This window comes from Curvibacter sp. PAE-UM (assembly GCF_001432305.1).
In the GTDB taxonomy this organism is placed as follows: domain Bacteria; phylum Pseudomonadota; class Gammaproteobacteria; order Burkholderiales; family Burkholderiaceae_C; genus Hylemonella.
Map to the genome: position 1 here is coordinate 3122034 of NZ_KQ483358.1, position 81070 is coordinate 3203103.

The window sequence follows — 81070 nt, forward strand, 5'->3', positions numbered from 1 at the left end:
GTGAACCAGGACGCGAAAGGCGACGAGTTCGGCATGTTCCTGCGCAAGGAAGACGGCGACAAGGTCAACCCGCTGCGCCCGGCCAACTTCTGGTGGTGGGACCGCCACACCAGCAAGCCCGTGGCCGACCACGCCGAAGGCGCCGATCCGGCCCTGCTGGGCCAGTTCGCCATGCCCGACGGCACGCCCGCCGTGCCGGCCTTCCAGCTGCTGGCCGACCGCGTCAAGCCCTACACCGCCGAATGGGCCGCCGGCATCACCGGCGTGCCGGCCGAGACCATCCGCCGCATGGCGCACGAGATGGGCATCACCGCGCGTGACCAGAAGATCGAGCTGCCCATCGCCTGGACCGACAGCTGGGGCAAGAAACACGAATCGGTCAAGGGCAACCCGGTGTCCTTCCACGCCATGCGCGGCCTGGCCGCGCACAGCAACGGCTTCCAGACCATCCGCGCGCTGGCCATCCTGATGAGCCTGCTGGGCACCATCGACCGCCCCGGCGGCTTCCGCCACAAGGCGCCCTACCCGCGCGCCGTGCCGCCCAATGCGCGGCCACCGAAGGGCCCGCAGGCCGTCAAACCCAACACGCCGCTGGACGGCGCGCCGCTGGGCTGGCCCGAGAGCCCGGACGACCTCTTCGTGGACGACAAGGGCGAGCCGGTGCGCCTGGACAAGGGCTTCTCCTGGGAGCACCCGCTGTCGGCCCACGGGCTGATGCACAACGCCATCACCAATGCCTGGCGCGGCGACCCCTACCCCATCGACACCCTGCTGATCTTCATGGCGAACATGGCGTGGAACTCCACCATGAACACCAGCGAAGTGCGCAAGATGCTCAACGACAAGCGCGAGGACGGGGAGTACAAGATCCCCTTCCTCGTGGTCTGCGACGCCTTCCAGTCCGAGATGACGGCCTTCGCCGACCTGGTGCTGCCCGACACCACCTACCTGGAGCGGCACGACGTGATGTCCTTCCTGGACCGCCCGATCTCCGAGTTCGACGGCCCGGTGGATTCGGTGCGCATCCCGGTGGTGTCCCCGAAGGGCGAGTGCAAACCCTTCCAGGAAGTGCTGGTGGAACTGGCCAGCCGCCTCAAGTTCCCGGCCTTCACCACGCCCGAGGGCGGGCGCAAGTTCCGCGACTACCCGGACTTCATCGTCAACTACGAAACGGCGCCCGGCTCGGGCATCGGCTTCCTGGCCGGCTGGCGCGGCAAGGGCGGCGAGAAATCCATGCGCGGCGAACCCAACCCGCGCCAGTGGGAGATGTACGCGCAGAACAACTGCGTCTTCCACTACGAGATGCCGGCCAACATCCAGTACATGCGCAACTGGAACCGCGACTACATGCAGTGGGCGCAGTCCATGGGCCTGCGCCGTGACGCCGACCCCATCGTGATCCACATCTACTCCGAGTTCCTGCAGGGCTTCCGCCGCGCGGCGCAAGGCAAGCGCCCCGGCAAGCAGCCGCCGGACCACCTGCGCAAGCGCGTCGAGACCTACTTCGACCCGCTGCCCTTCTACTACACGCCGCTCGAGTCGCAGGCCACCGACACCGCCGCCTTCCCGCTCAACGCGATCACGCAGCGCCCCATGGCCATGTACCACGCCTGGGATTCGCAGAACGCCTGGCTGCGCCAGATCCACACCTACAACTTCCTGTTCGTGAACCCGGTCACCGCGCGGGCGCAGCAGATCGAGGACGGCGGCTGGATGTGGGTCGAATCGCAATGGGGCAAGGTGCGCTGCCTGTGCCGTTACTCCGAAGCGGTGGAGCCCGGCACGGTCTGGACCTGGAACGCCATCGGCAAGGCCCCGGGTGCCTGGCGCCTGGCGCCGGACGCCAACGAGTCGCGCCAGGGTTTCCTGCTCAACCACCTGATCAGCGAAGAGCTGCCCGGCCCCAAGGCGGGCAGCACGGTCTCCAACTCCGACCCCATCACCGGCCAGGCCGGCTGGTACGACGTGCGCGTGCGCATCCGCAAGGCCGAGCCGGGTGAAGCGGAAGAAAGCTGGCCGCGCTTCGACGCGGTGCCGGCCGCACCGGGCACCGGCGCCACACCGGATACCCAGTCCTACTTTGCCGGAACGGGAGAGTGGAAATGACACAGCTCGCCCTGGTCATCGACCTCAACGTCTGCGTCGGCTGCCACGCCTGCGTGACCAGCTGCAAGCAGTGGAACACCTCCGGCACGGCCGGCGCGCTGGCCGACCTGAACCCCTACGCGTCCGAGCCCAACGGCACCTTCTTCAACCGCGTGCAGACCTTCGAGGTCGGCGAGTTCCCCAACACGCAGACGGTGCACTTCCCCAAGAGCTGCCTGCACTGCGAAGACCCGCCCTGCGTGCCGGTCTGTCCCACGGGCGCGAGCTACAAGCGCGAGAGCGACGGCATCGTGCTGGTGGACTACGACAAGTGCATCGGCTGCAAGTACTGCTCCTGGGCCTGCCCCTACGGCGCGCGCGAGTTCGACGAGGAGCGCAAGGTGATGACCAAGTGCACGCTGTGCGTGGACCGCATCTATGACCAGGCCATCCCCGAGCCACAGCGCAAGCCCTCCTGCGTGATCGCCTGCCCGTCCAATGCACGCCTGTTCGGCGACATCCACGACCCCGCGTCCGAGGTCTCGGTCGCCATCCAGGAGCGCGCCGGCTACCAGCTCATGCCGGAGTGGGGCACGAACCCGGCCAACCACTACCTGCCGCGGCGCAAGACCGAGATGAAGATCTACTCCGAGGACCTGGAGCGCGTGGACAACCCGCTCAAGATCGACGGGCAGCAGCCCGAACACGCCCATCGCACGCCCGGCCGCGAGGACCATTCGACATGAAACCAGCTTTTTCGGTCATCTTCCTCACCACCCTCATCGGTGCCGGCCAGGGCCTGTTCCTGGCCCTGTTCGCCACCGAAATGTTGCTGCCGCCCGCGCCGGAGTTGCGCGCCTACCTCGTCGCCGGCGACATCGTGGTGCTGGGCTTCTGCGGCCTGGGCCTGCTGGCTTCCTTCTTCCACCTGGGCCGGCCCGAGCGCGCCTGGCGCACCGCCACCATGTGGCGCACCTCCTGGCTCTCGCGCGAAGTCATCATCCTGCCGGCCTTCATGGGCGGCGTCTTCCTGCACGGCCTGAGCCACTACCTCGGCCAGGGCCCGGCCGCGCTGGTCGGTCTGGCCACGGCCCTGATCGGCCTGGCGCTGTATGTCTGCACGGCCATGATCTACGCCTCGATCCGCTTCCTGCAGGAATGGGCCAGCCCGCTGACCGTGGCCAACTACACGCTGCTGGGCCTGGCCTCGGGTTTCACCCTGGCCACGCTGCTGGCCGGTGTGCTGGCCCCCGAACTGGCCGCGGCCTACGCGCTGGGCGCCACCGTGTTCACACTGGCCGGCTTCATCAGCCGTGGCGCCTCGCTGCTGCGCAATGCGCGCCTGCGCCCCGTCTCCACCCTGCAGACCGCCATCGGCATCAAGCACCCGCGCATCGTCCAGAAATCGCAGGGTTTCATGGGCGGCTCCTTCAACACCCGTGAGTTCTTCCATGGCAAGACCGCCGCCATGCTGCGCAGCGTGAAGTGGAGCTTCCTGCTGCTGGTGTTCCCGGCGCCCTTGCTGTTCCTCGTGGCCGGGCTCAAGGGCGACTCGCTGCCCTATCTGGCCGCAGCCTTCGCACTGCAGTACCTCGGCCTGCTGGCCGAACGCTGGTACTTCTTCGCGCAGGCCAACCACCCGCAGAACCTGTACTACCAGACCGTCGCCTGAATGTCCGCCCGTCCCCACAGCCTCTTGCGCCGGCAGCTGCCGGCGCTGCTCTTCCTGCTCATGGTGCTGCCGGCCCACGCGGCCGAGACGCTTCAGGCTGTCTCCACCATGCCCTGGTGGTTCTGGCCGCTGGCGCTGTTCGTCACCTGCTTCCTGATCGGCATCGTCGCGGTGCCCGCCGGCATCGGCGGGGGGGGGGCGGTCGTGCCCATCGTGGGCGGCTTCTTCCCCTTTCACCTGGACTTCGTGCGCGGCGCCGGCCTGCTGGTGGCGCTGGCCAGCGCGCTGGCCGCCGGGCCCATGCTGCTGCGCGGCGGCCTGGCCAATCTGCGCCTGGCCCTGCCGCTGGCGCTGCTGGCCTCGATCAGTTCCATCGCCGGCGCCATGCTCGGCCTGGCGCTGCCGTCCAACGTCATCCAGATCGCGCTGGGCGTGATCGTGCTGGGCATCGTGGCGCTGATGCTATCGGTCAGGAAGTCGGAATTTCCGGTCGTGACGCAGCCGGACCGGCTGTCCTCGGTCCTCGGCATCCATGGCGTTTTCATCGACGGCGCATCGGGCCGCTCGTTCGACTGGCAGGTGCATCGCACGCCGATGGGGCTGTTTCTGTTCCTGCTGATCGGCATCATGGCCGGCATGTTCGGCATCGGCGCGGGCTGGGCCAATGTGCCGGCACTCAACCTGCTCATGGGCGTGCCGCTCAAGGTCTCGGCCGGCACCTCGGGCCTGGTGCTCTCGCTGGTCGATTCGGCGGCGGCCTGGGTCTACATGAACCGTGGCGCCGTGCTGCCGATGATTGCGGTACCGTCCATCGTCGGCATGATGCTGGGCGCGCGCATCGGCGCACGCCTGCTCAACGTGCTGCCGGGCTCGGTCATCCGCAGGCTGGTGATCGCCCTGCTGCTGTTTGCCGGCCTTCGCGCATTCATGAAAGGGACCGGGTTATGGGTGTGAAAGAACCCTTGCCGCAGCTGGCCGACGCCCAGCGTTATGCCTTGTTGCTCGGGTGGGGCACACGTGTCGGGCTGGTGCTGCTGGTGCTGAGCTTCACCGCCTACGTGACAGGCTGGCTCACACCCCACGTGCCGCTGGAGCGCCTGCCCAGCCTGTGGGGCCTGCCGGTGGACACCTACCACGAGGTCACCCGCACACCGGAAGTTTTTGACTGGATGGCCCTGATCCGGCATGGCGACCGCATCAACATGATCGGCATTGCCGTGCTCGCGGGCTGCTCGCTGCCGCCCCTGCTGGCCTTGATCCCATTGTTCCTGAAGCAGCGCAATGGCATCATCTATGCTGTCATCTGCGGACTGGAGGCTGTCGTGCTGCTGCTGGCCGCCTCCGGCCTGCTGAGCGCCGGGCACTGAGGCACGCCGCGACCCGCCGAACCCAGACCTGCACAGGACGCACACCGCATGGCCACCGTCTTCCAACACCTGCTGCTGGCCACCGAGCACAGCGAATTCGACAGTGGCGCCGAAGCCCTGGCCATGGCCCTGGCGCGCCGCTGCCAGCTGCCCCTGGCCGGCGTGCTGCCCATCGTCAGCAACCCCGAGTTCGAAGCCGCGGCACCCGCGCTGGCCACGCGCGCCGACCAGCAGGCCGCCGCGCGCATCGCCGAACTGCACGAGCTGGCCCAGGCCCAGGGCGTCTCGCTGGCCATGCAGGCGCGCCGCGGCCCCGAGCCGCACGAAGAGATCGTCGACGAGGCGCGCGCGCGCGGCAGCGACCTGATCGTGATCCGCCGCCGCGGCAAGCGCGGCTTCCTGGCCAACCTGCTGCTGGGCGAGATGGTGTCGCGCGTGGTGGCGCACGCCCCCTGCAGCGTGCTGATCGTGCCGCGCGGCGCCGCCATGTGGCGCCAGCGCGTGCTGGTGGCCGCCGAGCCCGGCGCCCAGGGCCAGCGGCTGGTCGACCTGGCGGGGGCCGTCGCGGTCGAATGCCAGTTGCCGGTCACCGTGGTCTGCGTGGCCGAACCGTCGCGCCAGGCCGAAGCCCGTGCTTTCGTGAATGACAGCGTGCAAGGGCTGCAGCAGCGTGGCCTCACGGCCCAGGGCCAGGTGCTGGCCGGCAAGCCCTACGAGCAGATCCTGCAGGCCGGCCGCGACAACGGGGCCGACCTGATCGTCATCGGCAGCCGCGGCGAGGTGCCGCTGGCGCGCGCCGTGATCGGCGGCGTGGCGCAGAAGGTGATCGGCCTGTCCGAACACCCGGTGCTGGTGGCGCATACTCCCTAGTACTGCGACCCGGAAATATCGGAACATGAAAGCGCGTCTTCGCACACATGGCGGCGTTGCAAATCCTCGCCATAGCAAGGACTATGGCTGTGGTTTGCGCCTTGCCCTGCGCACGAATCCATCACTTTCATTTTGTTCCTCTACTTCCGGGTCGCAGTACCAGTCAACAAGGAGAAGGCAGAGATGAGCGACGCGTTGAACTACCTGGTCCAGGCCCGGCCCGAGGCCATGGGCCACTACTTCAAGTTCCTCAAGGAAACCGGCAAGCACCTGGACCCCAAGACGCGCAACCTGATCTCCGTCATCACCAAGGTGCACGCGCAGACCGAGCGCGGCTTTCGCCAGTACCTCAGCCGTGCGCTGCGCGAGGGCTGCTCCCCGATGGAGGTGCTGGACGCGCTGCTGATGGCCTTCCCCGCCCTGGGCCTGGCCAAGATCGTCTGGGCCACCGACATCATCCTGGCCATGAACATCCCGGGCTTCGAGCCCGAAGCCCTGCGCGGCGAGCCGCCGAAGTGGCGCGATGTCATGGCCGCTGCCGACGTGCCCGATGGCGAGGTGGCGCGCCTGACGTGCGAGGGCCGTGGCCTCTTCATCTACCGCGAAAAAAAGACCTACCAGGTCTACGACAGCCGCTGCCCGCACCAGAGCACCGACATCCCCCATCTGGCGCTCAAGGGCAGCACCCTGACCTGCCCCAAACACGAATGGGCCTTCGACGTGAAGAGCGGCGACTGCATCAAGAAGGGCAACACCCCGCTCACCCGCATCGAGTCCAAGGTGCTCAAGGGCCGCCTCATGGCCCGCTGGTGACCGGTGGCGCCGCCGTCCCCGAACAGCCCGCGCATGCGGGCTTTTTCATGCCCTGGCGGCCGGGCCATGCTAACCCTATTACCCACATGGATTACACCCCCCCACCCGTTGCGGTAATAGACGCCGCAGGGGGCACACCCAAGAATGGTTACAGGCAGCCTTCCTGCGGGAGTGGCATGCCAGCGGTACCCGACAAACGATGCTGCAACGGCAGCGAATGGAGACAAGGATGAACTTCGACAAGGAATACGACGCTTCCGGCCTGGCCTGCCCGCTGCCCATCGTCAAGACCAAAAAAGCACTGGCCGACATGACTTCCGGCACCGTCCTCAAGGTCATGGCCACCGACCCCGGTTCCGTCTGCGACATGGCAGCCTTTGCCGAGCAGACCGGCAATGCCCTGCTGGAGCAGGGGGAGGAAGGCGGCAAGTACGTCTTTTTCCTCAAGAAGGCCTGAGCACCGGACCGAGACATAACATAAAGAGGAGACGAGACTATGGCTAAGAAAATGGCGCTGATCGCCACCAAGGGCACGCTGGACATGGCCTACCCGCCCTTCATCCTGGGCTCCACCGCCGCGGCGCTGGGCTGGGACGTGCAGATCTTCTTCACCTTCTACGGCCTGCAGCTGCTGCGCAAGGACCTGAGCGACGTCAAGATCAGCCCGCTGGGCAACCCCGCGATGCCCATGCCCATCCCCATGCCCGTCATGGTGCAGATGCTGCCGGGCATGGAATCCATGGCCACCATGATGATGAAGCAGAAGATGAAGTCCAAGGGCGTGGCCTCGCTGGAAGAGCTGCGCGACCTCTGCCTGGAGGCCGACGTCAAGTTCGTCGCCTGCCAGATGACGGTGGACCTCTTCGAGTTCAAGAAGAGCGACTTCATCGACAACATCGAGTACGGCGGCGCTGCGACCTTCATGAAGTTCGCCGGCGAATCCGACGTCTGCCTCTTCATCTGAAGCTGCCAAGGCCGGCCTGCCCGCGGGCACCGGCCGCTCTCGGGCGGCACGCCGCCACCGGTACGCGGCCGGTCAGCTCCGTGCTCTCGTGGTCGTACTGAACAAGGGATCGTCATGAAACCTCTCATGAAGCGTTTTTTCCTGTGTCTCGTCCTCCTGATGGCCGCCCCGGCCTGCATGGCCCTGGCGCCTTATGTGCGCGGTGCCAAGCTGCCCGCGGCCGAACTGTCGGCCCAGGTCGCCGCAGTCGAACAAAAACTGCAGGCCGCCGGCTTCACGGTCATCGGCCGGCACAGCCCCAAGGGCCTTCCCGGCAGTGCCACCATCGTCATCACCGACGCCGGCATCCTGGATGCCATCGGCAAGGTGGGCGGCTCGGCCATCAGCGCCGCCGCCTTGCGCGTGGGCGTGCAGGCCGACGGTACCGTCTCCTACATGAACCCCGAGTACTGGCACCGCGCCTTCGTACGCAAGAAATACGGCCAGGTGGAAGCGGCCGTCAAAGCGGCGCAGGCCCGGCTGGCGCAGGCGCTGGGCGAAGGCGCGCCCTTCGGCGGCAACGTCGAGGCCGACGACCTGGCCAGCTACCGCTACATGTTCGGCATGGAGCGCTTCGACTCCAACAGCGAGCTGGTCCAGCACGCCAGTTTCGACGAGGCCCTGGCCAGCGTGCGCGCCAATCTGGCCAAGGGCACGGCCCATACGGCCCGGGTCTACGAGGTGGTGATGCCCGAGCGCAAGGTCGCCGTCTTCGGCGTGGCCATGAACGACACCGAGAGCGGCGAGGGCTGGTGGGTCAACAAGATCGAGGGCAGCGCCCACGTGGCCGCCCTGCCCTACGAGATCTTCATCGTCGACAACACGGTCTACGCCCTCTACGCGCGCTTTCGCATCGCCCTGGCCTGGCCCGAGCTCGGCATGGGCCAGTTCATGGGCATCTTCAATGCACCGCACGCGATCCACGACACCATGAGCAAGGTGGCGACCAAGCCCTGAACGACTCGCGTACCGACAACAACATCACCACGGAGACTATCGAATGGAAAACACCGTCAACCTGGCCGCCTGGGTCGTCTGGGGCGGCTTTGCCCTGGCCCTGGTCTTCGGCTTCGTCGCCAGCAAGACCAACTTCTGCACCATGGGCGCGATCTCCGACGTCGTCAACATGGAGCACTGGGGCCGCATGCGCATGTGGCTGCTGGCCATAACCGTGGCCATTGCCGGCACCAGCCTGCTGCAGTACTTCGGCCAGATCGACGTGGCCAAGAGCGTCTACCAGCGCCCGACCCTGTCCTGGCTGTCCCTGCTGGTGGGTGGCGCGCTGTTCGGCGTGGGCATGACCCTGGCCGGCGGCTGCGCCAACAAGAACCTGCTGCGTGTGGGCGGTGGCAGCATCCGCTCCTTCGTGGTGCTGACCTTCCTGGCCATCTCGGCCTACATGGCGCTCAAGGGCCTGTTCGCCCAATGGCGCGCCAGCGTCCTGGACCCGGTGTCCATCGACCTGAGCCGCTTCGGCTTCAAGACCCAGAGCCTGTCCGACCTGCTGGCCGGCGCCTCCGGCCTGCCGGCCAAAACCGCGCTGCTCGTCGTCGCCGGCGTCGTCACGCTGGCGCTGCTGGGTTTCATCTTCAAGGACAAGCGCTTCCGCGGCAACCTGGCCCAGGTGCTCGGCGCCGTGGTGCTGGGCGCAATCATCGTGCTGGGCTGGTACCTGAGCGGCCACATCGGCTTCGGCGAAAACCCCGACACGCTGGAGATGACCTACTTCGGCACCAACACCCGCACGATCGAATCGTTCAGCTTCGTGGCGCCCACCGCCTACTCGCTGGAACTCATGATGCTGTGGACCGACAAGTCCCTGCGCGTGACCTTCGGCATCGCCACCGCGCTGGGCGTGGTGCTGGGCTCGCTGGCCTGGGCCCTGTACAGCAAGACCTTCCGGCTGGAAGGTTTCGCCTCCATCGCCGACCTGCGCAACCAGATCATCGGCGCCACCCTCATGGGTTTTGGCGGCGTCACCGCCATGGGCTGCACCGTCGGCCAGGGCCTCACCGGCATCTCGACCCTGGCGCTGGGCTCGCTGCTGGCGCTGGGCGGCATCATCGCCGGCTCGGTCGCCACGCTGAAGTGGCAAAACCGGGACTGAGACCGCGCGCCGCCCAAGAAGCCGGGTATCTCCTCGAAATGGCCTCTCAAAACGTAGCCGGCGTATTGACCCAGAGGATGCGGGCTACGGTGCTGCCCGTGTTGCGGTAACCGTGGGGAATCTGGCTCGAGAATGTAAAGGCATCCCCGGCATGAATGATGTGCCGCTCATCGCCGAGCAGCAGTTCGATCGTGCCTTGCAGCACGTACCCAACCTCTTCGCCGGCATGGACGATCTGGCCGTCGGTTTCGACCCCAGGCTCGACGATGTGGATATTGGCCTGCAACAGCCCGCCGCGCTTGGCCAGAACGAGTCGCTCCAGCGCAATGCCGCCGCCGGTCTGCATGACCGGGCGCTTGCCCTGCGGCAGGACCGGGCCATCCAGCGGTGCCTCCTCGGTGGTCAGTGCAGCGATGTTGGTGTCCAGCGCCACCGCGATGCGGTGCAACATGGCCAGCGAGGGCGTGGCCTGGCCGTTCTCGATCTTGGAGATCAGGCTTTCCGAACACCCGGCCTTGGCCGCCACCTGGGTCAGGGTCAGGTGCACCACGCGGCGCGCATGCCGAATTCGCACCCCGAGCCAGGAAGAGGATTTGGCGGCGCCCTCCTCCACCGCGTCGGCAGCCGGCTGGCGGGACTTCGCGACAGCTTTCACCATGGCAGACGGCGGGCTCAGGCGCCGGCCATCCGGGTCACGGCGTAGGCCAGTGCCTGCGCCCCCAGGACCAGATCGGCGTGGGCGGTCTGCTCCGACGCGTTGTGGCTGATGCCCGCCTCGCTGGGGACGAAGAGCATCGCGGTCGGGCAATGGTCGGCGAGGTACATGGCATCGTGAAAGGCACCCGAGGTCAGGGCCAGGGGCGCCGGCTTGGCCGCCAGCTGGCAGGTGCGCGCGCAGGCCTCCTCGACCAGCGCGGTCATCGCGGTCGGGAAGTGCGTGGGCTTGCGTTCGAAGATGGCCTCCAGCACCACGCGGGTGCGCCCGGCGTGGTGCTGCAGGATGTCGCGCATGACCGCATCGAACTCGGCCAGTGCGCCCTCGTCGACACAGCGCATGTCGATGGTGAACTCGACCTCGCCCGGAATGGTGTTGATGGAATTGGGCCCCACGACCCAGCGCCCCAGGGTCAGGCGCAGCCCGCTGGCCTGGCGGCGCGCGGCCTCGGCATACAGCCGGTGCGCCATCTGGATGCAGGCGGCCATCGCATCGGTGCGGATGTCCATGGGCGTGGTGCCGGCGTGCGCCGCCACCCCGCTCACCTTGACGCGGAACCAGCGCACGCTCTGGATGCCCGTGACCACCCCCAGCGGCACGCCCGCCGTCTCAAGCACCGGGCCCTGCTCGATGTGCAGTTCGATAAAGCCGGCCAGCGGCTGCTGCATGGCGCGGCGCGGCACATCGGGCATGGCCTGCAGGGCACGGTCCACCGCCTCGCCGAAACTATGCTGGCTGCCATCGCGCACAGCCCGGTAACCGGCCAGCTTGGCTGGATCCACATAGGCGCTGGAGCCCATGCAGCCCGGCCCGAAGCGGCTGCCTTCCTCGTTGGTCCACACGACCACCTCGACAGGGCGCTCGGTCTGTATGCCGGCATCCTGCAGCGCCTGCAGCACTTCGAGACCGGCCACCACGCCATAGGCGCCGTCAAGCTTGCCGCCCACCGGCTGCGTGTCCACATGGCTGCCGGTCAGCACCGGGGGCAGATCGCTGCGGCCCGGGCGGCGGAAAAACAGGTTGGCGCAGTCGTCGATCGCAACGCTGCAGCCCAGGGCGCGGGCGCGCTCGATGAGGTAGCGGCGCGCCTGCAGGTCGATCTCGGTCAGCGTCTCGCGCGCCACCCCGCCATCGTCGCGCCCGCCATAACGGGCCAACTCGGCAATGGCCGTGCGCAGGCGCTCGCTGTCCACCTGCTGGAGCACCCGGTCGGCGGCGGCACGGCTGCGTGCCAGTTCATCGGTCTGCATGGTCATCCTCACGATCTGGTCTGCAGGCTGTGCTGCAGAAGTTGCGCTGCGGCCAGGGTCTGGGCATCGCCCCAGCGCGGGCCGATCACGGTCACGCCCACGGGAAGGCCCCGGGCACCCACGCCGGTCGGCACATGCACGCAGGGCACGCCCAGCAGGGTCCACAGGCGGTTGAAGAGGGGGTTGCCGGTGGCGCCCAGGCCGGCCGGCGCCTCGCCCTCGGCGCTCGGGGCCAGCAGCACGTCGACGTCTGCAAACACAGAGGCCAGCGCGCAGCGCGCCTGGTCTGCCAGCGCGTAGGCCGCGGCGACACGCGCGCCCTCCAGGCGGCGGGCCGCGGCCAGGAAGTCGGTGAACGCGGCACTGAACAGCGTGGCGTGTTGCCGGCGCTCGGGTGCGAAGGCGGCCAGCGCCTCATGGCCCATGATGTCGATCTGCGCCTGGGTCAGGCCGTCCCACGCAGCCGGCCAGGTCAGGTCGGTCACACGCGCACCACCTTGCTCCAGCCGGCGCGCCGCGTCCGCCAGGGCCTGGCGCGCATCACCCGAGGCGCGATCCCAGTGCGGCGTCTGGCACAGGCCGACGCGCAAAGCGGCCGGACGGACCAGCGAAAACTCGGTGCGCGCCAGCACGCCGATGAAGAAGGCGGCATCCTCCACCGAGCGTGCCAGCACGCCGATGGTGTCCAGGCTGGGCGAAAGGGGTTTCACGCCCGCCAGCGGCAGGGTGCCGTGGGTGGGCTTGTAGCCCACCACGCCGCAGTAGGACGCCGGCCGAACGATGGAGCCGGCCGTCTGCGTGCCGAAGGCCAGCGGCACCATGCCGGCGGCCACCGCCGCCGCCGAGCCGCTGGACGAGCCGCCCGGCGTGTGCGGGGCGTCGAGGGGCGCGCGCGGGTTGCGCGTGGGGCCGGGCTGGAAGGTGGCGAACTCGGTGGTGACGGTCTTGCCCAGGATGACGGCGCCCGCCTCGCGGCAGCTCGCCACGCAGGCTGCGTCCAGCTGTGGCTGGTGCCGGGCATAAATGGGTGAACCGTAGGTGGTGGGCAGGTCGGCCGTGTCCATCAGGTCCTTGACGCCCACCGGCACACCCTGCAGCGGCCCGCTGGCACCCCCGCGGTCCAGTGCGCGCGCCTGGTCCAGGGCCCGCTCGGCATCGACATGCTGCCAGGCCTGCACCTGCGGCTCCAGGGCCGCGATGCGCTCGGTATAGGCGCGGGTCACCGCCTCGGCCGTGAGTTCGCGCCGTGATACCGCAGCCGCCAGTTCCTTGACGGAAAGACTCGTGATGTCGCGCATGGCAGCCCTCAGCCGAAGTAGGCCGAACGAACCTCGTCGTTCTCGGACAGGGCCTGCGCCGTGCCTTCGGCCACCACGCGGCCCTGGGTCAGCACGTAGCCGTAGTGCGCGATCGCCAGCGTCTGGCGCGCGTTCTGCTCCACCAGCAGCACGGTGATGCCGAGCTCGTTGATCTGGCGGATGACGCGGAAGTTTTCCTTCACGTACAGCGGCGACAGGCCCAGCGAGGGCTCGTCGATGACCAGCAGCTTCGGGTTCGCCATCAGACCGCGGCCGATGGACACCATGGCCTGCTCGCCGCCGGACATGGTGCCGGCCAGCTGGCTGGCGCGCTCTTTCAGGCGCGGAAACACCTCGAAGACGTTGTCGAGGCGTTTGCGCAATTGGCTGGCGTCCACTTCCAGGTAGGCGCCCAGGGTCAGGTTCTCCTGCACCGTCATGCGCGGGAACACCTTGCGTCCCTCGGGGATGCAGGCGATGCCGCTGGCGATGATGCGGTGCGTCTTCTCCTGCGTGATGTCCTGCCCGTCCCAGAGGATCTGGCCCTGGCGCGCGGGCGTCAGGCCGAGGATGGCGCGGATCAGCGTGCTCTTGCCGGCGCCATTGGCGCCCAGGATGCAGGTGATCTTGCCGGGCTCCGTCTCGATCGACACATCGTGCAGGACGTTGACCTTGTCATAACCCGTCGTCAGATTGCGTACGGTGAGCCTGCTCATGCTGCCTCTCCCAGGTAAGCGGTCTGCACATTGGCGTCGGCCGTGATCTCGGCGTAACTGCCCTCGGCAATCTTGCGGCCGTAGTTCAGCACCACGCAGCGCTCGGTGACGCGCTGAATGACGTTCATCTCGTGCTCGATCAGCACCACCGACAGATGGCTCATCTTGCCGCGCACCTGCAGGATGTCCTGCATCAGCTCGTCGGTCTCGTCGTGTGTCATGCCGGCCGAGGGTTCGTCGAGCAGCAGCAGGCGCGGCTGGCTCATGAGCGCGCGGCAGACCTCGATGCGGCGGCGGTCGATCATGGTGAAGGTCTCCACCGGCTCGAACAGGCGCTCCACCAGCGGCGGGCTGAAGATCTTCAGCAGGTCGCGCACCTTCTCCACGTACTGCTCGTATTCGGCACGGAAGGCCTTGCGCCGCAGCAGGTTGAACAGCAGGCCGTGCTGCATGTGCTGGTAGTCGCCGATGACGATGTTGTCGAACACGGTGAGCGAGAGCGACAGGCGCGAGCGCTGGAAGGTGCGCGCCACGCCGCTGCGGTAGATCTCCTGCGGCGTCTTGCCGATGACGTCGGCACCGTCATAGCGGATGCTGCCGCTGCTGGCCTTGTACAGGCCGGTGAGCACGTTGAAGAAGGTCGTCTTGCCCGAGCCGTTGGGCCCGAGCAGGCCCAGGATCTCGCCCTGGCGCACCGACATGTTGAGCTCGTCGAGCGCCGTCAGGCCACCGAAGCGCATGGTGAGGTTTTCCACCTCGATCAGGTTCTTGGGGCTCATTTCGAGGCCTCCCCGCGGAAGAAGATGCGGGTCTTGCGCGGCAGCAGGCCCTGCGGACGGAACAGCAGGATCACGATCACCAGCGCGGCAAACAGCAGGAAGCGGTACTCCTGGATGAACTGCAGCTTCTCCGGCAGCACCAGCACGATCAGCGCGGCCGGAATCAGGCCGGCGATATTGCCCAGGCCGCCGAGGATGACGATGGACAGCAACAGCAGCGAATCGGCAAAGGTGAAGTTGTTGGGCGCCACGAAGCCCGACACCATGCCGTAGAGCGCGCCGGCAATGCCGGCGAAGAAGTTGCCGGTGGTGAATGCGATCACCTTCCAGCGCGCGATGTGCAGGCCGAAGGTGGAGGCGGCGGTCTCGTCGGTGCGCACCACGTCCATGCTCAGGCCGATCCAGGAACGCTCCAATGCGCTGACCAGGGCGTAGACCCCCGCAAACACCAGCAGGCTCAGCAGCGCATAGGCCACGTAGAAGGACATCTCCACGCCGGGGATCGTGATGCCTTCGTTGAGCGCGACACCAAAGAGTTTCATGCCCGGCACCTGCAGGCCCTGCGGGCCGCCCAGCACGTCGTTGACCTCGATGAAGGTCTTGAACAGGATGCCGAAGGCGATGGTCACCAGCGCCGCGTAGTGGCCGCGCGTGCGCAGCACCGGCGTGATGAGCACCGAGCCGATGAGGGCCGCGATCAGGCCCGAGAACAGGATCACCAGCAGGTGCGGGATCTGCGTGTGCGCGGCCATCACGGCCGTGGCGTAGCTGCCGATGCCGAAGAAGGCTGCGCCGGCGAAATTGGCCACACCGGAGTAGCCGAACTGCACCGTCAGCCCCAGGCAGGCGGTGGAGAACAGCAGCACGGCGCACAGCATCAGCAGCACGAAGTGCGAGTTGTGGAAGGCTGCGATCAGCGCCACGGCGCCCAGCAGCGACAGGACGCGTGTCAGCCCCGGGCGTTGCGCCACCGCGGCTTCCATCGTCCTGGTCGCCCCCAGCTTGCGGCTGACGGCCAGTGCGACGGCCGCCGCCACGATCAGCACGGCAACAGCCGCCTGGCTCTCGGCATGCAGGAACATCCACACATACAGGGTCATGACCACGGCGGCCGCCACCAGCGTCAGGGCGCCTCTTGGAGATTTTTCGATCTGGCTCATGGTTTCAAACGCGCTCGCTGGATTTTTCTGCAATCAGGCCGGTGGGTTTCCAGGCCATGAAGATGATGACCGCCGCGAACGCGAACACGTCCTTGTAGGCACTCGGGATGTCGGGGATCAGGGCCGGCAGCAGGGCACTGCCCAGCACCTGCAGGGTGGCGAAGAGGAAGCCACCGATGATGGCGCCATACATATTGCCCAGCCCGCCCAGGATGGCGGCGGCGAAGCCGATCACGCCCAGCAGCAGGCCGACGTTGAAGTTGACCTCGTTGTAATACAGGCCGTTCATGACACCGGCCAGCGCAGCCAGGCCCGAGCCCAGCGCGAAGGTGAACAGCACCACCGCCTCGAAGTTGATGCCCATCAGGCGCGCCGTCTCGCCGTCCTGCGCCACGGCGCGGATCGCCATGCCCAGCTTGGTGCGCGTGATCAGGAAGTGCACGCCGGCAATGGCCGCCAGGCCGCAGGCCAGCAGGATCAGGTTGTCGATCCGCAGCGACATGCTGCCAAGCTCCAGCGAGGAGGTGGGCAACAGCGCCGGGAAGGGCTTGGGGTTGGAGCCGTCGGGGTAGAACAGGCGAACGGCCTCGCGGATCACCGTGCCCAGCATCAGCGTTGCCAGCAGGGTGTTGAGCGGTGGTGCCTTGTGCAGCGGCAGGATCAGGTACTTGGCGATGAGGGCGCCCAGCGCCCCGGTCACCCCGACCGCGAACAGCACCACGCAGATCAGCTGCAGCAGCGGCGAAGTGACGCCCACCAGCGTCAGCGCGATCGACGCCGTCAGGCCGGCGAAGGCGCCCACCATGAGCGTGTCGCCGTGGGAGAACTTGATGACGTCCAGCACCCCGAAGAACAGGGTGAAGCCGACGGCAACCATGGCATAGATCATGCCCAGCATCAAGCCGTTGAAGATGTATTGACCGATTTCGCTCATCGCCAGTTCCAGAACATGGAGAGACCAGCCGTCCGCGCACCGGGCGCGGACGGTCAGGCTTGTTTACAGACCAGCCAGCTTGCGCTTGCCCTTGCCGTAGCTGCTGTCTTCCCAGACCACCCAGGCGCCGTTCTCGACCACGTACTTGCTGATCAGCGGCACGATGTTCTGGCGGTGGTCGTCAAAGGTGACCTTGCCGATGATGGTGTCGGCGTCCTTGGTCTTGTTCAGAACTTCCAGCACCTTCTTGCGGTCCGGGCCCACCTTCTCGACCGCGTCCATGATCAGGTTCGCCGCGGCAAAGGCGAAGGGGCCATAGGCTTCGGCTGGCTCGCTGTATTTCTGCTGGGTGTACTTGCCCGTGAAGTACAGGCCACCCGGCAGCTTCTCCCAGGGCGCGCCTTCGATGAAGGACAGGCTGCCCTCGGCCAACTCCTTGCCGGCGCCGGTGATGTAGGCGTCTGACTTGATGCCGGAGGTGCCCTGCAGCTGGGCCTTGATGCCCAGCTTCTCCATCTGGGTGCGGATGCGCACGCCCAGCGGTGTCAGGCCGCCGAAGTAGATCACGTCGGGCTTGAGCTCGCGGATCTTGGTCAGCTCGGTGGTGAAGTCCTGCTGGTCGGCCGTCACACCGAAGGTACCCAGGATGGTGCCGCCGTTCTTCTTCAGGTAGTCGCTGAAGAACTTGTTGTGTCCCTTGCCGTAGTCGGTGGTGTCATGGATGATGGCCCACTTCTTGTAGCCCAGACCGGTCATGAACTTGGCAGCCACCTCGTTCTGGTTGATCATGGTGCCGTTGACGCGGTGCACTTCCTTGAAGTTGTTGGCGTAGGTCACGTCCGGCAGCACGGCGCCCCAGACGATGGCGGGCATGCCGAAACGGTTGTAGACGCTGACGGTCGCCATGGCCACAGCCGAGCAGTAGTGCGTCACGCCGGCGACGATGCTCTTGTCCGCCGCCACCTTGGTGGCCACCTGCACGCCCACATTGGGCTTGCACTCGTCGTCCTGGGTCACCAGCTGGTAGGTGTATTTGGCCTTGGGGTCCTCATTGCGCAGGCGCACCGCCAGGTCCGCCGAGTTGCGCCCGCCCAGCCCCATGTTCGACACCCCGCCGGTCAGCGGTGCGATGAAGGCGATCTTCACAACGTCCTTGGCCAGGGCGGGCACGGACAAGAGGGACAGCGCAGCGCCAGCCAGCAGGGCCGAGCCCGCACGTACGGTTTTCCTGGAGAGCATAGTCATATCCTTTCAATGGAATGGGTGGGGTGCCTAACAAAATCAAATCCTGCCAACCGAATTCGCGCTACTTGCACATAATTCAAGTGACTTGAATTTATTAAGCAACGTTTATGCCATACAAAACTACACCCTCCACAAGGGTAAACCCGCTCAACGGCGGTGCATATGCACCATGAGGAGGAGCAATGGCCATCGGGAGGGCGCGGTAGACAACTGCCTGCCCCCGGCCCCAAGTAAAAAGCCACCTTGCGGTGGCTTTTTACTTGGGGCTGACAAGCCGGCCTCAGGTGTTCCAGCTCAGGTTGTTGCAGGCCTCGCACTCGTCCTTCATCACGCCCATCTTCACCAGCAGGGAATGGACCTTGCAGCCCACGCAGAAACCCAGCACGGTCTCCATCCACATGAACCCCAGGCAGACCCAGACCAGCACCAGCGGGATCCACTTGGGCATGTAGTTGAACGTGGTGGGCAGCAGCTCGTGCATGGCCACCGCGTTGACCCAGCCGGCGAAGGTGTCCGGGTTGAAGAAGACCAGGCAGACCGCGATGAAACTCGCGCCGATGGACCAGGCGAAACGCTTGGGGGTCAGCGGCTTCCACACCGGGGCATGGTGACGCGCCAGCAGGCTGGCGATGTAGATGGTGGGCGAGAAACGCGCGGTGATGGCGAACATGCCCGCCAGCATCTCGAACAGCGCATAGAGCAGCACCCAGGTCTGGAGCGTGTAGTCGTAGGTACGGCGGATGGCTTCCACGTGGTAGAGGATGCGCTCATCGAAGTCCGTCTCGAAGGTGTCCTTGATGTAATTGCCGGTCACCACCCAGTTCGAGCCGAACACCGCGTCGTACAGCGTGAAGGCCATGAACAGGGGGATGGCCAGCATGATGCCGGCGCGGATGCGCACCGCGATGTCGTTGATGAACAGCGTGTCGGCGGCCGGGTCCTGGAACCACAGGCGGCGCAAGGTGGTGAAGAACGGCCCGTGGGCTTTTTTCAGTGGCATGGATGGACTCTCAGCAGATGAAGGTGAGGTGGGCCGCGACAGCCCGCGCGCACGGGCTCTGCATGGCTAGGGACTCACATAGTTAAGTGTGTGAGCATATAAGAAAGTTTCACTATCCCGCAAGCGAAATCCGGGGAATACACCCGGGAACTGGGGTTTACCCTCCCCCTCGCTGCGTGTAGAGATCAAATCGCTTCATGAAAGCGTGGCGCTCGGCTTCAGGCACACCGATGAAGACAAAACGCACAGCCAGGCGTGGCAGGCGCATCAGGGCGATCACCCGCGGGGGCTCCACGCGCCAGGCCAGCTCCAGCCGCCCAGCCCCCAGACTCACCTGCGCCTGCAAGCCGGTGACTTGATACGGATGCGTCCCCACCGCGCGCGGCAGCCACGCCAGCCACTCGGCCTCGGTGCAGGCCATGTCGCGCTCGAAGGTCTCGGGGTAGAAGGATTGCATCGCTGCTGCAGAGACCAGGCTTCGACGGGTTCAGCCCGAACGTGGATGCATCAACCGCCCGCAATCGGCGGCCAGATCGCCAGCACATCGCCTTCGACCAGCGCGCGCGTGGCCCGCTGATCGGGCGGGATGTACACGCCGTTGACCAGCACCAGGTGCACCAGCTTGTGCGGCAGGCCATAGGGTTCGATCACCTGCGTGATGGTGGCGCCGGGCGCCACGTCCACGGCGATCTGGTTGTCGCCGCGCGCCTGCGGCGGCAGGTAATCGGTCAGCGAGGCAAAGAGCTTGAAGGTGATCTTCATCACCGGGAATGATAGGCCGTCATGCGCGCCGACGCGCATCGTCCGCCCCGCTCCAGTGGCCCTGCGCCTGCGCGCAGGCGAGATACGCCGGCACCAGCTGCGTGGGGTCCTTGAGCAGTTCGTCCTTCCAGCCACCGAGCTTCACCTGGCCTTCGACCAGGCCGCGCATCACACCCACGTGTTCGGTCCAGCCCACGCTGTTGCAGCCCACCAGCACGTCGTCCTGGAACTGCAGGCTCAGGTGGCGCCAGGCCGGCGCATCGGTCAGCTCGGCGTGCTGGCCGCCGCTCACGCCCTGCCAGTTGCCGAAGCTCGTGGAAATCAGGCCCAGGGTGTCCAGCACGTTGATCTGCGTGACGCCGCGCAGCACGGCACGCTTGCCCGGCCTGTTCTGCAGCGCCATGTTCAGCGCCGCCACGCGCGCCTGCTCGGCCGCGTTGGGCTGGATGGCGCTCACCACCGTGGTGCCGCTGACCTTGTCAAAGGCCTCGGCGCAGTCACCCGCGGCATAGATGCCCGGCACGTTGCTCTGCATGTGCTCGTCGGTCAGCACACCCTGCAGGCACTTCACCCCCGTTTTTTCCAGGAAACCGATGGCGGGTTTCACGCCCGTGGCGCTGATGACCAGGTCCACATTGAGCGTCTTGCCGTTGGAGAGTTTCACGTCCAGCGTCTTGTCCTTGCCCTGTGTGATGGACTCCACCCTGGTGCCGGTAAACACCGCCACACCCTTGGCTTCCACCCACTGCTTGATCATCCCGCCAGCGGCCGGGCCCATCATGCGCGGCACCATGCGGTCGCCCATCTCCACCACGGTCAGCGCCACACCGCGTGCGGCCAGGGCTTCCAGGATGATGCAGCCAATGAAACCCGCGCCCATCTGCAGCACGCGCGCACCCTTGGCCGCACGCGCCTGGATGGCGCGCGCGTCGGCCAGCGTCCAGCAACTCTCCACGCCGGGCAGGTCCATGCCCGGGATGGGCGCGCTCACCGGGTTGGAGCCGGTGGCGATCAGCAGCGTATCGAAAGCCAGGGACTGCCCGTTGTCCAGCGTGACCTGCTTCGCCTTCGTATCCAGCTGGATGGCCTTGGCCTGCACGGCCTCGATGCGCAAATCGCTGTAATGGCGCGCACCCTTGCGCAGCAAGGTGCCTTCCTCGCCGATGTTGCCCATCAGCAGGTAGGGGATGGCCATGCGCGAGTACGGCGCCTCGCGCTCGTCCCCCACCAGGGTGATGCGGTCGTCCGGCGCCTGCCGGCGCAGGGTCTCGGCCGCGATCACGCCGGCCGGGCCGGCGCCCAGGATCACATGATGCATATGGTTCTCCAGAGGATCTGCCCCTCACCCTACCCTCTCCCCAAAGGGGCGAGGGTGGTTTCTCATTACAGCCCCAGGCGCTTTTTGGTCGCGGGCGTGGGCCGGCCTTCGGTGTCCCAGCCGCGCACCTCGTAGTACTTGGGCAGCATCTTGGCCAGCTCGCTGACCTTGCCCTTGGCCGGGCCGGTCTTGGCCGGTTCGGTCAGCAGGCGCTTCGGGAGCGAGTCGTCCGCCTTGGTCAGGCCGGCGCGGTTGTTGAACTCGCGCTCCATGTTCCAGATGCGCTCGCCGATCTTCTCCAGCTCCTCGGTCGTGTACTGCTCGCCTATCGCACCCTGCAGCTGCGGCGCCAGGTCGGCCAGGCCCCAGGCAAAGGTGGTGAAGATGCACAGGCCCGACGAGTCGAAAGCCGCGGTCGCGTCCTGGAAGGCCTTCACCAGCTCGGGCTTGCCCTCATGCTGCAGCGGATCGGTCTTGACCGGAATGCCCAGCACCTCGGAGGCAATCGTGTAACCCCGCAGGTGGCAGCCACCGCGGTTGCTGGTGGCGTAGGCCAGGCCGATGCCCTGGATGCCGCGACCGTCGTAGGCCGGGAACTCCTGGCCCTTGGAGGTCATGGAGAGCTCGGGGTGGCCGTACTTGGCCGTCAGGCGCTTGCTGCCCTGGCCGATCTCCTTGCCGAAACCGCGGCCGTGCACCGTCTCGTCCACCAGGAAGGCCAGCGCCTTGGCCGAGCCGAAGGGCGCCTCGATGCCGATCTGTTCCTTGGTGAGCACGCCTTTTTCATACAGCTCCATCACCGCGCCCACGGTGGCGCCGAAGCTGATGGGGTCGATGCCTTCCTCGTTGCAGATCATGGTGGCGTACTGCAGGCACTCCAGATCGTTCACGCCATTGGCCGCGCCCAGCGCCCAGGCCGCTTCGTACTCCAGGCCGCCGGAGGCGCCCCAGTACTGCGGCTTGTTGGCCACCGTGAAGTGGCCCTCGTCCATCTTGCTGATGCGCCCGCAGGCGATGGTGCAGCCGAAGCAGGCCTGGTTGGTCACCAGTTGCTTCTTGCCGTCGGTCTTGCGCGGCGTGGCCATGGCTTCCGCCGAGATGTCCTTGGCGCCTTCGAACTGCACGTCCTGGTGGTTGCGCGTGGGCAGCGCACCCACCTCGTTGATCACGTTCATCAGCACCTGGGTGCCGTAGGCCGGCAGGCCCTGGCCGGTGACGGCGTTGTCCTTGAGGATCTGCTTCTTCTCCTTCACGGCCTTCATGAAGGCCTTCGGGTCGCGGATGTTGCCCACGCCCTTGGTGCCGCGCACGGCAATCGCCTTCAGGTTCTTGCTGCCCATCACCGTGCCCACGCCCGAGCGGCCGGCCGCGCGGTGCAGGTCGTTGACCACGGCGGCGAACAGCACGCCGTTCTCGCCCGCCTTGCCGATGCTGGAGACGCGCAGCAACGGGTCCTGCAGGCTCTTTTTCAGTGCCTCTTCGGTCTTCCAGACGCTCTGGCCCCAGAGGTGGCCGGCGTCACGCAGCTCGGCCACGTCGTCGTTCACGTAGAGGTATACGGGCTTCGGGCTCTTGCCTTCGAAGATCACCATGTCCCAGCCGGCCATCTTGAACTCGGCGCCCCAGTAACCACCCGAGTTCGAGCAGGCGATGGCGCCCGTCAGCGGGCTCTTGGTGATGACGGTGTAGCGCCCGCCGGTGGAGGCCATGGTGCCGGTCAGCGGGCCGGTGGCCCAGATGATCTTGTTGCCCGGCGACAGCGGGTCGACCTTGGCGTCCACCTCTTCCACCAGGTATTTGGAGCCCAGGCCGCGCGAGCCCAGGTAGGCGTGCGCCCAGTCCATGTTCAGCGGCTCCGACTTCACGGTGCCCTTCGTCAGATCGACGCGGAGAATTTTTCCTGCCCAAGACATGATGTTTCTCCTTAAGTCGCAGAGGGTTGGTTGCCGAGCTTGTTGGCCCACTGTTCCATCTTGCCCAGGCCGGTCCAGTTGGCGTCGATGAAGGTGATGGCCCCGGTCGGGCAGGCGTCGGCGCAGGCCGGCTCGCCGCCGCACAGGTCGCATTTCTGCACCTTGCCGGTCTCCGCCACGTAGTTGATGGTGCCGAAGGGGCAGGCGATGGTGCAGACCTTGCAGCCCACACAGGTGGAATCGTTCACCACCTTGGCGCCGGTCTCCTTGTTGACCGAGATCGCCTCCACCGGGCAGGCGTGCAGGCACCAGGCCTCGTCGCACTGGGTGCAGGTGTAGGGCACTTTCTTGCCGGTGTGGTGGAAGTCGAATACCTTGATCCGCGACTTGGCGGTGGCGAAGGTGCCGTAGTTCTCGAAAGAACAGGCCATTTCGCACTGCAGACAGCCGGTGCACTTGTCTGCGTTGATGTGCAACACCTTTTGCATGGAGGTCTCCTGGGGGGGTCGTGCCGCGGCACTTTGCCTATGAATGGTTATGCATAGGCATTCTTGAATCGCAGCCCCCAGGAGGGACTAGGGAGAACCCTAGTCGGCTATGGCGTCAGCGAGCTTTATTCTCAAAATGCAACACCGCCCCAGGAATGCCAAAGACTGGCATGATGCGCGTCAAGCACGATCCGCCGCCGCATACCGCCATGCATGCCACGCCCACTCCCCAACCCGTTTCCCGCCTCGCGCGCATCGCGCAGGCTCGCCAGCTCGCCATGCTGGAAGCCGCGCCCATGGCCGGCGGCCTGATCGAACCCTGGATCGCGCAGAGCTGGCAGCGCTGCCTGGCCCGCGGCCTGCGCCCGCAGGAGCGCGTGAACTTCGAGGCCGTCTCGGCCGCCGTCATGCGCCAGGCCTCGGAGGCCAACCACAAGCTGATGCAGGCCGCGCGCCCCATCCTCAAGCAGCTCGGCGGCGCCCTGGCCGAAACACGCTACTTCGCCATCCTCACCAACCATGAAGGCGTGGTGATCGACACCGACGGCCCCATCGACCGCAGCGACCGCCGTGCCGCCCTCATCACCCGCGTGGGCGTGAACCTCTCGGAAAACAGCGTGGGCACCACCGCCATCGGCGCCGCGCTGCGCGAGCTGCAGCCGGTCTGGCTGCACCGCGGTGAACATTTCTTCCAGGACACCTCGATCTACAGCTGCGCCGGCTCTCCCCTGTTCGGCCCCGATGGCCGCTGCGTGGGCATGCTCGACCTCACCGGCATCGAAGCCGCCGAGCGCCCCGAGTTGCGCCACCTGGCCACGCACGCCGCGCGCCGCATCGAAAACGCCCTGATGCTGCAGCGCCCGCATCGCCTGCTGCTGCGCATGAACTGGCCTGGCATGCCGCTGGGCGACGACGCCGACGGCCTGCTGGCCCTGGACGCCGACGGCCAGGTGTGCGCCAGCAACCGCGCAGCGCGCCAGCTGCTGCCGCTGCTGGCCGGCGGCCAGCACAGCGATCTGCACAGCCGCGACCTCTTCGCCCTGCCCTGGGAAATGCTGTTCGACGCCGCGCGCCAGGGCCAGCCGGTGGAAGTGCCGCTGTGGTCCGGCCTGCGCCTGCAGGCACGTGCCGAACTGGTGGGCCGAGCTGCCGGCCCCGTCATGATGCCGCGCACGGCCAGCGCCACGGCCACCACCCTGCCCCTGCGCGACGTGGAGACCGGCCTGATCCGCAAAGCCGTGGAAGAAGCCCGCGGCAACGTGGCCCAGGCCGCGCGCAACCTGGGCATCAGCCGCGCCACCGTCTACCGCAAGCTCGGCACGGCCAAGCGGGACTGAACCCTGCGGCGGCCGCCGTGTCGCCCTCCCGGAACCCACCCCATGAGCTTCTTCAAGCGGCTTTTGCGCCAGCCGGCCCCCATACGGGTACCACTGGCAGCGACCGATGGGCCGCACGCGCCTTTCAATCCCCTGGCCGAGCGCGCCCTGATCGCCGAAACCCTGCTGGCCAGTGCGGCACGGCTGATGACCGTGCGTCGCGAACTGGAGCTGGTGCGCGGCGTCTGCGAAGCCATGTGCGGCGCCAGCCAGCACATCCGCCTGGCCTGGACCTGGTTCGGCGACGAAAAGACCAACGTCATCCGCCCGCAGGCCTACGCCGGTGTGGCCAGCGACTATGCCGCCAACACCACCATCGAGCGCAATGTCCTGACGGAGCAGGGCCCGGCCTATCGCACCCTGGGCGGCAAGACCCCGGAACAGTTCCGCATCTCCAGCCGCTCCCCCTACGGCCCCTGGCGCCAGATGGCGAACGACCATGGCGTACGCAGCGTGATGGCGGTGCCGCTGAAGTCCAGCTTCACCAGCATGGGCGGGCTGTTCGTCATCTACGCCGACCACGAGCACTACTTCCGCGACGTGGGCGAAAGCCTCTTTACCGCGCTGGGCGAGTTGTTTTCTTCGGTCCTGACCTCCCTGGCCGAACGCACGGCGCTGGAAGAGGCCGTGTACCACGATGCGCTGACCGGCGTGCTGAACCGGCACGCCCTGCCCATCATCGAGCGCCGCCTGTTGCGCCGGTCGACGACCGACCCATCGTCCTTCCTGCTGATGGTCGACGTCGATCACTTCAAGACCGTCAACGACACCCTGGGCCATGCCGTGGGCGACCAGGTGCTGCGCAACATCGCCATGACGCTGCGCAACATGCTGCGCCCCGACGACAGCGTGTTGCGATGGGGCGGTGAGGAGTTTCTGATCTGCCTGCCCAACACCCGGCATGACGATGCCCTGCTGGTGGCCGAGAAATTGCGCCGGGCCGTAACCGAGCTCGCCGGGCCGGCCCCGGTCACCGCCTCGATCGGCGTGGCCGAAGTTCTGGCCAGCCACGATCTGGCCGCCTCCATCGACAAGGCCGACCAGGCCATGCTGCAAGCCAAGGTGACCGGCCGCAACCGCATCGTCTACCGGGCCTGAGCCCGGCCGCTGCGTCGCCGCGCCAGGCCGCGGTTGACAAGACCGGGCTTCGGTGCCACAACCGCACATCGACGGACGTGCGCAGCGCACGGGCACCCCTGGCCACACGTCACTCTCGAGGAGGTGAATCATGTTCCCCGAATACGGCTATTACATGGGCGGCATGCACGGCTTCTGGTGGTTCATCTGGCTGGTGCTGATCGTGGTGCTGTGGTTCACGGTGCTGAGCCCCGAGAAACGCGCCCGGCGCCGGGACCGGGACACACCACACGAGATCCTGCGCCGGCGACTGGCCAGCGGCGAGATCACGCCGGAAGCCTATGAACAGGCCAAGGCCCTGCTCGACCGCGACCAGCCTGAGAACTGACAGCGCCATGCCGCCACTGCGATGAACAGCCAGCACGATCGCGCGCATCACCATCCCCCGGCCACCGCGCCGGCCGTGACGGTGGCGCCCCCGGCCGCAGGCACTCTCTACACCTGCCCCATGCACCCGGAGATCCGGCAGGACCATCCGGGCACCTGCCCCAAGTGCGGCATGACCCTCGAACCCGTGATGCCCACGCTGGAGGAAGACGACAACCCCGAACTGCGCGATTTCCAGCGCCGCTTCTGGTGGACGCTCCCCCTCACCGTGGTGGTCACCCTGCTGGCCATGGCCGGGCACACGCTGGCCCTCTTCAGCGCCGCCACCCAGACCTGGGTGGAGTTCGCCCTGTCGCTGCCCATCGTGCTGTGGGCGGGCTGGCCCTTCTTCGTGCGCGGCTGGCAGTCGGTGGTGAACCGCAGCCCGAACATGTGGACGCTCATCAGCCTGGGCACCGGCTCCGCCTTCGTCTACAGCGTGCTGGCCACCGTCGCGCCGCAGAGCTTCCCGGACACCTTTGTCTCCATGGGCCGTGTGGGCGTCTATTTCGAGGCCGCGGCCGTCATCATCTCGCTCACCCTGCTGGGCCAGGTGCTCGAACTCAAGGCGCGCTCGCAGACCTCGGCCGCCATCAAGTCCCTGCTCGGCCTGGCGCCCAAGACGGCCCGGCGCATCCGCAGCGACGGCACGGAAGAAGACGTGCCGCTGGCGCACGTGCACGTCGGCGACCTGCTGCGCATCCGCCCCGGCGAGAAGGTGCCGGTCGACGGCACCGTGACCGAAGGCAGCAGCGCGGTGGACGAATCCATGCTCACCGGCGAGCCGCTGCCCGTCACCAAGCGCGCCGGCGACAAGGTCATCGGCGCCACCATGAACACCAGCGGCGCGCTGGTCATGCGTTCGGAGCGCGTGGGCTCGGCCACCATGCTGGCGCAGATCGTGCAGATGGTGGCCCAGGCGCAGCGCTCCCGCGCGCCCATGCAGCGTCTGGCCGACGTCGTGGCCGGTTATTTCGTACTGGTCGTCGTCGCCATCGCCGTGCTGACCCTGCTGGCCTGGGGCCTGTGGGGGCCCGAGCCACGCTGGGTCTACGGCATGATCAATGCGGTGGCGGTGCTCATCATCGCCTGCCCCTGCGCGCTGGGCCTGGCCACACCCATGTCCATCATGGTCGCCACCGGCCGGGGCGCCACGCACGGCGTGCTGTTCCGCGATGCGGCCGCCATCGAGAAGTTCTGCCAGATCGACACCCTGATCATCGACAAGACCGGCACCCTGACCGAAGGCCGCCCCGCCTTCGAGCGGACCATCGCCGCCCCCGGCTTCACCGACGACGAGGTGCTGCGCCTGGCCGCCAGCCTGGACCAGGGCAGCGAACACCCGCTGGCCGCCGCCATCGTGCAGGCCGCGCGCACGCGTGGCCTGGCGCTGGACACCCCCGAACAGTTCGAATCCAGCTCGGGCATCGGCGTGCGCGGCGCGGTGGGCAGGCGTTCACTTGTCCTGGGCAACACGGCCCTGATGCAACAGGCCGGCGTCGCGGTGGAGGTATTGACCGCACAAGCCGAAAGCCTGCGCACCGAAGGCGCCAGCGTGATGTACCTCGCAGTGGACGGCCAGCTCGCCGGCCTGCTGGCGGTGTCCGACCCCATCAAGCCCAGCACCCCCGAAGCCCTGGCCACGCTCAAGGCGGCGGGCCTGCGCATTGTCATGGCCACCGGCGACGGGCTCACCACGGCACGGGCCGTGGGCACGCGGCTGGGCATCGACGAAGTGCACGGTGAAGTCAAGCCGGCCGACAAGCTGGCCCTGGTCGACCGGCTTCAGCGCGAAGGCCGTGTGGTGGCCATGGCGGGCGACGGCATCAACGATGCCCCCGCCCTGGCCCAGGCCGACGTGGGCGTGGCCATGGGCACCGGCACCGACGTGGCCATGAACAGCGCGCAGGTCACGCTGATCAAGGGCGATCTGCGCGGCATCGCGGTGGCGCGTCTGCTGTCGGTCGACACCGTGCGCAACATGAAGCAGAACCTGATGTTCGCGTTTCTCTACAACGCGCTGGGCATCCCGGTCGCGGCGGGCCTGCTGTACCCGTTCACCGGCTGGCTACTCTCACCCATGGTGGCCGCCCTGGCCATGAGCCTGAGCTCCGCCTCGGTCATCGGCAATGCCCTGCGCCTGAGCCGTCGTTAGGCAGCCAAGCCGTCAGACCAGCCCTTCAGCCTTCATCGCCGCCTGCACGCCCGGGCGCGCGGCCACGCGGGCCATGTAGGCCACCAGGTTGGGCAGGCCGCTGATGTCGATGGCCACGCGTTTGGTCCAGTTCGTCACCGTGAACAGGTAGGCGTCAGCCACGCTGAAGTCCTGGCCCATCAGGTAGTCCTTGCCGGCCAGCTGCTCGTTCACGTATTTCAGGCGGCGCTCGATGTTGGCGCGGCAGAAATCCTTCCACTCCTGCGGCGCGGCCGGGTTGAACAGCGGACTGAAGGTCTTGTGCAGCTCGGTGCCAGTGAAGGTCAGCCAGCCCTGCAGGCGGTAACGCTCCACCGTGCCGTTGGCCGGGGCCAGTTTCTTGGCGGGCTGGCTGTCGGCCAGGTACTGCACGATGGCCGGACCTTCGGTCAGCACCTCGCCGGAATCCAGCTGCAGCGCCGGCACGTAACCCTTGGGATTGATCGTCAGATAGTCGGCGCCCGAGGCCGTCTTCTTGTCCTTGAGGTCCACCACCTCGGTGTCGTACTTCAGGCCCAGTTCTTCGAGCACGATGTGGGGGGAGAGGGAGCAGGCGCCGGGTTTGATGAAGAGTTTCATGGAGTAGGTCTCGCAAAGAATGAATGGCTCCCGCCCGTGACGAGGCAGGCCGCGCCAGTGTAGGCAAAGCGCGCCATCCTCGCTCGCGCTGGGTCTATCGGCCCCGCCCGCTCAATGCCCGTGCCGGTGATGGATGTCCGGATAGTGCGGATGCTTGTGGGTCAGCACCTCGTGCCGGTGCCAGTGCATGTGCGGCTCGGTGCCGTCCCAGGCGGCGTCGTGCTCATGCTGGTGGTGTTCGTCGTGCCCATGGGGGTGCGTGTGCTCCAGCGGCTCATGGGTGTGCTCATGCTCGTGCCGCTCGCTCAGGTGCAGCCAGACCCCCAGGCCCATGAATGCCGCGGCCAGCCAGAAGGCCGGTGTGGCACTCTCGCCCAGCAGGCCCAGCGCCACGGCGGCGCCGAGGAAGGGCGCGGTCGAGAAATACGCGCCGGTGCGCGCCGTGCCCAGGCCGCGCAGCGCCAGCACGAAGCAGACCAGGCTCAGGCCGTAGCCCAGCAGCCCCAGCAGCAGGCTCAGGCCCAGGGTCTCCACGGCCGGCAAGGTGGCGCCGAAAGCCAGGGCCAGCGTGGTGTTCACGCTGCCGGCCAGCAGGCCCTTGGTGCTGGCGATGAACAGCGCATCCGCAGCCGCCACCTTGCGCGTGAGGTTGTTGTCGATGGCCCAGCACAGGCAGGCCAGCGCAATCGCCAGCAGCCCCCAGCCGCTGGAGGCAGCGCCCTCGCCGCCGGGCCAGGACAGCACCACACCCCCCGCCACGATGGCCACCATGCCCAGCACCACGCGCCGGTCGGCGTTCTCGCGGAAGACCCACCAGGCGATCACGGCCGTCAGCACCGCTTCGAGATTGAGCAGCAGCGAGGCGGTCGAGCCGCTGACCTGGGTCAGCCCGAACATCAGGGCCACCGGCCCGAGCACACCGCCAAAGAGGATGGCGCCCAGCAGCCAGGGCCAGTCGCCCCGGGCCAGCCCCGAGGATTTCCAGCCGCGCTCGCGCAGCAGCCGCGCCAGCCCCAGCCCGATGCCGCTGCCCAGGTAGAGCAGGCCGGCCAGCAAAACCGGCGGCTGCTCGCCCACGAGCAGCTTGGCCACCGGCGTGCTGGCCCCGAACAGGGCCGCCGCCAGCAGGGCGTAGAAAACGCTGGATGTCATGGGGAGAGCGTATCGCAGAAGGCTTTCACTTGAGCGTATAGCGCACCGTGAGGGTCTTCCTGCCCGCACCGTTGATCACGGCCACGGCCTTGGCGCCCTTGGGCAGCTGGGCCCCGGCGGCCTCCAGCCGGTCGGCACCGGCCACCAGCGGGTAGTCGGTCTTCTCGCTGCCCTTGAGCACGGTGAGCTTGCCGCTCATGCCCGTCGGCGCCATGGGCTGGCCATGGTCTTCGACATAGATCGCCGCACCCTTGGCATCACTCACCAGTTCGAAAGTCAGGTCGCTGACCTCCCGCACCACACCGCCATGCCTGGGCTTGGCATCCCCATGCGCCCAGGCGGCACTAAAACCCAGGCTGGTCAAACCCAACAGAACCATCATCAGAAACTTCTTCATGGTCTTACTCTCCATCATCTGCGGCGCACTTCGTGAGGGGCGGCGCCAACAGCCCCATGAACGCCATCCTTCAATAGGCTTGCTTGCCTTCGCCTTCGACATCCCCCGCCAGCAGGCGCTGCAGCGGCTTCTCGCCCAGCAGCCAGAACAGCACGGGCGTGAGCAGCGTGTCCAGCAGCGTGGAGCTGACCAGCCCGCCGAAGATCACCACCGCCACCGGGTGCAATATTTCCTTGCCCGGCGCATCGGCCGCCAGCAGCAGCGGCGTCAGCGCGAAGGCTGCCACCAGCGCCGTCATGAGCACCGGCGTGAGCCTCTCCAGCGAACCGCGCACGATCATGGCCTGGCCGAAGGTCTCGCCCTCGAACTGGCACAGGTTGATGTAGTGGCTGATCTTCAGGATGCCGTTGCGTGTGGCAATGCCCGCCAGCGTGATGAAGCCCACCATCGATGCCACCGACAGGCTCACGCCCGCGATCCACATGGCGATCACCGAGCCGATCAGCGCCAGCGGGATGTTGGCCATCACGATGCCCGCCAGCACCGCCGAGCGGTAGCGCGAGTACAGCACCAGGAACATCATGGCCAGCGAGACCAGCGACAGCCCCAGGATCAGCCGCGTGGCCGCTTCCTGCGCCTGGAATTGCCCCTCCAGGCTGATGAAGGTGCCACTGGGCAGGGGCAGCTGCGCGATCACACCGCGGATGTCCTCGATCACATGCGCCATGTCGGTGCCGTCGGTGTTGGCGTAGACGATGATGCGGCGGCGCCCGTTCTCGCGCCCGATCTGGTTGGGGCCATCGCCCTCCTCCACCGTCGCGATGCTGCTCACCGGCAGGCGCCCGGCCGGCGTGTCGATCAGCGTGCGCGCCAGGTCCTGCGGGCTGCGCTGGGCATCGGGCAGGCGCAGCACCAGGTCATAACGACGCGCGCCGTCCACGATCTGCGCTGCGTGCGCGCCGTCGGTCAGCGCCTGCAGCGCGGCGATGGCCTCACCCGGCGCCAGCCCGGCCTGCGCAGCGCGCGCCTGGTCCAGCCGCACGGTGATCTGCGGAATCAGCACCTGCTTCTCCACCGTCAGGTCCACCAGGCCGTGGGCGTTCGAGAGGCCGGCACGCAGCTGCTCGGCCAGGCCGCGCAGCGTGTCGGTGTCGTCGCCATAGATCTTGATGGCGATCTGCGCCCGCACGCCTGACAGCAGGTGGTCCAGCCGGTGCGAAATGGGCTGGCCGATGGCCACCTGCGCGGGCAGCACGGCCAGGCGCTGGCGGATGTCGGCCATCACGGCCTCGCGGTCGCGCTCGCTGCGCTTCAGGTCCACGTCGATCTCGGCCGAATGCACACCCTCGGCGTGTTCGTCCAGTTCGGCGCGGCCGGTGCGTCGTCCCACCTGCGTCACTTCCGGCACCGCGGCAATCAGCGTCTCGGCCACCGCGCCCACGCGGTTGGCCTCGGCCAGCGAGGTCCCGGGGTTGAGCAACAGCGACAGCACCAGCGAACCCTCGTTGAAGGGCGGCAGGAAGGCACGCGCGAAGAAGGGTACGGAGGCCGCCGCCAGCAACACCGCCACCAAGGCGCCGGCAATCAGCGCGCGCGCATGGCTGAAGGACCAGTGCAGCAGCCGCGTGTCCTGGCGCTTGAGCCAGATGACCAGGGGCGAGTCGCCATGGTCCAGCCGTTTCATGCGCGGCAACAGGTAATAACTCAGCACCGGCGTGACCGTCATCGACACCAGCATCGAGGCCAGGATGGACACGATGTAGGCGATGCCCAGCGGCGTGAACAGCCGCCCTTCGATGCCCGGCAGCGCGAACAGCGGCACGAACACCAGTACCACGATGATGGTCGCGTAGACGATGCCCGAGCGCACTTCCACGCTGGCGCGGAGCACCACCTGGAACACGCTTTGCGGATGTTCGGCGGTGCGGTTCTGCTTGAGGCGCCGCACGATGTTCTCCACATCCACCACCGCGTCATCCACCAGTTCACCGATGGCAATCGCCAGGCCACCCAGCGTCATCACGTTGATCGACTGCCCCAGCCACTGGAACACCAGCGCCGTCACCGCCAGCGAGAGCGGAATCGCCACCAGCGAGATCAGCGTGGTACGCGCCGACAGCAGGAAGGCAAACAGCACGATGGCCACCATGATGGCGCCGTCACGCAGCGCCTCGCTCACGTTGCCGATGGACGCCTTGATGAAGTCCGCCTGGCGGAACAGCACACGCGGCTCGCTCAGGCCCGCCGGCAGGCCCTGCCTGAGTTCAGCCAGCGCGGCCTCGACGGCGGCGGTGAGCTTGACGGTGTCGGCGCTGGGCTGTTTCTGCACGCTCACCACCACGGCCGGGGCGCCGTTGTAGCCCGCATCGCCGCGCTTGAGCGCCGCGGAAAAACGCACCGTCGCCACCTGCTGCAACTGGATGGGGCGGCCGTTTTTCCAGGCCACGGCCACACCGGCCAGGTCTTCCACCCGGTGGGTGCGGCCTACGTGGCGGATCAGGTACTCCCGGCTGTTGAGGTCGATGAAACCACCGCCCGCGTTGGACGCAAAACCGCGCAGCGCCTGCTCCACCTGCGTCAGCGTCACGCCGAACTGCGCCATGCGCGCGGTGTCGGGTTCCACGCGCAGCTGGCGCACCTCACCGCCGATGGGGATGACCTGCGACACACCGGGGATGGACAGCAGCCGCGGGCGCAGCACGAAGTCCGCGTACTCGCGCGCCTGCATGGGCGCCTGCCCCTCGGCACCGGTCTTCAGCGGCAAGGCCACCAGCATGATCTCGCCCATGATGGACGAGACCGGCCCCATCACCGGCGTCACGCCCGCGGGCAGGCGCTCGCGCACCAGCGCCAGGCGCTCGGCCACCAGCTGGCGGTTGCGGTAGATGTCGGTGTCCCAGTCGAACTCGGCGTAGGCGATGGACAGGCCCACGCCCGAAGTGGAGCGCACGCGCGTCACACCCGGCATGCCGTTGAGCGCGATCTCGATCGGGAAGGTGACGAGCTGCTCCACCTCCTGCGGCGCCATGCCGCCGGCCTCGGTCAGCACCGTCACCACGGGTTTGTTGAGATCGGGGAACACGTCCACCGGCGTGCGCCAGGCGGTCATGGCCCCGTAGGCCATCAGCAGCGCCGCCAGGGCCAGCACGATCAGCCGGTTGTGCAGGCTGGAACGAACCATCCAGTTGAACATGGTTCGCCCCTTACCTGATCTGTGCAATCAGCGGCGCACCCTGCACCACCACGCGGTTGTCGGCGCCCAGGCCCTGGGTCACCACCACGGTCAACGCGTCCAGCGCCTGGTACTGCACCGGCTGCGGGAGGTAGCGCTCCGCGCTGGTCTTGATCCAGACGATGGGTTCGTTGGCCGGGTTGCGCACCACGGCCTGCGCCGGCAGCACGATGCCCTGCACGCGCTCCTTCAACTGCACGATCACCCGCACCGGCTGACCGATGGCCAGCGGCAAGGCCGCGCCCGGCTTGCCGGCCTGCACCGTGAAGGTCAGCGGCAGCAGGCCGTCGCGCAGGGCGCGCGCCGCCCCTTGCAGTTTCAGGCGTGTGCCCGGCACCTCGGCCAGCTGCGCGCCGGTGATGCGCGTGCCCAGCGTGGCGTCGGGCGTGCTGGCCTCCACCAGCATGCGCGCCGGGTCCACCACCTCGAACAGCACATCACGCGCCTGCACCACCTGCCCGGTCACCAGCGCCACGCTGGCGATCACACCCGACACGGGTGCCGTCAGCGCCTCGCGCTGGCCCAGGCTGGCGCCCACGCCGGCCTCGCGCTCGCGCAGGCCGGCCAGCTCAGCGCGCGCCGCGTCGATCTCCTTGCGCGGCACCGTTCCCTCCAGGCTCTCCAGCCGCTGCACGCGCTGCTCGGCGATCTGGCGTTGGGTCCGCAGTTCACTCAGCTGGCTCTGCTGGTTGGCCACGGCATAGGGCTCGGCCTGGTAACGCACATAGGCCAGCACCTCGCCGCGTTTCACCGCCTGCCCCGCCACCGGCAGGCCGCGCGGCCCGGGCTCGATGCGCCCGCCGTAGGCGGCCTGCACACGCCCGCTGCTGTTGGGGTCCATCACCACCCGCGCCGGCAGTTGCAGCGTGGCCGCCGCTTCGCTGGGGCTGGCCAGCACCGTGCGGATGGCCATGCGCCGCTGTGCCAGCTTCGGAATATTGACGCTGCCATCGGGCAGGCGCGCCAGGCCGCCGCCGCTCGCGCCCGAGGGCGCATCCAGGTGTTCACCATTCGGGCCATGCGCACCGGGGCCGGCCTGGGCCGTGCCCAGCGCGGCCACCAAGACCGCGGCCAAGAGGAAATCAGTGGTCTTCATGCGTGTCCTCCCAGATTCGGCAACAAGGCGGCACGCCGACGGCGCCACCACCATCCAGCTGCCAGGCTCGCCAGCAGCAGCAGCAGGGCCAGGCCCCACCAGGCCAGCGAAACGCCCGTGCCGTGGTCGTCGAGACCGGCAGCGCTGCCGGCGGCATGCACCAGCGTGCCGTCCAGCAGATCGCTCTCCTGCCCCTTGACGACGGTGAACACCAGCGCGTGCTCACCCGGCTGGCGCAGCAGCGCCAGCAGGCGCTCATCGTCCACGGCGTAGTCACCATGGTCGGCATGGAACTTCGCGACGGCCTTGAGGCCGCCGGATTCCACTTCCACCTGCGCTTCGAGCAGCGGCTCGTTGCTTTCGTAACGGTCGATCAGCAGCGACAGCTCGCTTGCGTACAAGTGGCCGACCAGCTCGAAGGTTTCGGAACTGGCTTCCACGCGCGGGGCGCCCCCCGCCGCCGCCGCCGTCGCAGGGGCGTCCAGATGTTCCCCCCCCGGGCCGTGGGCGCCGGGGCCCGCCAGCGCAGGCAATGCGGCCAGGGCCAGCGTCGCAGCGCCGGCCACCAGCACCCGGCGCATCCGCCCGGCCTGGTTTAAAAAGAAAAAGGCTTTCATGGCAACCATCCCAATGCTTGTTGATAACGGGCGCGCGCCAGTCCCAGCGCGGCTTGCTGTCGGGCCCAGGCGGCTTGGGCCTGGCTGGCGGCGCTGAGCGCGCGCAGCAGTTCGGGCAGGGCCAACTCGCCGGCCGCAAAGGCGCGGCGCAAGAGACCCGCACGCTCCTGCAGCAGCGCGGCGCGCTCGCCTTCGGCCTCCAGCCGCTCCTGCGCGCTGCGCAGCGCCAGGCGTGCCGCCGCCAGGCTGGCGCCCAGCTGCTCGCGCAGACGCTGTTCGCTGGTTTCAGCCACCTCCAGCTCGCCCCGTGCCGCCGCCTCCAGCGGCAAATTGCGGTCCTGCGTGCCGAAGGGCAGGCGCAGCTTCACGCCCACGCTGTCCTGCGTGCTGGCGCCCCCGCCCTGCTCCTGGCGATAACTCACCGCCACCTCGGGCGCCTCGCGCCGCGAGTGCTGCACCAGCTCCAGCTGGCTGCGGCTCCAGGCCAGGCGGTGCACGGCCAGCGCCAGTTCCGGATGCGTTTCGTCCAGCGTCGCCGTCTCGGGGGCCGGTGGTTCGGCGGGCGCCGGGTCCAGCGCCTGGCCCGTCAGCACCTGCCAGCGCGCACGGCCCTCGGCCAGCCGCTGCTGGGCCTCGGTGCGCTGCGCACTGGCGGCCAGCAGTTCGGCACGCGCGATCATGGCGTCGGCGCGCGCCAGATCGCCCACACGCACACGGCGCTCCACATCGGTCTCCAGCTCTTGCAGGGTCTTCGCTTCAGCCTCGGCCTGCTGCAGCCCGGCCTGGAGCAGTTGCAGACCCCAGGCCTGCTCTCGCAGTTCGCCGGCCAGGCGCAGCCTGAGCACACGCGCCTGAGCCTGCGCCAGTTGTCCCTGCGCGTCGGCCGCGTTCTGGCGCGCCGTCTGCTGGCCCGGTAACCACAGCGGCCAGGACAGGCCCGCCTCGGATTCGCGCCGGCCGCTGGCCTCGCGGCCCACGTCGCCGCGGTGGCCCAGCTCGACCGCCGGCGATCGCGCCCACAGACTGCCGGCGGCGCTGCGCGCAGCCTCGGCGCCGCGCTGCTGCGCGCCGGCTTCGCGCGCCTGCACCGAGCGCAACCAAGCCGCCTCGGTGGCGGCCTTCAATGAAATGCGTGTCTCGTCCGCTGCCGCAGACGCTTGCGCCCAGGCCGCGGGCACAGCCGCAAGCAAGCCGCAGACGAGAACACACTGTCGTATGGAATGAAACACGGAAACCCCCGATGTGATCTGCAAGACCCCGGCGCTGCCCCGCAGAACAGGACAACACCAGGACCCAGGCCGGGGCCGCACCCGCAGGGGGCGCGCACCCGGAAAAAGATCAGCTCAGGAGTCGGGGGGGACGGCGCAAGCCGTCGAGATAGGGCGGCGGCGGCAGATGAGAAGCCGCCTGCGCCACCTGCTGCGGGGCCGGCTCCAGCGCAGTCACTGCGGGCACGGCGATCAGGCCCAGATGGTGCATGCTGCAATCGGCCATCACGTGCTGGATGGAATCGTGCGAATCGTCGGCATGGATGTTGCCGTCGTCATCGTGGTGGTGGCCTTCCGCCTGCCAGTGCAGGGCCAGGTGGGCCAGATCACCGTCCTGCGCCAGCACGGCCTGGGTCAGGCCGGCCGCCAGGGCGGTTTGCCACAAACTCAGACAGATCAGCAGGAAGGCGATGAAGCGTCGCATAGCGTTGCCATCTTAGCAGCCCGCCTTTTCCCCGCCGCGCCTCAGGCTTTGCGCAGGAAATCCTCGATCTCGGCCAGCGGCAGCGGGCGGCTGAAGAGATAGCCCTGGTAGGCGTGGCAGCCCAGCTGGGCCAGGCACTCGCGCTGCGCCTCGGTCTCCACCCCTTCGGCAATGACGGCCAGGCCCAGGCTGTCGGCCAGCACCACCACCATGCGGGCAATGGCCGCATCGTTGGGGTCCACCAGGATGTCGCGCACGAAACCCTGGTCGATCTTCAGCTGGTCCAGCGGCAGGCGCTTCAGATAGGCGAGCGATGAATAACCCGTGCCGAAGTCGTCCAGCGAGAAACCCACGCCCTGCGCCTTCAGCGCGCTCATCTTGGCGATGGTGGTCTCCACATCGCTCACCAGCAGGCTCTCGGTGAGTTCCAGCTTGAGCCGTTTCGGGTCGGCCCCCGTGCGGTGCAGGATGGCCAGCACCTGCTCCACGAAGTCGGCCTGGCGCAGCTGGCTGGCCGACAGGTTCACCGACATCACAAGCTGCGCGGTCTCGGGCCGCCCGGCCCAGCGCGCCAGCTGCGAACAAGCCGTCTCCAGCACCCACAGGCCCAGCGGCAGGATCAGGCCGGTCTCTTCGGCCAGGGCGATGAATTCACCCGGCGACACGATGCCGCGCTGCGGATGCAGCCAGCGCACCAGCGCCTCCACGCCCACCACCTGATCGCGTCCCACGACCTGCGGCTGGTAATACAGCACGAACTGCTGCGCGCGCACCGCCTCGCGCAGGCGCTCCTCCTGCGCCGCGTGCTCGGCCACCAGGGCCTGCATCTTCGGGTCGAAGAAATGCAGGGTGTTGCGGCCGTGCGCCTTGGACTGGTACATGGCCAGGTCGGCCTGCTTGAGCAGCTCCTCGATGGACGTCTGGTGCCCGATGAACAGGGCCACGCCGATGCTGGGCGTGCTGCGGTTCTCGTGCCCGTCGAGTACATAGGGCAGCCGCAGCGCAGCCAGGATCTTCTCGCCCACGTGTTCGGCCTGCGTGGCCGCTTCCTCGGAACTTTCGCTCAGGCCTTCGAGCATCACCACGAACTCGTCGCCGCCCAGGCGCGCCACGGTGTCACCCTCGCGCACACAGCTCACCAGCCTTTGCGCCACCTGCTGCAGGAGCTGGTCGCCCTTGTCGTGCCCCAGCGTGTCGTTCAGGGTCTTGAAGTGGTCCAGGTCGATGAACATCAACGCGCCATGGCGCTGGCTGCGCACGCTGGAAGCCTGCGCATGCTGCAGGCGGTCCATCAGCAGGCGCCGGTTGGGCAGCATCGTCAGCGGGTCGAAAAAGGCCAGGCGGGTGATCTCCTCTTCCGCCGCCTTGCGCTCGGTGATGTCCGACTCGCTGGTCACCAGGTGGGTGATGGCGCCGTCGTCCCCGTGCACGGCGGTGATGGTCAGCCAGCGGGGATAGGTCTCGCCGTTCTTGCGCCGGCCCAGCACCTCGCCCTGCCACTTGCCCTCGCGCATGACGGTCTGCCAGCGCTCCTCGTAGAAACCGGGCGGCTCTTTCCCGTCCGCCCTCAGCATCTTGGGCGTCTGGCCAATCAGCTCTTCGGTCGTGTAACCCGTGATCTCCGTCATGGCCCGGTTGGCCCGCAGGATGCGGTAGTTGGCATCGGTCACCATCATGCCGTCCTGCGCCTCGAAGGCCGTGGCGGCAATGCGCAGCTCTTCCACATTGCCCTTGAGCATCTCCACGTGGCGCTGCTGCGCCTCGACCATGGTGTTGAAGCCTTGCGCCACCGCGGCGATCTCGCGCGGGCCGCTCACCGCCGCCCGCACTTCGAGGTCTCCCTTTTCAACGGCCTGCGCCGCCTTGACCAGTGCAGCCACCGGCTCGGCCATGAGCCGCGCGATGTCCAGGGCCAGCATGGCCAACAGCCCCAGCACGATGAACGCGATCATCAGTGCGCCCATGGCGCGTTGGTCGGCGGCGGCATACACCCCCTCCTCCGGCACCCCCACGTAGGCGATCCAGCCGGTCTGCGGCATGGTCAGCACCGTGAAATACCGCCGCACACCGTCGCTGGAGTCCGCCACGAATTCGCCGTCGCGCACCTGGACCATCAGGCGCGTGGCCTCGGAACCAGGCTGCCGGCCCACCATCGCCTCGGGGTCACTGTTGCGCCAGACCAGGGTGCCGTCGGCGCTGACAAAACCGTAGCGGCTGCCGGGCGGCAGGTAATCAACGGGAATATGCGGGTCAAAGGTGGACAGGTTCAGCGGCAGCTGCACGGAACCCACCAGCTCCTGCCGCTGGTTCCAGATCGGCGCGCTCAGCACCACCACCCACTTGCCGGTGATCGGCCCACGGTAGGGCAGGCTGGCGGAAAAGCGCGGGTCCCTCAGCACGGCCTGGAACCAGTCCGTCTGGGCAAAGCGGATCTGCCGGCCGTCGCGGGGCGGCACCGCCGCGCACACCATCAGCCCGTCGCGGTTGGCATAGGAGATATTGGTGTAGCCCGGGCTCAGCTGGTGCACGCCTTGCAGCGCCGAGTCGCAGTTGCGGGGGTCCACCCTTTGCACCAGCGGGCGGCTGGCCAGGCGCTCCAGCATCACGCGCGCATCGGAGATCTTGCCGCCCGTGTTGCTGACCATGGTCTGCGCGAGCGTGCGCAGCGAGGTCTTGGTGCTGTCGATCGTCTGCTGCCGGTCGTAGTAGATGCTCAGCCCGACCACCGTCACAAACGGAACGGACACCGCCAGCACCAGCAGCAAAAGCAGGGTTTGGATCGATGGCGTGCGCACAGAATTGGTTCTTTGCCCCGCATACCCAGCGCGGTGGCAATCAATATATCAGGCAACACCCGTTTTCACTGTCTCCCCGCGAACGTCTCCAATTGACGGGTTTCGCCTCAGGCGAGCAGCGCCCGGTGTTTCTGCAGCGCCTCGGTCATGTCTGCCTCGCTTGTTCAGCGACGCACCCGGGGAATGGGCGCGCACTCAATCCAGCTTGATCTTGTAGCCCAGCTCCCACACCGCGTCACCCTCGCGGCCCAGCGGCAGCTTGCCTGTTGCATAGGTGAGCTTCCAGCCCGAGTCCAGGCTCAGGGCCGCGGCGGAATAGCGGTACTGGTCCAGCCCGGCGGCCTGGATCGCATCGGGCGGGCCCAGTTCCTTGAAGTAGCGCCAGCTCCATTCGAACTTCACCTGCCTGCCCTGCAACACACCCACCGGGCTGGTCATGTCGAGCTCGACGTTGGCGCGGTTGTAATCCGGCGTTTCACCCAGGATCGCGGCGCGGTCCTTGTCCTTGCCGGGTTTGACGCGCTCCAGCGCCAGCCGCACTTTGGGAAAGGCATCGGCCGAGGGGGAAAAACCCATGGGGTGGCCGCTCAGCCCGCGCAGCAGGCGGAAGGGCCAGTCGAGCGGGTTGGCCTGGTTGGCAAAGGAAGCCGGGGCCGGGCGATAGAGGGTGGTGAGGTGCGCGCCGAAAGTCTCGTTGCGCTTCTCGAACTTCTGGTCGGACTCCAGCGAAGTCACCAGGCCGGCGATGAGGGCCAGCGCATCACCCGCCCTGGAACGCTGCGCCTCCTCTTCGCAGGCCTGCACCGTGTCCGGGTTGGTCGGGTCGCACTTCGAGCCCGGGCCACCCTGCGTGACCGCACTGGAGCGCTGGTAGACGTAGTTGAGCTCCAGGCCCGTCTTCAGGAAATCACTGGGGTTGATGTTCCGGTTGAAAGCCACGTTGCCTTCGGCCTTGAAGTCCAGGTCACCCACCCGGTAGGCGTCTTTGGCCAGGTCCGTGGTCGTGATGTTCTTCCGGATCTTGTAGGAAAAGCCCATGCCCCCGCCCGTGCTGCCGGCACTGGGTTCGAAATACTTGGGCGTGATCACGAAGCCCTTGTCTTCGCCGGCCAGGCCGTCCGCCCCACGGGCCGGGAGACTGAGGATGGAAAAGAGAGCGACAAGCGCAAGCATCAGTTTCATGGCGGCGCTCCTCATGCGATCCCGATACGCTCGAGCCGCTTCTTCACCGCAGCCGGCAGCGGCTGCTCGGCGGCCATGGCCACCACCGGCACGGCGGCGCTGCCCTCGTTCTTGTAGCGGAAGACCTTGTCCACCGTCGCCGCGAGATCGTGCACCGTCTTGCCCGGGTCCACCAGCACCGCCGTGAAGGTGCGGACGACCTCGGGGACCGTCTTGTTCTCGAAGCCCGACTCGCGCTGCTGCGTGTAGTAGGTGTTGATGTAGACCATCAGCATGTGGGCGATCTGCGCCGCCACCGCCTTGAGCATGTCCTGGCTCCCGGCGCTGTTGAAGTAGGTCAGGTCGATCATCTTCTGCAGGCCCATGCCCGGCTGGTCGCCGGCCGAAACAAAGGGCCGTATGGACTGCCCGTTGACACGCATGAACATGAAGGCGCTGACATCCGCCTGCCTGGATCTGTCTAGCTCGGCCATGGTTCTCTCCTCTGTGTGGATCGTTCACTCGTCTTCTTTGGTCTTCGGGTCCTTGCCCAGCAGGTAACCGGCAATGGCGCCGAACAGCCCGACGATGGGCGTGAGCTGCTCGTTGCTGTAGCCGATGACCAGCAGCAGCGCCGAAAAGCCCAGGATGGTGATGACACCGAACACCCGCAGCACATGGTGGGCCGGCGCGCCGGTGCGCCACAGCAGCGCGGTGGCAAGGATCAGGGCCGCAAAGGAAAACAGCAGGACCCCGATGGCGAGGAACTGCACCAGGTCCGGCGACCAGGGCTGGACCCAGCTCAGGGACGGAGAAGGGGCCTGCGCCAGTGTCTTGTCCAGGTTCTTTTGCGCCACGTCCAGCGCAGCCATGGCCGCATCAGTGGTGCTGGCCATCAGCGTGCTCCCCGTTCCAGCTTGCCGATGCGCCCTTCCAGCTCGCCCAGCTGGCCATTCAGCGCCTTGATGGCCGCCGTCTGTTTGCGCAGCAGGTCGGCAATCTCGGCATTGCTGGGCTGCGCCGCCCCGGGCGGGACCATGGGCGGGGCGGCCATGGGCGGCGCCTTGATGCCATACGGCACCTGCTTGGGCTCCTTCTCGAAGCCCCGCGGCGCCTGGTCCGCATAGCCCCCCAAACTTCGTTCCGCAGCACGGGGAGGCGCGGGTGGCACTTGCGCAAAAGCACTCGCAGCGGCGAGCAGCAAGCCGAGACCCAGGATCAGCTTCATGACGGTTCCTCCTTGAAAAAGGACTCCCGGTCAGATCCCGGGCCCATCACCGTCGTATTGTTGGCAAGTGCCGGCCAAAGTAAATCCCATGAACGCGGGATGCGTTAGTGGGTGACAAATGTCCCGGCGTATCCTGGGTCGCTTGGTGATTGGTGCGAGGTAGCCACCGCCTGTGGCGGTTCGCGTCCAGCACCCGGCGGACGGTGTGCCAAGCCTGTTCAGCGACGCGCCCGGGGAATGGGCGCGTCTTACGAGGCGGAGTGTCAGTCGCGGGTCAACCTTGGGTCAAATTGCTTTGGGACATACAGACATTTAGTTTGATGATGTATGCACACCAGTTCATAGTAGCGCCGCTCATACATCGCCGGAAGACATCGACGGTCAGCCATCAGCGGCAATTGACTAGTGATTCGGCGTTCTTGCATACCGAGCAGCCAGCGATCAGCGCTCCACTTCAAATGCATACACCTGTGACATATGATCATGCGGTCCTAGGATTAGCGACAGCTCAGGGGGGGGAATGATTTCAAATCCGAATCTTCAAAAAATAAAAAGTCGAGTACTAGCCGCTCGAAACCCACTTTTGGAGTTCCAACGAACACTGGACTCTGTTGCGCATAGCGATTACTCGCGTCTTGCTTGGTTCTGTTCGACCGATACAAAGCTAAGCTCCATCGCGTTTGGGCCAGCATTTCCATCGTCGCCTCGTGAACTGCTCGAATGGAGTGAGGTTTATGAACGAAGTGTGGAACAGTGCTTGTGGTGGATCACCGCATCCGTCCGCTGCTTTAAATCGAAGATTCAAGATTTTCTTGAATTGGAAAAAAAATTTGCGGACCTAACGCTCCTTGGAAAGCACAAAGATGCCGGGCAGGTTCTAGACGAAATCGAGATGCGTCTCGGAACATCCTTGTGGCTTCTTGAAGCTCGAATTGCCAACCTCGAACTTCAGGGGGGAGTGAAAGATCAAAAAGACTACACAAAATCTATTACCGAAGATGATTCAATTTCTTCGGCCACCCGGACAATCGCGTACTACACGAGCTACAGAACCGAGTCGACAGTAACTGCTGACCGCTACTTCGACACAGTCCTCAAGGCTTTCGATGAATCGGAAGATGGCGAGTATACGGCCACACCTTACTTCCTTTTTCGCCTCGCATTTTTTAGCAAATTAAGCTTTCTAAAAATCAAGTCAATATTGGTTTTCGAAGGTTGTGCGGCACTGATAGATAGATACCTAACTATCGTTCGAATCATCCAACTCATCTTCGCTGATTCGCGGCATGCAAACTTAAGGGCGTGTGCGCAAAATGTTGCAGTTCATCTCTCCCAAAGTGTGAACGACTCACGTCTAGAGTCGATCTTACGATTCAGATCACTTTCTGATGCCGAGCCTACCCCACAATGCGACCTGTTTCTCTCGATCCTCGACTCCTATACACAAGGCAAATACGACGAGGTTCTGATCATCCCAGCTGCACAACATGATTCCTCCAATCGAATCGCAGCAAGTGAAATTCGGGCGAAGGCATTGATTCGCAGTATTGGCGCACCTGCGGCCAAGACCAGTGGCGTGGCGCTAGATATCGAACGTATAGAGAGTGTTTTGTGTACAGCTCTGGCAAAGGGACCTGACTGCCTGGAGTCGCATTCAGCCTTACTGAAACTTCTCCTTTTGTTCCCACAGTCCAACTGGGCGGCAGATCTTTTTGGATGCCTATCGCGAGAATTTCGACAGATCTCCGAGGACCGAAGAGGGCGCTACTCATTATTTGGACAATTCAACGGAAGCTCTGTAAGTCCACGGTTGTTCGCATCAAACCCGCTGACGCCAAAATGGATAACCAGTCGAAAAATCGGCGAAGGCGGATTGACTTATAAGTTGCTGCACGCTGTCGAGTCCGGCAAGCCAGATGCACTGAGAGAATTTCAGGAACAAGTGCCAGAGAAACGGCTTGCAAAATATGAGGCGATTGCGCTTCTGAAATGCAATCGCGCAAGTGAAGCCGCCCCGCACTTAGTAAAGTTGCTAGGAAGCCCAATTCCCCTAGACAGAGAAGATGCGATCGAGGGTCTCGTACGCGCCCTACTAACTACTGGCCAACCAGTGGCTGCATTTGAGCAGATTGTTCTGGACCTCACAGAGAACCCGGGGTTCATGACGCGCATTGATGTCGATGGCCTTTGGAATTTTGCGCGAGACAATTTCCGCGCAGGACGTCCTCTCGAACATTCGATTGCCGTTCCCGTACTGTGCGACATCGTCAGTGGGCGAGTTGATTCCGTCACTGATGGAGAGCGCACATCTCTTCTTGAAGACTATTTGCATAGAACCGGCCATCGGCGGCCCAGCCACCTCACGCCTCCCGAGAGCAAGATAGGCGAACTACTGCTGGTTCACTTGCTGCGCCACTTGGCCGTTCCGACCACTCTTGATTCACATATCGAATATGAGAGCTCTCAGGATGTTGAGGACGAACGCATCGCGGTCTGTCAAAACTTAACCAAGCTAGACCCAATTCGGAGCGTCAATTACAGCGAAGAAATTGCGCGCATCACTCGTGCACAGCTGATCCAACGGGGCGTTCGACAAGTTGAGAAAAGCAAGATTTACGTTGATATTGCCGGCCTCAGAAACAATCTGAGAAATAGTGTGAAAGACCTGTTTGAGCGATATCAAAGCTTACCAATTACAAAAGGTCTGGAGGTCACGGATTTGCTTCTTCAGATCGGAAGTCAACTCGAGAAGCGAGGGATGAAACTTCTAGTGAGTTTGCCAAGAAATGAGCGTCTAGCAGCCTTCAATGAACTATTCTTGGCGATTCGAGATCGGTTTGTCTCCAGCAGCGAGCACGGCTTAGATGTATATCTTAGTGTTGGGATTCGTCATGGAACACTAGCCGGGCAGTTGCGAAGTGTTTTCGAGAGAGAAAGTCTGCTCGGACGGCGGTCGGCCGATGGATCCTTTTCAACACCCATAAAGTGGGCCACGCTGTTTGGAGGTAACGAAGACGCGTCGGCGCTTGAGATACTGTCGCGGGAAATTGAATCATTTACGGATGGTGTTGACTCACTCATCAAAGAACTTCGGGACAAATACATACAGATCAACACGGAATCACGTCCAACTGAAGGTTGGTTTGACTATAAATTCACAAACCAGGAGTTATTGACCATCGAATCGAAATCTCAAGATGTCGAGTCTTTCGATGCGTTCTGTGATCTCGTCATGGATGTGCTCTGGCAACGCACTGAACGGAACCTAGCAACGGTCCGCTCCAGCTTAACTGGGGCGATCAGAAATTCCTTCTCATCGCTTCTAGACAAGCTTAGCGATGCATCCGGTACGCTTCCACCTGCACACGACCGAATGCAGTACCAAGCGGCCATTACCCGAGTTCGGCCGCTGATGCAAACTGAATTGGCCAGCATTGCAGCGTGGTTTACCCGACATGGTGCCGGCGATGCTGATCCCTATCGGATCGACACAGCGATTGATATCGCACGCACCATGTTCGAGCGTTGTAATCCAGGAAGAACACTACGAATAGACGTCCGAGTGGATGGTGATGCACGAACCCTAAACGGCAGAACACTGCCAGGAATGGTTGACATTTTTTATTTGCTTCTGGACAACGTGGGTAAATACGGAAAAGAGGTTGCAGCGAGCGAGCTTCAATGCGAGCTTCAATGCAAAATTACAGCCAAGGCGCTTGAAGTAGTTCTCGAAAACCCAGTCGACCAAGATCTAAGTCGCGAAAAAAAATCTCAAGTTGACGCAATTCTGAGAGACATTGAGTCAGAAACCGCACACGAAAGAGCCAAGCGCGAGGGCGGCACAGGGCTACTGAAGCTAGCTAAGATCATAAGAATCGACTTCGGATCAACTCTCCAATTTTCGGCAGCATATCCTAAGAAGAACTTGTTTCGAGTAAGTTTCGGTGCCGTTGATGGAAGGCCATTTTCATGACGTTAAACCTGCTAATCATTGAAGATGACGAAAACAAACTCGAGCAAGTTCGGGATGCGGTCAACAGCCATTCGCCGAATTTGAGCGTCTCGTTTGCAAAATCGTATCAGTCTGGATTGCGCGCACTACTCACAAAATCGGTAGATATAGTCATTCTTGACATGACTCTTCCAACTTTTGATCGCGGATTCCAAGAACCTGGAGGACGCACACGACCGTTCGCAGGTCGAGAGATCATTGAGCAACTAGATCGAAAGAGCATTTCCACAAACATTGTTGTCGTCTCTGGCTTCGAGATACTAGGCGAAGGATCGGCTGCTATGAGTTTGAATGAGCTAGACAAGCAATTAGCCGGAAAATTTGGGCACCTTTATCGCGGTTTCGTCTACTACAGCCCATCCGAAAGCGCATGGAGAGGGAAACTCGAATTGATGCTTTCTAAAATTGTTAGTGAGATAACGAAATGAATATCTTGATCGTTGAGGACACGGTTGAAAAGGCCGAGAAAATCACGCACGTAATCAGGACCACAACCGGCGTTGACACAAGCATTAATCATGTGAGTGACGTGGTATCAGCAAAGAGATTTCTTGCGACCGAGAAATTCGATGCACTGATAATTGATCTGCAAATTCCCATTAGAGCTGGCGAGGCAGTTCAGAAACTTGGGGGCAAAAATCTTCTCCAAGAAATACTCTCCTCTGATTTATATCGAAGACCAAAATATATCCTTGGCATTTCAGACTACCCTGAATCAATACTTTTATCTGAGAAAGCTTTCTCAGATAACCTATTTGGTTTACTAAATAGCAGCACACCCGAGCACGACTGGACATCACGACTTAGTTCATTTGTTGCGCACGTTGCATCAGCCACACAAGTACAAAGCGACCCCACATCACCCGAGGGCTATGGGATTTCCATGGCGGTCGTATGCGCTTTGCATGTTCCAGAGTTGGATTCCTTGCTCAAACTTCCATATAAGTGGGCCGAGATTACTAGATCGAGTTGCAATCCAACATTTGAAACCACGATTCAGAACAGCGGCGGAAGACATCGGATAGTTGCGGTAAGTGCCCTTGAAATGGGTATGCCGGCTGCAGCTGCGTTGGCCGCAAAAACAATCCAAAGATTTAGACCTAGATATGTCGCTATGACTGGCATAGCTGGTGGCATAAAAGGATCTGGCAATTATGGAGATGTTGTAGTTGCCGATAGCTGCTGGGACTATTCCGGAGGGAAGGTCGTTGAAATCAACGGGGAAATTCAGATCGAGAATGAGCCACGAACCGCCGAACTCGACCCTACTCTAAAGTCACAATTTATTCGTCTAGCAAGCGATGCCAAATTACTAGCCAAGATTACTTCGGAATATTCAGGTGAACTACCGAGCCAGCGGTTAGGGGCAAGGGTTGGCCCAATTTTTACTGGAACCCATGTCATCACGTCCGAGCTTCGCACCAAGGAATTGTCCCTTATGAACCGGAAGCTCAGCGCAATCGATATGGAAGGCTACGCAATCTTTGCCAGTGCCCGTTATTCAGAACATCCAAGGCCTTACCCCCTACTGTTGAAGGGGCTGTCTGACTTCGCCGACAAAGACAAAGATGATCGCTGGCGTGCTTACGCTTCGTACACGTCCGCACGCTTATTGCTCGCCTGGGCCGAGAAACACCTCTAGTCGTGCCGCGCCCGAGCGCCTCGAGTACACAAACGAAGAGTCGGCCCCTAACCCACCCGCGCGCGCCGCAATAGTCGGCGCTACCTCATTCAAGGCCTCCATTGCAAACCCCGCCGCCTGCTTGTAGCGGGCCATGATCTCGTTGCGCTCGGCCTTGGGGATCACCTCGTCGATGTAGGCGCAGACGCCGCCGCAGCGTTCGTCCACCAGGCCACGATGGCGTAGGGACCGGCACCGCGCCTGCGGCGCAGCCTACATAGGCAGTGACTTGTTCGAATCGTCAGTCAGCGAAACGGCCTTGAGCCGGATCTGGTAGCGGCCCGAGCTCACCAGCGCGATGGCCTGGTCCGAAGACCATTTGGACGTGGCACTGTAGTTGAGCCGCACCTCGGCGCTCTGGCCCCGCGCGATGGCCTGGCGCAGGAAAGCGTGCCAGGGCGTCGCGTCAGCCGCCGATGCAAGGATGATAGGCAGTGGCTTGGCGCCCGAGGTGTCGTAGAGCCAGGCGTCGAAGGTGATGCGCTTGAGGGTGGGGTAGCCCATGTTCTGCACGTCGATGATGACGGCGATCTCGTCCCGGCCCGAGGCGCCCTGGACGACTTCGGCGCGCTTGATGATCACGACCACTTCGGGCGGTGTTTCGATGTGGACCGTGATGCCGGCCGGGCCGGGCGCGGGCTCGACCACGGCCGTGGCAGACGCGGGGGTGGCGGGGGCAGAAGCGGCTGGTGCGGGCACCGGGGCCGAGGCCTTGGCGACTGGCGCAGGCGCGGCCACCGGGGCCGGGGCCGCTGCGGGCTTGGGTGCCGGCTTGGGCACACGCTTGGGAGCGGGGGTAGGCACGGGCGGCGGCGGGGGAGGTTCGGGCTGGAAGATGAAGAGATACGCCCCGACCAGCGCAGCGACAAGCACGACGGCGGCTACCGCCAAGATGATGCGGTAGCGCAGAGCCAGCTCACGCAGCCAGGGCAGCATGCGGCGCTTGGCCGTGTTGCGCGCGAGCGCGAGCTCCTTGATGACCTGCTCGCCCTTGGACAGGAAGTCTTCGGACGACTTGAGCTTGAAGCGTGCGTCTTTCGAGGCCTTTTTTTGCAGGCCATGGAGGTAGCGGATGCGTTTATCCAGGTCTGCGGGCACCACGTACTGGGTCGAACCGAGCTTTTGGCGCAAGCCATCGCCCGAGCCGCCCCAGTCGCGCTGGAGCACGCGCTCGATGCGCCTGCAGATGTCGAGAACTTTCTCGGTGTCTTTCACGTGTCGCTCTTTCGCCTGTGACCCGATGCCACGGGGCAGCAGATACCCGCACCAACAAAATGCCCTCCCCCAGCACGGCTGGACGAGGGCATGGATTTACAGACCTTTTCCGTGCAACCCCGCTGTCGTAGCTAGTGCCTTAGCTCATGCCTTAGACCGGTGGCTTTGCGTGCGCACCCTTCGATGCGCTTGCCCTGGTGGCCCTCAGTCTACCGGGGCAGCGTGCCTCGTGTCAGCCCAAATGACCCCAGGCGGGCTCAGGCCGACACCCGCGCGCCGGCGGGGATAATCGGCGCCGCCCCATTCAGCGCCTCCACCGCAAACCCCGCCGCCTGCTTGTAGCGGGCCATGAACTCGTCGCGCTCGGTCTTGGGGATCACGTCGTCGATGTTGTCGAAGACACCGCCGCAGCGTTCGTCCACCAGGCCCAGGATGGCGAAGGGGCCGGAGCCGCGGTTGCGCAGCACCAGGGCCGAGATGTCCTTGCACAGCTTCTGGTCGTAGGCCTGCAGGGCCTGCGCGTTCACGCCGTGCTGCACCATGGCCGCGCCCAGCACGCGTGTGTCGACGATAGCCTGGCTGGCACCGGCCGAGCCCACGGGGTACATCACATGGGCGGCGTCGCCCAGCAGGGCCACGCGGCCGTCCACCCAGGTGGGCACGGGGTCGCGATCGATCATGGGGTACTCGAACACTTCCTTGGCGCCGCGCAGCATGGCGGGCACATCCAGCCAGTCGTAGTTCCAGCCCTCGAAGTGGTGGATGAACTCTTCCAGTTTCACGCGGCGGTTCCAGTCGCCCTGGGTCCAGCCGCCCTGGTTGTCCACGGTGATCTCGGCGATCCAGTTGATGGTGGACAGGCCGGTGGCCGGGTCCGGCGGTGAGATGGGGTAGACCACCACACGGTGCTTGAGCGAGCCCACGCCCACGAAGGAGGCGCCGGTTCGGTGCGCCACACCCGGCGTGGTGCCGCGCCACATGATGGCGCCGCCCCACTGGATGGGCGGCTGCGTGGGGTGCATCTGCGCGCGCACGGCGGAGTGCAGGCCGTCGGCGGCGATGAGCAGGCGGCCCTGCACTTCACGGCGTTCGCCGTTGCGGGTCTCGATGAAGGCGGTGACGCCCTGCGCCTCGTTGCGATAACCCGTGACGCGCTGGCCCAGTTGCACGGCGCCCGGCCCCAGGCGGCGCTGCACTTCAGCCAGCAGCAACATCTGCAGCTGGCCGCGGTGCACCGAATACTGCGGCCACTTGTAGCCGGCCAGCAGGCCGCGCGGCTCTGAATACACGTCGTTGCCGTTGCGGCCCACCAGGGCCCATTCCCTGGCCTGGATGCCGATGGCGTCCAGCTTGTCCGCGCCTATGCCCAATTCATACAGCTCGCGCACGGCATTGGGCTGCAGGTTGATGCCCACGCCCAGGGGCTGGAGTTCGGGCACGGCCTCGTACACGCGGCAGGGCACGCCGATCTGGTGCAGGGTAAGGGCCAGGGTGAGGCCGCCGATGCCGCCGCCGGCGATGAGGACGGGGGCTTGTTCTTGTTGGGTGGAGATCATGGGGAAATTCTTGGATGCACAGGCGTCGAGATAAATGTAAAGCATGGCCGGGCGGTTCAGGCGAGCCACCCGCCGCCTTGACAGCCCCACCCCCGAGGAACACCATGGGTTTTCGAAAGAAAACACATGCTTGAAACTGTTGCTGTCATCCTGATCGTCCTGTGGCTGCTGGGCCTGGTGTCCTCGTACACCATGGGCGGCTTCATCCACGTGCTGCTGGTGATCGCGGTCGTGGTGGTGTTGCTGCGCATCATCCGCCGCTGAGCCACAGGGGTTCCGGCTGCCAAGGTCGCACCGGTGCTGCGGGCTGCACTTCTAGAATGCAGCCCATGATCGACCCCAGCCTGATGAGCGGGGCCCTGGCCGGGCGCATGACGCTGCGGCTCGACGCGGCCCCGAGTGCAGCGCCCCTGCCACCGGGCCGCCACGCCCTGCCCTTCCCCGAAGGGCGCGAGGCGGTGCTGGTCGTGCCCGAAGGGCTGGAGGCCGGGCAGCCCGCGCCCCTGCTGGTGATGTTCCACGGCGCGGGCGGCGAAGCCAACAAGGTGCTGCCCCACCTGGTGCGCCATGCGCGGGCCCGGCGCTTCCTGCTGCTGGTGCCGCAGTCGATGTTCCCCACCTGGGACATCGTGATCGGCGGCCACGGGCCGGACCTGGAGCGCCTGCAGACCGCCTTGCAGCAGGTGGCGACGCACTTTCCAATCGATACGGGGCACCTGGCTTTCGCGGGGTTTTCAGACGGCGGCAGTTATGCGCTGTCGGTGGGGCTGACCAATGGTGATGTGGTGAGCCACGTGATCGGGCTCTCGGCGGGGTTCATGAACACCTTCACCCGCCACGGTTCGCCGCGGGTGTTCCTGGCGCATGGGCGCGCCGACACGCAGCTGCCCTTCGAGACCAGCGCCGGGCCTCATGCGCAGCGACTGCTGGCCGATGGCACCGACCTGACGCTGCTGCCGTTTGATGGCGACCACGTCATCGAGCCCTGGGTGGTGGAGCGGGCGATCGGCTTCTTCCTGGGGCCGCAGGAAGCCGGCCCGGGCGGCTAGCCGGCCCAGGCCGCAGGTCTGCTCGTCGCTGGCGACCTGACGCTGGTCTGAACGCAGGTTCCCGGGGTGGCAAAATCGCCCGTCCTCCGCAGCCCTCTACCCGGCACCTACGCTTCATGACCCGTCCCCTCCCCGGCACCCTCGGCATCGACTTCGGCACCTCCAACTCCGCCATGGCCTGGGCCGCGCCCGGCGGCACCGCGCGCCTGATCCCGCTGGAAGGCGCGGCCACGGCCATGCCCACGGCGGTGTTCTACAACCACGAAGACCTCAGCACCCACTTCGGCCGCGACGCCGTGGCCCTGTACCTGGAAGGCACCGAGGGGCGGCTGATGCGCTCGCTCAAGAGCCTGCTGGGCAGCCCGCTGCTGCTGGAGACCACGGTGGTGAACAACCGGCAGGTGAGCTTCCAGGACATCATCGCCACCTTCCTGGCCACGCTGCGCGATCGCGCCACGTTGGCACTGGGCGCGGCGCCCCTGCGCGTGGTGATGGGCCGACCCGTGCACTTCGTGGACGACGACGCCGAGCGCGACGCGCTGGCCCAGCAGTCTTTGCTGCAGGCCGCGCAGGCGGTGGGGTTCACGGATGTGACGTTCCAGCTGGAGCCGATTGCCGCGGCGCTGGACTACGAACGCCGACTGGACAAAGAGAGCACGGTACTGGTGGTGGACCTGGGCGGCGGCACCTCGGACTTCACCGTGGTGCGGCTGGGGCCGGACCGCATCAAAAAGGCTAATCGCGCCGACGACGTGCTGGCCACCACGGGCGTGCACATCGGCGGCACGGACTTCGACCACAAGCTCAGCCTGGAGCAGGTGATGCCGCTGCTGGGTTACCGGCACATCGGCCCCGAGGGGCGCGAGGTGCCCAGCCGCATCTTCTTCGACCTGTCCACCTGGCACCTGATCCACTGGCTGTACCAGCCGCGCGCCCTGGCGCAGGCGCAGGCCCTGTGGACGAACTATGCCGACATCCGCCTGCACCAGCGCCTGATGCGTGTGCTGCAGGAGCGCCACGGCCACCGCATCGCCCATGAGGTGGAGCAGGCCAAGATCCGCTGCTCGCAGACGGATGCCGATGCGGCCATGGACTTCAGCGACATCGAAGCCGGCCTGGCCGCGCCCATGACGGTGGCCGGCATGCAGGAACACCTGCACAGCCTGCTGGCCAACACCGTGGCTTGCGCGCGCGAGTGTGTGCGCAAGGCCGGCGTGGCCGATGGCGCACTGGATGCCATCTACCTCACCGGCGGCTCCTCGGCCCTGCGCCCTTTCCAGCGTGCGCTGCAGGCGGAGTTTGCGGGCGTGCCGCTGGTGGAGGGGGATCTGTTCGGCGGCGTGGCGTCGGGGCTGGTCTACAGCGGGGGCGCCTAACAAGCCGCCTGGGCAGGCAGAGCGCCCTTACTCGGGCGTCTCGTCTTTTTTCGGCGCACTCTCGGGGGGAACCGCAGAGGGCTCGTGCAGCTTGGCCTTGACGAGCGCTTCCGTCAGCCGGGCGCTGGCCCGGTTGAGGGGCCCTTCGTTGGCGAGGTCTTCCTTGGCTTCGGCAAACTTTTTCTGCTGGATCTTCTCGACGATGCCCGCCGCGACCCGGTGAAACTCGTCATGCGCCTCCTGAACCTCGGTGCGGCGCTTCTCGGGCATGAGCCGGTAGCCTTCATGGTCCAGCCAGTCACCGAACTGGCAGCGGTGGCTGTCACCCACAGCGGCCACGTCAAAAGACGCCTTGCCGTTCAGGAAATCCTTGAAGCGCTTGCGCCATGCCGAATGCGCATGCAGGGCCTCTTCTACTTCACTCTTCATGCTCATGATGCTGCAACTTTCCCGGTACCTGGTGTGGGCAATGTAGCCTCATCTTCACCAGCAGCGGCGGTTTGTCAAGCAGTTCCAGCGCACACTGCCGGCGGAATTTGCGGCGGCTGATGGCCCTTTACCCGGCAGACAAGTGGCCACCCCATAATTTGCCCATGACTACCATTCTTCAATTCGGCGAGCACCATCCTGACTACCCCGTCCGCGTCATCAACGAGCGCGAAGCCCGGGCCGGGGCCGGCATCCTGTTCTTCCTGGCGCTGATCGCCTTCATGAACGCCTGGCTGAGCGGCGACTTCGCACCCACCAAGCTGGTGGTGGTCGGGTTCTTTGCGGACTTCTTCATCCGCGTGCTGATCAATCCGCGCTACTCGCCCAGCCTGGTGCTGGGGCGCATTGCCGTGAGGAACCAGATCCCCGAATACGTGGGTGCACCACAGAAGCGTTTTGCCTGGGCCATAGGCCTGGCCCTGGCCACAGCCATGCTCTACCTGGTGGTGTTCAAGAACATCAAGGGGCCGATCAATATGCTGACCTGCTCCCTGTGCCTGCTGCTGCTTTTCTTCGAAACAGCTTTCGGCATCTGCATCGGCTGCAAGCTCTACACCCTCTTCAACAAGGAGCAGGCCCAGCTCTGCCCGGGCGGCGTGTGCGAAGTCAAGGACCGCCAGCCGATCCAGTTTGTCTCTGGCGCGCAATACGCGGCCGTGGCCGTTTTTCTGGTAAGTCTGTCGATCGCCGCGTCGATGATGCCGCAAGCCCCCGCGGCGCCAGCCGCTGCTGCGGCAGATGGCGCGCCGGCACAGCCACGGAGTGCGGCCGAAGAGGAGCGCTGCCGCGTCCCCGAATTTGCCAAAAAGATCGGGCACGAGGAAAAGTGGAAGCTGCACAACGGCTGCAAGTAATGCCGCAAGACAAAGAACCCGCCCCGCTGCTGAAAGACCTGCTCAACGCCAAGGCGCTGGCCCTGATCGGCCGCGCGGCGGCGCAGGCGCACCCGGCTTTCGACCAACGCGCCTATCTGGTCATGGCACGCGAGGGGCTGGAAGAGTTGTCCATCATGCAGCGCATGAGCCGTGCGGCGGATTGCCTGCGCGCGCACCTGCCGGACAACTACCCCAAGGCCCTGAAGATCGTGCGCAAGATGGCGCCGCTGCTGCCCGGCGGCTTTGCGGACATGGTGCTGCCCGAGTTCGTGGGCCGGCACGGGCTGGAGCATTTCGATCTGTCGCTGGAGGCATTGCGCGAGCTCACGCCCTACAGCAGCGCGGAGTTCGCCATCCGCCCCTACATCGCGTTGGACCCCGACGCCGTGCTGGCGCACGCCTTGCGCTGGGCCGAGGACGACAACGAACACGTGCGCCGCCTGGCCAGCGAGGGCACGCGCCCGCGCCTGCCCTGGGCCCGGCGCCTGCCGCTGCTGGTGGCCGAGCCGCAGCACACGCGGCCTATCCTGGAAAAGCTGCAGGCCGACCCCAGCGACTACGTGCGCCGCTCGGTGGCCAACCACCTCAACGACATCAGCAAGGACCACCCCGACTGGGTGCTGGATCTGCTGGAGGGCTGGCCCACGCAGCAGCCCGAGACGAAGTGGATCACCAAGCACGCCCTGCGCAATCTCATCAAGGCCGGCCACCCGCGTGCGCTCAAGCTCGTGGCGGTCACGCTGGGCGCCAAGGTGAAACTGGGTGCGTTCGAAGTGAGACCGGCCGCCTTGCGCCTGGGGCAGACGCTGCGGCTGAAGACCACGCTGCAGTCCACGGCAGACCAGCCGCAGAAGCTGGTGGTGGACTACGCGATCCACTACGTGAAGAAAAACGGCGAGAGCAGCCGCAAGGTCTTCAAGCTGCGCACGCTGGAGCTGGCAGGCGGCGCCGAGCTGACGCTGGAGAAGAACCAGACCATCGCCGACTTCACCACCCGCGTGCACTACCCGGGACGGCACGCGGTCGAACTGCTGGTGAACGGCCTCACGGTGGCGCAAGGCCACTTCAATCTGAAGAAACCAGCGGCGTGAGCGGTCGGCGTCAGTAGAAACGCCGGTAACCGATGGCGAAGAAGTCCTGACCGTTGGCGCCGTAGTTGTTGAGCAGGTCGTAGATGGTGCAGCGGTGGTGCAGGCGCAGGAAGACCTCGTGCTCGCGCGCCCTGGGTGAGGAAAAGGTCAGCTCCAGCATCAGGAAGTTCAGGTGGCGGCTGCCTTCCCCGGTGGCGCTGCGCTCCAGCGGGCTGACGATGGTGGTGTAGGAATAACCCAGGGGGCCGGCGCGGATGCTGGTGGGCAGCACGCCGCTCCAGGGGAAACCGCTCCAGCGCAGCACGGGCGCGATGGCGAATTCCTGCAGGGTGGCCGTGCCGAACTGGTGGCCGACCATGCCATCCACCTCCAGCGAGAGCGGCCATTCCTGCGCGCGCCAGAGCGTCTTGCTGGCGGTCAGCGCGACGATGTACTGGTGGAGGTAGTTGGCCCGGCCCTGCGAGAAGCCGGCGGGCTCCGAGTCGTAATACTGGCCGCCGTAGAAACCGAGGCTCCAGTCTTTTTCCTCGCACCAGGCCGCGGCCGGCAGCAGCAGGCCGGCAGCCAGCACCAGGGCCAGCCACGGGCCTGGCCTGCGGCGGGGCGGGTGAACCGGCGGCGTGGCCGGGGTGCGGGCGGGCTCCATGGCAGGCAGCTTAGTCCTTCGGGCGGCCCACCGCAATTACCCATCCTTGTACGTAGGGGATGAATCTGGTCGCAGGCAGCGACGATCAATCCGCCGCCAGCACCCGGTTGCGCCCACCCTGCTTGGCCGCGTACAGCGCCTGGTCGGCGCGCTGCACCAGGGCCGCGGCCAGCACGGCGGCGTCCACCTCGCCCTCGCCTGGCAGCAATGCAGCACCGATGGAGACGGTGATGCGCAGCGGCTCGGCCACCTGCACCGGCATGCTCTGCGCGGCGATGACACGGCGGATGCGCTCGGCGGTGTCCAGCGCGGCGGGCAGCGGCGTGGCCGGCAACAACATGACGAACTCTTCGCCGCCGTAACGGGCCACCACGTCGCTGCCGCGCAGTTGCGCGCGGATCAGGCGCGCCACGTAGCGCAGCACGGCGTCGCCCGCGGGGTGGCCGTGCGTGTCGTTGATGCGCTTGAAGTGGTCCACGTCCAGCAGCAGGCAGACCAGGGGCTGCGTGCTGCGGCGCGCGGCCTGCACTTCCTCCAGGCAGCGCGATTCGAAATAACGGCGGTTGTGCACGCCGGTCAGGCCGTCGGTCAAGCCGGCGAGCTTGAGGCGTTCGGTGGCCAGGGCGCTGTCCAGGCAGACGGCCACCAGCGCGGCCAGGCGCTCCAGGAAGTCGGTGCTGCTGCCGGTGGCGAAGCGCGTTGCGTCGCGGCTGCCCAGGTTGAGGCTGCCGATGAAGGCACCGCGGTGCACCAGGGGCAAGAGGGCCACGCTGCCCGGCGTGGCGGATTGCCCCTCAAACAGGAATTCGTGCGCGGCCGTGGGCGCGCCCAGCAGCGGGCGGGCACCGGCGGCGTAGAGCTGCTGCAAGGGTTGTTCGCTATGCAGGAAAAGCAGGCCACCAGGCTGGGACGCGCTGCCTTCGCCCAGGATGCGCGCGGCTTCGTACTGCGCGTCCACCAGGGCCACGGTGACGCAATCGAGTTCGAAGAGCGCGGGGTAGTCCTGCAGCAGCGTGTCCAGCAAGCCGGCCAGCGAGGCGGCACCGATGACCTTGCGTTCGAGCTGGTCGAAGCGACGCAGCTTGTCCTGATTGAGGCGAGCCTCGGCGATCAGGCCGTCGAGCTGCTCGCGCAGGCGGCGGTTCTCGGCCTGCAGCAGGGCCACCGACAGGCGCGCGGGGCCGCCCGTGGTGTCCGGCGCAGTGGCACCGCTCCCTGTCTCGTTCTTTTGCATGCGGGTATGGTACCGCGGCGCCCCCTGCCAGATGTGTGGATGTGTGTCAGGCCGTGGCCTCGAAAGCTGCGTGAAACACCACGCTGCCCTGCGGCACGGATGGACCGAAAGCCAGGGCCATGAAAAACTCGGACGGGATGCCGGGGTAGACCAGGCCGGGCAAGGGCTTGAAGCCGAAGCGCGCGTAATACGCCGGGTCGCCCACCAGCACGCAGCCGGCCGCGCCACGCGCGCGCAGGCCGTCCAGCGCGGCGTGCATGAGGGCCGAACCGATGCCCTGCCCTTGCAGCGCGGGCAAGACCGAGATGGGGCCCAGGCCGTACCAGCCCGGTGCGCCATCGGACACGGTCACGGGCGAGAGCGCCACGTGGCCGACCACGGCCCCGGCCTGCTCCGCCACCAGCGAAAGCGTGAGCTGCCCGGCGCGGCGCAGGGCGTTGACGATGAAGTGCTCGGTGTGGGCGGTGTGCGGGGCATTGAGAAAGGCGGCCTCGGTGAGGGCCGTGATGGCCGGCACGTCGAGGGTGGTTTCGTCGCGGATGCGGATGTTCATGCACGCACTGTATCGCGGCGCGGCATGAAAAAAGCCAGCCCTCGCGGGCTGGCTTCCTGGCACAGGATCGACCGACGCAAGCCGGCGGTATGCGTCCTAGTGCGAGTAACGCAGCACCAGGCTGGCGGCACCCAGCGCCTTGCCCTTGAGCGCCTCCATCAGTTCGGCCTTGCTCAGGCCGGGCGGCAGCGCGTCGGGCGCCAGCGAGGTGGCGATCAGGGTGTAGACGTAGTGCTGGGGCGCGTTGCCACGCGGCGGGCAAGGGCCCAGGTAGGCCATGCCCAGCGTGTTCTTGCCCGCCACCAGCTTGCTGCTGGGAGCACTCGCCTCGCCTTCGGCCAGGCCCGTCACGATGGGCGCGATGCCGTAGGCCGTCCAGTGATTCACACCCAGGCCCGCGCGACCAGCCTGGTCGTCCATCACGATGGCGAAGCTGCGTGTGCCTGCGGGGGCACGCACCCAGCTCAGGGCCGGCGTGAGGTTCTCGCCCACGCAATTGGGATTGGCCGGGTTCTTGCCAGCGTAGGGCTGGGTGAGCATGGCGTTGTCCGGGCGGCCGGGCGAGACCAGGTTGAAACCGCTCGCGCTGTAAGGCGAGGGACTGGACAGGCCGGCACAGGCGCCGAGCAGGCTGGCCGCTACCAGCAGCAGGCCGAGCTTGAAGCTGCGATGCAGGATGTTCATGGTGGCCTTTCCTTTATTCCGGCAAGAGGCCGATTTCCTGGGCCGCGCGGCTCCAGCGCTGGTGCTCCAGAGTGAGGAAGGCGCCGGTCTGCTCGGGCGCGCCCATGGACTCGGCGATGGGGCCGATGGTGGCCATGCGCTGCGCCACCTCGACATCGCCCAGCAGGGTGTTGATCTCCCTGTTCATGCGCTGGATGGCAGCGGCCGGCGTGCCGGCCGGGGCCACCACGGCGAACCAGCCCACCATCTCGAAACCTGTCAGCAGTTCGGACAACGCGGGCACCTGCTCCCAACCGGCCACGCGCTTGGCCGCAGTGACGGCGAGGTAGCGCAGGCGGCCCTGGCGCACCAGCGCCGCGGTGGAGGCGACGTCGGCCACCGCCGCGTCGGCGTGGCCACCGATGATGTTCTGCACGGCCACACCCACCGAGGCATAACCCACCAGATTGGCCTGCATCTGGGTGCGCGCGTTGATGACACGCGCGATGATGCCGCCGAAGGTACGCGGGCCTTCGTTGGCCAGCGAGACCTTGCCGGGCTCGGCCTTGGAGCGGGCGATCAGGTCCTGCATGGAGGTGATGGGCGACTCGGCCTTCACGACCACGGCAAACGGGCTCTTGGCGATGAAGGCCACGGGCACGAAATCCTTCTCGGGGTCGTAAGGCATGGTCTTGAACAGGTACTTGTTCGTGACCAGCGCCGCGGTGGTGGCGAAGTACAGGCTGTAGCCGTCGGCGGGCGAGCGCGCCGCGGCCTGCGCGCCGATGATGTTCTGGCCACCGGGCTTGTTCTCGATGACGATGGGCTGGCCCAGCGCGCGAGCCAGGCGGTCACCCAGCAGGCGGGCCACGTTGTCCGGGCCGGAGCCCGGCGGCTGCGAGAGGATGAACTTGACGGGCTTGTCGGGCCAGGCGCCGTTGGCCTGGGCCCAGGCGGCGGGAACGGCCGTGGCCAGCAGGCTGGCCTGGATGAAATGTCTGCGTTGCATGTCTGTCTCCTCGTTGGGTCTGTCGTTGTAAAAACTGTGTACCTTAGAAAGCGGCCAGTGTCGAGAGCTGGCCCGACAACTCCTGCGCGCTGGAGGCCACGCCATAGACGTAGTGGTCGGGCCGCACCAGGGCGGCGCTGCAACCCTGGCGTTCGAACCAGCGCTGCAACACGCCCTCAGTCTCGGTGCAGCCGGGTGTGCCGAGCTGCACGACCGTGAGGCCCGGCCGTGCCAACACGCGCGCCTGCTGGCGCAGGGCCGCATCGGCATGGCGATCGAGCACCAGACGCCAGCCGCTGCCGAGCACATCGTCCATGCGCTGTTTTTCACCATCGACCATCAGCCAGGGCTGCGGGAAGATGGTGCCGCGCGCCGGGTGCTGCTGCGCGGCCAGCAAGCCTGCGCGCAAGGCGGGCTGCACGTCCTGGCGCGGTGTGGGCTGGACCACACCGCCGCATTCGGCCAGCAGCCTGGCGTCACGCGCGCGGGCGCGCACGGGGTCGCGCTCGCAGATGATCTGGCCGATGCCCTTGATGCGGGTGGTCAGGTCGATGACGTGGGCCTTGCGCTCCTCGCCGTAGCTGTCGAGCAGGCGTTCGGGCGCGCCGGCCTGGAGCACGGCGCCCAGTTTCCAGCAGAGGTTGGCCACGTCGCGCACGCCCTGGCACATGCCCTGGCCCAGGAAAGGCGGCTGCTGGTGGGCGGCGTCGCCGGCCACGAAGACGCGGCCGCTGCGCCAAACGCTCGCGACCAGCGCGTGGAAGCGGTAGCTGGCCTGGCGCCACAGCGTGGCATCGGCCGGCGTGAGCCAGGGCGCCAGCAGCTTCCAGGTGCCCGCGGGCGTGGCCACGTCCTTCGGGTCTTCGCCGGGGTTGATGGAGATTTCCCAGCGGCGATGTTGGCCGGGGCAGATGAGAAAGGTGCTGGGGCGCTCGGGGTTGCAGTACTGCACGCTGGTGGTGGGCAGCTTGGCCAGGCCCTTGTCATTGACCAGCACGTCCACCACGAGCCAGGGCTCGTCGAAGTCCAGGTCTTCCAGCGTGATGCCGACCTGGCTGCGCACGGTGCTCGACGCCCCGTCGCAGGCGATGACGTAACGCGCCTGCACGGTGGAGGGTTTGCCATCGTCACCCTTGAGTGTGAGCGTGGCCCCTTGCTCATCCTGCTTGATCTGCGTGAGCGTCTGGCCCAGTTGCACGGTCACGCAGGAAAAGGACAGCGCGTGCTCGCGCAGGATGCGCTCGGCTGGCGGTTGGGTGAAGACCACCGAGGGCGTATGGCCCAGCGGGTACGGTGGCGCCACGGTGGACATGCGCTTGATGACCTGGCCGTCCACCCCGTAATAGACCGAATCGGTGAAGGGTTCGAGGTAGGGCTTGATCTTCTTCGCCACGCCCATCTGCTGGAAGAGACGGATGATCTCGTGGTCCAGCGCGATGGCGCGGGGCTTGTCGTAGACGTCGCGCAGCTTGTCGCACACATAGGTGCGGATGCCCTGGGCGCCCAGCAGGCCCGCGGCGACCGCACCCGAAGGGCCGAAGCCGACGATGGCGACGTCATAAGGCGCCGCCACTTTCAGGTTCCCCATGGTCAGGCCTCGTCCTCGATGGTGTTGCGCAGCAGGCCGATGTTCTCGATCTCGATCTCGACCACGTCGCCGTGTTTCATCCACACCGGCGGGTTGCGCGCCTGGCCCACACCGGCCGGCGTGCCCATGACGATGACGTCGCCGGGCTCCAGCGTCATGCACTCGGTGAGCAGCTGGATGGTCTCGGCCACGCCCCAGATCATGTCGCGCGTGTTGGCGTCCTGCATGACCTGGCCGTTCAGGCGCGCCTGGATGCGCAGGTCGGTGGCGCCCGCGGGCAGTTCGTCGGCGGTGACCAGCGCGGGGCCGAAGGGGCCGGTGCGGTCGAAGTTCTTGCCTATGCTCCACTGCGGTGTCTTCTTCTGGTAATCGCGCACCGAGATGTCGTTGAAGACGGAATAACCGAAGACGGCGTCGAGCGCGTTGTCCATCGTGCAGTGCTTCACGGTCTTGCCGATCACCACGGCGAGTTCGGCCTCCCAGTCCAGGCGCTCGGAGACCTTGGGGCGCAAGGCCTTGGCGTTGGGTGCCAGCAGCGAGGAGGCGCAGCGCAGGAAGAACCAGGGGTAGACCGGCTTCTCGCGCCCGCCTTCCTTGGCGTGGTCGTAGTAATTGAGGCCCAGGCAGACGATCTTGCCGGGCTCGGGCAGCACGGGGGCCAGCGTCACGCTGGAAAGAGGCACCCGCTTGGCGCTGGAGGCGATGGCCGCCTTGGCGGCGCCGGCCAGGTCCTGGCCCGCGCGCAGGGCGGTGCGCAGGTCGGCGCTGATCTGTGGCTGGGCCTGGTTCAGGTCGATAACCTCGTTGCCCGTGACGACGCCCAGACGCTGCTCTTTGCCCTGGGTGTAAGTGATGAAACGCATGAAAACTCCTCGCTAAAAATCAGGAAACGAAAACGATGGCTTTTTGCGCCTGCTTGAGGCGCGCGCTGGGCGGCTGGGAAATGCCCCACTGGTCGACGCGGCCGGGCGGCCAGGTCCAGTCCGAGGGCTGGCCGGCCTGGTAGCTGTCATCGATCTGCTCGACCTCGGCCGTGTATTCGATGACCACGTCGAAGGGGCCGACGAAGTAGTTGAAGGCGTTGTCGCCGGGGCCGTGGCGGCCGGGGCCCCACTCGATGCCGTAACCCGCGTCACGCATGCGGCCGCCGCCGCGCATGACGGACTCCAGGTCGGGCATGAGGAAGGCGATGTGGTTGAGCGCGTCGTTGTCGGTGTCGCCCAGGGCGATGCTGTGGTGGTCATCACCACAGCGCATGAAGGCCATGATGCGGGTGCGGTCCGAGAGCGAGAAGTCGAAGACCTGCTCCATGAAAACACGCGTGGCCTCCACGTCGTGGCTGTTGAGCACGGCGTGGGCCAGGCGCAGGGGCCGGTCCTTGGCTTCGTGCGCATCGGCATGCAAGGTGTCGCCGTGCACCAGGCGGAAGATACGGCCGTCGGCGTCGGTCACGGTGAGGGCAATGCCGTCGCCGGGTTCCTGCACGGGGGCGATGGCTTCGAGCACGCGACCACCGGCTGCCGCGACAGACTGCGCCACGTCGTCCAGCGCGGCACGGCTGCGCGCGCGCAGGGTGACGTTGCGGATGCGTGCCGGACCCGGCGCGAGGTGCAGGGCCAGCAGGTGGTGGTCGGCGCCGGTGCCGCGCAGGTAGAGCGCGTCAGCTGTGCGCGCGACCACGCTCAGGTGCCAGGTGCCGGTGTAGAACGCTTCCGCCTGAACCAGGTCGGGCACGGTGAGGGCCACGCTGCGCAAGGCGGCCACGCGTGAGGAGGCATGGGTCATGCTGTTGTTCCTTGAGAAATGGGCAGGCCCAGGAAACGCCGGGCATTGGCCTGCGTCAGCTGGTCGACGATGGTCTCGTCGAAACCGGCGGCGCGGATGCTTGCTATCGGGCGGGCGTCGTGGAAGTTGAAGGGGTAGTCGGTGCCCACCATGAGCTGGCTGGCGCCGAAGGTGCGCACCAGGTGCTGCAGCGTGGGCGTATCAAACACCAGGGTGTCGTAATAGAGTTCACGCGCCTGCTCGGCGGGTGACTTCAGCACGCTGTCCTTCAGCGCGGGGAAGACGCTCATGGCCTGCTGCAGGCGCGGCAGCAGCATGGCCAGCGTGCCGCCGCCGTGGCTGAAGGCCAGGCGCAGGCCAGGCACTTTGGCCAGCAGATTGCCGGTGAGCACGGAGGCCGCGGCCAGGCCCACGTCGGTGGGGTAGGCCAGCACCTGCTGCAGGGGCGGCGGGCCGACCAGGCGGTCCATGCCCACCGGGCGCAGTGCGTGCACGAAGACCGGCATATCCAGCGCAGCGCAGGCTTCGAAAAAAGGCAGCCAGCGCTGGTCCCCCATGACGACGCCGTTGATGTTGCTGCCGATCTCCACGCCCTTGAGCCCCAGCGAGGTCTTGATGTAAGTCAGTTCGCGGAGGGCCAGGTCCATATCCTGCAGGGGCACGGCGCCCAGGCCGATGAGCCGGCCGCCGGACTCGGCCACCATGCTGGCGATCTGTTCGTTGAGGTAACGCACCAGCTGCGCGCCGACGGCGGGCGCCAGCCAGTAGGACAGCAGCTCGGGCATGGGCGAGATGGCCTGCAAGGCCAACCCCATCTCTTCGAAGTCGGCGAGACGGCGCGAGGTGCTCCAGCTCTTATCGGACACCGTGCGGTAGTTCTTGCCGTCGATCATCACGCTGCGGTGCTGGCAGTCCTGCGCCGGCGCCATGGAGGGCCAACCGGGGGGTGTGGCGCCACCCAGCCAGGCGGGGAATTCACCGGGGATGACGTGGGCGTGCACATCCACGCCGCAGCTGCACTGCATAAGCGGCCCTCTCAGCCTGCGACCAGGCCAGCCGACACCACACCGGCAATGCAGATGGCTTCGTCCAGCACGGCGATGCCCATGGGCTTGTAGCCGGCGCTTCTGGAATGCGCCTGGGCGAGCGTGAGTGTCTGCACCTTGTCTGTCTCCTCGTGGGTGGGTCCGTCTTGACGCGGATCAATTCAGTGATGGGGCGAGTCTAGGGAGAGCTCCATCATTGATCTAGTCGATTCCACAAATACATAGAATCCACGGCATGGATATACGATCGGTCGACCTGAACCTGCTGGTGGTGTTCGACGCCATGCTGCAGCACCGCAACGTGACACGCGCCGGCGAGGCGCTGGGCCTGAGTCAGCCGGCCATGAGCGCGGCGGTGGCCAGGTTGCGCGTGCTCTTCAACGACCCGCTGTTCGTGCGCGCTGGCGCCTTGATGAATCCCACGCCGCGCGCCGAGAGCCTGGGCGCGGTGATCCGGCCTATCGTTCAAACCATCCAGTCCGAGATCCTGCAGCCCTCGGCCTTCGAGCCGGCCACCAGCCAGCGCGCCTACACCCTGCTGACGCCGGACATTGCCGAGATGAACTTCCTGCCGCGCCTGCTGGCGTATCTGGCCGAACACGCGCCGCACATCAGCCTCAAGACCCTGGCCATGCCGCGCCACGCCGCCGCCTCGGCGCTGGAGTCGGGCGCGGCCGAACTGGCCATCGGTTATTTCCCCGACCTGCAGAAGGCCGGCTTCTACCAGCAGCGCCTGATCCGCAGCTCGCACGTCTGTCTGCTGCGCAAGGGGCACCCGCTGGGCCGGGGCAAGCTGACACTGGCCCAGTTCCTCAAGGCCTCGCACGCGGTGGTCAAGCCCGACGGGCGCGAGCACGTGATCGAGCAGTTCCTGCAGGCCAAGGGCATCCAGCGACGGGTGGTGGTGGAGCTCTCGCACTTCATGAGCCTGCTGCCCATCGTCGAGACCTCGGACCTGATCGCCACCGTGCCGCGCGACCTGGCGGAGTTCTTCGTGCAGCACGGGGAGGTGCGCTACGTCGACACCCCGATGAAGTCACCGGTGATCGATGTGCACCTGTTCTGGCACCAGCGTTTCCAGAAGGACTCGGCGCACGTCTGGCTGCGCAAGCAGATCCACGAGCTGTTCCGGCAGGGTTAGAGATGATGCTCTGGCAGAAGAGCAATTTGCACAGCTTCTACGAGCGGGGCTAGAACCTTGCGACGACGGCACGCTGCTGGACCGCTGGCAAACCCGCCCACATCAATTTGGTTGCGCATTCAATCCGCTGTTGTCCAGGCAGCGCTCAATTCTGCTGAGGAATACTCGGAACTGCGATCTCATAAACAATGCACTCGGCGCGAATTTTCATGATCGCTGCGCTACGCTCCTCAAACTTTTTGCTCCCATCAAATGCGATCACTATCTGATCCTTAATGTTCTTGGTGATTTCTTTTCTGGTTTCCGCGATAGCTGAACCGCTAAGTCCAGATGTCTTCAGGGACTGCCCTGCAAAGTTTGTGGCGCCAGCCCAACCACTCAGTGCAGCTATCCCCGCCGCATTTCCTGCGGCATTTGCCGCAGTCAAAGCAGGTGCCAGAACCGTGCCGGCCACCAATCCACTCATCGACAACCAGTAGGCATTTTCCGCTTGCTCTGCAGACTTCCTCTCAAAGCCTGACAGCCTGGGCTGGCAAAAATCCAACTCTTCCTTGAGCCTCGCTTCAATGATCGCCTGATTTTCTCTGTCTTGCTGATCGGTCGTTTTGTTGTCAGCAACTGTCTTCGATATCGACATCGTCTTTGATGCTGATGAGGCCACTGGTGACTTGGGCATTGGTGCGCACCCTGCAATAAAAACCAAGGCAAGTACGACGTATATCTTCATTGAGTCTCCCTTGAAAAACAACCCAAAGATAGCTGCGGCGCATGTCAAGCAAGCAGACGCACACGACACCTTCTTCTGGAAAAATTTTACTGAGAGGCTGCAGAAATAGATATGGTACGAATTCAGTAGCTTTGCACTAGCCAAAATTAGTAGCTTTGCACTTGCCAAATGAAATCAACCGCAAGCACTTTCCCAAGGCAGTTACGCCAGTTCCCTGCCAGCCTCAAGTCAGCAGCACAATAGCCACAGATCAAGAGATCAGGACTTCCCCCATCAATATTTTTACGTAAGTTGGCGTAAGTCAGCTCACTTATCGGCGTTCGGGAAGAACAGCTGTTCGCCGCCGATCTTGTAGGCGGCGATGGCGTTCTGGCCGGCGGGCGAGACGATCCAGTCGACGAACTTCTGCGCCAGCGCCAGCTTGACCTGCGGGTGCCTGGCAGGGTTGACCACCATCACGCCGTACTGGTTGAAGAGGCGGCGGTCGCCTTCGACCAGCACCGCCAGGTCGGCGCGGTTCTTGAAGTTGAGCCAGGTGCCGCGGTCGGCCAGCACGTAGGCGCCGCTGCTGGCGGCGATGTTGAGCGCCGGGCCCATGCCGCAGCCGCATTCCTTGTAGCCGCTGCCCTTGGACTCCAGGCCGGCCATCTTCCAGAAGCGCAGTTCGGCGGCGTGCGTGCCGCTCTTGTCGCCGCGCGAGATGAAGGCACCGTTGACGGCGGCGAGTTTTTTCAGCGCCGCCACGATGTCATTGCCTTTGGTAGCCACCGGGTCGGCCTTGGGGCCGATCAGCACGAAGTCGTTGTACATGACGGCCTGGCGCTGCAGGCCCCAGCCGTCGGCCACGAACTTCTCTTCAGCCACCTGGTCGTGCACGAAGACCACGTCGGCATCGCCGCGGCGCGCCATGTCCAGTGCCTGGCCGGTGCCCAGGGCCACGACCTTGATGTCGATGCCGCTGGCCGCCTTGAAGGCGGGCAGCAGGTAGGTGAACAGGCCCGACTGCTCGGTGGAGGTGGTGGACGACATCACGATGGTCTGGGCCGAGGTCGCCAGTGCAGCGACCGCCAGCGTGGCGCCCAGGGCGGCCTTGAGGACGGCGGATTTGAATATGTTCATACGAGTTCTCCTTTGACAAACAAGGCGGCGGATGGCGAGACGGCCTGCAGCCGTGTCGCGTCGAAAAACTCCTGCACCGGCAGGTCGGCCAGCACACGGCCCATCTCCAGGTAGATGACGCGGCTGGCCAGGCGCTTGACCTGGCCCAGGTTGTGGCTGGCGAAGACGACGGTGACGGGCCGGCCATCCGCGCCGGCAGAAAAGTCGGCGATGAGCTGCTCGACCTCGCGCTTGGCGTGCGGGTCCAGGCTGGCGGTGGGTTCGTCCAGCAGCAGTACCTCAGGGCTCAAGGCCCAGGCCCGTGCCAGGGCCATGCGTTGCTGCTGGCCACCCGAGAGCGTGCGCGCCGGCTGGCCGGCCTGGGGCAACAGGCCCACGCGCTCGAGCGCGAGCAAGGCGCGGCTGCGGGCCTCGCGCCAGGGCGTGCCGCGCAGCCACAGGGCCAGGGCCACGTTGTTCTGCGCCGTGGTGCGCAGCATGAAGGGGCGCTGGAACAGCATGGCCTGGCGCAGGCCGGGGTCGGCCAGGCAGGTGCCGGTCGTAGGCCGCAGCAGGCCGTGCAGCAGGCGCAGCAGGGTGCTCTTGCCGCTGCCGTTGGCACCCAGCAGGGCCACGGATTCGCCGGGCTGGATGCAGAGGTTCAGCTCGCGCAGGGCCTGCAAGGCGCCAAAGGCCAGGCCGGCGGACTGCAGCTCGAAGACGGGCCGGGCCGAACGCTCGATGGCGGCGCCCAGGTCGCGCAGCGCGACGACCCGTGATGGCATGACCGCGCTCATGCCGCTGCCTCCACACCGGTCATCATGCCGCGGCCACTGCCTTCGACGCGCTCGCGCCAGCGGCGCACCAGGGCGATCAGGCTGTTGAGCGCCAGCACCACGCCCAGCAGGATCAGCCCCAGGGCCAGGGCCAGCGGCAGGTCACCCTTGCTGGTTTCCAGGGCGATGGCGGTGGTCATGACACGCGTGAAGCCGTCGATGTTGCCGCCCACGATCATCACGGCGCCCACTTCGGAGATGGCGCGACCGAAGGAGGCCATGAGCATGGTGAGCAGGGCGTAGCGTTCGTCCCAGGCCAGCAGCAGGCCACGCAGGCCGGTGCCCGCGCCCAGGGAGCGCAGCTGCTCGCCGTGCTGGACCTCGGCGTCCTCGATGACCTGGCGCGTCAGCGCGGTGGCCACGGGCAGCACCAGGATGGCCTGGGCCAGCACCATGGCCTCGAAGTTGAAGAGCCAGCCCAGGTGGCCCAGCGGGCCGGAGCGCGAGAGCAGCAGGTAGACCACCAGGCCCACCACCACCGAGGGCACGGCCAGCAGGGTGTTGAGCAGGGTGAGCACGACGTCGCGCCCGGCAAAACGCGCCACGCCCAGCCAGGCCCCCAGCACCACGCCCAGCACGCAGGCGATGGCGCAGGCCGTGGCGCTGACGGCCAGAGACCGGCCAACGATGGCCAGCAGGACGGGATCGAGGGAGGTGATGAGGTGCAGCGCTGTGGACGCGCTTTCGGTGAACGTAGACATGGGCGAGAGTTGTTGTGGGGTATCGTACGGATGGCCCCAAAACCCCACCATATGAACTACCGTGCATAGGTTGCAGTTTCACTACACATTCGTCCCGCAGGCGCAGCAGCAGACCGCCCTGATCCGCAATCCCCTGCTGGACCTGCTGCACGCGGTGCAGGAAAGCGGCTCGATCTCGGGCGCGGCCCGCCAGCTGGCGCTGTCCTACCGTCACGTCTGGGGCGAGCTCAAGCGCTGGGAAAACGAGCTGGGCAATGAGCTGCTGATCTGGGAGAAGGGCCAGTCCGCGCGGCTCAGCGAGTTCGGCACCAAGCTGCTGTGGGCCGAGCGCCAGGCGCAGGCGCGGCTGTCACCCCAGATCGAGGCGCTGCGCGCCGACCTGGAACGCGCCTATGCGGTGGCCTTCGACGATTCGGTGCACGTACTCACGCTCTACGCCAGCCACGACGACGCCCTGAGCGCGCTGCGTGCCCATGCGGCGCAGACGCAGCAACTGCACCTGGACGTACGCTTCACCGGCAGTGTGGACGCGATCCGTGCGCTCAACGAGGGGCGCTGCGTGATGGCTGGCTTCCACACGCTGCAGCAGCCCGGCGTGGGCTCGCTGGCCGAACAGACCTACAAGCCCCTGCTCAAGCCCGGCCTGCACAAGATCATCGGTTTCGCGCGGCGCAGCCAGGGCCTGATGGTGGCCAGGGGCAATCCGCTGGGCCTGCACGGCCTGCAGCAGCTGGCCGGCAGCGGCGCGCGTTTCGTCAACCGCGCCCTGGGCACGGGCACGCGCGTGCTGCTGGACGAGCTGCTCAGGCAGCAGGGCATCGCGACCAGCCGCATCAAGGGCTACCGCCACACCGAACCCTCGCACGCGGCGGTGGCGCAGGCCGTCGCGGCCGGCCAGGCCGATGCGGGCCTGGGCATCGAAGCGGCGGCGCGCGCACGCGGGCTGGACTTCGTGCCCCTGGTCGAGGAGGACTACCACCTGGTCTGCCTGAAATCGGCACTGGACGAACCGGCCGTGCAGGCCCTGTGCAAGGTGCTGCAGGGCGAGGGCTGGCTGCAGCAGTTGCAGCAGCTGCCGGGTTACCACCCGGCCGCCCGCATGGGCGAGGTCCTGGCCATGAGCCGCCTGCTGCCCTGGTGGAACTACCGCACGCCCAAGGAAAAACCCGCGGCCGCCAAAAAACGCGCCGCGAGGTCTGCGCCTCAGAGAGCGCAGGAACGGAAACCGCTGAAGACGTCGTCGCGCCCGGGCAGGTAGTAGTTGCGGTACTTGGGCGATTTCAGGCGCCGGCGCGTGGCCAGCGAGGCGCCGCGCAGCACCTTGTGGGTGCCGAACCAGGGCTCGGAGTAGTCGCGGTAGGGGTCGGCGCTGAAACCCGGGTAGCCGTAGAAGGTGCTGGCCGTCCACTCCCAGACATCGCCCCAGCGGAAACCCCGCCCCGCCACCTGGTGCGCCGCCACTTCCCACTCCACTTCGGTGGGCAGGCGCCGGCCGGCCCAGCGGCACCAGGCGTCGGCCTCCCACCAGCTCACGTGCATCACGGGCGACCAGCCGGCCAGGCGCACGGTCTGGCCGAACCAGCGCTGCAGCACCCCGCCCTGCCCGCCCCCCTTCACGCCGGGACGCGCCAAGCCGATCTGCTCGACATGGCGCGGGGCGCGCCGGCCCTCACGCCGGACCTGGTCCTGCAGCCACTCCCAGCCGGCGGGCAGCCAGAGTTCGGGGCGGTCGTAGCCGCCGTCGGCGACGAATTCGACGTACTGCGTCCAGCTCACGGGCTGGGCATCGATCTCGAACTCGGGCACCGCCACCTCGTGCGCCGGGCGCTCGTTGTCGAAGGTGAAACCGGCGCCTGCATCTGCCCCCAGGCGCCAGCGTGTGGCCGGCAGCCACAGGGGCTCGCGCGCCAGGGCCGGCGCCGGCAGGGCCAGTTGCAGGCGCAGGCCCAGGGTCTGGGCCATGTAGACGAAAGCCTCGCCGTGCATGTCCTCGTGGAACAGGGCCAGGCGGTAGAAGTAGAGCGCGTCGTCCTCGTCCGGGGTCTTGGCCAGCAGCTCCAGCGAAGATTCGAGGGTGGCCAGCAGGTAGGACTTGAGGTCGGTGAGCGGGGGCCATTCGAGGGCCCAGCGCCGGTCGTGCGGCATGCGGCTGGAATCCCACCAGAAATCGGCCTGGGGCAGCAGTGAGGCCAGAGGCGTGGCCTGCGGGTCGGCGCGCGGGCCCTGGTGGCGCTGCAGGTTGCGCCCGATCCAGCGCTCCTGGAACCAGCCCACGTGGCCGAACTCCCACAGGGGCGGGTTGAGTTCGGGCAGCAGGGGCACCTGCAGGCCCTGGGCCCGCAAGGCCTGCTCGTACTGGTCGATCAGGAACAGGGTGTGGTTGCGCGCATCCATCAGCGCCAGGCTCAGCAACTCCCGCCCGGCACCGCGCAGGTCGGCGCTGTCGAGCCGGGCGAAAGCGGGGGCGGGGATTTCGAAGGGCATGGCCCATTATTCCGCATCGGAGCCTGCTGTCGACCTGACCATGCCCTGACTTGCACACAGGCCGGTCTGCATAACTACCTACTGGTGTTTACACCCGGAAACCCGTAAGGGCGCCCCCTATAAAATCAACTGTTTTGCCAGTCGCAGCGGCCGACGCCAGCGCACCCACGGTGCGGCAGGCCGCGCTGGCCCAAGCACCGGCCCCCCCCTTTCCTGGAGCAAGCATGCAGGTACTTCTGAAACTATCGAGGCTGGTCGACAGCCTGAGCAGCCGGGTCGGCCGGATCACCATGTGGCTGATCCTGGCCACCACGATCATCAGCGCCGGCAACGCGATCGTGCGCAAGGCCTTCGGCACCAGCTCCAACGCCCTGCTCGAGATCCAGTGGTACCTGTTTGCCGCCGTCTTCATGCTGGGCGCGGGCTACGGCTTCCTGAAGAACTCCCATGTGCGCATCGACTTCATCTCCACGCGACTCTCCGCACGCACGCGCAACTGGATCGACGTGGGCGGCATCGTGCTGGTGCTGATCCCCTTCTGCGGCATCTGCATCGCCCTGAGCTGGCCACTGTTCACCCAGGCGCTGCTGACAGGCGAGATGTCGCAGAACGCCGGCGGCCTGATCCGCTGGCCGGCCTATGCGCTGATGCCGCTGGGCTTTGCGCTGCTGCTGCTGCAGGCCCTCTCCGAGCTGCTCAAGCGCGCGCTGTTCCTGACCGGCCAGGGGCCGGACAGCCTGAGCGATGCGGCCCACAAGACCGACGAGCAGAAGCACCTGGAAGAACTCGAAGCCATCGCCGAGCGCAAGCTGGCTGGAGAAAAATAAATGGAATTCCTCACCCAACAGTTCGTGCCCGTGATGTTCGTGGGACTGCTGGTCCTGCTGCTGACCGGCTTTCCGGTGGCCTTCGCGCTGGCCGCCACCGGCCTGGGCTTCGGCTTCATCGGCATGGAGCTGGGCCTGTTCCCGGCCTCGCTGTTCCAGGCCCTGCCGCTGCGCATCTTCGGCATCATGCAGAACGACACGCTGCTGGCCATCCCCTTCTTCACCTTCATGGGCATCATCCTGGAGCGCTCGGGCATGGCCGAGGATCTGCTGGAGACGGTGGGCCAGGTGTTCGGCCCGCTGCGCGGCGGCCTGGCCATCGCGGTGATCCTGGTGGGCGCCCTGCTGGCCGCCACCACCGGCGTGGTGGCCGCAGCCGTGATCTCCATGGGCCTGATCTCGCTGCCCATCATGCTGCGCTACGGCTACAGCCGCACCATCGCCATGGGTGCCATCACGGCCTCGGGCACGCTGGCGCAGGCCATTCCGCCCTCGCTGGTGCTGATCGTGCTGGCTGACCAGCTGGGCCGCTCCGTGGGCGACATGTATGCCGGCGCGCTGATCCCCGGCCTGATGCTGGTGGGCCTGTACATCCTGTTCGTGGTGATCGTGGCGCTGGTGCGCCCGGCCATGGTGCCGGCTCTGCCACCCGAAGCCCGCATCTACCGTGAAACCAGCGGCAGCTCTGGCCACCGCTCGCTGGGCCTGCTGTTCCTGATCTGCGCGGCCGTCGGCCTGGCCTGGGCTCAGGTGCACGACCAGCTGATGACGTCCTGGCTGGAGCGCACCACGCCCTCGCCCGGCGACGAGATCGTGATCCTGTCCATGACGCTGGCGTCCCTCACCGGCCTGGCGCTGGCCATCGTCAACCGGCTGACCAGGATGGGCCTGCTCTCGCGCCTGGCCGAGCAGGTGACCTTTGTGCTGATGCCGCCGCTGATCCTGATCTTCCTGGTGCTGGGAACGATCTTCCTGGGCGTGGCCACCCCCACCGAGGGCGGCGCCATGGGCGCGGTCGGTGCGCTGGTGCTGGCCATGGGCAAGAAGCGCCTGGACATGGGGCTGATGAAGCAGGCGCTGGACAACACGGCCAAGCTGGCGTCCTTCGTGCTGTTCATCCTGATCGGCTCCACGGTCTTCAGCTTCACCTTCAACGCGGCCGACGGCCACTTCTGGGTCGAGCACCTGTTTGCCGACATGCCCGGCGGCGCCTGGGGCTTCCTGATCGTGGTGAACATCCTGGTGTTCATCCTGGGCATGTTCATCGACTTCTTCGAGATCGCCTTCATCGTGATCCCGCTGCTCGCACCGGTGGCCGAGAAGATCCTGCCCGGCCTGTTCCCGGGCATGACGGCCGACGTGGCCATGATCTGGTTCGGCGTGATCATCGCCATGAACCTGCAGACCTCCTTCCTGACGCCGCCCTTCGGCTTCGCGCTGTTCTACCTGCGCAGCGTGGCGCCCAAGCACGACTACAAGGACCGCGTCACCGGCCAGACCATCCCGGCCGTGACCACCGGTCAGATCTACAAGGGCTCGATCGCCTTCATCTGCATCCAGCTCTTCATGGTGGGCATCATCATGGCCTTCCCCAACCTGGTCAGCGGCAACATCAGCCAGGTCGAGGGATTGTCGGCCGCCGAAGTGATGCAGCAGCTCGACATCTCGAATGTGGAACCCGAGGAAGAAACCCCGGCGGACGCAGACAAGGACGATGCAGGGCCCGCCGCGGACAAGCTCAAGGCCGCGCCGATGGACGACAACAAGGCCGATGAGGACCCGATGAAGGCCATGGAGGAGTCCATGGCTCGCGAGAGGAAGAAATAAGCGCTCAGCGCAAGACCCGCCCCTCGGGCGCGTTTTGGCCAGCAGGCAGAAAAAAGCCCCGCGTTGCGGGGCTTTTTCGTGGCCGCAGGCCCGGACTCAGAGGTTCTTCTGCGACTGCATGAAGCTGTCGAAACGTGCCTCGGTAAAACGGAACCAGAGGTTCTGCTCGCGGCGGAAGGCGGAGAAGTCGGCGTAGACCTTCTTCCAGTTCTCGTTCTTCGCACTCAGTTCCTCGTAGAAGCCCATGGCGGCCTTGTAGGCTGCGTTCATCACGTCGTTGGGGAAGGGGCGCAGCTTGGTGCCGGCAGCGACGAGCTGCTTGAGCGCCACGGGGTTCTTGACGTCGTAGCGGGCCTGCATGGTCACATGGGCGTGGCTGGCCGCAGCCTGCACGATGGCCTTGTTCTCGGGCGACAGGGCGTCGAAGGCCTTGTTGTTGATGTAGAAATCCAGCTGCGGGCCGCCTTCCCACCAGCCGGGGTAGTAGTAGAAGGGGGCGACCTTGTTGAAGCCCAGCTTCTGGTCGTCATACGGGCCCACCCACTCGGCGGAATCGATGGTGCCCTTTTCCAGCGAGGTGTAGATCTCGCCGGCCGGGATGTTCTGCGGCACGCCGCCGATCCTCTCAAGAATCTTGCCGCCGAAGCCGCCGATGCGCATCTTCAGGCCCTTGATGTCCTTGAGCGACTTGATTTCCTTGCGGTACCAGCCGCCCATCTGCGCGCCGGTGTTGCCGCCGGGGAAGCTGACGATGTTGTACTTGGCATAGAACTCGCGCATGAGCTTGAGGCCGTTGCCCTCGTACTGCCAGGCAGTCATCTGGCGGCTGTTCAGGCCGAAGGGGATGGCGCAGCCGAAGGCGAAGGTCTCGTCCTTGCCGAAGAAGTAATAGGGGGCGGTGTGGGCCATTTCCACGGAACCCTGCTGCACGCCGTCGACCACGCCGAAGGCGGGCATGATCTCGCCGGCCGGATGGACCGAGATCTCGAACTTGCCGCCGGACATGGCCTTCACCGCATTGGCGAACACCTCGGCCGCGCCGAAGATGGTGTCGAGCGACTTCGGGAAGCTGGAGGCCAGGCGCCAGCGGATGGCGGCCTGGGCATGCACCGCGGGGGCGACGCCAGCCGCCAGGACGCCGGCAATGCCGGCCTGCTTGATGAGGGAACGACGATCCATGATATGTCTCCAACTGATGAACTGAGGTGGGCCGATTCTAGGAACGGCTCTCAGAGGGAGGCATAGGGAGTTACCCCCGTACGCGCTTCTACGCAAAAGAAAACGGGCCCGCAGGCCCGTTCCTTGTGTTCATTGTCGCTCTGCTTACAGTTTGGCGGAGGACATGTAGCCGTCGTAGCGGAACTCGGAGAAACGCGCCCACAGGATCTGGTCGCGCTGGAAGGCGCGCATGTCCTGGTGGATCTTCTTGAATTCGGGCGACTTGGCCTCGTGCTCGGCAAAGACTTCCATGGCGGCCTTGTAGCCGGCGTCCATGATTTCCTTGGAGAAAGGCTTGAGCTGGGTCTTGGCCGCCACCAGACGCTTGAGCGCCAGCGGGTTCCTGGCGTCGTACTTGGCCGTCATGTCACGCGCGGCCACGGCGGTGGCAGCGTCGACGATGGCCTGGTTCTCGGCCGACAGCGCAGCGTAGGCCTTCTTGTTGATGAAGAACTCGAGCTCGGCGCCACCTTCCCACCAGCCGGGGTAGTAGTAGAAGGGAGCGACCTTGTTGAAACCCAGCTTCTCGTCGTCGTAGGGGCCGACGAATTCGGTGGCGTCCAGCGTGCCCTTTTCCAGGGCCTGGTAGACCTCACCGGCGGGCATGTTCTGGGCCACCACGCCCAGCTTCTGCATGGTCTCGCCGAACAGGCCACCACCCATGCGCATCTTCAGGCCCTTGAGGTCCTTGACGGTCTTGATCTCCTTGCGATACCAGCCGCCCATCTGGGTGCCGGTGTTGCCCGCGCTGGCGCTCTTGATGTTGTACTGGTCGAAGAAGGCGTCCATGAGCTTGCGGCCGTTGCCGTGCTCCATCCAGGCGTCCATCTGGCGTGCGGTCAGGCCGAAGGGCACGGCGCAGCCGAAGGCGAAGATGGGGCTCTTGCCGGTGAAGTAGTAGGGCGCGGTCTGCGCCATCTCGACGGTGTTGTTCTGGATGGCATCCACCACGCCGAAGGCGGGCATCAGATCGCCGGCGGCGTGCACCGAGACTTCGAACTTGCCGCCCGACAGGGCCTTGACGGTCTGCGAGAACTTCTCGGCGCTGCCGAAGATGGTGTCGAGCGACTTGGGGAAACTCGAAGCGAGGCGCCAGCGAACGGCAGCTTGCGCGTGTACGGCGGGGGCGGCACCAGCGGCCAGCACGCCGGCAATGCCGGCCTGCTTGATGAGGGAACGACGATCCATGGTCAACTCCAGTAGAAAGATAGGGATTCAGCATCCCGGGCACCGACGTGCACCGGAAAGGGGCAAGTGTAGCCCTGACGGCAAGGGCAAACCCTAGGTAATCGCCACAGCGGCCACGACCATGGCCGCAGACTCAGCCCACGACCTTGAGCGCAGGTTTCGCTTGTGCGGTCAGCGCCGGGTAACGCTTTTCGATGGCGGCCTGGATGCCCGCCGCGTCCAGGCCCTGCAAGGCCAGCAGCCTGGTCGGGTCGCCATGCTCGATGAAGACATCGGTCAGGCCCAGCTGCAGCAGCGGCTTGAGCACCCCCGCGGCCTGCAGGGCCTCGCCCACCGCACTGCCGGCGCCGCCCATGATGGCGCCCTCCTCCACCGTGACCAGGGCCTCGTGCGTGGCGGCCACCTTGAGCAGCAGTTCCACGTCCAGCGGCTTGGCCCAGCGCATGTTCACCACCGTGGCGCCCAGCTTCTCGGCCGCAGCCAGGGCCGGGTAGAGCAGCGTGCCGAAGGCGAGGATGGCGATACCCTTGCCCTGGCGGCGCACTTCGCCCTTGCCGTAAGGCAGGCCCGACAGACCGGCAACGGGGGCCACACCGACGCCGGCGCCGCGCGGATAGCGCACGGCCACGGGGTGGTCCTGTTCGAAAGCCGTGCTCAGCAGCTGTCGGCATTCACGCTCGTCGGCCGGGCAGGCCACGGCCATGTTGGGTATGCAGCGCAGGTAGGGGATGTCGTAGGCACCGGCGTGCGTGGCACCGTCGGCACCCACCAGGCCCGCGCGGTCCAGCGCGAACACCACGGGCAGGTTCTGCAGGGCCACGTCGTGGATCAGCTGGTCGTAGCCGCGCTGCAGGAAGGTGGAGTAGATGGCCAGAACGGGCTTGAGCCCTTCGCAGGCCAGGCCGGCGGCAAAGGTGACGGCGTGCTGCTCGGCAATGCCGACGTCGTAATAACGGCCGGGGAAACGCTGGTGGAACTCCACCATGCCCGAGCCCTCGCGCATGGCGGGCGTGATGCCGACCAGGCGCTCGTCCTGCTCGGCCATGTCGCACAGCCACTGGCCGAAGACCTGGGTGAAGGTCTGCTTCGGGGTCGTGGCGGGCTTGACCAGGCCCACGGCCGGGTCGAACTTGCCAGGGCCGTGGTAGGCCACGGGGTCGGCCTCGGCCAGCTTGTAGCCCTGGCCCTTCTTGGTGACCACGTGCAGGAACTGCGGCCCCTTGAGGTGCTTGATGTTCTCCAGCGTGGGGATCAGCGAGTCGAGGTCGTGGCCGTCGATGGGGCCGATGTAGTTGAAGCCGAATTTCTCGAACAGCGTGGCCGGCACCACCATGCCCTTGGCGTGTTCCTCGAAGCGCTTGGCCAGCTCGAACAGCGGCGGCGCGCCCTTGAGCACCTGTTTGCCCACGTTCTTGGCAGCGGCGTAGAAACGCCCGCTCATGAGCTGGGCCAGGTAGCGGTTCAGCGCACCCACCGGCGGGCTGATGGACATGTCGTTGTCGTTGAGGATGACCAGCAGCTTGCAGTCTTCGACGCCGCCGTGGTTCAGTGCCTCGAAGGCCATGCCGGCCGTCATGGCGCCGTCGCCGATGACGGCAATGGCGTGGCGGTCCTCGCCCTTCTGGCGCGCCGCCAGGGCCATGCCCAGCGCGGCAGAGATGGAGGTGCTGCTGTGCGCAGTGCCGAAGGCATCAAAAGCGCTCTCGCTGCGTTGCGGAAAACCGCTGAGCCCGCCGAGCTGGCGCAAGGTGTGCATGCGCTCGCGCCGGCCGGTCAGGATCTTGTGCGGGTAGGTCTGGTGGCCCACGTCCCAGACCAGGCGGTCTTCGGGCGTGTTGAAGACGTAGTGCAGTGCCACCGTGAGTTCCACGGTGCCCAGGTTGGAGCTGAGGTGGCCGCCGGTCTTGGAGACGCTGTCAAGCACGTAGGCGCGCAGCTCGTCGGCCAGGGGGCGCAACTCGGCGCGCGACAGCCGGCGCAACTCGGCCGGGTCGTTGATCGTCTGCAGCAGGGGATAAGAGGTATCGGACATGCTCTTGCTCAATTGTCGCGGTTCACCACCATGTCGGCCAGGGCGCGCAGGGCGCGTGTGTCGGCCAGGCCGCTGGTCTCCAGGGCCTGCAAGGCCTGCGCATACAGCTCCTGCGCGTAGGCGCGGGAGCGCGCCAGCCCCAGCAGGGACACATAGGTGGGCTTGTCCTGCTCGGCATCCTTGCCGGCCGTCTTGCCCAGCGTGGCGGAATCGGCCGTCACGTCGAGGATGTCGTCCACCACCTGGAAGGCCAGGCCAAGGGCGGCACCGTAATCGCTCAAGGCCTGACGCTGGCCGGCGCTCACCTCACCGCAGGCCGCGCCCATCAGCACGCTGCCCTGCAGCAGGGCGCCGGTCTTGAGACGGTGCATCTGGCGCAGTTGCGTTTCATCGAGCTTCACACCGACGCTGGCCAGGTCGATGGCCTGGCCGCCGGCCATGCCCGCGCTGCCGGCCGCGTGCGCGAGCAGACGGCACAGGCGCGCCTGCATGGCTTCGGGAACGTTGTCGCTTTCGGGGGTGAGCAACTCGAAGGCCAGGGCCTGCAGCGCGTCGCCGGCCAACAGGGCGCCGGCCTCGCCAAACTTCACGTGCACCGTGGGCTTGCCCCGGCGCAGCACGTCGTTGTCCATGCAGGGCATGTCGTCGTGCACCAGGGAATAGGCGTGGATCAGTTCCGCAGCGCAGGCGGCGCGCAGCGCGGCGCGCTCGTTGCCGCCCACGGCTTCGGACGCGGCCAGCACCAGCAGCGGCCGCAGGCGCTTGCCGCCGTCGAGCACCGAATAGCGCATGGCTTCACCCAGGCCGGCCGGGGCCTCGATGCCGACCCAGGTCTCCAGCGCACGTTCCACGCGCACCAGCCGCTCGGCGCTCCAGCCGCGCAAATCGAAATCCATCTTCACATTCACTCGGGTGTCCATGTCTTGAGGGTGCCTTCGTCCAGCACCTTGATCTGGCCTTCGACGGCCTCCAGCTTGTCGCGGCAGAACTTCAGCAGCTCGGCGCCGCGCTGGTAGCCCGTGAGCAGCTGCTCCAGCGGCAGTTCGCCGGACTCCAGCCGGCTGACCAGCTGTTCGAGTTCCTGCAAGGCCGCCTCGTAGCTGACGGGGGTGCCGGATGCGGGCGTGGATGTGGGAGCCTTGGCCATGGAAACAGGACGGTGTAAACGCAGCATTTTAGGCCGTGCGCCGCCTTTGGGCCGGGCCACCACCACCACAGGGCCCTGAAATACGGTGCCGGAACGCAAAATAGCTCGCAGCGGCCGGCGTCGAGCGCCCCCCGGGGTACAATCCCGGGCTCTCCTGGCCTGCCGTGCTGGCAACGCCTTTTCTTTTGTCACGCCTCGGGGCGTACCTCCCTGTGGGGAGTCTTTAGGTCAGGTCACCCATGTCTGATTTAAGTCTTCGACTGCAGCAGGCGCACAGCCAACTACCAGTTTCAAGCTACTTCGACGAAGCGCTGTTCCAGCGCGAGATGGCACTCATTTTCGGACGCGGCCCGCGTTATGTGGGCCATGCCGCGAGCGTCCCCGAAGTCGGCGACTATTACGCCCTCCCCCAGGAAAAGGAAGGGCGGGCCCTGGTGCGCACGCCCTCCGGCGTGGAACTCATCTCCAACGTCTGCCGGCATCGCCAGGCCGTGATGCTCAAGGGCCGCGGCTCGCTCCAGGCCACCGCGCCCGGCAGCGCCGGCGGCAACATCGTCTGCCCGCTGCACCGCTGGACCTACTCTTCCCAGGGCCAGCTGATCGGCGCGCCGCATTTCGCGCACGACCCCTGCCTGAACCTGAACAACTACAAGTTGCAGGAGTGGAACGGCCTGCTCTTCGAAGACAACGGCCGCGACATCGCCGCCGACCTGGCCGGCATGGGCCCGCGCGCGCAGCTCGATTTCACCGGCTTCACCCTGGACCGGGTAGAACTGCACGAGTGCAACTACAACTGGAAGACCTTCATCGAGGTCTATCTGGAGGACTACCACGTCGGCCCCTTCCACCCGGGCCTGGGCCACTTCGTGACCTGCGAAGACCTGAACTGGGAGTTCAAGGAACACTACTCGGTGCAGACCGTGGGCGTGTCCAGCGCCTTCCAGCGCCCGGGCTCACCGGTCTACCAGCGCTGGCACGATGCCCTGCTGAAGTACCGCAACGGCCAGCTGCCCGAGCGCGGCGCGATCTGGCTGACCTACTACCCGCACATCATGGTCGAGTGGTACCCGCACGTGCTGACCGTCTCCACGCTGCACCCCGTCAGCCCCGGCAAGACGCTCAACATGGTGGAGTTCTACTACCCCGAAGAAATCACCGCCTTCGAACGCGAATTCGTCGAAGCCCAGCAGGCCGCCTACATGGAAACCTGCATCGAAGACGACGAGATCGGCGAGCGCATGGACGCGGGGCGCCGTGCGCTGCACGAGCGCGGGGACAACGAGGTTGGTCCTTACCAGAGCCCCATGGAGGATGGCATGCAGCATTTTCATGAGTGGTATCGGAAGCAGATGGCCTTGTGATTTTCCGAACCCCTCGTCACTGACCTTCAAGCACGTGGTCTCATTCCCTGACGGGGCACTTAACAACCCCCCACTCACCCCCCCCCCCCCCCCCCCCC

Annotated in this window: 78 protein-coding genes, 1 pseudogene and 1 riboswitch (1 of these 80 running past the window's edge); of the genes and pseudogenes, 28 read left to right on the forward strand and 51 right to left on the reverse strand. The window is 66.0% G+C overall.

The window, feature by feature from the left end:
* The 11 genes from AO057_RS14950 to AO057_RS15000 all read left to right on the forward strand — a co-directional run.
* Nucleotides 1-2106, forward strand: the 3' portion of a protein-coding gene (locus AO057_RS14950) for a molybdopterin oxidoreductase family protein (protein WP_371258283.1). 786 nt of this gene lie to the left of the window's left edge; 2106 of the gene's 2892 nt are visible here — the last part of the coding sequence; the start codon falls outside the window, past its left edge; it ends in the stop codon at nt 2104-2106.
* Nucleotides 2103-2831, forward strand: a complete 729-nt coding sequence (gene soeB, locus AO057_RS14955) for a sulfite dehydrogenase subunit SoeB (protein WP_057676702.1) — start codon at nt 2103-2105, stop codon at nt 2829-2831. The genes AO057_RS14950 and soeB overlap by 4 nt, the downstream gene beginning before the upstream one ends.
* Complete coding sequence (locus AO057_RS14960) at nt 2828-3757, forward strand: dimethyl sulfoxide reductase anchor subunit family protein (protein ID WP_057676703.1); 930 nt, start codon at nt 2828-2830, stop codon at nt 3755-3757. Before soeB ends, AO057_RS14960 begins: the two co-directional genes overlap by 4 nt.
* Nucleotides 3758-4711: a sulfite exporter TauE/SafE family protein gene (locus AO057_RS14965; RefSeq protein ID WP_057676704.1), complete on the forward strand. Its 954-nt coding sequence runs from the start codon at nt 3758-3760 to the stop codon at nt 4709-4711. It begins immediately after the preceding gene.
* Entirely contained in the window at nt 4702-5124 is a 423-nt protein-coding gene (locus AO057_RS14970) for a hypothetical protein (RefSeq protein ID WP_057676705.1), read from the forward strand. The genes AO057_RS14965 and AO057_RS14970 overlap by 10 nt, the downstream gene beginning before the upstream one ends.
* 48 nt (nt 5125-5172) lie before the next feature.
* Nucleotides 5173-5994, forward strand: coding sequence for a universal stress protein (locus AO057_RS14975; protein WP_057676706.1), 822 nt, complete (start codon nt 5173-5175; stop codon nt 5992-5994).
* A 183-nt stretch (nt 5995-6177) separates the two neighbouring features.
* Nucleotides 6178-6807 (forward strand): Rieske 2Fe-2S domain-containing protein, encoded by a 630-nt coding sequence (locus AO057_RS14980; RefSeq protein ID WP_057676707.1) that lies wholly within the window; start codon nt 6178-6180, stop codon nt 6805-6807.
* Between the two features lie 229 nt (nt 6808-7036).
* Entirely contained in the window at nt 7037-7264 is a 228-nt protein-coding gene (locus tag AO057_RS14985; RefSeq protein ID WP_057676708.1) for a sulfurtransferase TusA family protein, read from the forward strand.
* 39 nt (nt 7265-7303) lie between these two features.
* Nucleotides 7304-7771, forward strand: a complete 468-nt coding sequence (locus tag AO057_RS14990) for a sulfur carrier protein DsrE2 (protein ID WP_057676709.1) — start codon at nt 7304-7306, stop codon at nt 7769-7771.
* 114 nt (nt 7772-7885) lie between these two features.
* Nucleotides 7886-8767, forward strand: a complete 882-nt coding sequence (locus AO057_RS14995; RefSeq protein ID WP_205630041.1) for a hypothetical protein — start codon at nt 7886-7888, stop codon at nt 8765-8767.
* A 43-nt stretch (nt 8768-8810) separates the two neighbouring features.
* Nucleotides 8811-9917: a YeeE/YedE family protein gene (locus tag AO057_RS15000; RefSeq protein WP_057676711.1), complete on the forward strand. Its 1107-nt coding sequence runs from the start codon at nt 8811-8813 to the stop codon at nt 9915-9917.
* 46 nt (nt 9918-9963) lie between these two features.
* On the opposite strand, the gene AO057_RS15005 is transcribed toward AO057_RS15000, so the two are convergent.
* The 14 genes from AO057_RS15005 to AO057_RS15070 form a co-directional block, all read right to left on the reverse strand.
* Nucleotides 9964-10575 carry a helix-turn-helix domain-containing protein gene (locus AO057_RS15005; protein ID WP_082605579.1) on the reverse strand — a complete coding sequence of 204 codons (612 nt, stop codon included), beginning with the start codon at nt 10573-10575 and terminating at the stop codon, nt 9964-9966.
* Between the two features lie 14 nt (nt 10576-10589).
* Complete coding sequence (locus AO057_RS15010; protein WP_205630042.1) at nt 10590-11882, reverse strand: M20 family metallo-hydrolase; 1293 nt, start codon at nt 11880-11882, stop codon at nt 10590-10592.
* An 8-nt stretch (nt 11883-11890) separates the two neighbouring features.
* Complete coding sequence (locus tag AO057_RS15015) at nt 11891-13180, reverse strand: amidase (protein ID WP_057676713.1); 1290 nt, start codon at nt 13178-13180, stop codon at nt 11891-11893.
* Nucleotides 13181-13188: 8 nt separating this feature from the next.
* Nucleotides 13189-13896 (reverse strand): ABC transporter ATP-binding protein, encoded by a 708-nt coding sequence (locus AO057_RS15020; RefSeq protein ID WP_057676714.1) that lies wholly within the window; start codon nt 13894-13896, stop codon nt 13189-13191.
* Nucleotides 13893-14675, reverse strand: coding sequence for an ABC transporter ATP-binding protein (locus tag AO057_RS15025; protein ID WP_057676715.1), 783 nt, complete (start codon nt 14673-14675; stop codon nt 13893-13895). Before AO057_RS15025 ends, AO057_RS15020 begins: the two co-directional genes overlap by 4 nt.
* Complete coding sequence (locus AO057_RS15030; protein ID WP_205630043.1) at nt 14672-15835, reverse strand: branched-chain amino acid ABC transporter permease; 1164 nt, start codon at nt 15833-15835, stop codon at nt 14672-14674. Before AO057_RS15030 ends, AO057_RS15025 begins: the two co-directional genes overlap by 4 nt.
* 4 nt (nt 15836-15839) lie before the next feature.
* Nucleotides 15840-16769: a branched-chain amino acid ABC transporter permease gene (locus AO057_RS15035; protein ID WP_057676716.1), complete on the reverse strand. Its 930-nt coding sequence runs from the start codon at nt 16767-16769 to the stop codon at nt 15840-15842.
* Nucleotides 16770-16832: 63 nt separating this feature from the next.
* On the reverse strand, nt 16833-18008 hold the full coding sequence (locus AO057_RS15040) for a branched-chain amino acid ABC transporter substrate-binding protein (protein ID WP_057676717.1): 1176 nt from the start codon (nt 18006-18008) through the stop codon (nt 16833-16835).
* Between the two features lie 286 nt (nt 18009-18294).
* Nucleotides 18295-19014: a DUF4395 domain-containing protein gene (locus tag AO057_RS15045; RefSeq protein ID WP_057676718.1), complete on the reverse strand. Its 720-nt coding sequence runs from the start codon at nt 19012-19014 to the stop codon at nt 18295-18297.
* A gap of 157 nt (nt 19015-19171) precedes the next feature.
* On the reverse strand, nt 19172-19471 hold the full coding sequence (locus AO057_RS15050) for a hypothetical protein (protein ID WP_057676719.1): 300 nt from the start codon (nt 19469-19471) through the stop codon (nt 19172-19174).
* A gap of 50 nt (nt 19472-19521) precedes the next feature.
* Complete coding sequence (locus tag AO057_RS15055; RefSeq protein ID WP_057677321.1) at nt 19522-19776, reverse strand: sulfur carrier protein ThiS; 255 nt, start codon at nt 19774-19776, stop codon at nt 19522-19524.
* Nucleotides 19777-19795: 19 nt separating this feature from the next.
* Nucleotides 19796-21094, reverse strand: a complete 1299-nt coding sequence (locus tag AO057_RS15060) for an NAD(P)/FAD-dependent oxidoreductase (protein ID WP_057676720.1) — start codon at nt 21092-21094, stop codon at nt 19796-19798.
* Nucleotides 21095-21159: 65 nt separating this feature from the next.
* Nucleotides 21160-23007 carry an aldehyde ferredoxin oxidoreductase family protein gene (locus tag AO057_RS15065; RefSeq protein WP_057676721.1) on the reverse strand — a complete coding sequence of 616 codons (1848 nt, stop codon included), beginning with the start codon at nt 23005-23007 and terminating at the stop codon, nt 21160-21162.
* An 11-nt stretch (nt 23008-23018) separates the two neighbouring features.
* Entirely contained in the window at nt 23019-23495 is a 477-nt protein-coding gene (locus AO057_RS15070) for a 4Fe-4S dicluster domain-containing protein (RefSeq protein ID WP_057676722.1), read from the reverse strand.
* Nucleotides 23496-23665: 170 nt separating this feature from the next.
* Between AO057_RS15070 and AO057_RS15075 the strand changes: the two genes are divergently transcribed.
* The 4 genes from AO057_RS15075 (at nt 23666) to AO057_RS15090 (ending at nt 28529) form a co-directional block, all read left to right on the forward strand.
* The gene (locus AO057_RS15075; RefSeq protein ID WP_371258277.1) at nt 23666-24832 is read left to right on the forward strand and encodes a sigma-54-dependent Fis family transcriptional regulator; all 1167 of its coding nucleotides are present in this window, start codon (nt 23666-23668) and stop codon (nt 24830-24832) included.
* A 42-nt stretch (nt 24833-24874) separates the two neighbouring features.
* Nucleotides 24875-25969 (forward strand): GGDEF domain-containing protein, encoded by a 1095-nt coding sequence (locus AO057_RS15080; protein ID WP_057676723.1) that lies wholly within the window; start codon nt 24875-24877, stop codon nt 25967-25969.
* 130 nt (nt 25970-26099) lie between these two features.
* Nucleotides 26100-26336 (forward strand): SHOCT domain-containing protein, encoded by a 237-nt coding sequence (locus tag AO057_RS15085; protein ID WP_240480792.1) that lies wholly within the window; start codon nt 26100-26102, stop codon nt 26334-26336.
* Nucleotides 26337-26456: 120 nt separating this feature from the next.
* On the forward strand, nt 26457-28529 hold the full coding sequence (locus AO057_RS15090) for a copper-transporting P-type ATPase (protein WP_205630071.1): 2073 nt from the start codon (nt 26457-26459) through the stop codon (nt 28527-28529).
* Between the two features lie 12 nt (nt 28530-28541).
* Here the strand turns inward: AO057_RS15090 and gstA are convergent, their stop codons facing one another.
* From gstA to AO057_RS15155, 13 genes are all read right to left on the reverse strand, one after another.
* On the reverse strand, nt 28542-29147 hold the full coding sequence (gstA, locus tag AO057_RS15095) for a glutathione transferase GstA (protein ID WP_057676724.1): 606 nt from the start codon (nt 29145-29147) through the stop codon (nt 28542-28544).
* 111 nt (nt 29148-29258) lie between these two features.
* Nucleotides 29259-30299 carry a DMT family transporter gene (locus tag AO057_RS15100; protein WP_057676725.1) on the reverse strand — a complete coding sequence of 347 codons (1041 nt, stop codon included), beginning with the start codon at nt 30297-30299 and terminating at the stop codon, nt 29259-29261.
* Between the two features lie 25 nt (nt 30300-30324).
* On the reverse strand, nt 30325-30696 hold the full coding sequence (locus AO057_RS15105) for a hypothetical protein (protein WP_057676726.1): 372 nt from the start codon (nt 30694-30696) through the stop codon (nt 30325-30327).
* Between the two features lie 70 nt (nt 30697-30766).
* The gene (locus tag AO057_RS15110; RefSeq protein ID WP_057676727.1) at nt 30767-33889 is read right to left on the reverse strand and encodes an efflux RND transporter permease subunit; all 3123 of its coding nucleotides are present in this window, start codon (nt 33887-33889) and stop codon (nt 30767-30769) included.
* A 10-nt stretch (nt 33890-33899) separates the two neighbouring features.
* Nucleotides 33900-35024, reverse strand: a complete 1125-nt coding sequence (locus AO057_RS15115) for an efflux RND transporter periplasmic adaptor subunit (RefSeq protein WP_057676728.1) — start codon at nt 35022-35024, stop codon at nt 33900-33902.
* Entirely contained in the window at nt 35021-35641 is a 621-nt protein-coding gene (locus AO057_RS15120) for a hypothetical protein (RefSeq protein ID WP_371258278.1), read from the reverse strand. Before AO057_RS15120 ends, AO057_RS15115 begins: the two co-directional genes overlap by 4 nt.
* Nucleotides 35638-36765 carry a TolC family protein gene (locus tag AO057_RS15125; RefSeq protein ID WP_240480793.1) on the reverse strand — a complete coding sequence of 376 codons (1128 nt, stop codon included), beginning with the start codon at nt 36763-36765 and terminating at the stop codon, nt 35638-35640. Before AO057_RS15125 ends, AO057_RS15120 begins: the two co-directional genes overlap by 4 nt.
* Nucleotides 36766-36979: 214 nt before the next feature.
* The gene (locus tag AO057_RS15130; RefSeq protein WP_057676731.1) at nt 36980-37333 is read right to left on the reverse strand and encodes a hypothetical protein; all 354 of its coding nucleotides are present in this window, start codon (nt 37331-37333) and stop codon (nt 36980-36982) included.
* 41 nt (nt 37334-37374) lie between these two features.
* On the reverse strand, nt 37375-40128 hold the full coding sequence (locus AO057_RS15135) for a bifunctional diguanylate cyclase/phosphodiesterase (RefSeq protein WP_082605581.1): 2754 nt from the start codon (nt 40126-40128) through the stop codon (nt 37375-37377).
* A 195-nt stretch (nt 40129-40323) separates the two neighbouring features.
* Entirely contained in the window at nt 40324-41310 is a 987-nt protein-coding gene (locus tag AO057_RS15140) for a hypothetical protein (protein ID WP_057676733.1), read from the reverse strand.
* 11 nt (nt 41311-41321) lie between these two features.
* On the reverse strand, nt 41322-41783 hold the full coding sequence (locus tag AO057_RS15145; RefSeq protein ID WP_057676734.1) for a hypothetical protein: 462 nt from the start codon (nt 41781-41783) through the stop codon (nt 41322-41324).
* 24 nt (nt 41784-41807) lie between these two features.
* Nucleotides 41808-42185 (reverse strand): hypothetical protein, encoded by a 378-nt coding sequence (locus AO057_RS15150; RefSeq protein ID WP_057676735.1) that lies wholly within the window; start codon nt 42183-42185, stop codon nt 41808-41810.
* On the reverse strand, nt 42185-42517 hold the full coding sequence (locus AO057_RS15155) for a hypothetical protein (RefSeq protein ID WP_057676736.1): 333 nt from the start codon (nt 42515-42517) through the stop codon (nt 42185-42187). Before AO057_RS15155 ends, AO057_RS15150 begins: the two co-directional genes overlap by 1 nt.
* A gap of 757 nt (nt 42518-43274) precedes the next feature.
* On the opposite strand from AO057_RS15155, the gene AO057_RS17895 reads away from it, so the two are divergent.
* The 3 genes from AO057_RS17895 to AO057_RS17600 are packed head-to-tail and all read left to right on the forward strand — an operon-like array spanning nt 43275 to nt 48171.
* Nucleotides 43275-46490, forward strand: a complete 3216-nt coding sequence (locus AO057_RS17895) for a hypothetical protein (RefSeq protein WP_156404571.1) — start codon at nt 43275-43277, stop codon at nt 46488-46490.
* On the forward strand, nt 46487-46957 hold the full coding sequence (locus AO057_RS17595) for a response regulator transcription factor (RefSeq protein ID WP_082605582.1): 471 nt from the start codon (nt 46487-46489) through the stop codon (nt 46955-46957). The genes AO057_RS17895 and AO057_RS17595 overlap by 4 nt, the downstream gene beginning before the upstream one ends.
* Nucleotides 46954-48171, forward strand: a complete 1218-nt coding sequence (locus AO057_RS17600; RefSeq protein ID WP_082605583.1) for a phosphorylase family protein — start codon at nt 46954-46956, stop codon at nt 48169-48171. Before AO057_RS17595 ends, AO057_RS17600 begins: the two co-directional genes overlap by 4 nt.
* Here AO057_RS17600 and AO057_RS18115 read toward each other — a convergent pair.
* The 3 genes from AO057_RS18115 to AO057_RS15170 form a co-directional block, all read right to left on the reverse strand.
* Nucleotides 48139-48378 carry a hypothetical protein gene (locus AO057_RS18115; RefSeq protein ID WP_057676737.1) on the reverse strand — a complete coding sequence of 80 codons (240 nt, stop codon included), beginning with the start codon at nt 48376-48378 and terminating at the stop codon, nt 48139-48141. The two genes, AO057_RS17600 and AO057_RS18115, sit on opposite strands and share 33 nt — an antisense overlap.
* A gap of 45 nt (nt 48379-48423) precedes the next feature.
* Nucleotides 48424-49425 (reverse strand): hypothetical protein, encoded by a 1002-nt coding sequence (locus AO057_RS18120; RefSeq protein ID WP_057676738.1) that lies wholly within the window; start codon nt 49423-49425, stop codon nt 48424-48426.
* Nucleotides 49426-49534: 109 nt separating this feature from the next.
* Nucleotides 49535-49629, reverse strand: a riboswitch (cyclic di-GMP riboswitch).
* A 53-nt stretch (nt 49630-49682) separates the two neighbouring features.
* Nucleotides 49683-50981 carry a flavin-dependent oxidoreductase gene (locus tag AO057_RS15170; protein ID WP_057677324.1) on the reverse strand — a complete coding sequence of 433 codons (1299 nt, stop codon included), beginning with the start codon at nt 50979-50981 and terminating at the stop codon, nt 49683-49685.
* Between the two features lie 126 nt (nt 50982-51107).
* Here AO057_RS15170 and AO057_RS17910 point away from each other — a divergent pair, with 126 nt between their 5' ends.
* The 3 genes from AO057_RS17910 (at nt 51108) to AO057_RS15180 (ending at nt 53406) form a co-directional block, all read left to right on the forward strand.
* On the forward strand, nt 51108-51245 hold the full coding sequence (locus AO057_RS17910; RefSeq protein ID WP_156404572.1) for a lmo0937 family membrane protein: 138 nt from the start codon (nt 51108-51110) through the stop codon (nt 51243-51245).
* Between the two features lie 65 nt (nt 51246-51310).
* The gene (locus AO057_RS15175; protein ID WP_057677325.1) at nt 51311-52030 is read left to right on the forward strand and encodes an alpha/beta hydrolase; all 720 of its coding nucleotides are present in this window, start codon (nt 51311-51313) and stop codon (nt 52028-52030) included.
* A 116-nt stretch (nt 52031-52146) separates the two neighbouring features.
* Nucleotides 52147-53406 carry an Hsp70 family protein gene (locus tag AO057_RS15180; protein ID WP_057676739.1) on the forward strand — a complete coding sequence of 420 codons (1260 nt, stop codon included), beginning with the start codon at nt 52147-52149 and terminating at the stop codon, nt 53404-53406.
* A 213-nt stretch (nt 53407-53619) separates the two neighbouring features.
* Here the strand turns inward: AO057_RS15180 and AO057_RS18525 are convergent.
* Nucleotides 53620-53841 (reverse strand): annotated as a pseudogene (locus AO057_RS18525) (CZB domain-containing protein); the annotation flags it as partial.
* A gap of 158 nt (nt 53842-53999) precedes the next feature.
* Here AO057_RS18525 and AO057_RS15190 point away from each other — a divergent pair.
* Nucleotides 54000-54749: a DUF4395 domain-containing protein gene (locus tag AO057_RS15190; RefSeq protein ID WP_057676741.1), complete on the forward strand. Its 750-nt coding sequence runs from the start codon at nt 54000-54002 to the stop codon at nt 54747-54749.
* Complete coding sequence (locus AO057_RS15195) at nt 54749-55861, forward strand: DNA alkylation repair protein (protein ID WP_057676742.1); 1113 nt, start codon at nt 54749-54751, stop codon at nt 55859-55861. The genes AO057_RS15190 and AO057_RS15195 overlap by 1 nt, the downstream gene beginning before the upstream one ends.
* A 10-nt stretch (nt 55862-55871) precedes the next feature.
* Here AO057_RS15195 and AO057_RS15200 read toward each other — a convergent pair whose 3' ends face one another.
* From AO057_RS15200 to AO057_RS18440, 10 genes are all read right to left on the reverse strand, one after another.
* Complete coding sequence (locus tag AO057_RS15200) at nt 55872-56507, reverse strand: hypothetical protein (RefSeq protein ID WP_057676743.1); 636 nt, start codon at nt 56505-56507, stop codon at nt 55872-55874.
* Nucleotides 56508-56592: 85 nt separating this feature from the next.
* Complete coding sequence (locus AO057_RS15205; RefSeq protein ID WP_057676744.1) at nt 56593-57741, reverse strand: GGDEF domain-containing protein; 1149 nt, start codon at nt 57739-57741, stop codon at nt 56593-56595.
* 46 nt (nt 57742-57787) lie between these two features.
* On the reverse strand, nt 57788-58294 hold the full coding sequence (locus AO057_RS15210) for a GNAT family N-acetyltransferase (protein ID WP_057676745.1): 507 nt from the start codon (nt 58292-58294) through the stop codon (nt 57788-57790).
* Nucleotides 58295-58390: 96 nt separating this feature from the next.
* On the reverse strand, nt 58391-58978 hold the full coding sequence (locus AO057_RS15215; protein ID WP_057676746.1) for a YbhB/YbcL family Raf kinase inhibitor-like protein: 588 nt from the start codon (nt 58976-58978) through the stop codon (nt 58391-58393).
* 13 nt (nt 58979-58991) lie between these two features.
* Nucleotides 58992-59966 carry a Bug family tripartite tricarboxylate transporter substrate binding protein gene (locus AO057_RS15220; protein ID WP_057676747.1) on the reverse strand — a complete coding sequence of 325 codons (975 nt, stop codon included), beginning with the start codon at nt 59964-59966 and terminating at the stop codon, nt 58992-58994.
* A gap of 43 nt (nt 59967-60009) precedes the next feature.
* Nucleotides 60010-61554 carry a bifunctional 3-(3-hydroxy-phenyl)propionate/3-hydroxycinnamic acid hydroxylase gene (locus tag AO057_RS15225; RefSeq protein WP_057676748.1) on the reverse strand — a complete coding sequence of 515 codons (1545 nt, stop codon included), beginning with the start codon at nt 61552-61554 and terminating at the stop codon, nt 60010-60012.
* 2 nt (nt 61555-61556) lie between these two features.
* On the reverse strand, nt 61557-62417 hold the full coding sequence (locus AO057_RS15230; RefSeq protein ID WP_057676749.1) for a fumarylacetoacetate hydrolase family protein: 861 nt from the start codon (nt 62415-62417) through the stop codon (nt 61557-61559).
* Nucleotides 62418-62436: 19 nt separating this feature from the next.
* Nucleotides 62437-63339 carry a VOC family protein gene (locus tag AO057_RS15235; RefSeq protein WP_057676750.1) on the reverse strand — a complete coding sequence of 301 codons (903 nt, stop codon included), beginning with the start codon at nt 63337-63339 and terminating at the stop codon, nt 62437-62439.
* The gene (locus tag AO057_RS15240; RefSeq protein WP_057676751.1) at nt 63336-64364 is read right to left on the reverse strand and encodes an amidohydrolase family protein; all 1029 of its coding nucleotides are present in this window, start codon (nt 64362-64364) and stop codon (nt 63336-63338) included. Before AO057_RS15240 ends, AO057_RS15235 begins: the two co-directional genes overlap by 4 nt.
* A gap of 11 nt (nt 64365-64375) precedes the next feature.
* The gene (locus tag AO057_RS18440; protein WP_256380096.1) at nt 64376-64501 is read right to left on the reverse strand and encodes a hypothetical protein; all 126 of its coding nucleotides are present in this window, start codon (nt 64499-64501) and stop codon (nt 64376-64378) included.
* A 119-nt stretch (nt 64502-64620) separates the two neighbouring features.
* Between AO057_RS18440 and AO057_RS15245 the strand changes: the two genes are divergently transcribed.
* Nucleotides 64621-65526: a LysR family transcriptional regulator gene (locus tag AO057_RS15245; RefSeq protein WP_082605586.1), complete on the forward strand. Its 906-nt coding sequence runs from the start codon at nt 64621-64623 to the stop codon at nt 65524-65526.
* 145 nt (nt 65527-65671) lie between these two features.
* On the opposite strand, the gene AO057_RS15250 is transcribed toward AO057_RS15245, so the two are convergent.
* The 4 genes from AO057_RS15250 to AO057_RS15265 form a co-directional block, all read right to left on the reverse strand.
* The gene (locus AO057_RS15250; protein ID WP_156404573.1) at nt 65672-66253 is read right to left on the reverse strand and encodes a hypothetical protein; all 582 of its coding nucleotides are present in this window, start codon (nt 66251-66253) and stop codon (nt 65672-65674) included.
* Nucleotides 66254-66559: 306 nt separating this feature from the next.
* Nucleotides 66560-67372: an ABC transporter substrate-binding protein gene (locus AO057_RS15255; RefSeq protein ID WP_057676753.1), complete on the reverse strand. Its 813-nt coding sequence runs from the start codon at nt 67370-67372 to the stop codon at nt 66560-66562.
* Nucleotides 67369-68136 carry an ATP-binding cassette domain-containing protein gene (locus AO057_RS15260; protein WP_156404574.1) on the reverse strand — a complete coding sequence of 256 codons (768 nt, stop codon included), beginning with the start codon at nt 68134-68136 and terminating at the stop codon, nt 67369-67371. The genes AO057_RS15255 and AO057_RS15260 overlap by 4 nt, the downstream gene beginning before the upstream one ends.
* Before the next feature lie 8 nt (nt 68137-68144).
* On the reverse strand, nt 68145-68888 hold the full coding sequence (locus AO057_RS15265; protein ID WP_057676754.1) for an ABC transporter permease: 744 nt from the start codon (nt 68886-68888) through the stop codon (nt 68145-68147).
* Between the two features lie 61 nt (nt 68889-68949).
* On the opposite strand from AO057_RS15265, the gene AO057_RS15270 reads away from it, so the two are divergent.
* Nucleotides 68950-70146 carry a substrate-binding domain-containing protein gene (locus AO057_RS15270; RefSeq protein ID WP_082605588.1) on the forward strand — a complete coding sequence of 399 codons (1197 nt, stop codon included), beginning with the start codon at nt 68950-68952 and terminating at the stop codon, nt 70144-70146.
* Here the strand turns inward: AO057_RS15270 and senA are convergent.
* Nucleotides 70092-71372, reverse strand: coding sequence for a selenoneine synthase SenA (gene senA, locus AO057_RS15275; RefSeq protein WP_057676755.1), 1281 nt, complete (start codon nt 71370-71372; stop codon nt 70092-70094). The two genes, AO057_RS15270 and senA, sit on opposite strands and share 55 nt — an antisense overlap.
* 224 nt (nt 71373-71596) lie before the next feature.
* Here senA and AO057_RS15280 point away from each other — a divergent pair, with 224 nt between their 5' ends.
* Nucleotides 71597-72199, forward strand: coding sequence for a TRAP transporter small permease subunit (locus tag AO057_RS15280; protein WP_057676756.1), 603 nt, complete (start codon nt 71597-71599; stop codon nt 72197-72199).
* A complete protein-coding gene (locus tag AO057_RS15285) occupies nt 72200-74026 on the forward strand; it encodes a TRAP transporter large permease (RefSeq protein ID WP_057676757.1) in 1827 nt (608 codons plus the stop codon).
* A gap of 96 nt (nt 74027-74122) precedes the next feature.
* Here the strand turns inward: AO057_RS15285 and AO057_RS15290 are convergent, their stop codons facing one another.
* The 5 genes from AO057_RS15290 to AO057_RS15310 all read right to left on the reverse strand — a co-directional run bounded on the left by AO057_RS15290 (nt 74123) and on the right by AO057_RS15310 (nt 79611).
* Nucleotides 74123-75205 carry a TRAP transporter substrate-binding protein gene (locus AO057_RS15290; protein WP_057676758.1) on the reverse strand — a complete coding sequence of 361 codons (1083 nt, stop codon included), beginning with the start codon at nt 75203-75205 and terminating at the stop codon, nt 74123-74125.
* Between the two features lie 144 nt (nt 75206-75349).
* Nucleotides 75350-76432 (reverse strand): TRAP transporter substrate-binding protein, encoded by a 1083-nt coding sequence (locus AO057_RS15295; protein WP_057676759.1) that lies wholly within the window; start codon nt 76430-76432, stop codon nt 75350-75352.
* A gap of 133 nt (nt 76433-76565) precedes the next feature.
* Nucleotides 76566-78464 carry a 1-deoxy-D-xylulose-5-phosphate synthase gene (dxs, locus tag AO057_RS15300; RefSeq protein WP_057676760.1) on the reverse strand — a complete coding sequence of 633 codons (1899 nt, stop codon included), beginning with the start codon at nt 78462-78464 and terminating at the stop codon, nt 76566-76568.
* 8 nt (nt 78465-78472) lie between these two features.
* A complete protein-coding gene (locus AO057_RS15305; RefSeq protein ID WP_057676761.1) occupies nt 78473-79384 on the reverse strand; it encodes a polyprenyl synthetase family protein in 912 nt (303 codons plus the stop codon).
* Nucleotides 79369-79611 carry an exodeoxyribonuclease VII small subunit gene (locus AO057_RS15310; protein WP_057676762.1) on the reverse strand — a complete coding sequence of 81 codons (243 nt, stop codon included), beginning with the start codon at nt 79609-79611 and terminating at the stop codon, nt 79369-79371. Before AO057_RS15310 ends, AO057_RS15305 begins: the two co-directional genes overlap by 16 nt.
* Before the next feature lie 239 nt (nt 79612-79850).
* Between AO057_RS15310 and AO057_RS15315 the strand changes: the two genes are divergently transcribed.
* Nucleotides 79851-80972, forward strand: a complete 1122-nt coding sequence (locus tag AO057_RS15315) for an aromatic ring-hydroxylating oxygenase subunit alpha (RefSeq protein WP_057676763.1) — start codon at nt 79851-79853, stop codon at nt 80970-80972.
* Nucleotides 80973-81070 lie beyond the last annotated feature (98 nt).

What these genes read in the sequence shown, in the direction of transcription:
- AO057_RS15150 (WP_057676735.1), bottom strand. Translation starts at nt 42,185, where the DNA reads ATGGCCAGCACCACTGATGCGGCCATGGCTGCGCTGGACGTGGCGCAA.
- AO057_RS15030 (WP_205630043.1), bottom strand. Translation starts at nt 15,835, where the DNA reads ATGAGCCAGATCGAAAAATCTCCAAGAGGCGCCCTGACGCTGGTGGCG.
- AO057_RS15210 (WP_057676745.1), bottom strand. Translation starts at nt 58,294, where the DNA reads ATGAACATCCGCATCCGCGACGAAACCACCCTCGACGTGCCGGCCATC.
- AO057_RS17910 (WP_156404572.1), top strand. Translation starts at nt 51,108, where the DNA reads ATGCTTGAAACTGTTGCTGTCATCCTGATCGTCCTGTGGCTGCTGGGC.
- AO057_RS14960 (WP_057676703.1), top strand. Translation starts at nt 2,828, where the DNA reads ATGAAACCAGCTTTTTCGGTCATCTTCCTCACCACCCTCATCGGTGCC.
- AO057_RS15050 (WP_057676719.1), bottom strand. Translation starts at nt 19,471, where the DNA reads ATGCAATCCTTCTACCCCGAGACCTTCGAGCGCGACATGGCCTGCACC.
- AO057_RS15055 (WP_057677321.1), bottom strand. Translation starts at nt 19,776, where the DNA reads ATGAAGATCACCTTCAAGCTCTTTGCCTCGCTGACCGATTACCTGCCG.
- AO057_RS17595 (WP_082605582.1), top strand. Translation starts at nt 46,487, where the DNA reads ATGACGTTAAACCTGCTAATCATTGAAGATGACGAAAACAAACTCGAG.
- AO057_RS15040 (WP_057676717.1), bottom strand. Translation starts at nt 18,008, where the DNA reads ATGCTCTCCAGGAAAACCGTACGTGCGGGCTCGGCCCTGCTGGCTGGC.
- AO057_RS15250 (WP_156404573.1), bottom strand. Translation starts at nt 66,253, where the DNA reads ATGAAGATATACGTCGTACTTGCCTTGGTTTTTATTGCAGGGTGCGCA.
- AO057_RS15285 (WP_057676757.1), top strand. Translation starts at nt 72,200, where the DNA reads ATGGAATTCCTCACCCAACAGTTCGTGCCCGTGATGTTCGTGGGACTG.
- AO057_RS15120 (WP_371258278.1), bottom strand. Translation starts at nt 35,641, where the DNA reads ATGAAAGCCTTTTTCTTTTTAAACCAGGCCGGGCGGATGCGCCGGGTG.
- gstA (WP_057676724.1), bottom strand. Translation starts at nt 29,147, where the DNA reads ATGAAACTCTTCATCAAACCCGGCGCCTGCTCCCTCTCCCCCCACATC.
- AO057_RS15230 (WP_057676749.1), bottom strand. Translation starts at nt 62,417, where the DNA reads ATGCGTTTCATCACTTACACCCAGGGCAAAGAGCAGCGTCTGGGCGTC.
- AO057_RS15195 (WP_057676742.1), top strand. Translation starts at nt 54,749, where the DNA reads ATGCCGCAAGACAAAGAACCCGCCCCGCTGCTGAAAGACCTGCTCAAC.
- AO057_RS15215 (WP_057676746.1), bottom strand. Translation starts at nt 58,978, where the DNA reads ATGAACATCCTGCATCGCAGCTTCAAGCTCGGCCTGCTGCTGGTAGCG.
- AO057_RS15170 (WP_057677324.1), bottom strand. Translation starts at nt 50,981, where the DNA reads ATGATCTCCACCCAACAAGAACAAGCCCCCGTCCTCATCGCCGGCGGC.
- AO057_RS15315 (WP_057676763.1), top strand. Translation starts at nt 79,851, where the DNA reads ATGTCTGATTTAAGTCTTCGACTGCAGCAGGCGCACAGCCAACTACCA.
- AO057_RS15020 (WP_057676714.1), bottom strand. Translation starts at nt 13,896, where the DNA reads ATGAGCAGGCTCACCGTACGCAATCTGACGACGGGTTATGACAAGGTC.
- AO057_RS15235 (WP_057676750.1), bottom strand. Translation starts at nt 63,339, where the DNA reads ATGACCCATGCCTCCTCACGCGTGGCCGCCTTGCGCAGCGTGGCCCTC.
- AO057_RS14995 (WP_205630041.1), top strand. Translation starts at nt 7,886, where the DNA reads ATGAAACCTCTCATGAAGCGTTTTTTCCTGTGTCTCGTCCTCCTGATG.
- AO057_RS15115 (WP_057676728.1), bottom strand. Translation starts at nt 35,024, where the DNA reads ATGAAGACCACTGATTTCCTCTTGGCCGCGGTCTTGGTGGCCGCGCTG.
- AO057_RS15005 (WP_082605579.1), bottom strand. Translation starts at nt 10,575, where the DNA reads ATGGTGAAAGCTGTCGCGAAGTCCCGCCAGCCGGCTGCCGACGCGGTG.
- AO057_RS15190 (WP_057676741.1), top strand. Translation starts at nt 54,000, where the DNA reads ATGACTACCATTCTTCAATTCGGCGAGCACCATCCTGACTACCCCGTC.
- AO057_RS15065 (WP_057676721.1), bottom strand. Translation starts at nt 23,007, where the DNA reads ATGTCTTGGGCAGGAAAAATTCTCCGCGTCGATCTGACGAAGGGCACC.
- AO057_RS15140 (WP_057676733.1), bottom strand. Translation starts at nt 41,310, where the DNA reads ATGAAACTGATGCTTGCGCTTGTCGCTCTCTTTTCCATCCTCAGTCTC.
- AO057_RS15255 (WP_057676753.1), bottom strand. Translation starts at nt 67,372, where the DNA reads ATGAACATATTCAAATCCGCCGTCCTCAAGGCCGCCCTGGGCGCCACG.
- AO057_RS15180 (WP_057676739.1), top strand. Translation starts at nt 52,147, where the DNA reads ATGACCCGTCCCCTCCCCGGCACCCTCGGCATCGACTTCGGCACCTCC.
- AO057_RS15080 (WP_057676723.1), top strand. Translation starts at nt 24,875, where the DNA reads ATGAGCTTCTTCAAGCGGCTTTTGCGCCAGCCGGCCCCCATACGGGTA.
- AO057_RS15010 (WP_205630042.1), bottom strand. Translation starts at nt 11,882, where the DNA reads ATGCAGACCGATGAACTGGCACGCAGCCGTGCCGCCGCCGACCGGGTG.
- AO057_RS15060 (WP_057676720.1), bottom strand. Translation starts at nt 21,094, where the DNA reads ATGCATCATGTGATCCTGGGCGCCGGCCCGGCCGGCGTGATCGCGGCC.
- AO057_RS15295 (WP_057676759.1), bottom strand. Translation starts at nt 76,432, where the DNA reads ATGGATCGTCGTTCCCTCATCAAGCAGGCCGGCATTGCCGGCGTGCTG.
- AO057_RS15200 (WP_057676743.1), bottom strand. Translation starts at nt 56,507, where the DNA reads ATGGAGCCCGCCCGCACCCCGGCCACGCCGCCGGTTCACCCGCCCCGC.
- soeB (WP_057676702.1), top strand. Translation starts at nt 2,103, where the DNA reads ATGACACAGCTCGCCCTGGTCATCGACCTCAACGTCTGCGTCGGCTGC.
- AO057_RS15105 (WP_057676726.1), bottom strand. Translation starts at nt 30,696, where the DNA reads ATGAAGAAGTTTCTGATGATGGTTCTGTTGGGTTTGACCAGCCTGGGT.
- AO057_RS14970 (WP_057676705.1), top strand. Translation starts at nt 4,702, where the DNA reads ATGGGTGTGAAAGAACCCTTGCCGCAGCTGGCCGACGCCCAGCGTTAT.
- AO057_RS15090 (WP_205630071.1), top strand. Translation starts at nt 26,457, where the DNA reads ATGCACCCGGAGATCCGGCAGGACCATCCGGGCACCTGCCCCAAGTGC.
- AO057_RS15015 (WP_057676713.1), bottom strand. Translation starts at nt 13,180, where the DNA reads ATGCGCGACATCACGAGTCTTTCCGTCAAGGAACTGGCGGCTGCGGTA.
- AO057_RS15305 (WP_057676761.1), bottom strand. Translation starts at nt 79,384, where the DNA reads ATGGACACCCGAGTGAATGTGAAGATGGATTTCGATTTGCGCGGCTGG.
- AO057_RS15145 (WP_057676734.1), bottom strand. Translation starts at nt 41,783, where the DNA reads ATGGCCGAGCTAGACAGATCCAGGCAGGCGGATGTCAGCGCCTTCATG.
- AO057_RS14975 (WP_057676706.1), top strand. Translation starts at nt 5,173, where the DNA reads ATGGCCACCGTCTTCCAACACCTGCTGCTGGCCACCGAGCACAGCGAA.
- AO057_RS15225 (WP_057676748.1), bottom strand. Translation starts at nt 61,554, where the DNA reads ATGGGGAACCTGAAAGTGGCGGCGCCTTATGACGTCGCCATCGTCGGC.
- AO057_RS15310 (WP_057676762.1), bottom strand. Translation starts at nt 79,611, where the DNA reads ATGGCCAAGGCTCCCACATCCACGCCCGCATCCGGCACCCCCGTCAGC.
- senA (WP_057676755.1), bottom strand. Translation starts at nt 71,372, where the DNA reads ATGCCCTTCGAAATCCCCGCCCCCGCTTTCGCCCGGCTCGACAGCGCC.
- AO057_RS14965 (WP_057676704.1), top strand. Translation starts at nt 3,758, where the DNA reads ATGTCCGCCCGTCCCCACAGCCTCTTGCGCCGGCAGCTGCCGGCGCTG.
- AO057_RS15100 (WP_057676725.1), bottom strand. Translation starts at nt 30,299, where the DNA reads ATGACATCCAGCGTTTTCTACGCCCTGCTGGCGGCGGCCCTGTTCGGG.
- AO057_RS15290 (WP_057676758.1), bottom strand. Translation starts at nt 75,205, where the DNA reads ATGGATCGTCGTTCCCTCATCAAGCAGGCCGGCATTGCCGGCGTCCTG.
- AO057_RS15220 (WP_057676747.1), bottom strand. Translation starts at nt 59,966, where the DNA reads ATGCAACGCAGACATTTCATCCAGGCCAGCCTGCTGGCCACGGCCGTT.
- AO057_RS15240 (WP_057676751.1), bottom strand. Translation starts at nt 64,364, where the DNA reads ATGCAGTGCAGCTGCGGCGTGGATGTGCACGCCCACGTCATCCCCGGT.
- AO057_RS15075 (WP_371258277.1), top strand. Translation starts at nt 23,666, where the DNA reads ATGATGCGCGTCAAGCACGATCCGCCGCCGCATACCGCCATGCATGCC.
- AO057_RS15280 (WP_057676756.1), top strand. Translation starts at nt 71,597, where the DNA reads ATGCAGGTACTTCTGAAACTATCGAGGCTGGTCGACAGCCTGAGCAGC.
- AO057_RS14990 (WP_057676709.1), top strand. Translation starts at nt 7,304, where the DNA reads ATGGCTAAGAAAATGGCGCTGATCGCCACCAAGGGCACGCTGGACATG.
- AO057_RS17600 (WP_082605583.1), top strand. Translation starts at nt 46,954, where the DNA reads ATGAATATCTTGATCGTTGAGGACACGGTTGAAAAGGCCGAGAAAATC.
- AO057_RS15045 (WP_057676718.1), bottom strand. Translation starts at nt 19,014, where the DNA reads ATGCCACTGAAAAAAGCCCACGGGCCGTTCTTCACCACCTTGCGCCGC.
- dxs (WP_057676760.1), bottom strand. Translation starts at nt 78,464, where the DNA reads ATGTCCGATACCTCTTATCCCCTGCTGCAGACGATCAACGACCCGGCC.
- AO057_RS15085 (WP_240480792.1), top strand. Translation starts at nt 26,100, where the DNA reads ATGTTCCCCGAATACGGCTATTACATGGGCGGCATGCACGGCTTCTGG.
- AO057_RS15260 (WP_156404574.1), bottom strand. Translation starts at nt 68,136, where the DNA reads ATGCCATCACGGGTCGTCGCGCTGCGCGACCTGGGCGCCGCCATCGAG.
- AO057_RS15175 (WP_057677325.1), top strand. Translation starts at nt 51,311, where the DNA reads ATGATCGACCCCAGCCTGATGAGCGGGGCCCTGGCCGGGCGCATGACG.
- AO057_RS15245 (WP_082605586.1), top strand. Translation starts at nt 64,621, where the DNA reads ATGGATATACGATCGGTCGACCTGAACCTGCTGGTGGTGTTCGACGCC.
- AO057_RS15130 (WP_057676731.1), bottom strand. Translation starts at nt 37,333, where the DNA reads ATGCGACGCTTCATCGCCTTCCTGCTGATCTGTCTGAGTTTGTGGCAA.
- AO057_RS15155 (WP_057676736.1), bottom strand. Translation starts at nt 42,517, where the DNA reads ATGAAGCTGATCCTGGGTCTCGGCTTGCTGCTCGCCGCTGCGAGTGCT.
- AO057_RS15035 (WP_057676716.1), bottom strand. Translation starts at nt 16,769, where the DNA reads ATGAGCGAAATCGGTCAATACATCTTCAACGGCTTGATGCTGGGCATG.
- AO057_RS15205 (WP_057676744.1), bottom strand. Translation starts at nt 57,741, where the DNA reads ATGCAAAAGAACGAGACAGGGAGCGGTGCCACTGCGCCGGACACCACG.
- AO057_RS15265 (WP_057676754.1), bottom strand. Translation starts at nt 68,888, where the DNA reads ATGTCTACGTTCACCGAAAGCGCGTCCACAGCGCTGCACCTCATCACC.
- AO057_RS15110 (WP_057676727.1), bottom strand. Translation starts at nt 33,889, where the DNA reads ATGTTCAACTGGATGGTTCGTTCCAGCCTGCACAACCGGCTGATCGTG.
- AO057_RS14985 (WP_057676708.1), top strand. Translation starts at nt 7,037, where the DNA reads ATGAACTTCGACAAGGAATACGACGCTTCCGGCCTGGCCTGCCCGCTG.
- AO057_RS15070 (WP_057676722.1), bottom strand. Translation starts at nt 23,495, where the DNA reads ATGCAAAAGGTGTTGCACATCAACGCAGACAAGTGCACCGGCTGTCTG.
- AO057_RS15000 (WP_057676711.1), top strand. Translation starts at nt 8,811, where the DNA reads ATGGAAAACACCGTCAACCTGGCCGCCTGGGTCGTCTGGGGCGGCTTT.
- AO057_RS15025 (WP_057676715.1), bottom strand. Translation starts at nt 14,675, where the DNA reads ATGAGCCCCAAGAACCTGATCGAGGTGGAAAACCTCACCATGCGCTTC.
- AO057_RS14980 (WP_057676707.1), top strand. Translation starts at nt 6,178, where the DNA reads ATGAGCGACGCGTTGAACTACCTGGTCCAGGCCCGGCCCGAGGCCATG.